Origin of the sequence: Bacillus sp. FJAT-49711, from assembly GCF_018343715.1 — a bacterium.
In the GTDB taxonomy this organism is placed as follows: domain Bacteria; phylum Bacillota; class Bacilli; order Bacillales; family Bacillaceae_C; genus Lederbergia.
Genome location: NZ_JAGYPL010000003.1, coordinates 150,769 through 247,021 on the forward strand (window position 1 = coordinate 150,769; position 96,253 = coordinate 247,021).

Annotated in this window: 95 protein-coding genes, 4 pseudogenes and 2 riboswitches; of the genes and pseudogenes, 23 read left to right on the top strand and 76 right to left on the bottom strand. The window is 38.1% G+C overall.

Translation table 11 applies throughout. From position 1 onward, the window contains the following. The first annotated feature begins 402 nt into the window (after positions 1 to 402). Positions 403 to 999 (top strand): AAA family ATPase, encoded by a 597-nt coding sequence (locus tag KHA96_RS14755; RefSeq protein WP_213130095.1) that lies wholly within the window; start codon positions 403 to 405, stop codon positions 997 to 999. A 66-nt stretch (positions 1,000 to 1,065) separates the two neighbouring features. On the opposite strand, the gene KHA96_RS14760 is transcribed toward KHA96_RS14755, so the two are convergent. The 4 genes from KHA96_RS14760 to KHA96_RS14775 form a co-directional block, all read right to left on the bottom strand. Then, a complete protein-coding gene (locus tag KHA96_RS14760; protein ID WP_213130096.1) occupies positions 1,066 to 2,298 on the bottom strand; it encodes a quaternary amine ABC transporter ATP-binding protein in 1,233 nt (410 codons plus the stop codon). Beyond that, positions 2,295 to 3,155, bottom strand: a complete 861-nt coding sequence (locus tag KHA96_RS14765) for an ABC transporter permease (RefSeq protein WP_213130097.1) — start codon at positions 3,153 to 3,155, stop codon at positions 2,295 to 2,297. The genes KHA96_RS14760 and KHA96_RS14765 overlap by 4 nt, the downstream gene beginning before the upstream one ends. 112 nt (positions 3,156 to 3,267) lie before the next feature. Continuing rightward, positions 3,268 to 4,263 carry an ABC transporter substrate-binding protein gene (locus KHA96_RS14770; protein ID WP_213130098.1) on the bottom strand — a complete coding sequence of 332 codons (996 nt, stop codon included), beginning with the start codon at positions 4,261 to 4,263 and terminating at the stop codon, positions 3,268 to 3,270. Between the two features lie 130 nt (positions 4,264 to 4,393). Continuing rightward, positions 4,394 to 4,756, bottom strand: coding sequence for a hypothetical protein (locus KHA96_RS14775; RefSeq protein WP_213130099.1), 363 nt, complete (start codon positions 4,754 to 4,756; stop codon positions 4,394 to 4,396). A gap of 152 nt (positions 4,757 to 4,908) precedes the next feature. On the opposite strand from KHA96_RS14775, the gene KHA96_RS14780 reads away from it, so the two are divergent. Then, entirely contained in the window at positions 4,909 to 5,064 is a 156-nt protein-coding gene (locus KHA96_RS14780; protein ID WP_213130100.1) for a hypothetical protein, read from the top strand. A 26-nt stretch (positions 5,065 to 5,090) separates the two neighbouring features. Here KHA96_RS14780 and KHA96_RS14785 read toward each other — a convergent pair whose 3' ends face one another. The 3 genes from KHA96_RS14785 to KHA96_RS14795 form a co-directional block, all read right to left on the bottom strand. Continuing rightward, the gene (locus KHA96_RS14785) at positions 5,091 to 5,837 is read right to left on the bottom strand and encodes a hypothetical protein (RefSeq protein WP_213130101.1); all 747 of its coding nucleotides are present in this window, start codon (positions 5,835 to 5,837) and stop codon (positions 5,091 to 5,093) included. Between the two features lie 88 nt (positions 5,838 to 5,925). After that, positions 5,926 to 7,128 (bottom strand): MFS transporter, encoded by a 1,203-nt coding sequence (locus tag KHA96_RS14790; protein ID WP_481748249.1) that lies wholly within the window; start codon positions 7,126 to 7,128, stop codon positions 5,926 to 5,928. A gap of 213 nt (positions 7,129 to 7,341) precedes the next feature. Continuing rightward, positions 7,342 to 7,827 (bottom strand): DinB family protein, encoded by a 486-nt coding sequence (locus tag KHA96_RS14795; RefSeq protein ID WP_213130102.1) that lies wholly within the window; start codon positions 7,825 to 7,827, stop codon positions 7,342 to 7,344. Between the two features lie 635 nt (positions 7,828 to 8,462). On the opposite strand from KHA96_RS14795, the gene KHA96_RS14800 reads away from it, so the two are divergent. After that, a complete protein-coding gene (locus KHA96_RS14800) occupies positions 8,463 to 9,416 on the top strand; it encodes a DMT family transporter (RefSeq protein ID WP_213130103.1) in 954 nt (317 codons plus the stop codon). A 153-nt stretch (positions 9,417 to 9,569) separates the two neighbouring features. Here the strand turns inward: KHA96_RS14800 and KHA96_RS14805 are convergent, their stop codons facing one another. The 17 genes and pseudogenes from KHA96_RS14805 to KHA96_RS14890 form a co-directional block, all read right to left on the bottom strand. Then, positions 9,570 to 10,442, bottom strand: a complete 873-nt coding sequence (locus tag KHA96_RS14805) for a GNAT family N-acetyltransferase (protein WP_213130104.1) — start codon at positions 10,440 to 10,442, stop codon at positions 9,570 to 9,572. 111 nt (positions 10,443 to 10,553) lie between these two features. After that, positions 10,554 to 11,231, bottom strand: a complete 678-nt coding sequence (locus KHA96_RS14810) for an ABC transporter permease (protein WP_213130105.1) — start codon at positions 11,229 to 11,231, stop codon at positions 10,554 to 10,556. Continuing rightward, the gene (locus KHA96_RS14815) at positions 11,224 to 12,147 is read right to left on the bottom strand and encodes an ATP-binding cassette domain-containing protein (RefSeq protein ID WP_213130106.1); all 924 of its coding nucleotides are present in this window, start codon (positions 12,145 to 12,147) and stop codon (positions 11,224 to 11,226) included. Before KHA96_RS14815 ends, KHA96_RS14810 begins: the two co-directional genes overlap by 8 nt. Positions 12,148 to 12,288: 141 nt before the next feature. After that, positions 12,289 to 13,224, bottom strand: a complete 936-nt coding sequence (locus KHA96_RS14820; RefSeq protein ID WP_213130107.1) for a sensor histidine kinase — start codon at positions 13,222 to 13,224, stop codon at positions 12,289 to 12,291. Between the two features lie 3 nt (positions 13,225 to 13,227). Next, positions 13,228 to 13,923: a response regulator transcription factor gene (locus KHA96_RS14825; RefSeq protein WP_213130626.1), complete on the bottom strand. Its 696-nt coding sequence runs from the start codon at positions 13,921 to 13,923 to the stop codon at positions 13,228 to 13,230. A gap of 200 nt (positions 13,924 to 14,123) precedes the next feature. Further along, positions 14,124 to 14,915 (bottom strand): energy-coupling factor transporter transmembrane component T family protein, encoded by a 792-nt coding sequence (locus tag KHA96_RS14830; RefSeq protein ID WP_349305769.1) that lies wholly within the window; start codon positions 14,913 to 14,915, stop codon positions 14,124 to 14,126. Beyond that, positions 14,887 to 16,536 carry an ABC transporter ATP-binding protein gene (locus KHA96_RS14835; RefSeq protein ID WP_213130108.1) on the bottom strand — a complete coding sequence of 550 codons (1,650 nt, stop codon included), beginning with the start codon at positions 16,534 to 16,536 and terminating at the stop codon, positions 14,887 to 14,889. Before KHA96_RS14835 ends, KHA96_RS14830 begins: the two co-directional genes overlap by 29 nt. Continuing rightward, positions 16,533 to 17,110 (bottom strand): annotated as a pseudogene (locus KHA96_RS14840) (ECF transporter S component). Before KHA96_RS14840 ends, KHA96_RS14835 begins: the two are co-directional and overlap by 4 nt. An 11-nt stretch (positions 17,111 to 17,121) precedes the next feature. Continuing rightward, a complete protein-coding gene (locus KHA96_RS14845; RefSeq protein ID WP_213130628.1) occupies positions 17,122 to 17,730 on the bottom strand; it encodes a YkoF family thiamine/hydroxymethylpyrimidine-binding protein in 609 nt (202 codons plus the stop codon). Positions 17,731 to 17,990: 260 nt separating this feature from the next. Continuing rightward, positions 17,991 to 18,099, bottom strand: a riboswitch (TPP riboswitch). Between the two features lie 151 nt (positions 18,100 to 18,250). After that, entirely contained in the window at positions 18,251 to 18,904 is a 654-nt protein-coding gene (locus tag KHA96_RS14850; protein ID WP_213130109.1) for a pyridoxine/pyridoxamine 5'-phosphate oxidase, read from the bottom strand. Between the two features lie 35 nt (positions 18,905 to 18,939). Beyond that, the gene (locus KHA96_RS14855; protein ID WP_213130110.1) at positions 18,940 to 19,311 is read right to left on the bottom strand and encodes a hypothetical protein; all 372 of its coding nucleotides are present in this window, start codon (positions 19,309 to 19,311) and stop codon (positions 18,940 to 18,942) included. A 183-nt stretch (positions 19,312 to 19,494) separates the two neighbouring features. Then, positions 19,495 to 19,719: a hypothetical protein gene (locus KHA96_RS14860; RefSeq protein WP_249315638.1), complete on the bottom strand. Its 225-nt coding sequence runs from the start codon at positions 19,717 to 19,719 to the stop codon at positions 19,495 to 19,497. Positions 19,720 to 19,889: 170 nt separating this feature from the next. After that, a complete protein-coding gene (locus KHA96_RS14865; RefSeq protein ID WP_213130112.1) occupies positions 19,890 to 20,588 on the bottom strand; it encodes a hypothetical protein in 699 nt (232 codons plus the stop codon). A 60-nt stretch (positions 20,589 to 20,648) separates the two neighbouring features. Next, positions 20,649 to 22,613, bottom strand: coding sequence for a DNA/RNA non-specific endonuclease (locus KHA96_RS14870; protein ID WP_349305770.1), 1,965 nt, complete (start codon positions 22,611 to 22,613; stop codon positions 20,649 to 20,651). A gap of 167 nt (positions 22,614 to 22,780) precedes the next feature. Next, a complete protein-coding gene (locus KHA96_RS14875; protein WP_213130114.1) occupies positions 22,781 to 23,848 on the bottom strand; it encodes a D-alanyl-D-alanine carboxypeptidase family protein in 1,068 nt (355 codons plus the stop codon). Positions 23,849 to 24,220: 372 nt separating this feature from the next. Continuing rightward, positions 24,221 to 24,906, bottom strand: a pseudogene (locus KHA96_RS23560) (FAD-dependent oxidoreductase); the annotation flags it as partial. Between the two features lie 83 nt (positions 24,907 to 24,989). Continuing rightward, positions 24,990 to 27,986 carry a chitobiase/beta-hexosaminidase C-terminal domain-containing protein gene (locus KHA96_RS14890; protein WP_213130117.1) on the bottom strand — a complete coding sequence of 999 codons (2,997 nt, stop codon included), beginning with the start codon at positions 27,984 to 27,986 and terminating at the stop codon, positions 24,990 to 24,992. A 363-nt stretch (positions 27,987 to 28,349) separates the two neighbouring features. On the opposite strand from KHA96_RS14890, the gene KHA96_RS14900 reads away from it, so the two are divergent. Together KHA96_RS14900 and KHA96_RS14905 are read left to right on the top strand one after the other, a co-directional pair. Next, on the top strand, positions 28,350 to 28,697 hold the full coding sequence (locus KHA96_RS14900; protein WP_213130118.1) for a DUF485 domain-containing protein: 348 nt from the start codon (positions 28,350 to 28,352) through the stop codon (positions 28,695 to 28,697). Beyond that, positions 28,694 to 30,232 carry a solute symporter family protein gene (locus KHA96_RS14905; RefSeq protein WP_213130119.1) on the top strand — a complete coding sequence of 513 codons (1,539 nt, stop codon included), beginning with the start codon at positions 28,694 to 28,696 and terminating at the stop codon, positions 30,230 to 30,232. The genes KHA96_RS14900 and KHA96_RS14905 overlap by 4 nt, the downstream gene beginning before the upstream one ends. 44 nt (positions 30,233 to 30,276) lie before the next feature. Here KHA96_RS14905 and KHA96_RS14910 read toward each other — a convergent pair whose 3' ends face one another. Then, entirely contained in the window at positions 30,277 to 30,741 is a 465-nt protein-coding gene (locus KHA96_RS14910) for a YoqH family protein (protein ID WP_213130120.1), read from the bottom strand. A 356-nt stretch (positions 30,742 to 31,097) separates the two neighbouring features. Between KHA96_RS14910 and KHA96_RS14915 the strand changes: the two genes are divergently transcribed. Then, positions 31,098 to 31,283, top strand: a complete 186-nt coding sequence (locus KHA96_RS14915; RefSeq protein WP_213130121.1) for an H-type small acid-soluble spore protein — start codon at positions 31,098 to 31,100, stop codon at positions 31,281 to 31,283. Positions 31,284 to 31,301: 18 nt separating this feature from the next. Next, entirely contained in the window at positions 31,302 to 31,481 is a 180-nt protein-coding gene (locus tag KHA96_RS14920) for an H-type small acid-soluble spore protein (protein WP_213130122.1), read from the top strand. An 83-nt stretch (positions 31,482 to 31,564) separates the two neighbouring features. Here the strand turns inward: KHA96_RS14920 and KHA96_RS14925 are convergent, their stop codons facing one another. Continuing rightward, a complete protein-coding gene (locus KHA96_RS14925) occupies positions 31,565 to 33,496 on the bottom strand; it encodes a serine hydrolase domain-containing protein (RefSeq protein WP_213130123.1) in 1,932 nt (643 codons plus the stop codon). Between the two features lie 24 nt (positions 33,497 to 33,520). Then, a complete protein-coding gene (locus KHA96_RS14930; protein ID WP_213130124.1) occupies positions 33,521 to 34,093 on the bottom strand; it encodes a TetR/AcrR family transcriptional regulator in 573 nt (190 codons plus the stop codon). Positions 34,094 to 34,326: 233 nt separating this feature from the next. Between KHA96_RS14930 and sspO the strand changes: the two genes are divergently transcribed. Beyond that, positions 34,327 to 34,479, top strand: coding sequence for a small acid-soluble spore protein O (gene sspO / locus KHA96_RS14935; RefSeq protein ID WP_213130125.1), 153 nt, complete (start codon positions 34,327 to 34,329; stop codon positions 34,477 to 34,479). 573 nt (positions 34,480 to 35,052) lie between these two features. On the opposite strand, the gene clpP is transcribed toward sspO, so the two are convergent. The 10 genes from clpP to KHA96_RS14985 all read right to left on the bottom strand — a co-directional run bounded on the left by clpP (position 35,053) and on the right by KHA96_RS14985 (position 41,972). After that, on the bottom strand, positions 35,053 to 35,637 hold the full coding sequence (clpP, locus tag KHA96_RS14940) for an ATP-dependent Clp endopeptidase proteolytic subunit ClpP (RefSeq protein WP_213130126.1): 585 nt from the start codon (positions 35,635 to 35,637) through the stop codon (positions 35,053 to 35,055). A gap of 24 nt (positions 35,638 to 35,661) precedes the next feature. Beyond that, the gene (locus tag KHA96_RS14945) at positions 35,662 to 36,390 is read right to left on the bottom strand and encodes a sigma-70 family RNA polymerase sigma factor (protein ID WP_213130127.1); all 729 of its coding nucleotides are present in this window, start codon (positions 36,388 to 36,390) and stop codon (positions 35,662 to 35,664) included. 154 nt (positions 36,391 to 36,544) lie between these two features. Next, on the bottom strand, positions 36,545 to 37,732 hold the full coding sequence (locus KHA96_RS14950; RefSeq protein WP_213130128.1) for a DHH family phosphoesterase: 1,188 nt from the start codon (positions 37,730 to 37,732) through the stop codon (positions 36,545 to 36,547). Positions 37,733 to 37,780: 48 nt separating this feature from the next. After that, positions 37,781 to 38,644, bottom strand: a complete 864-nt coding sequence (locus KHA96_RS14955; RefSeq protein ID WP_213130129.1) for an RNA polymerase sigma-70 factor — start codon at positions 38,642 to 38,644, stop codon at positions 37,781 to 37,783. A 5-nt stretch (positions 38,645 to 38,649) separates the two neighbouring features. Beyond that, positions 38,650 to 39,948: a phytoene desaturase family protein gene (locus tag KHA96_RS14960; RefSeq protein ID WP_213130130.1), complete on the bottom strand. Its 1,299-nt coding sequence runs from the start codon at positions 39,946 to 39,948 to the stop codon at positions 38,650 to 38,652. A gap of 310 nt (positions 39,949 to 40,258) precedes the next feature. After that, a complete protein-coding gene (locus tag KHA96_RS14965) occupies positions 40,259 to 40,405 on the bottom strand; it encodes a YvrJ family protein (protein ID WP_213130131.1) in 147 nt (48 codons plus the stop codon). A gap of 74 nt (positions 40,406 to 40,479) precedes the next feature. After that, positions 40,480 to 40,704 (bottom strand): DUF2922 domain-containing protein, encoded by a 225-nt coding sequence (locus tag KHA96_RS14970; RefSeq protein WP_213130132.1) that lies wholly within the window; start codon positions 40,702 to 40,704, stop codon positions 40,480 to 40,482. 34 nt (positions 40,705 to 40,738) lie between these two features. Beyond that, positions 40,739 to 40,957, bottom strand: a complete 219-nt coding sequence (locus KHA96_RS14975; protein WP_213130133.1) for a DUF1659 domain-containing protein — start codon at positions 40,955 to 40,957, stop codon at positions 40,739 to 40,741. 327 nt (positions 40,958 to 41,284) lie between these two features. Then, positions 41,285 to 41,518 carry a hypothetical protein gene (locus KHA96_RS14980; RefSeq protein WP_213130134.1) on the bottom strand — a complete coding sequence of 78 codons (234 nt, stop codon included), beginning with the start codon at positions 41,516 to 41,518 and terminating at the stop codon, positions 41,285 to 41,287. Positions 41,519 to 41,741: 223 nt separating this feature from the next. After that, positions 41,742 to 41,972 carry a hypothetical protein gene (locus KHA96_RS14985; protein WP_213130135.1) on the bottom strand — a complete coding sequence of 77 codons (231 nt, stop codon included), beginning with the start codon at positions 41,970 to 41,972 and terminating at the stop codon, positions 41,742 to 41,744. A gap of 125 nt (positions 41,973 to 42,097) precedes the next feature. Here KHA96_RS14985 and KHA96_RS14990 point away from each other — a divergent pair, with 125 nt between their 5' ends. After that, positions 42,098 to 42,619 (top strand): GNAT family N-acetyltransferase, encoded by a 522-nt coding sequence (locus KHA96_RS14990; RefSeq protein ID WP_213130136.1) that lies wholly within the window; start codon positions 42,098 to 42,100, stop codon positions 42,617 to 42,619. Between the two features lie 91 nt (positions 42,620 to 42,710). On the opposite strand, the gene KHA96_RS14995 is transcribed toward KHA96_RS14990, so the two are convergent. Continuing rightward, a complete protein-coding gene (locus KHA96_RS14995; RefSeq protein ID WP_213130137.1) occupies positions 42,711 to 43,574 on the bottom strand; it encodes a gamma-glutamylcyclotransferase family protein in 864 nt (287 codons plus the stop codon). Between the two features lie 387 nt (positions 43,575 to 43,961). After that, positions 43,962 to 44,897, bottom strand: coding sequence for a prenyltransferase/squalene oxidase repeat-containing protein (locus KHA96_RS15000; protein WP_213130138.1), 936 nt, complete (start codon positions 44,895 to 44,897; stop codon positions 43,962 to 43,964). Between the two features lie 125 nt (positions 44,898 to 45,022). On the opposite strand from KHA96_RS15000, the gene KHA96_RS15005 reads away from it, so the two are divergent. Both KHA96_RS15005 and KHA96_RS15010 read left to right on the top strand, forming a co-directional pair. Continuing rightward, positions 45,023 to 45,214, top strand: coding sequence for a hypothetical protein (locus KHA96_RS15005; RefSeq protein WP_213130139.1), 192 nt, complete (start codon positions 45,023 to 45,025; stop codon positions 45,212 to 45,214). A 208-nt stretch (positions 45,215 to 45,422) separates the two neighbouring features. Beyond that, entirely contained in the window at positions 45,423 to 45,977 is a 555-nt protein-coding gene (locus KHA96_RS15010; protein ID WP_213130140.1) for a GNAT family N-acetyltransferase, read from the top strand. 117 nt (positions 45,978 to 46,094) lie between these two features. On the opposite strand, the gene KHA96_RS15015 is transcribed toward KHA96_RS15010, so the two are convergent. The 3 genes from KHA96_RS15015 to KHA96_RS15025 all read right to left on the bottom strand — a co-directional run bounded on the left by KHA96_RS15015 (position 46,095) and on the right by KHA96_RS15025 (position 48,371). Further along, entirely contained in the window at positions 46,095 to 47,171 is a 1,077-nt protein-coding gene (locus KHA96_RS15015; protein WP_213130141.1) for an NAD(P)H-dependent flavin oxidoreductase, read from the bottom strand. A 225-nt stretch (positions 47,172 to 47,396) separates the two neighbouring features. Further along, positions 47,397 to 47,588, bottom strand: coding sequence for a hypothetical protein (locus KHA96_RS15020; RefSeq protein WP_213130142.1), 192 nt, complete (start codon positions 47,586 to 47,588; stop codon positions 47,397 to 47,399). 64 nt (positions 47,589 to 47,652) lie between these two features. Next, positions 47,653 to 47,758: riboswitch (SAM riboswitch) on the bottom strand. Positions 47,759 to 48,149: 391 nt separating this feature from the next. Continuing rightward, the gene (locus KHA96_RS15025; RefSeq protein WP_213130143.1) at positions 48,150 to 48,371 is read right to left on the bottom strand and encodes a gamma-type small acid-soluble spore protein; all 222 of its coding nucleotides are present in this window, start codon (positions 48,369 to 48,371) and stop codon (positions 48,150 to 48,152) included. Between the two features lie 84 nt (positions 48,372 to 48,455). Between KHA96_RS15025 and pcp the strand changes: the two genes are divergently transcribed. Further along, positions 48,456 to 49,103, top strand: a complete 648-nt coding sequence (gene pcp, locus KHA96_RS15030; protein WP_213130144.1) for a pyroglutamyl-peptidase I — start codon at positions 48,456 to 48,458, stop codon at positions 49,101 to 49,103. Positions 49,104 to 49,356: 253 nt separating this feature from the next. Here the strand turns inward: pcp and KHA96_RS23265 are convergent, their stop codons facing one another. Both KHA96_RS23265 and KHA96_RS15035 read right to left on the bottom strand, forming a co-directional pair. Further along, on the bottom strand, positions 49,357 to 49,491 hold the full coding sequence (locus KHA96_RS23265) for a hypothetical protein (protein WP_283248464.1): 135 nt from the start codon (positions 49,489 to 49,491) through the stop codon (positions 49,357 to 49,359). Positions 49,492 to 49,501: 10 nt separating this feature from the next. Further along, complete coding sequence (locus tag KHA96_RS15035; RefSeq protein ID WP_213130145.1) at positions 49,502 to 49,651, bottom strand: hypothetical protein; 150 nt, start codon at positions 49,649 to 49,651, stop codon at positions 49,502 to 49,504. 232 nt (positions 49,652 to 49,883) lie between these two features. Between KHA96_RS15035 and KHA96_RS15040 the strand changes: the two genes are divergently transcribed. After that, the gene (locus KHA96_RS15040) at positions 49,884 to 51,032 is read left to right on the top strand and encodes a cation:proton antiporter (RefSeq protein WP_213130629.1); all 1,149 of its coding nucleotides are present in this window, start codon (positions 49,884 to 49,886) and stop codon (positions 51,030 to 51,032) included. A gap of 26 nt (positions 51,033 to 51,058) precedes the next feature. Beyond that, the gene (locus tag KHA96_RS15045) at positions 51,059 to 51,739 is read left to right on the top strand and encodes an HAD family hydrolase (RefSeq protein ID WP_213130146.1); all 681 of its coding nucleotides are present in this window, start codon (positions 51,059 to 51,061) and stop codon (positions 51,737 to 51,739) included. 17 nt (positions 51,740 to 51,756) lie between these two features. On the opposite strand, the gene KHA96_RS15050 is transcribed toward KHA96_RS15045, so the two are convergent. After that, on the bottom strand, positions 51,757 to 52,776 hold the full coding sequence (locus KHA96_RS15050) for a hypothetical protein (protein WP_213130147.1): 1,020 nt from the start codon (positions 52,774 to 52,776) through the stop codon (positions 51,757 to 51,759). Between the two features lie 211 nt (positions 52,777 to 52,987). Between KHA96_RS15050 and KHA96_RS15055 the strand changes: the two genes are divergently transcribed. Then, positions 52,988 to 54,187, top strand: a complete 1,200-nt coding sequence (locus tag KHA96_RS15055; protein WP_213130148.1) for an MFS transporter — start codon at positions 52,988 to 52,990, stop codon at positions 54,185 to 54,187. Between the two features lie 11 nt (positions 54,188 to 54,198). Here KHA96_RS15055 and KHA96_RS15060 read toward each other — a convergent pair whose 3' ends face one another. After that, a complete protein-coding gene (locus KHA96_RS15060; protein WP_213130149.1) occupies positions 54,199 to 55,611 on the bottom strand; it encodes an FMN-binding glutamate synthase family protein in 1,413 nt (470 codons plus the stop codon). Positions 55,612 to 55,780: 169 nt separating this feature from the next. Between KHA96_RS15060 and KHA96_RS15065 the strand changes: the two are divergent. Further along, positions 55,781 to 56,455, top strand: a pseudogene (locus tag KHA96_RS15065) (YqjF family protein). Positions 56,456 to 56,640: 185 nt separating this feature from the next. Here the strand turns inward: KHA96_RS15065 and KHA96_RS15070 are convergent. The 10 genes from KHA96_RS15070 to KHA96_RS15115 all read right to left on the bottom strand — a co-directional run bounded on the left by KHA96_RS15070 (position 56,641) and on the right by KHA96_RS15115 (position 68,083). Then, positions 56,641 to 58,227 carry an HAL/PAL/TAL family ammonia-lyase gene (locus tag KHA96_RS15070; RefSeq protein WP_213130150.1) on the bottom strand — a complete coding sequence of 529 codons (1,587 nt, stop codon included), beginning with the start codon at positions 58,225 to 58,227 and terminating at the stop codon, positions 56,641 to 56,643. Beyond that, complete coding sequence (locus KHA96_RS15075) at positions 58,224 to 59,486, bottom strand: Zn-dependent hydrolase (RefSeq protein WP_249315641.1); 1,263 nt, start codon at positions 59,484 to 59,486, stop codon at positions 58,224 to 58,226. The genes KHA96_RS15070 and KHA96_RS15075 overlap by 4 nt, the downstream gene beginning before the upstream one ends. Next, the gene (locus tag KHA96_RS15080) at positions 59,483 to 60,859 is read right to left on the bottom strand and encodes a dihydroorotase (protein ID WP_213130151.1); all 1,377 of its coding nucleotides are present in this window, start codon (positions 60,857 to 60,859) and stop codon (positions 59,483 to 59,485) included. Before KHA96_RS15080 ends, KHA96_RS15075 begins: the two co-directional genes overlap by 4 nt. Positions 60,860 to 60,873: 14 nt before the next feature. Then, positions 60,874 to 61,620 carry an IclR family transcriptional regulator gene (locus KHA96_RS15085; RefSeq protein ID WP_213130152.1) on the bottom strand — a complete coding sequence of 249 codons (747 nt, stop codon included), beginning with the start codon at positions 61,618 to 61,620 and terminating at the stop codon, positions 60,874 to 60,876. 34 nt (positions 61,621 to 61,654) lie between these two features. After that, positions 61,655 to 62,296 (bottom strand): ABC transporter permease, encoded by a 642-nt coding sequence (locus tag KHA96_RS15090; RefSeq protein WP_213130153.1) that lies wholly within the window; start codon positions 62,294 to 62,296, stop codon positions 61,655 to 61,657. A gap of 36 nt (positions 62,297 to 62,332) precedes the next feature. Continuing rightward, on the bottom strand, positions 62,333 to 63,307 hold the full coding sequence (locus tag KHA96_RS15095) for an ABC transporter ATP-binding protein (RefSeq protein WP_349305772.1): 975 nt from the start codon (positions 63,305 to 63,307) through the stop codon (positions 62,333 to 62,335). A 419-nt stretch (positions 63,308 to 63,726) separates the two neighbouring features. Further along, complete coding sequence (locus KHA96_RS15100) at positions 63,727 to 64,614, bottom strand: ABC transporter substrate-binding protein (protein WP_213130154.1); 888 nt, start codon at positions 64,612 to 64,614, stop codon at positions 63,727 to 63,729. Positions 64,615 to 64,641: 27 nt separating this feature from the next. Next, complete coding sequence (locus KHA96_RS15105) at positions 64,642 to 65,289, bottom strand: ABC transporter permease (RefSeq protein ID WP_213130155.1); 648 nt, start codon at positions 65,287 to 65,289, stop codon at positions 64,642 to 64,644. A 33-nt stretch (positions 65,290 to 65,322) separates the two neighbouring features. Further along, on the bottom strand, positions 65,323 to 66,414 hold the full coding sequence (locus KHA96_RS15110; RefSeq protein ID WP_213130156.1) for a DUF917 domain-containing protein: 1,092 nt from the start codon (positions 66,412 to 66,414) through the stop codon (positions 65,323 to 65,325). Between the two features lie 31 nt (positions 66,415 to 66,445). After that, complete coding sequence (locus tag KHA96_RS15115) at positions 66,446 to 68,083, bottom strand: urocanate hydratase (protein ID WP_213130157.1); 1,638 nt, start codon at positions 68,081 to 68,083, stop codon at positions 66,446 to 66,448. A 446-nt stretch (positions 68,084 to 68,529) separates the two neighbouring features. Here KHA96_RS15115 and KHA96_RS15120 point away from each other — a divergent pair, with 446 nt between their 5' ends. From KHA96_RS15120 to KHA96_RS15130, 3 genes are all read left to right on the top strand, one after another. After that, a complete protein-coding gene (locus KHA96_RS15120) occupies positions 68,530 to 69,198 on the top strand; it encodes an SIMPL domain-containing protein (RefSeq protein ID WP_213130158.1) in 669 nt (222 codons plus the stop codon). A gap of 93 nt (positions 69,199 to 69,291) precedes the next feature. Continuing rightward, the gene (gene ilvA, locus KHA96_RS15125) at positions 69,292 to 70,602 is read left to right on the top strand and encodes a threonine ammonia-lyase IlvA (RefSeq protein WP_213130159.1); all 1,311 of its coding nucleotides are present in this window, start codon (positions 69,292 to 69,294) and stop codon (positions 70,600 to 70,602) included. Positions 70,603 to 70,691: 89 nt separating this feature from the next. Beyond that, complete coding sequence (locus tag KHA96_RS15130) at positions 70,692 to 71,630, top strand: DUF3895 domain-containing protein (protein ID WP_213130160.1); 939 nt, start codon at positions 70,692 to 70,694, stop codon at positions 71,628 to 71,630. A 516-nt stretch (positions 71,631 to 72,146) separates the two neighbouring features. Here KHA96_RS15130 and adhE read toward each other — a convergent pair. The 9 genes from adhE to KHA96_RS15175 all read right to left on the bottom strand — a co-directional run bounded on the left by adhE (position 72,147) and on the right by KHA96_RS15175 (position 83,025). Continuing rightward, positions 72,147 to 74,750, bottom strand: coding sequence for a bifunctional acetaldehyde-CoA/alcohol dehydrogenase (adhE, locus tag KHA96_RS15135; RefSeq protein ID WP_213130161.1), 2,604 nt, complete (start codon positions 74,748 to 74,750; stop codon positions 72,147 to 72,149). Between the two features lie 70 nt (positions 74,751 to 74,820). Next, positions 74,821 to 75,021: a hypothetical protein gene (locus KHA96_RS15140; RefSeq protein WP_213130162.1), complete on the bottom strand. Its 201-nt coding sequence runs from the start codon at positions 75,019 to 75,021 to the stop codon at positions 74,821 to 74,823. Positions 75,022 to 75,251: 230 nt separating this feature from the next. After that, positions 75,252 to 76,457: an ABC transporter permease gene (locus KHA96_RS15145; protein ID WP_213130163.1), complete on the bottom strand. Its 1,206-nt coding sequence runs from the start codon at positions 76,455 to 76,457 to the stop codon at positions 75,252 to 75,254. Beyond that, positions 76,454 to 77,134: an ABC transporter ATP-binding protein gene (locus KHA96_RS15150; RefSeq protein ID WP_213130632.1), complete on the bottom strand. Its 681-nt coding sequence runs from the start codon at positions 77,132 to 77,134 to the stop codon at positions 76,454 to 76,456. The genes KHA96_RS15145 and KHA96_RS15150 overlap by 4 nt, the downstream gene beginning before the upstream one ends. Beyond that, positions 77,118 to 78,356, bottom strand: a complete 1,239-nt coding sequence (locus tag KHA96_RS15155; RefSeq protein WP_213130164.1) for an efflux RND transporter periplasmic adaptor subunit — start codon at positions 78,354 to 78,356, stop codon at positions 77,118 to 77,120. Before KHA96_RS15155 ends, KHA96_RS15150 begins: the two co-directional genes overlap by 17 nt. A 127-nt stretch (positions 78,357 to 78,483) precedes the next feature. Next, positions 78,484 to 79,245 carry a membrane protein insertase YidC gene (yidC, locus tag KHA96_RS15160; protein WP_249315642.1) on the bottom strand — a complete coding sequence of 254 codons (762 nt, stop codon included), beginning with the start codon at positions 79,243 to 79,245 and terminating at the stop codon, positions 78,484 to 78,486. Positions 79,246 to 79,273: 28 nt separating this feature from the next. Further along, entirely contained in the window at positions 79,274 to 79,549 is a 276-nt protein-coding gene (locus KHA96_RS15165) for a hypothetical protein (protein WP_213130166.1), read from the bottom strand. A 161-nt stretch (positions 79,550 to 79,710) separates the two neighbouring features. Then, the gene (locus KHA96_RS15170; protein ID WP_213130167.1) at positions 79,711 to 80,535 is read right to left on the bottom strand and encodes a formate/nitrite transporter family protein; all 825 of its coding nucleotides are present in this window, start codon (positions 80,533 to 80,535) and stop codon (positions 79,711 to 79,713) included. 210 nt (positions 80,536 to 80,745) lie between these two features. After that, positions 80,746 to 83,025, bottom strand: coding sequence for a beta-glucosidase family protein (locus tag KHA96_RS15175; RefSeq protein WP_213130168.1), 2,280 nt, complete (start codon positions 83,023 to 83,025; stop codon positions 80,746 to 80,748). A gap of 130 nt (positions 83,026 to 83,155) precedes the next feature. Between KHA96_RS15175 and KHA96_RS15180 the strand changes: the two genes are divergently transcribed. Beyond that, entirely contained in the window at positions 83,156 to 84,352 is a 1,197-nt protein-coding gene (locus KHA96_RS15180; RefSeq protein WP_213130169.1) for a helix-turn-helix domain-containing protein, read from the top strand. 57 nt (positions 84,353 to 84,409) lie between these two features. Here the strand turns inward: KHA96_RS15180 and KHA96_RS15185 are convergent, their stop codons facing one another. The 9 genes from KHA96_RS15185 to KHA96_RS15225 all read right to left on the bottom strand — a co-directional run bounded on the left by KHA96_RS15185 (position 84,410) and on the right by KHA96_RS15225 (position 92,668). After that, positions 84,410 to 84,937: a CueP family metal-binding protein gene (locus KHA96_RS15185; protein WP_213130170.1), complete on the bottom strand. Its 528-nt coding sequence runs from the start codon at positions 84,935 to 84,937 to the stop codon at positions 84,410 to 84,412. 228 nt (positions 84,938 to 85,165) lie between these two features. After that, entirely contained in the window at positions 85,166 to 85,510 is a 345-nt protein-coding gene (locus tag KHA96_RS15190) for an ArsR/SmtB family transcription factor (protein ID WP_213130171.1), read from the bottom strand. Continuing rightward, positions 85,511 to 85,936: an SRPBCC family protein gene (locus KHA96_RS15195; RefSeq protein ID WP_213130172.1), complete on the bottom strand. Its 426-nt coding sequence runs from the start codon at positions 85,934 to 85,936 to the stop codon at positions 85,511 to 85,513. 207 nt (positions 85,937 to 86,143) lie between these two features. Continuing rightward, entirely contained in the window at positions 86,144 to 87,154 is a 1,011-nt protein-coding gene (locus KHA96_RS15200) for a DUF3231 family protein (protein WP_213130173.1), read from the bottom strand. Between the two features lie 370 nt (positions 87,155 to 87,524). Continuing rightward, complete coding sequence (locus KHA96_RS15205) at positions 87,525 to 88,361, bottom strand: alpha/beta hydrolase (protein WP_213130174.1); 837 nt, start codon at positions 88,359 to 88,361, stop codon at positions 87,525 to 87,527. A gap of 23 nt (positions 88,362 to 88,384) precedes the next feature. Beyond that, positions 88,385 to 89,566: an MFS transporter gene (locus KHA96_RS15210; protein ID WP_213130175.1), complete on the bottom strand. Its 1,182-nt coding sequence runs from the start codon at positions 89,564 to 89,566 to the stop codon at positions 88,385 to 88,387. Positions 89,567 to 89,825: 259 nt separating this feature from the next. Beyond that, the gene (locus KHA96_RS15215; RefSeq protein ID WP_213130176.1) at positions 89,826 to 90,230 is read right to left on the bottom strand and encodes a MerR family transcriptional regulator; all 405 of its coding nucleotides are present in this window, start codon (positions 90,228 to 90,230) and stop codon (positions 89,826 to 89,828) included. 148 nt (positions 90,231 to 90,378) lie between these two features. Beyond that, positions 90,379 to 91,593 (bottom strand): sugar efflux transporter, encoded by a 1,215-nt coding sequence (locus tag KHA96_RS15220; protein WP_213130177.1) that lies wholly within the window; start codon positions 91,591 to 91,593, stop codon positions 90,379 to 90,381. 97 nt (positions 91,594 to 91,690) lie between these two features. Continuing rightward, complete coding sequence (locus KHA96_RS15225) at positions 91,691 to 92,668, bottom strand: aldo/keto reductase (RefSeq protein WP_213130178.1); 978 nt, start codon at positions 92,666 to 92,668, stop codon at positions 91,691 to 91,693. 165 nt (positions 92,669 to 92,833) lie between these two features. Here KHA96_RS15225 and KHA96_RS15230 point away from each other — a divergent pair. The 3 genes and pseudogenes from KHA96_RS15230 to KHA96_RS15240 all read left to right on the top strand — a co-directional run bounded on the left by KHA96_RS15230 (position 92,834) and on the right by KHA96_RS15240 (position 95,138). Next, positions 92,834 to 93,795: pseudogene (locus KHA96_RS15230) on the top strand (AraC family transcriptional regulator). 182 nt (positions 93,796 to 93,977) lie between these two features. Further along, positions 93,978 to 94,523 (top strand): TetR/AcrR family transcriptional regulator, encoded by a 546-nt coding sequence (locus KHA96_RS15235; protein WP_213130179.1) that lies wholly within the window; start codon positions 93,978 to 93,980, stop codon positions 94,521 to 94,523. A 51-nt stretch (positions 94,524 to 94,574) separates the two neighbouring features. Next, positions 94,575 to 95,138, top strand: a complete 564-nt coding sequence (locus KHA96_RS15240) for a GNAT family N-acetyltransferase (RefSeq protein WP_213130180.1) — start codon at positions 94,575 to 94,577, stop codon at positions 95,136 to 95,138. 123 nt (positions 95,139 to 95,261) lie between these two features. Here the strand turns inward: KHA96_RS15240 and KHA96_RS15245 are convergent, their stop codons facing one another. Together KHA96_RS15245 and KHA96_RS15250 are read right to left on the bottom strand one after the other, a co-directional pair. Then, the gene (locus tag KHA96_RS15245) at positions 95,262 to 95,930 is read right to left on the bottom strand and encodes a thermonuclease family protein (protein ID WP_481748250.1); all 669 of its coding nucleotides are present in this window, start codon (positions 95,928 to 95,930) and stop codon (positions 95,262 to 95,264) included. Positions 95,931 to 95,995: 65 nt separating this feature from the next. Then, positions 95,996 to 96,253, bottom strand: a 258-nt coding sequence (locus tag KHA96_RS15250) for a zinc ribbon domain-containing protein (protein ID WP_213130181.1), incomplete at its 5' end; no start/stop codon positions are given.

A 96,253-nucleotide genomic window follows, 5' to 3' on the forward strand; every position in this document is an offset into this window, starting at 1 on the left:
GCTACTTCGATTTCCCGAAGGCTACCCCAGCGAAAGAGGGTCGAAAGGAGAAATATTTTCACTAAGGATTCATCCGATAATTTTGTGAAGTTGTAATTATGGGATGGGCATGCCAGTGTTGTGGCTGGTAATAAAGATAAATATTGACGAAAGACTAAATCTTGATCTACACTATTCATTGCGTGCTCCTTTTGTAGTGTAGGGAACTGATGAGGTCGTCTTTCCCTATCTACATTAGGAGTTTTTTTATTTTACCGCAAGGTGGAAAATTAATATTTAGTCTGACCTTACATTTTTTTACAAACGTGCAACACTAGTGGGCACCCAAACAACTCTGAAATAATTCGGAATTGGGTGAATTGTTCGGGTGCCTGGCACCGAAACAATTAAGGAGTGACGGGTTTGATTATTTGGATTAATGGGACGTTTGGGTCGGGTAAGTCGACGACGGCGTATGAGTTGGAGCGGAGGATAGAGGATTCGCATGTGTATGATCCGGAGAGGTTTGGTTATGTGTTGATGAGGAATGTGCCGAGGGAGATAGCGTTGGGGGATTTTCAGGATTATGCGTTATGGCGGGAGGCAAATTATCGTTTATTGAAACAAGTGGCTGAACAATATCGGGGTGTTCTCATTATTCCGATGACTCTCACAAATGAGAGATATTTTGAGGAAATTGTTGGACGCCTAAAAACTGACGGGATTGAGATTAAGCATTTTACTTTGTCTGCTTCGAAAGAGACAATTGAAAAAAGACTTAAAAAGAGATTAGAAGGAAAGAATTCATGGGCACATGAACAAATGGCGGGACGGCTGGAAAGCTTATCGAAAGAAACATTTCAGGAGCATATTCAAACCGATACTATGACCATTGATGAGGTCGTTGAGACGATTGCTAGACTGTCCAATATAACCTTACTGCCAGACCGCCGACCAAAAATCAAAAAGTTAATCGATAGGCTGTCCACCGGAATAAAAGAATTCGGGATATTTAAATAGATGCGAAAGTTAAAAAAGAGGTACATTATATCGATATGATCAATGTACCTCTTCATGTTAAAAATATTAACCTAAATTCTCATCATGCTCTCCTTCGCTTTCACTGCCGGCTTCATTGCCATTTTCACCGACCAAACTAGCCAATACGTGTACTCTTAAAATAATCCCCTTTATAACCCGCTCTTCGTCCACGACGACAATCGGATATTTGGATTCCAATGCCTTCGGGATAATATCCTGCACATATTCAGCAGGATCAACCGTGTTGATGTCCGTATCCATAACATCTTGCAACGTTTTCTTTTGCTTCAACCCTTCAATTGCTCCATCAATCGTCACGAGACCTTGTATTCGCCGACCTCTATCGACGACGAAGGCACTCGATATTCCGTTTTCCCTCATCACTTTTATCGCTACGTTTAATCCGTCTTTTAACGAAACTAACCCAAATGGCTTCACCATGATATGTTCCGCTTGTAATATTTTTGAACGATCGATATCTTTTATAAAATCAGAAATATATTCGTTCGCGGGTTGCTCTAATATCTCCTCTGGTGTTCCAATTTGTTCTACATTTCCGTCTTTCATTACTGCGACACGATCTCCAATTTTAAACGCTTCATTCACATCATGAGTTATAAAAATTATCGTTTTCTGAAGTCGATTTTGAATATCAAGCAGTTCCAGCTGCATCTCCCTGCGAATTAACGGGTCAAGGGCACTGAATGGCTCATCCATTAATAGTATATCCGGATCATTTGCGAGTGCTCTTGCAATCCCGACCCGCTGCCGCATCCCTCCCGAAAGTTCATCTTGATACTTATCTTCATACCCTTTCAACCCAACTACTTCCAAATGACTTTGGGCGATTTTTCGGCGTTCCTCTTTCGGCAGTCCCCGCACTTCCAAGCCATATTCAATATTGCCAAGAACGGTACGATGGCTAAAAAGACCAAAGTGCTGGAACACCATCGCAATTTTCTTTTGCCGATAGTATTTTAGCTGCTGTGCATTATATTCAACAATATTTTCCCCATCAACATAAATTGCGCCAGCAGTTGGCCGATTCAGCATATTCAGGCATCGAATCAAGGTTGACTTTCCACTTCCAGAAAGCCCCATAATAACAAAGGTTTCGCCTTCCATTATTTCCATGGATGCATTATAAACGCCAACGGTATGACCCGTTTTCGCTAAAATATCACTTTTAGATTCTCCCTTTTCGATCATAGGGATTACTCTTTTTGCTCTTTTGCCAAATATTTTGGATACATTTTCAAGTTTCATTTTTACTGTCACGAGTCTTCCCTCCTGTGTTTCTGAAGACGCTCAGCAATTCCACCTGTTATTCGGTCGATGATGATTGCTAAGAAAACAATACTGATTCCCGCTTCAAATCCTAAAGAAATATCGATACGATTAATCGCATATAAAACTCGTTCACCAAGTCCTTGCGCACCAACCATAGAACCGACGACCGCCATCGCAAGTGCCATCATCGTTGTTTGGTTAATTCCAGCCATCATCGTTGGCAAGGCTTGTGGAAGTTGAACTTTAACTAACATTTGCATAGTCGAAGATCCGAAAGACTGCGCAGATTCAACTACTTCCTTGTTAACATTCCGGATCCCGAGTTCCGTTAAGCGGCTTACAGGCGGCAAGGCATAAATAACCGTAGCGATCACTGCCGGAACGTTTCCAAGCGGAAAAAAGAAGATGACAGGAATTAAATAAACAAAACTAGGCATCGTCTGCATTGCATCCAGCAAGGGCCGCATTGCTCGAGATAAAACTTTATTGAAGGCCATTATAATTCCAAGTGGGATTCCTATAATTAAAGAGAGAATAACGGAGATCAATACGATGGCAACGGTCGTCATCATTTCCGGCCACAGATCGAAAGACCCGACTAAAAACATAAAAACTGAAAATAGCAAGCCACCATACAAATTTGTAAAATACCATCCTAGCAAAAAAATAATAATGATGAAAACCCACCATGGAATGGAGATTAAAGCTGATTCCAGCCCCTTAATGGACGTTGAGGCGATAACAAAAATAAAATCAAAAAGCGCTTTAAAATTTTCTGCTAAAAAATCTATAAACTTTTCTACGCCATTTCCAATTGGTATGCGTATATTAGGAAATTCACTCATATGAATTAGGCTGTACAGAACAGCCCTCCAACACCTTTCCAATACAATTTTTATATATACTGCCTTTAAAAAAGACGAGAACTGCAAGCTAATGCAGCTCTTTCATCTATTTTTACTTCAAAGCGTCATTCACTTTCTTTGCAACATCTTCAGGTACCCATTTAGTCCAAATATCTTCATATTCCTGCATCCACCACTTCGCAGCGTCATCTGCTTCGGCGTCGTTTTCTTCCATATAATCTAGCGCTTTCTCTGTTAAATCATTGCTGGTTTCATATTTTTTTAGAAACTCAAAGACTTCCTTCGCTTGATTTGGGAAATCTTTATGAACCGCAACGACAACATCATTCGGCGGGAATTCAGTTCCTTTATTTTCTTCCCATACTTTTTCATCATATGGATGATCTTCAAGAAGTGTTAAGTCGTAGCCTGCTGTTACCCAAGTAGGCGACCAATAATAGCCGACCCAAGGCTCTCCCTTTTTATAAGCTCCTGCTAAAGATGCAACAATGGCAGAATCCGACCCGGGTGCCAAGTAATTATAAGTTTCATCTAAACCATATGTTTCAACCTTTGTCGCTAAATGCTCACTTACCACCCAGCTTGACGGAGCCCCTACAATACGCCCTTTGCTTGGATCTTCTGGATCTTTAAAAACATCAGGATATTTCGCCAAGTCTTCAACTGTTTTTAAATCTGGGGCAACTGGTTCAATTCCCCGTTCCGCATCCCCTTCAATCACATATGTTGGGACATATAACCCTTGAGCATTATCATCAAAATTAGTCGAAGCTTTCACAATACTTCCTTTTTCAATTGCCTTTTCGTAAACTTCCTTAATATTATCTGTCCACAGTTCCATGTAGACATTTATATCTCCTTGCTCCAACGCTTGCACAGTTGCTGCCGTAGTACCCACTGTTACATCAGTGTCGTACCCGTATCCTTCTTCGACGATAAGCTGAGCGATGCTATTATGGACACGAAGACTATCCCAGCCAGCATCGGCAAATTTTATTACCTTAATACTATCCTTGCTTGCACCACTGCTACATGCAGATAATAAAAGTAGCATACTAGTAAACACAATCATGTACATTTTTTGCATAACAAATAAACCCCTTTTTTTCTTAGTTTTTAAAATAAACAGGCTGTTTTTAAAGAATAGAGCTTTATAGATTTATGGAAGAAAGAATCTGAAGAATAACTTGGACACTGGAGTGGATAAACGCCTATATTTAATGGTACGGGGATTTTGAAATCATTACAAATGACTTAATACGATGTATATTCGCATATGCTTCCATTGCATAACCTCTCGTCATGTTACAAAGACTTTTCATTAAAATTACTGCCATATCCTCCGTTATCATCAAGTTTAATGATGTATACCACAAATACGAAATAATAAACATTAAAAAAAGATGATATTGACATAAGAAGGCAACATCATCTTTTTCTTGAAATGATATCCATTTACATTTTTCTTTAAAAATCCTATATAAAATTGACTTTTTAAACAGCATATCCCATGTATTTTTTATCTTATAACGGTCAATACTCTTGCTAATCCAAGGGATATTCCATTTCCAATTTTTCAACTGAAATTTTTAAGCAAAATAAGAGTATCTATATAAAGTTTCATGTTATAATTGCAAAAAAACATGATGTTTTTTACTATAATTATCATAAACTTTATTATTAGATATGCGTTTTGTCATTATCACAAAGAACAAGGGAGGCGTGTAATGGTATGACTGCAGAAAATTTGGATAAACAAGGGATAACTGTTAATTCGGCCATCTCCTTAAAAGGAATCGTGAAAGCTATTTTCAAAGATAATGTTCATGTCCAAATTGGTGGAAAAGTAATCTCTTTGCCCCTATCTAATAAAGACATAGTTAAATAATTCAAACAGGTGATGCAAAAAATGCATCACCTTTCTTGTTTTTTAGATTCTTTCTTTTCAGGATTCATTAATAATGTTAACGATTGGTCGTTCCCATTCATCAACTTATATACATAAGCGGACGTTAGCTTGAATCCATTTTCAATTTTATCGGCTAAAAAGCTGGCGCGTTCAAATAGGACCGAACGAAGGTGGCTTATTTCTCTTAATATTTTCTCCGTTAATGCCTCTTGATTTTCCAATCTGCTAGATACTTGAGCCTGAAGCACTTTTTGTTGAGAAACGTCTTCCTTCATCTCCTTTTGAATTTCGATCTGTTGTTTAATTTTTGAATGTAATTCTTCATTAGCCGATTCGGATTGCTTCAAACGTTGGACAATTTCAGCATTCATTTCATTTAATTTCGTCATTTGATCCAGCCATTCTTTCTTTAAAGCGAGTTCATTTTCTTTCTCTTGATCACTTTTATCATCCAGCTTCGCAAGCCAATCAATGACTTCACCTTCAAACTTTTCGTGTTTCAAATGAATATCCCGAAGTTCATCTAATTGATTTCCAATTTCAGACCACTGATTAGTATGAGTTTTTTCCTGCTGTTCGTATAAAATTTTTAAATCAAGGAAGGAATGAGTTAATGCTTCATTCGCTTCACGCTGCTGGATAATCAGTTCTGATAAATAGTCCATTTTATATAATTCTTGATTAGGCGCCTGAATATTTTTCACATTTTTATAAACTTCTGGATGGTCATTGTTATTAATAAATAACCCCACTCCATTTCACCCCTTAATGCATGATTGTATTATCTTATGCATTGGGTGGATGGAGGGGGCACAATAGTCATGATGACAATTATTATTTTTATGTCAATTCAGTTTGCTTTGTTTCTTTGCCTAAAAAAACAACTGCAAGTACACCAATGATTATCGCGATACAGAAAATCCCGAAAACAATGCCAATATCGAATTTTGCGGCTACAAGAGATCCGACTAATAACGGTCCTAATACACCGCCAACACGACCGGCAGCAGCTGCCATTCCTGCTCCAGTTCCCCTAATGATGGCAGGATATTGCTCGGGTGTATATGCATAAAGCGCACCCCACGCACCTAAGTTAAAAAATGATAGGAATATACCAGAAATAAGAAGGATCGCTGTTGTATCAGCGTTTCCAAAAATTAATGCACTTATTGCAGTACCGAGTAAATATGTGGAAAGTACAAATTTTCGCCCTACTTTCTCGATAATCCAAGCAGCCGTAAAATAGCCTGGAAGCTGTGCAAGCGTCATAATAAGCACATACTCAAAACTTTTAATAAGACTGAAACCTTTCATCACCATTACACTTGGCAGCCATAAAAACATACCGTAATACGAAAAAACAACCATGAACCATACAATCCACAACATAACAGTCGCTTTTACATATTTTTTTGACCAAACTTCACGGATATTTTGAAAAACGGATTGAGTCATTTTTTTCTTCGCTGAAAACTGCGGGGAATCAGGCAGCTTCAAACGCAAATAAATCGCATAAAATGCCGGAAAGGCTGTTATAATGAGTGCCACTCTCCAACCATATTCCGGTATGACGAAATATGAAATAAGGGCGGCAACTAGCCAACCAACAGCCCAAAAGCTTTCTAAAAGAACAACAATGCGTCCTCTTTCCTTCGCTTCGACACTTTCAGAAACTAGCGTTGAGGCAACTGGCAATTCCCCTCCAAGTCCTGCTCCAACAACAAAACGCAAAATCATAAACGCTGCTAATGTTGTTGTAAGTGCGGATAATCCACTTCCAACAGAAAATAGGACTAGTGTTAACATAAAAACATTTTTTCTTCCAATCTTATCGGCCATCATTCCAAATACTAACGCACCTACAACCATACCAATTGAATTGATGCTGCCGATCCAACCCATTTGGGAAGGTGTTAAATTCCATTCAATTGCCAACGCTGCAATGACAAATGATAATATCCCAACGTCCATTGCATCAAATGCCCATCCTAGACCGGCGATACCTAGTAATTTATTACGTGAAATAGTAGATTGTGGTTTTATTATTTTCACCTTCGCATACCCCTGTCTTTACATATGTAAATTTATATCTTAAAACTGAATATACACCTATATATACAACGTTGCAATATAAATTTACCTTTGCTACAAGATAGTATGTCCTAAAAAACGATTCTCCTTCGTATATGTAAATGTTTCAAAAAATATTAATCTATGCAAAAAAGGGCACTTGATTGGGCCCTTCAAACGATATTTTTATTTTTCAGCTAATGGCGTTAACCCTCTTCCAATGAGATTGGCAGATATAGGCTGTCTACCTAATTCTCTAGCCCAAATGGACAATTGGCCAATATGATGAATTTCATGAGCAATCACATGTCTCATAACCTCTCCCCACGTATCAGTCGTTATCCGACCATCTGGCAAAGTATCGTGGAGCAAATTATTCTCCACGCTTTCATTCCAGTTCAGAACAAATGATTCTACTTCCAGTTTAAATTTTGCATCAAGCTTCCTTACCTTTTCTAAGCTTTTGAAATCCTCAAAGCTCTCTTGAAAATCAGATTTCCCTTGAAGAACTCGAATCCAGCTCCATTCAACATCCACAATGTGAAAGAGCGTTTGCAAAATCCCTCCTACTCCACCTCTCCTGTTTAAAAGCAGTTCTTCTTCCATGATTTCTTCACACCAGTGATACCAATCTTCTCTTACTTGCCAATTATAACGAAATAAAGTCTGCATACGTAACCCTCCATTTTGGGTTTAGATTAAACTCTACAAATTTTTATCAATCCAATTTTTCATACAAAGAAGTATTATTCTTTTCGCCGAACAGTTCAATATGTAGATATACTTTTTGACTTCTGTCCACATACCTTCGTGACGAACAATTAAACCGAAGAGAACCATTACTCATTCCTGTCAAAATAATATGCCCGACCTATTAATCAGTCTTCATGATACACAGATATTGCCGCTTAATGTAGTCATCTTTCTATCGTTTCAAGAAATTATTCCAGCCATCAAAAACAATTTTTCAGCGTTTGTGATTTGATTTCAATACTTTCTTATTTTACACCAGACATGGATGCATTCAGTGAAAGTAAATAAATACTTCCATTTCGTAAGATAATAATTTTATAAAATCCACTAGAGTAGAAAGGAAATATGCCACATTTTGAAAAATACTGCGCTCTTATGAAGTTTGGATTACTTAGCCTTAGGAGGAATAAACATTATTCTTACTAGACAAATTAAAGATAAACAAGCCGAAACAGATAAGGGATACGTTCATTCTTTTTTTCTTTTTTTACCAACAACATACCTAAAAATTCATAAAATGGTGAACGAAATGATTTTTGGAAAGAGGTAAATTAATGAATGTAAAAAGTATAAAAAAACCGAGAATGGGCGTAGGTCTAGGAGCTGTTTCAGCTGTTGCTTGGGGAATAGATACGGTGATTATTGGCATTATCATCGCTAGCTCACCTTTTAAACAAGCGATTGTTCTTGCTCCTATTATAGCTGCATTCATGCATGACTTCTTCTCTGCACTATGGATATCCTTATTGATGATTGTAAAAGGTGAGTTTCTTAATGTATTAAAATTAATAAAAACAAAGAGCGGAGCGATTTTAGTTCTAGGAGCATTGTCTGGCGGTCCTTTAGCCATGACTTTTTATTTTCTCGGTATTCAATATGCAGGAGTGACATATGCGGCAAGTATTGCTTCTATATTTCCTGGAATTGGCGCTCTGCTCGCATTCTTTTTTTTGAAGGAAAAAATGTACGGAAAAACTTGGCTTGGTATTGTTTCAAATATCATCGGAGTGATTATTTTAGCCTATGTGCCTTCAAAATTTAACGTTGAAAGCAACTTTATCATCGGCATCCTTTTTTCATTAGGGGCCGCCATATTTTGGGGACTTGAAGGGGTGATTGGTGCTTGGGGAATGAAAGGAAAAGAGGATATTCCTCCCGTTCCACTCTATGCCATTAATATAAGACAGATGACCTCCGCACTATGCTATGGATTATTAATTGTACCATTTATTCATGGATTTCCTTTAGTCTTTCAAGTTTCCTCAACAAAAATTGTTTGGATAATCGTGATAGCGGGTTTATTAGGAGCTGCCAACTATTCTTTATACTATATGTCCATTGATATAATTGGTGCTGCTAGAGCTCAATCACTTAACAACACGTATGTTTTTTGGGCGATCGTAACTGAAATTATATTTATAGGTACTCCTATCAACTTACAATTTGTTATAGGTGCATTAATTGTACTTTTAGGTTCTGTCCTCGTTTCGGGGAACGTAAAAAGTTAGAATCAAAGACCTGATTAGTATACTATTCCGTTTATTCATAAATCAGAAAAGAATTAAGAACGAAGGTAAGTCCTGTATCTTACACAAAAATTGTATATTACACTTTATCTTAGCGAATGTATCATGAGTTAACTTGGAATAGAAAAGCGAAGTTTATAAAATATTTTTAAGACGATGAAATGATTTTGTTTGAGCAAATGGCTCAAACCCAATTGACCCATAAAATTTATGTGTTTTAGGGGAAGTACAAACAACAATGGCAGTGTCTGCCCCTTTATCATGCAAAGCATTGAGAGCAAGCTTACAAACGGAACTGCCTAACCCCATCCTCCAAAATTTTGGATCCGTGCCCACAGGCTCCAGTAAACCTACCTTATTAATTTCACCAAACCAAATTAAACAAAATGCTGCAAACTCACCATCAGGGGTTTCTAGTACCCAATCAAGAGAAGGATCATAAGGATAGGTATTCATAACATTCCGGTAGCTTTCTTCAGTGACTCTTGATGGCGTGAATGCAGCCCTCTGTGCCCGTACTCTATTTATTAAATCTTCATCCCCCTTGAGATATCGTGCTTTAAATCCATCTGGCAAATTAACAGGGAAAGGACAACTGTCTAATGAAATTTTTGTGAGAACTTCAGGTGTTTCTTCTAATGGGCTGAATAATGAATCCTCTATTGCTGAAATAAGATGGGATTCAGTTTCTAGAACTGTTACCCTTTGTTCATTGGCTTCGGTCGTATCAAACCACTCAATGACATCCTTGGATAACTCGGAAAAATTGGGGTCAACTTGAAACATTAAACTGTCAGGTAATTTTACCCACCCCCAAGCCACTGGTCTATCACCCATTTCCCATATTGCAGTAATCCATTCATTCTCACGCCCAGCGTGTCGAAAACGTTGCCAAGCTAAATCGCCAATATGGTAATTAGATTCTAGTGACCATATAGCCTGTGTAAGTTTCTGCATTCGTTTTAAATCGCTCGAATTTTTATAAGTTCGAATTACAGGTTTATCCATTTATGTAATCTCCTCGATTCTTCTTGATATTTGTAACTATCTTTTTGACACCGTGCTTTTATCGGGAAATCTGTTCAATCCTAACATTTATACCCCTTATGCATTTTAAGACTATATCTCCCCAACGCTCTCTGCTGTTTTAATGGAAAGATACACACTTAGTGCCCCTAATATGCACATTACTGTAATAACAAACTCTGGTTCAAGATGTAAGAATGACGAGAAATTTGGTAATTGCATAGCTAATATTGAGCATGTGACAGTTGGAACAGTTAATCTTTTCAATATCCCAAAAAGAAAGAGTGGGATGAAACTAATCAAAGTAATAATAAGTGAACGAGTAATACTACTAGTAAAATAGGTGATTATATCAGAGTTAGTTGGATTTCCGTTAATAATAGAAAAAACCTGATCAAGCATATAGGTTGTCAAACCTGTAAAAATAAAGGAAATAATCGTAGTAAGAAAGACAAGAAGCGAGATAAACAGTACTTTTGCCATAAATAATTTCTTTCGGCTAATAGGATATCCGAAAGAAAGAGAGATTGTTTTATTTTTATATTCTTCGATGAAAACCTGATTGATAAGAGATCCCCCAAACAAGATGAATCCCATTTGAATAAACAAGTTTAGTTCAATCGCTGCAGCATAGCTTTCACCAAAATCAGGCATTACCATTTTTATAAAAAACAGAGGCATAAACATAAGAATAAGCCAGTAAATGATGACTTCACCAATAACAGAAAGTCGTTTTAACTTTCTCCATTCTAATAACATTAATTTAAACAATTTGTTTCCCCCCATTAATTTGCTCATAAAAATAGTCTTCTAAGGAGCTCGTATGTTTTTGGATTTCTTCAATGCCAATATTATGTTGAATTAACAGTTTAGTAATATCACTTTGAGAACGGGTCAGATCATATATCCGAATCCTATTCCCTTGAAACAATTTCATATTCGAAATATGAAGTTCATTTTCTAGTAAATAAAGCGTTTTTTGTACTTCCGTTGTTAAAAGCTCGATGTAATCTGTTCGCTGCTTTTGAATATCTTCTAATGTAACTTCATTTAGCAATCTTCCATTATCAATAACGCCTATCCTATCCACAACCTGTTCCATTTCTCCTAAAATATGACTAGATAGAATAAAGGTTATCCCGTATTCCTTGTTGAGCATTAAGATTAAATCCCTAGTATCTTTTATTCCAATAGGATCAAGACCATTTGTGGGCTCATCTAAAATAATCAGTTCAGGTTTTGTAATAATAGCTCTAGCTATTCCAAGCCGTTGCTTCATCCCAAGGGAAAATTCCTTTACGTATTTATCCTCGATCCCTTTTAAATGAACCATATCCAACGCTTGTTTTATTCCTTTATCATCATAATATCCTAAATATTCACAATGGAGCTTCAAGTTTTCAACCGCAGTTAAGTGCTCAAAAAAGATCGGATATTCTATAATACTTCCGACTCTCTTTAAAAGAAACTTCGAACGTTCTGTAAGTCTTTGGCCAAATAACTCTATCTCGCCACTTGTTGGCTTCGTTATTCCGGTGAGCATTTTCATAATCGTTGTTTTACCAGCACCATTTTGACCGAGAAAACCATAAATTTCTCCTTTTTGAATGTGAAGATTCATATTATCTACTAACTTTTTTCCTTTTCCCTTTTTTGTGAGACTTGTTGTTTTCAATACACTATTCATTGAGATTTCTCCCTTCCTGCATCTGCTATCATCATAAGCAACAAAAATATCTTATTTCTTTCTCAATCCTTACAAAATTCTTAAGTTTTTTGTTGTAGCAAAAAAGAGGTTGTTCCAACTGAACACCTCTTCTGAAAAGGATTAATACGTAATTCGATTGAAAAGACACGTAAAGACCGTTTTTTCATATGGCTTGCTGCTTAAGTGGATAGAACCTTTCATAGCTTCTATTAAGTGTTTTGTTATGCTTAATCCAAGCCCACTACCTTGAAATTCAGGGTTTCTCGCATCATCCAGAGTATATAACCGTTCAAACACCTGTTCTTGATGCACCTTTGCAATTCCCTTCCCTTTATCCCAAATATCAATTGCAATTTCATCCCCATCTTCCCTAACGTCTAGCCCAAACACCCCTCCATCACTTCCATAGCGGATGGCGTTGGAGATAAGATTGCTTAAGACCCGGTTTAATGCCTCCTCATTTCCAAGAATGTAATAATATTGTTCTGGAATATTAACATCCACATGAAGATTTTTCGATTGCAGCATGTCATAAAACTCCAACACATTTTTTCTGCAAATTTCATTAATAGAAATCCTGCTTAGAGGGAATGGGTAATCCCCCGAATCAAGTTTCACAAGATCAAAAAATTGATTGAGCAGTTCTATTACATCTTTCGTTTTTTGATGAAGACGGTTCAGGACTTGCCTCCGTTCTTCCATACTCATATTATTGTCTAGATTTAATTTTTCAACATAGCCTAAAATTACGGTTAATGGGGTTTTCAAATCGTGAGACATGTTAGACAGTAGTTTTCTTAAGCTGTCTTTCGTTTTTACATAGTCCGCGATTACTTGTTGATTGTAATCTAAAAGACGGTTAATTTGAATGAGGAATAGTTTAATAGTTTTCTGATCTGTTTGTATTAACACTTTTTCGGTTGTCTTCTGTTCAATAATATCGGAGAGCTTTTTCTGTATTTCAATAAGCTCCCTCTTCATTTTTCTTCTAAAATATGACTGTACTACAATAATCACTAACAAAACAATGATGATGATACTTAATAAAAGGACCATACGTTATTCACCTAATTTGTATCCGATTCCCCATATTGTTTGAATGTATTGCGGATTGGACGGATCTTCTTCTATTTTTTCCCGTAGTCTTCTAATATGGACGTTAATCACATTTTCATTTCCATAATAATCATCTTCCCAAATGAGACGGTAAATTTGCTCCTTTGTAAACACCCTGTTCCGATTGGTCATAAATAGCTTTAAAATGTGAAATTCCTTTGATGTAAGCTGCACACTCTGCTCCTTAACTTGGGCCAAGAAGGTTTTTAAGTCGAGAGAAAGCTCTTTAAAATAAAGGATCTCTGAAGTAGGTTCATTCTCTGAAGGAAGATATTGTGTAGCCCTTCGAATGGCTGCATGCACCCGGGCAGTAAGTTCAACCATAGAAAAAGGCTTGCTGATATAATCGTCCGCACCAAACCCTAAACCTAATGCTTTATCTATGTCACTCCCTTTTGCTGAAATAATCAAAACAGGAACTAAACTTGATATTCTGATCTGCTTTAGAAAATCCATTCCACTTAGCTTAGGAAGCATTAAATCAAGTAAAATTAAATCTACCTTATTTTTATTAAGAAGAGCCAATGCTTCCTCGCCGTCAAAGGCTGTAAACACCGTAAAATTCTCCTGTTCCAAGTGGCTTTCAACCAATTTACTAATATCTCTATCATCCTCTACAAGCAAAACATTCCTTTGCACATTTTCACTTCCATTCTTTTGTGCGAATATCACCAAATTTATAAAAATTGACAAATAAACTTTTTACCTTAAAAAAACTATTTCGCTACTCACGCAAAAACTCCTCCTTCTGCCCTTGGATGAACGGATAAAAGAAGACGCCTTCTTGCTTAAGAAGCGCGCCCTTATCAAAACTCCTCAAAAAATATTGGATTAATAATCTATATTTCTCCTATTCCTAAAAATATTCGAACCATCATGGAAATGAACAAGCTGGCGAAAAAGAGACAGACCATTATGCTTAAAAAAGCCCAGTCTTTTTTACAGACGGATATTTTATGAAAGTACGTGCGATTTCGTGATCCGGTAAATCCTTTTGATTCCATTGCAATCGCTGTTCGCTCAGCTTTTCGAATGGCGCTTGCGAGTAAAGGGATGATCAGTTTAGTCTTTGACGCCAGTTTTCCAGTTAACCCTTCCATACGATTGACCCCTCTAATTTGGTGAGCGCGTCGGATCGTATTTAATTCTTCATGTAACAGCGGTAAAAATCGGTAGCCTGCAAGAATGCCATACGCCAGTTTTGGAGGCATTTTACACTGCTGAACGAGACTTAAAATGAAGTGAATCGGATTTGTTGTCATAACGAATAGCAGAGATAAACTAGTAAAGCACAGTACCCGTAGTCCAAGAGCTAATCCAATAGAGAGACCATAGTTAGTAATGGTGATGGGTCCAATTTTCAATAGATCGATTGTCTCTATTTCCGATGGGGGATGGGAAAATACGGCTGTTGTCCATATATAGCCGAAAGCCAATATGAAAAAAGGAAGGAAAAAGAGCAGCCATCTTTTTAGCTTTATCTTCCCAAACAAAAAGGTTACGGCCAAAATGAAGAGCCATAGTAGAAACGGAGTCACTGGATCAAATACAAATGAAATGCACAATACAAGAATGATGACTGCCAGCGCTTTTATACTAGGGTTAACGGAATGCAGCTGCAAATCGCTCACCCCGCTGTTCCCATTGTTTTATTACTTCATATTTTACAGGCAGTTGAAGCTGTGCCTTTTCCAGCCATTCTTTCGGACTCGTGAAGAGTTGATAAGGAGTTCCTTGAAAAATCACTTCTCCGCCAACTAATACGATCGTTTGATCTGCATATGAATCAACAAGTTCCATATCATGGGTAATCATCAAAGCTGAAACTCCAGATTGCAGCCGTTTTTCAATCATATTCATCAGCTCTTTTGTCGTATTAGCATCTTGTCCGTAAGTAGGTTCATCTAAAATTAAAAAAGATTGTTCATCCACAAGCATCGTTGCGACACTCAGCCTTCTTTTCTGCCCTTGACTAAGTGAAAAAGGATGATGATGTTCAACATGATTTAGCCTAAATGACACGAGAACTTCATCTATTATCTCTTTCATTTGTTTTTCATCCATTCTCTGCATTTTCAGTGAAAAAGCCACCTCCTCATAAACAGATTCAGTCATGAATTGATGTTCAGGATTTTGAAAAACATAGCCAAGCTTTTTACTTAACTCCAAATTTGAATAGGCTGCTAAATTACGATTTCCCAATAAAACTTTTCCTGTTTCCGGTTTTTCCAAGCCGCTCAATACATATGAAAGTGTCGTTTTTCCAGCTCCATTCGGCCCGACTATCGCAGTAAGGGCACCTTTTGGAATATTAACATTGATGTTTTGTAAAATACATTTCTTTTTTCGCGAAAAAGTAAGATTTCTAGCTTCTAGTATATTTTCTTTAGGAAAGCATGGTTTTTCTATTATATGTGGGATTTCATCCAGCGCCTCAACGAGTTCGTCAACTGTAAAAGGGATTGCATTTGAATTTGAAAATTTCTCTTTAAATAAAAGAGCTTGCGGCAATGATATACCGCGTTCTTTTAATAGATTTAGGTGAGATTGGAAGCAGTTTCGCGGGTGCCCGACAAATATGATTTTTCCGAAGTCTGAAAGAACTATGCACCGATCGATAAAGCTAAGCCAATGATCTAGCTTATGCTCAATGACGATAAGAGAAAACTGTAATTCTTTTTGCAGACGCTGAATCGTTTCAGCAAATTCTTTAGTGGACAAAGGATCAAGCAGAGCTGTCGGCTCATCTAAAATGATTAACTTTGGTTTCATTGCTAATACACAAGCCAATGCGACTTTTTGTTTCATTCCTCCAGAAAGAGTCGCTATTTTGGCAGATAAATTATTGTCTATCCCCATTAAGCTCGCTGCCCATTTGACCCTTTCAGCCATTTCCTCACGGGCCAAATTCATATTTTCCAATCCAAAAGCAATTTCATCTTCTACGGTCAACATACAGAATTGGGTTTCAGGATCCTGAAACACGATGCCGACCATGTGATTAACTTCTCCCGGTAAATATTCATCTACTTTTTTACCGAATAAGTAAATATCGCCTTTACTAATTCCATCAATGGATCTAGGGAAAAGTCCATTGATGCATAGAGCAAGCGAACTTTTACCTGATCCACTCTGACCCATGAGTAAAAGAGTTTCCCCTTTTTCGATTGAAAAAGAAATATCATTTAAGATGGGTGTTTCTGATTCATCATAAGAAAAGGAAAAATGACTTATTTCCAGCAAATGGTTCATGCTGCCTTTCTCCTTTTCCTTTCTTTCCCTAGTGCCATTCCGTTTAGCACTCCCGTCTTCGCCAGCGTATCGCTTATATATTTGCCAAATAACCCTGCTAACAAAGCTCCGGAGATGATTCGAATGATCAACATCCATAAAACATATTGAGGTGATAATGCTTGAAAGCCAGAGAGGAAATAACCCCAGGCGAAACAAAAATGGATGACCCCATACCAGCCGCCATTAAAACTGGGATGGTATAACGTTTCCATCCTGTAGCCGCAAAAACCACCTCCGCACCCAATCCTTGAATCATCCCGGATAATATTAATCTCGGACCATTCACATTCCCTATTAAAACTTCCACGAAAGCGGAGATTGTCTCAGATAAAAAGGCAGCTCCGGGTTTTCTAATAATATAAGCTGAAATAATCGAAACAATAAACCAAATTCCAAAAATCGGTTCATATCCTATTGGCCCCATAAAGCCAACCAAGATGCTTCCCACTTGGAAAAATAATAAATAGACGATAGCGAAAGCAACAGCCAGCGTAGACATAACGACAATTTCTCGCAAATTCCATTTAAACATTTCACATCCTCCTAATCTAGTTGGCTTTTCATTTGCTTTCTTGAAGGGCTGTTAGCGGCAATATTCACTGTCATTGTGACATGGCTTACTTTTTCCTGAGTGGTCATAAATGAATGTTCCAATGTCGAAAATACATCATGTGCGTCCCCATCAAGCCGGCTCGCGTAGTGTATGCCTCCAGAGAATATTCCTTTTCCCTTTGCAATCTCAATTGTCTCCGCGATCAAATCCATATAACGTGAATCATTCATCGGATAGAGCGCAAACTGAGTTGGCGCCTCGATTTTTATATCAGACAAAGCAGCTTCGTTCATCTGCTCATCATCTACCGACATATACGAATATCCATCTGAATCGCCTGGGCAACCAATTGAAAAAGTCCCGTTCAATACAACATGCAGCCCTGTTTTTGCGGCATATAAATATACGGCTTTCGCGACATCAAATACATGCACCGCCTTTCCACGAATACACGTACTAATATCATCCGTTTTTAACCACACTTTTGATGTATCCGTCTCGTTTAAAGCACCCTTGATCACATCAACAAACTGATCACTCATTGGATAGAGTGAAAACCTGAAACCAACAATACGACTTGTTCCACAAACTTGAGTCAACATTCATACCTCCATTTTTTTAGTTCTCTGACCAAAAGCGCAAGCGCCTGTTCATCGACGTACAAACTTCAGGGCCTTTGACTTATCGTAGGGCAAAGCACAGGAAGTTTGCTAGTCGATAGGCACTGGAGCTAGGCGAAAACGTATTTCTCAGAGTGTTATCCACAAAGTTTCTAATTTATAAATTTCTTAACAAGAACAATAAAAAAACTGCATCTCAATGGAAGATGCAGCAGTATACGGAAAATTACAAAACAATACCGTCATAAGCTGCACTTCCCCACGCTGGCATTATCCAGATCGGGTAATAAGGGACTAGAACGCTCCTCCTCGCTCTTCTCAGCCTTTGCGGCTCCCCTAGTGCAACAACCTCTATGCAGTTTTTATCGCTCGCCATATATCGTAGCTAGTAACAACAAAAAAGTAAATATCCCTAAGTACCTAGTATACAAGTCCGATGCCAGGCACCGGACAATTCTGAATTGTTTCAAAGTTGTTTGAGTGCCTGGCACCGAAACAATTAGGGCCAGAGAAGTTCATGGGTCCATTGGTTATCATGGATTCGGTATTGTAGTCTAGTGTGTTTTCGATCGGGATTGCCTTGCCAAAATTCGACTTGATTGGCATGTACACAGTATAGTTTCCATTGGGGATATATTGAATCGGGATTGCTTTTAACGTTATCGATTTTTTGATCGAGAGCTTTGTTTAATTCTTCTTTGTTCAAGAGGGGATTGCTTTGCTTGCCAATCATGGCAGTTGCACGAGCCATGTCGCTTCTTTCTAAAAAATCGGCTGCGCTCCTTTCGCTTCCCGTTTCGACGGCAGTTCCTCGTATCCTTACTTGCTTTCCAAGTGCGGGCCAGTAAAAGGTAAGAGCAACCTTTGATTGTTCAGCTAATTGCTTGCCTTTTCTACTCTCGGAGCTAGTCGCAAAATACCATCCATTATCGTCAATATTTTTTAAAATTAATACTCGCGCGTCTGGATACCCATCATGATCGACGGTAGAAATCGTCATCGCATGTGGTTCAAGCACGTCCTCCCTAATTGCTGTATGTAGCCATTTAATAAATAACTCGTGCGGAGTTTCCGGTACATTGTCTGTATGAAAATCACTAAATGAACCGTTTAATACTTTCAGGTTTCTGAGAAGATTCTTTATACTACTCAAATCCTACATCTCCTTTCAGCATCTTGTGCCTGGCACTAATTAAGTAAGCCAATAAAATTCTTTCTGTATTTCCATATTAACATGACCTCCATCACAATTAGCAATAAAGCAAGTGGGAGAAGGGCTTGATCTATGAAAATATGAAACGCAAGAATGTTAATAAGAATAGGTGCTAGAATTGTTAATGCTAAAGGGATGAAACGGCGAATTAATAAAAGAATGCCGCAAATAATTTCCGGCGTTTTTTCAAGAGCTAGTAAATAGCCAGTTCCCAAAAATTCCATTGCCTTTGGACTAGTTGGAAAGATAGGATTGAATCCGAACAAAACAAAATACCCATTCAGACCGGCACATAAAAAGACCAAACCGAGTACTATTTCTGAAACCCGAAAGATATGACCCTTCATAATATCAGCCCCTTGTTTCGTTTTTGTCCCTAGCCACCTGAAACTATTGTTTAAAGTTAAAATTAGATAAAATAAACAAAACTCCGCCAAACATCCAAAATGGCTCCCAGAAAAAGAGTCTCCACTTAAGTGCATAACCATCAATCTGCATTGATAATAATCCAGTAAAAACAAATGAGAGAGTTATAGCATTAGCAAGACCGTACAAAAATAAAAACAACCCCCGATTAAGGCTGTGTAAAATAGTATGCGATGTACTTTAATCGACCACTCCTTTAAAAGCAGCAGCAAAAAAAGACCTCTACCTAGCTTCATAAATCCCGTTATCCAAACGATTGCTATAAAAGCAGCTTCCCTTTTCAATGCATGCTCATAGATTGAACCACCTAATGATTTGACTCCTGCCATTCCTCCTAAAGCCCAATAAAAACTCATTAATCCGAAAAGAATACACCAGATGCATCCAGAATAGATATAAAGCTTTTTCTTTTGCATCATTATCATCACGACCACACATTTTGATAAAGTTCATACCTTTACATAAATCCGTACTGTCACATTGCGACTGGCTTCATACTTTATATTTGCGTAAGAACATAAACAAGTGGCATTGAACGATCTTTTGTTCCAAAAAAGTATAAATAATTGGATAGAAAAAGTTCATAATAACGATGCTTCGAGGGCTCTGGTTTCCCTCTTAAATTTAATATTATTTGTGGGGGCGCATCCTCTACAATTTCAAATCTCATTCCTTCCATAAGCTGCATCAAAAAAAACATAGGTATTGAATCCATATAAGTTCCCGGCGATTCATCGTCCAACAACCATTTAGGATGACCACCTAGCTTATTATGAGCAAAGTGGATATCTGATGTAGGTGTGAAATTCCAACGTTGAAATCGAACCTTCTCTTTATAATCTATTCTAATGACGCCTTCTTTTGTTTCAAAAATATTTATTTTAAAGTTTTTCTGATATGTTTCAAGGAAGCCTTTTGGAATATTTATGCCTGGCAGAACCTCTTGCAGCATTTCAGGAATAAGATACTCCTCATGTGCACAAGAAGTACAGGCAAATACGGCCATCGTAAAACCATGCCAAAAATGGTCTTGCGGAAAGGCAATTTGAAAAAAGAATGTTTGTTTTGCTCCGCATATTTGGCACGCTGGAATTTCCATTGATTCCGGAATGCAAGGTTGGCCTCCGATAAACGATAAATCTTTTTCATTTTGTTTTGTGTCGACTAAATCGATCTCTAAACTATAACTAGATTCCATTCTTTTCATCTCCCCGTTCAGTATTAGAAACTTATTATCCTAAAAAGCAGGCTCGTTCATTTACGGATTCGGAAAAACTCTCTTGATTGTCTGTCCATCTATTCTTACATTATAAACGACTTCATATGGCCTCGTAGAACCACTAGAATATTTTGGTACTACTCTAACAAAAACAGTTTTACCTGCTTGAACTTCTTGTGCAACCATTTCTTCAAATTGCCGGAATCTTCCTCTATTAACGCTCAAGTTTTGTGGAAAAATATTTCCTGAGAACCTTGTACCTAGTCCGCCTAGATTGTTTCCAATTGCGTGGCCGGCATCGTCCGTTTGTTTACCAAGAGATCGTGCGTATCTTCTAGAAGCACGATTTGTATCCGTTCCTGTTTTAAGATGACGAGGTTCAATCTTGGCGAAAACAGAGCGAATCTCCCCCATACTCCCGTGCGTTGTTCGATACGTTAGTCCACCGGCAGTGGTAAATTCATGCCTTGTAAACCCTTTTGCAGTTTTTAATACTTTTGCCGAAACAATCTTACCGAACGGAAAACGTCTTAATCCAAGTGTAAAAACGGCTGCCGCAGCATATTCGGGTGATAGTAGTTTTTTAGGGTTTCGGAGCATATCTGAGATTTGATGCCCGCTTGTTGCGACTCCCAGCCCCATTGAAACAGCACCAATCGCCGACCAGACTCCCAAAAATGGCACAGATAAAGCGAATGCTCCTGCTATAATGGCTCCTTTCTCCCATCCTGACAATCTGTCCCACCAAAATTGCAAGGAATCAAATAAACAGGCAAAGCAGGTTCCTTCGCTGCTGTATATACTTTCCCATCCAATAAAAAGTGCAATCAATACCGTTAAAGCTATAGCCGTCAACGCTCCATAATATTTCTGAACGTTCGTCTTCAATAATGCTACTCGCTCCTTTGCTTCTGCATTACCATGTATGAATGTAAAAGCAAGTTCCCTGCGTTCACGGTAAAGAAACAATAAATAACCGAAGCGCTGCTTATCCTTTAGAAAGGCAACCATCAGATTCCAGAGTTCGATAAAAGGATTTATTACATTTTCGTATTTAAGCAGAGGCAATTTATCGCGAACTCGGTTTATTTCGCTATAATCAATGAGCAGAGCCGCAATGAGCATTAGGAGGAAAAATGGTTTTGCAGCGTAACCGCTCCCGATTAGTTTATGAATACTTTGTAATAGTTTTGGAGCCTGATAGCTAGCGTTCCATAAAATATGATCATAAATGGCCATAAACAAAAGGAATCCAGGAAAAATAAAGATATAATTCAAAAACTTAAGCCTATATCTAATAGCTATTCCGATTCCCAATGTCACCATCGCCGTTAATAACGCATGTCCCGAAGTCATTTGAGTTGGAAAAATACTTTCTTCAAAATACCCCGGAAATAAAGTAAATAAGTCCCAATGAAGAACTTTTCCACCGAGCAATGTTACCCCATAGTGACTTCCGGATATTAATCTTCTTGTTGCTTCCTCTATAAATTGAAAACCAGCTCCTGTTGCAGCACCAATAAGGGCATAATCACTTAAACTTAAAGACGATGCCCTTCTAGAAAAAAATAAATAGACTGCGAGAGGAATTAATTTCAATACTTCTTCAGCAATTGGTGTTAAAAAGGCTTGGCTCCACACATTCGAGGCTTGACCACCGAAGATCCACGTAATCGACAGGACGATGACTGAATTCAACGGTACGATCAACCAGCCCCCTGCTAGAAAAAAATATGTATATTGCTTCCATGTTAATGTTTTACTGCGACATAGTAACCAGAATTGCAAGATTACATAAAATGACCAAAAATACTGTACGAATATTTTGCGTGAATCTTCCATGAAAATTAGACTGAGAACAAAGACAATTAAAGAAACCCAAGAAAAAATAGTATAAATCACCACAATAGACGGATGTTTTTGAGTCCACTCCTTCAAAAATTGGTGAGTAGACTCAAATATCCTTCTTATGTTTAATCTAGTCCTTTCGATCCTACTCGTCATGCTTCTTCACCCCATTATACGAGTTTGACGTCCACTTTTAGATTCATATACATAAATTTCCAGAATCATCTATTTATGGTTTCATACTATACCGTATAATGTCATGCTTTAAAATAGGTCGATGTTGTCATATTTTCCATATGACATAGGTCGGAGCATCTCTTAATCTACTTTCCTGAAAATCTGTAATATCCCTCCAATGTCTTTCCGCTTTTATAAATTTTTGTTGCACGTTCTGCCCCAACATAGCGAAAATGCCATGGCTCATACATATAGCCTGTTACGGATTCTTTCCCTTTTGGATAACGCATGATGAAACCGTAGCGATGGGCGTTTGCTGCTAACCATTTTCCTTCCGCTGTTTTATCAAATGATTCTTTTAGCCAGTGAGCTTGGTTCGGTCCACCAATATCAAATGTGAAACCTGTTTGATGTTCACTATGTCCAGCTTTCGCACTAAATCTAGATGCTTCCGCTTCCCCATATTTTTTTACATAGCGGTTATATAAGTTTTTCTGATAGTCATACGATCGGAAGCCACTGATTACTTGGAAACTTATATTTTTCTTTTTCGCATCTGCCAGCATTTTGTTGAATGAAGCTCGCGTCGCCTTACTTTCACCTGGGTTATACGTTGCAGGGAGCGAATATCGTTTGTTGACCACAATGATTCCGTCGACGTACGTGATTCCATTTTTAACGGTTAATTTAGGATTATCACTTGTTAGTAGCTTTAAATATTGCGAGCTTACGTACCCTGTTTTTCCTGCGTAATTCACTTTATACCAGGTGACATGTTTTGAAATTAATGCCACTTGTTTACCTTTTGGAATTACCGTTGCTACCTTGTATGTTGTACCTGCACCGGTTCGCAAATTTAAGTTGGCTTTGGTGGAGTATTTGCCGGTTTGTGTTTGTGGTTTTGATGTAGAAGTTGATTTACCATGTTTTAAATACGTTGAGCTGACATATCCTGTTTTACCTGAATAGCTGACTTTGTACCACGTTCCATGCTTGGAAATAAGTGTTATTTGCTTCCCTTTTGGTATCACCGTTATGACTTTGTATGTTGTTCCAGCACCAGTTCGTAAATTTAAATTGGCGGTCGTTTGATAGTCCTTACTTGCGGCAAAAGCTACGCTTGGTACATTTAAACTAAATGAATAGTTTCCTAATGGCGTTACCGTCAGAACCAGCAATGCGGCAAGAAAAATGGATAATCTTCTCAAGATCAATGTAATACCCACCTCACAGAATATTTATAGAAAGATGACATTGAAATTATCAATATACGAATCTTTTATTAAAAAATGTCACTTTCAAATCATTAGACGTATAAAAAAACGTTTTAAATCAAAAAAAATAAAATTTGGGCAATTTTATTAAAAGCAGCTAATTTTTTAAGGCGCTGACAAGTCTTTCTAAATTCCGGTTGTTGATTTGCACTCCAACTAACAGTTATAAAGATTAGCAGCGACCTTTAACAAAGCTAAAATAAAAAGGTATAAAATCTCTTTTTCAGAGAGAGTTATACCTTTTTTCAAAATAATTATAGTTTCAAAGTTTTTACAGGCCGGTACTACATCAAGGGAACAAGATGGAACTAGTTAAGCTTTTTCAATTCTAGCGAATGTCATTTTGGCTGCATCAACAACTACCTCACTTAATGTAGGATGTGGATGAATAGTTAAAATAATATCTTCAACTGTAGCCCCCATTTCTATAGCTAGAGCCAATTCAGAGATTAAACTTGATGCTTCTATTCCACAATCGATGCCCCTAATAATGTTCCCGATCCTTTTTCGGCGACCAATTTAACAAATCCCCCTGTTTCCTGGAGAGCCGACGCACGGCCGTTAATCATAAATCTTGATCTTCCTGTAACTGTTTCTATTCCTTTAGATTTAAGGGTTGGTTCTTTTTCTCCAACACTCGCAATTTCGGGATCCGAGAATACAACAAGTGGTATTGCTTGATAATCAGCTGCACTTTTCTCGTCATTTATTGCTCCCGCGACTATTTTGGCTTCATAAGTTGCTTTGTGAGCAAGGGCAGGACCTTCAACAATGTCTCCAATCGCATATATATGCGGCAATGATGTTTTATATTGTGAATCGACTTGGACATGCCCTCTGTCCGTCAATGAAATGCCGATTTTATCCAGGCCAATAGATCCGTCTGTATTTGGTCTTCGTCCAATTGTAATTAACGCGAAGTCAGCGGAAATACGTTTCACTTTATCATTAACTTTATAATAGATTTCTATTTGATTTTGTGTTTCTACTATTTCTTGTACAAATGCATTGAATGTAGGTCAAATCATAAAAACAAACACTCCATACTAATCAAGGAGTGTTTGTCTTAATCATATAAAAATTAAGGTGTCATCGTTTTTTTCGCGATAATATAATCTAGCGTGGAAACGATTTTCGCGGCATCTTCTTCACGAATATGTTTGCCCAAATGCTTGGACACAAAGTCTTTTAAACTATCAAGCGTTTTGTAACCATTTTTTCTAGCCTGTTCAGCTTGTTTTTCCTTACCTTGTTTGGCAAAATCATCAGCCTTTTTAAAATCACGTTCGGCATTATCCAGCTGAACCAGTACAGCATTCCGTATGCCTCCCGGCTGAATATCCGCTTTTTCTACTAATCCTCTAACAGTAAGAATATCTATTTTCGCTGGCACATTATTTGAAAAAGACTGCCCTACAAAAATATTATCAAAGTTATACGTCCCTGGATCTTCCATCGCAAGACGTATTTCAACAATCGATGATTTATCAATTTCACCATCCACTGATTTTAATAACAATGGAACTCGCGACCATGCATTTGCTAGCGCTTTTGTCTGTGCATGAGTACTTGCAGTAGCTTGCTTTCCATTCTTATCGATTAACGTCACCGCAACATTGCTCTCTTTTCCTGTTCCATTAAATACATCAAAAAGAAGATATTTCGGGTATTTATTCGCTTCATCAACTAAATTGACCGACGTTTTAAAACTAACGTATTGCTGAGTCACATCTTTATTTCCATCGTTATTCACTACTAGTTTAAGTGAAGCCTCTCCACTAGCTTTATTCTCAAAATCCAATGAAGCAGCGGCCCAGCTTCCTGTATCAAACGAAGTGCTCTTATCCAGTCCTTCAAAATTCGCGATCCACATTCTCTCATCTATGCTTCTAAAATCAGGACTTGCATAATTACGAATCACATCTACGAAATAATCATTTCGTTCAAATGATGTATTTGTCCCCACCTGACTCCATTTACTGCGGATTTCCTCTTCACTATCTCTTTGAATATTTACTTTCGGAGGATTTCCTGTATACATCCCCCAGCTGCTTCCTTCACCCGTCACCTTATATGACCATGTTGTAAAACTCCAACCCTGCTCCTCGTAAACATTCAACGCATAATCCCAGCTCTGCAGATTATTGAACAATGTAAATTCCCCAACTAGCAACGGCACATTATAGTTCGTCATCTCATTGACCATAGGGATCTTAGAATCTGTAAATCTCTTTTGTGAAGGAAAACTGTCTATATTATCCCATCCATAAAAATGATAGGAATAGACAACATTTTCCCAGCCGTATAAATCAGGCTTTGGCAAATGATATGGTTCCCATATCGCTTCGATGAACATGATATGATTTTTATCTTTCTCTCTTATTGCTTTATAAAGTTGATCATAAAAATCAAATTGCTCAATTCCAGTTGCACCGCCTGGCTCGTTCAATAAATCATAGCCAGCCAACCATTTTTCATCTTTATATCGCTCCGCAATTTTTCCCCAAAGGAATATGGTTTTATCCATATTTTCCTTATTCCCAAAAAGGTTGCCGATATCTGGGCGACTTGTATCACCCGAATGATCTTTTCCATTTTGTGATCCAGGTGCTCCATGCATGTCTAATATGACATATATTTCTCTTTTGGCTGCTTCTTCAACAAACCAATCCATACGATCAAAAGCTGTGTCCTTTAAACTTCCATCTTCATGTAGCATCTCAAAATATGAAAAAGGTAGACGAACAATATTCATTCCTGCTTCCTTGATATTGTCAAAATCCGCCTCTGTCCAATAATGATCTTGATAAAGATTGATAAGCTCCCAAGCAGTTTCTCCTCCAAACCGGTCGGTCAATGTTTTTATCGTTGTTTTCTGATCCGGAGAATTCGTTGGTGACATCCAACTCTCCATCACTAACCAGCCACCGGCGTTCGTACCGCGAAGAACAACTTCATCTCCAGAGCCGTAATGATTACGCATTTTCTTTCCATCTGCTTTTAAAAACGGAGTCGAATGTTTGTCAATCGTATAGTCATTTACAGCGACTTCACTTTTGTATTGACCTTTTACAGCGATTGCTTTGATAACCGTATTTTTAGAGAGTTTAATCGGTTGTGAATATTTCTTAGAGGACGTAGTTGGATTTTTTCCATCTGTCGTATAATAAATGGCCGCGCCTTCAGAAGCTGAAAGCTCAACAGCTTGTGCAACGGCGTACGTTCCCGCAGCTGGAGATGCCTTCGGTTTCAATAAATCTTGACTTTGGTGGATCACATAGTCAAACGTGCTTATTTCACTGTAAATATCGCCTTTCGGATTATACGCCACAGCTTTTAGAGTAGTACTCGCCTCAAGTCGTAATGGTCCTTTATATAGTGAAGACTCCTTCGTTGGAATAGACCCGTCCGTCGTATAATAAATGTCGGCTCCGACAGAATACGTGCGAAGCTCCACTACAACAAAGTTATCGTATTCACCCGACGGATGAAAAGCTGTTGGCTGATCCGGTGGGATGGGCGGAAGACTTTTCGCAAAAAATAGCTGATCAATATAATAAATACCCTCATTCCATTGACCGATTCGCACTTCACTTATGCTAGAAAAATCAATTCCTGTAAAGCTGCTCATCGGCACCTCATATCGGACCCACTCATTTTTCTTTGTACTCATCGCCTTCCAACCAAAATCGGTTGAATGCCCATTACTGTCAGTCAAAGAAACTTTTATTGTATTTGAACCTTGTGTATCTTTTATGTAAAACACAAAATACTCCATTCCGGTTGCATCAACTGGCTGTCCCATTGATTTAATGCTGATGCTTCCTTTACCCACACTTGGATCGCCGCTCTCTAATACTTCATATTTAAGGGATTGTTCCCCTTCATATGCCTCAACTTCGGACAATGCGCCAGTTGCTCCTTGAGCAGCGGTGAACATCGTATTAGAGCCTTCAAAATCTTGAAACATGACTGCATCATCGGGAATTTTTGCATACTCATGTTTTGGCAGCATTGTCAGCATCATGACAGTGATAATAGCAATTGAAAACATTTTTACATATTTACTTAATGGCATCTTTGGACCACCTTTATTAAAAGTTTTTATGTATTATAAAGCGCTTACATATATAGGCAATATGAATCTATTAATTCGGATTATAACATAGGAAAATGATTGGAGGCGTTAATAAAAGGTTACGGTTTTTACCAATTGCATCTTTAGGACCATTTCCCGCTAATCCCTTATCCCTAAGAGGTTTTTAATACAAATGAAGATAATCATCGCCTCGCCTAAGTCATCCATACATTTTTACGGTTTTGAGGGTAAATGACTAAAGAACGAATTTTCAAAATTAAATTGACAGTCACAAACCCGTTCCTTTAACTTTTAGTTATCTTTACATTATTTTGAAATCGAAGGAAAAGGGAGGATATTAAAATGTCTAAGCTTGCTTTTGAGGAAAACAATCCAAAGAAAATGCAAGATTTTGAACGGATTGAAAAAAGTGCTTCGTTTCAGGAATTACTTAAAGCAAAAAGGAAATTTTTAGTTCCATCCATCATACTTTTCATTGGATTATATTTACTATTTCCAATATTGATTTCCTATACTGATTTCATGGATCGACCAGCTATCGGTGATATTTCATGGGCGTGGCTTTATGCTTTTTTTCTTTTTGTACTGACATGGACCTTAGCTACCTTGTACATGAGAAAAGCTGCAATATTTGACCGCTTGGCTGAAGATGTTTTGAAAGACGCTGACGAAGGGAGGAAAGCCCCGTGAATCTGACAGTCATCATCTTATTTCTAATTATTGTTGCGATGACATTATTAATTACGTACTATGCAGCAAAAAGGACAAATACAGCAAGCGAATTTTACACAGCTGGTGGAGGCTTATCTGGATGGCAAAACGGAATGGCGATCGCGGGGGACTATTTGTCTGCGGCTTCTTTTCTAGGAATTGCTGGTGCCATAGCCTTAACTGGTTTTGATGGATTTTTATTTAGTATTGGTTATCTTGTTGCTTATCTTGTAGTCATGTTTATTGTTGCCGAGCCCCTGCGTAATCTTGGAAAATACACTCTTGCCGATATGATTAATTCACGTTTTGATGCAAAAAAAGTTAGAGCAACAGCAGCGCTAAACACGATTACGATTGTTATTTTTTATATGATCGCCCAATTAGTCGGCGCTGGTGCATTAATTCAACTTTTATTTAAAATTGACTATTGGATCGCTGTCCTAATCGTCGGTATGATGATGACCATCTATGTAATTTTTGGCGGGATGACAGCAACAAGCTGGGTACAGATCATAAAAGCTGTTTTATTAATGCTTGGGACGATTATTATCTCTTTTATGGTGCTCTCACGTTTTCACTTTAATATTTTGGAAATGTTCAGCACGATGAAAAACTCAACACCATTAGGAGAAGCTTATTTAAATCCAGGGGTTAAATACACTGTGCCACTTGATACAATTTCGCTCATGATCGCACTTCTTCTTGGGACGGCGGGTCTCCCTCATATTTTGATGAGATTTTTCACTGTAAAAGATGCAAAAACGGCTCGCAGTTCCGTCATTTGGGCAACTTGGATTGTTGGAATCTTTTATGTAATGACGATTTTCCTTGGATTTGGAGCGGCCGCTTTTGTCGGCTCCGAAACGATTAAAAGCAGTAACGCCGCGGGTAATATGGCTGCCCCTCTATTAGCCCAAGTTCTTGGTGGAGACATCTTAATGTCCTTTGTTTCGGCAGTCGCCTTTGCCACCATATTAGCCGTTGTCGCTGGGCTTGTATTATCGGGAGCTTCTGCTTTCGCCCATGATATTTATGGTCAAATCATTAAAAAAGGCAAAGCAACCGAGAAACAACAAATGAAGGCTGCCAAATATGCTTCACTCGGCGTTTCTATTCTATCCATTTTACTTGCTCTATTCGCCCAAAATTTGAATGTTGCTTTTCTCGTTTCATTAGCTTTTTGTGTAGCCGCGAGCGCAAACCTTCCCGTCATTGTTTACACAATATATTGGAAGCGGTTTAACACGACTGGAGCGATGAGCGGGATGCTAGCTGGATTATTGTCATCTATTATTCTTGTTGCCATTAGTCCTAATGTCATTTCACCAGTAGAGGGGGCTGCCTTTTTCACTGGAAATCCGATATTCCCGTTAACTAACCCTGCTTTATTATCAGTTCCAATTGGTTTCATTGGAGCAGCGGTTGGAACTATTTTATCTAGTAGTCAAGATGCTAAACGATATGCTGAAGTAAAAGTGAAAGCAAATACTGGATATCGAGATCCAGTAGGATAATAAGCTTGATTGGCTGCTGAAAAATGGATCAGCAGCCAATTTCGTCATTTACATTTATTAACATCGTTGCTTAAAATCGCCGGTCCAAGTTTTTCTGTTCTAGAGTTGGAGGGTCGCACTTGTACTTCTGCACTATTCATAGTGGCTGTAATATCATCAAATCTTCCTGCCCATGTAGGACCGTCTAATTCTGGAGTTGGATGAAGCTTGAAACGCCAACTAATTTCATTTTTGATAAAAGCAAAGCCTTCGTACGTATCAAAGTTTCCTATCGTAGAAGGATCTGGTAAATGAAGAGCGTGGATACTGATGCTCGTTCTTGGAAAACTCGGCGTCAGTTTTACTTTATACAGAAGTGCTGTTCCTTTAGCATTGTTGGCAATTTTATTTACAGGTTCTAATATAACACTACATGGAAATTCAGGAGACGAACTTGCTCTAGCTATGGGACCAACAGTTCCATAAATCAACAAAAGAAACAAAACGGAAAGGGACAAGGTTTTTTTCATGATTTCCTCCAACTGTTTTCCGTTAGTTTCCCTTTTATGAGAATAAATTATTTGATGATTAGACTCATTCAATTTTCCTTACACTTCTTTAATTTTGGAATGACTTAGTTGACATTCATAATTTCACTTCAAAAATCACTTTTAGAGCATGCTATTATCGAAACCCTTTTCATTATGTTTCCTATTCGCGGGGCGCTTAATGATTTTCTTCACCATTTGCTTCTTCTTCTCTTCCTATTTCGCCTGATTAACTTCAGTACGCAAATTCAACTTTACTTGAATAAACTCGTATTCCCATGCAACGAGTATAAATGGCATATATTTAGCAAAAATATGAACTGAAGGGAGGTATGGAATTGGACATTAAACGAATTACGGAAATTATTAATTCACCAACGATGATTAATGTAAATTATCATGGAATACCCGTTTATCTCCAAGAAGTTCATGCACAAAATAATACGGCAACGATTTTTCCTCTAGATGAAATGGAAAATAAGCAGGTCGTTGATATAGAAGGTTTAGTTGAATTAGGACCTTAAAAATAAGGAGGCTACATAATGAATAGACAAAGAGCAGCGGAAATCGCAGAATCACCTGACATGAAACATGTTACGTACAATGGAAAACCGGTGTATATTCAGCGGGTTGATGATCAAAACGATATAGCGAGAGTGTTTCACTTGGATGATCCCGGAAATGAATTTGAAGTCCAAGTGACTAATTTAATTGAGAAGTAAGAATAAAAATGAGCAGAGGAACTTAGGTTCTCTGCTCTTCTATCTTAATGTTCTCTTGGATAAAGAAATGCTTCTTAAAGGCATCAATACAAATTCCAATACCCAAATATCCACAACAGATTTAATGTAAAGATTGTCAAAATCGTATAATGAACGCGTCCCCGTATTCTCCAATACTTTTTCCACCATAGAAGAACAGCAAGGACGAGCATGCTTACGCCTAAAATGGACATGGCCACTGGAATGAAATTGGTAATTGGACTCCATGGAGGCAATATCCCTAATGCAGCTTTTGGCAGCCCATAAAGTGGATCCACTGCTCCTGTTGAAACAACTCCCACTATTAAGCCTATCGTTAAGAAACCGTACGCAACAGCGATCCACTTGGCTGCAATGGCCGTTTTGGGATATTGGTTTTTCTTATGTTTAATGATTCGAATCAACCCTCTAACTCCCCAATTAATCAAACTCACCACAAATAATAAGACAACAACAATAATAGACAAAAACGTAAAGCCGCTAGAAGCATACCAAGGAGACTTTGTATATGTCATCGGGCCATCAGACGCTAGCATAATATTTCCAAATGGATCCTTTTCAAAGACTATCGTTCTGAATTCACCATATGCATCGGGTGATCTGCCTTCTCTTAAATTACGATAAATCCCCGGTTCTATTTCTACAAAACGATTTTTTTCTCCATTTTGAGCAACGATTAAATAACCTTCATCATCCATCTCAACTCGAATTAGCCCCATCGTTAAACTTACAAGGCTTTCTGAAGTCGTAAAGCTTTTGCGATTTTGATGGTATTCACCTACGAATTGTTTAGAACGTTCTTTTACTCCTTTTGGGATGGAAGCAGTAAATGTAGAAGATGATGGAAAGTAATGATCCATAAATTCTTGAAAAATCTCGGTATGAGTTAGAAAATTATTGCCGCTATACGATATAAAAATACCCATATTTTCATCGGGAATTAAATACAAAGCTGAATCAAAAAGAGTAGTGCTTCCACCATGAAAAAGAACCCGCTGATCATTAGCTGTCTTCTCGATAAAACCTAAGGCCATCCCATCTAAATTAGGATGATGCACGAAATGTTGCTCGAACATTCGCTGCACCGTTTCTTCTTTGAGGATTCTTTTCCCATTTAAACTTCCATGATTCAAATAGGCATTCATAAACTTTGCCATATCTGCTGCAGTACTACTCATACTGCCCGCCGGTTCTGGAACAAACTCAAATTTCCCCTCTTGAAATTCTCCGTTCAAATTTCGATATGCATGTGCTAAATGATCGGAAAGCCCTTCTGGCAAAGGCTGGCGGAACGTACTATGTTCCATTCCAAGAGGAGTATAAATATACTGCTCCACATATTCTGAAAAAGACATCCCTGAAACTTGTTCTACGATATAACCGGCTAAAGCTGTCCCGTAATTAGAATATGCCACTACCTCACCTGCAGGAAAAACTCGTACAGGTAAATATTGACGAACGTATTGATCAAGGGGAAGTGCACGATCAGATGAAAGCCTGAAAATCGAATCCGCATAATCTTCAAATCCTGGGGTATGTGTCATTAAATGTGTGAGTGTAATGGGTTCACCATTATCGGAACCATTTGCAAGTTGGGCTGGGATTTCAAAATCCAAGTATTGATTAATATCCGCATTTAAATCAAGCTTTCCTTGCTCAACAAGCTGCATAATCGCCGTCCATGTAAAAAGCTTTGAAGTTGATCCGATTCGAAACATCGTAGTGTCTGCATCTACTTCTTTTTTTTCATCTAACTCTGCATAACCATAACCATTTTCAAAAATTACTTTTCCATCCGATACAACAGAAATCGTTGCATTTGGGATGTTATCCCCCTCCACCTTCTCCCGGATCACTTTATCCATAAACACTTCGATATCAGTGAAGTCAGCTGATTTAGCCGCAAAAGATGATGAACTAAAAACGAACATGCTCGTAAATAAGCTTGTTATGAACACCCATTTTAATATTTCCATACCCCATTATCCCCTCAAATTAATTTATCTTCCTTTTTTTAGACGAGCAGATGTAATAACATCGGCGGCTGTGCTATTTAAAAGTTCGACCCCTTTTTCTTCACTGAATTCTTTCGGAAGCAAGCCGTTTGCGACCATAACAGATAAACCGGTTGTGAAAATCCTCATTTTGAAAAAAATAGTCATCAATTCATCTTTTGAAAATCCTTCAAGATTAGAATCACCTTTCATCATTTCAACAAGTCCATCACCCATATCATCATCGTAATTATCCATATACTCGTTTTGTTTCATGACAAGATCCCGAAAAAGGACACTATACTCCCTAGCAAAACGCAGGCTAGCTACACCAATATCCCGAAATGGATGACCAGAATTCTGTTCACTTAACAACTGATTACTCAATTCTATGATTTTTTTCATGACCTCCTTCTTTAGCTCATCGACTTCATTAAAGTTCACGTAAATTGGCGCAATTGAACTCCCTAACTTTTCAGCCACTTTACGAATCGAAATGCTGTCCATTCCTTCTGTTTTCGCTATTTCAAATGCTGCTTCAATAATTTGTTCTTTGGAAAACTTCTTCTTAGGTGCCATATGGATTCTCCTTTAATATATATATCATATGTTATATATCAGTTGATATAAATAATAAATCATTAATAAAATGATGTAAAGTGCTTTTTAATAAAAGAGGAAATTTAGATGGTATTCCTGTAGAAAGTTTATCTTATATTGGAAAGATAAATTAGCTAACGACGAAAATTCCTTTTATAGTTTCTTGGATATTTTTAAAAACCAATGACAGACTAAAGATGGAGGTGAAGATGATGCCGAAAACAAAAAGAACGGCCAGTAATATTGCAGGCATGAATCCCGAAAAAGGACCGGATTTTGGAGCTAATATGAACGTAGAATTTGCTAATGAGCCTTTAACAGCCGCTCAAAAACAAAATAATAAAAAGCGAAAGAAAAAACAATGAGACACGAAGGAGCAAGGGACGAAGGCTTTTGCTCCTTATTTTTCATTATTACAATAAGCTTCTTTGTTATAGGGATATGAAATAAAAAACAGAGGTGTATCGACATCCTCTCAGACTGTAGACAAACTCGGTGAAATCGAATTTGTCTACAATCTTTTTTTGATTTACATTCGAATATAAAATGTTGTCCTTTGAACAATGTAAAAACTGTTACGGGCGCTGAGCAGTCCGAATATACGTAGACTTCTACGGGACATGCGAGATAGGCAAGACCCTGCAAGACGCAGCCTGATGAGGCTTGCCATTCGACCGCGGAAAGCGAAGTATATTTGGGCTGTGGGCTTAACCAAACACAAAAAAGGTTTCAGTGATTATTCTCTACTTTTCTTGGACTTTTTCAATGACCTTAGCTCAAATAAGGAGGCACGGCAAATGCCCAAAAAAAGTAGCATCTGGAGCGTTAATCAGCTCTTCATGCTACTTTTAAAACCACAAAAGGCACCGAGAGGGGTACTCTCGATGCCTTTTGTCGACAATCTAAGAGGAGAGTCCGTATTCTCCTCTTGTTTCGAGTTATTTTTTTGGATAAATAATCTCGTCGATAATTCCATATTCTTTCGCTTCTTCTGCGCTCATGTAGTAATCACGATCCGTATCCCTTTCTATTTTCTCTATAGACTGTCCTGTTCTGTCAGCGATAATTTTATTTACGTGCTCACGTAACTTTAAAATTCGTTTTGCCGAAATTTCGATTTCTGTTGCTTGCCCTCTTGCGCCTCCGAGTGGTTGGTGAATCATAATTTCGCTATTAGGCAGGGCCATTCTTTTGCCTTTTTTACCGGCTAGAAGCAGCATTGCTCCAAAAGAAGCAGCCATTCCAGTACAAATTGTCCTCACATCTGGTTTGATGTATTCCATCGTATCAAAAATCGCAAAACCTGCAGAAGTTGATCCTCCGGGACTATTTATATAAATTGAGATGTCTTTATCAGGATTGTCTGCAGCTAAAAATAACAATTGGGCTACTACACTGTTGGCTACATGATCATTTATTTCGTCACCTATAATAATAATCCGATCTTTTAGCAGTCTAGAATAAATGTCATAAGACCGCTCACCACGACTTGATTGTTCAATTACATAAGGGATGGAACTCATGTATACTCCTCCAATTCGTTTTCACTATGCAGCCATACAGAAATGGCTTGAAGGAGAGCGTGTAGAATGTGGATGTTTTGTACGAACTGCCAGCTTCGGAATAACAGCTTCACTTTCTAGTGAATGGATAGACGGGATTGCTTTTATCAATTCATTTGGATCTTGAGCATGTAATGCTTGATAAAATAAATCAGATAATAGTTCTTGCTCCTCCTCACACCAAAACGGTTCAACGGATAAATTGCCTTCACTTTTATTACCTTTTTCTAATCTTCTTTTTGTTCGAGAAACAACCGACTTAACCGCCATCTCAGTCGTATTTAATAACTCAGCAATTTCCTTCGCTTTGTATTGAAACGCTTCTTTTAACAAAAAGATGACAGCTTGTTTTGGAGTGAGCCGTTTTCTTATTTGCTGAATGATATCAATACTGTTTTCAATTCGTGCCGTATTGCTTGATAATTCAGCTTCAATGAACTCGTTATTTGATTCAAGCTTTTCATGCTTTCTTTTCCTGAGCATATCAACCCAGCAATGATAGGCAATTTTTTTTAATAAGGCAGGTGTGATTTCGTGTTGTGTATGTCCGTACTTCATCATTGCTTTTATGATCGATTCTTGGGCAATATCGTCCCCGTCCCATTTATTTTGAGAAAGAAAATAACAATATTTTTCTAATCCGGGGTATAGCTGTTCAATCCTGTCTTCCGTATGAACATTATCTCTTTTATAATCCCTAAGCCTGGTGTACATTCCTTTCCACTCCTTTTCACACCTCTCTACCTTTTAAACGAACGAAGGTGGATAAAAAGATACGGGGTTAAAAATTTTTTCTTACCCATACATCTTTACTGATGTGAATTTTCCCTTAAATAAAACAACAATAACATCCCAAAAACCTATAACCTTAATCATTCCTCATACTATTTACTTCGTCCATCAAGTAATTTACAAATGTATCATCTCTAACAAGCCATACTCCATAATTTCTTTTTAAAAAGGTTTCCGCTTCGTCAAAACTGGAAAAAGTCAGATCCATTTTTGTTTTATAATGATCAATAGCCCAATCACATTCGTTTAAAGGATAAATTAGAAATATTTCCTCTGTCCGATTTTTATAAAAAGTACCAAACATTGAACGCTTTACATTATAGCGATTACGTTTTACATCTTCCCGTAAAGGCTCAAGATGGAATGTTTCCAATACAAATTTTTTGTAAGCTTCCTCCACTAAGGAACAGCCAGATGCTTTGGCATGCCCGCCTCCACCAAATTTGCCAGCCACTTCTGAAACATCAATATGATCATGGATTGTTCGAAACCCAACCCGCTTTCCACCCATATTTAAAATAACGATATAATCAAGATGCGGATATTCTTTTCCTAATTCATTTCCAAGTTCGGAATGATATAATTCCGCATACACAACTCCGGCATAAAGACCATCCACTTTATTTTGCACAACCTCGCGCTTTTTCCGGCCAATATAGCGTTCAATTTTATTTTCTTCCATTTCTAAGAGTTTCTCTTCGAATTCGCTAAAATTGAAATGTGTGCCAGTTTTAAGACGATCAATCATTTTTTCTTCAAATTCCTCGATTGAAACTAAGAAAAATAGGGCATTGAGCCGATGAGCTTGATGGTTTTCATTTTTTTCCCATTCCCACGTATCATACTGCCTGACAAGCTCTACAAATTCTTCGACTGCATTGGATCGTTCTATTAATTGGTGATTTACGAGATACTCATAAAATAAAGATGTTGCCGAAGTTAATTTTCCGTTTGCGTCTTCAACTACGACATGCCCCCACTCATAATCATTGAAGTGCACCGAAGTTTTATGATGATCAAGCAGCTGTACCTTTCCATCAGCTTGATAAAATTCATTTAATCTTTTTTCATTTTCTGCATTTACAGACAAATCAGTAATGAACAAAAATGTACTTCTGTTTTCATGCTCAAAAAACCACTCAACTTCGCGGTCGAGACCCGATACGGAATTGTAGCGAACCTTCGCATTTTTGCCAAAAGCTAACTTCGCTAAAATACCGCATCCAACACCATCCAAGTCATTATGGGACAACAGCTTATACATATTATTTTCACCTCAGAAAATAGTATGGTTAAAAAGGTGAAAATTATTTTACTTTTGCAAGTGTGCCAGCTTATCCGGATTGGCAATCATATAAATCCGGGATATTTTATCATCTAGAAACTCAAGTGAAACCACATAAGCAACATACTCATTTACCAATACGACAACGCCTGGATATCCATTTACAACCTTGAATTCCATTCTCGAGTTTTCAGGAAGCTTTTTCATAATACTTGTAAACAAAAAGACAATTCGCTCTGATGTAAAGATAGGATTTAACGCTGCTTTTACTTTACCGCCTCCATCAGAAATAAATACAGAATCGTTCTTCAATAACTCTAGCATTTTATGAATATTCCCTTTTTGAAGCGCCATCGTGAATTGTTCTACACTATCTCTCATTGTTTGGAAATCCAAAGTAGAAGCTTTCGGGCGATTTTCCATACTTTTTTTTGCTCTGTGAAACATCTGCCTGCAATTGGCAGATGTTTTTTCAATAATAGCTGAAATTTCTTCATAACTATACTGAAAGACCTCCCGCAAAAGGAAAACAGCCCGCTCGTTTTCTGATAACTGCTGCAAAAGCAAAAGATATGCAGTTGAAATGGATTCCTTCATTAAATAAGAATGAGACGGGTCACCCTCTTCATCGACGATTGGTTCCGGCAGCCATTCTCCGACATAAACCTCGCGCTTACTAGCGGCGGAACGCAATTTATCTATAGATCTATTCATCACAATCTTACATAAATATGCTTTCTTGTTTTCAATGCCCTTTTCTCTGCTTATACTGTTATAAGTTAGGAACGCTTCTTGTACTAAATCCTCCGCATCAGAAACACTTCCCATCATTCGGTAAGCGATCGAAAATAACAAAGGCTTATACGTCTCATACAACTGTTCAGTTTCCAAAACGATTATCCTTCCTTTGCAAAAATCATTTCATTCATTTTTAAAATTTCCTCAGCTGCTCGCTTTCCACTTGCAACCGCAGCATCAGCTAATACTTCTTCATGCCCCGCCCAATCTCCTGCTATGAAAATTCCATTCATCTCCGGTATGCTTGGACCTGGGTTTTCATTTCGGTTTATATGTGGAAAATCATGTGATACCGCTAATTTTGGTAAAAACTGTTGGGCCACTACTTCTTCTCTCCAACCGGGATGAAGCAAATCCATCACTGATTCTAATTGTTGCTTATCTTTTTTTACATTCATTTCTTCCATTGGATTATGATATTTTGCTAAACTTACAACGAATGTCCCATCTTCACTTAGCTTTGCAGCCCTTGATTGGTTCGTAAAAAACAAAGCTTGATCTAGTCCTAACACAAATTGATGTTGTAGGTTTGGCAGCTTTTTTATCCCAATATCTAAACAACAAGCAGTAACCGGAATTGCCTGTTCATTCCATATACGCAATGAAGTAAATTCTGCGCCATTTATCATGTTCATAGCTTCTTTTGGAGGGGCTGCTACAATACAGTCAGGAACATTCAAGACCGTCCCATCTGAGCATTGTATGATTTGATATTGCCCATGATGCTCGATATTCGTTACATTTCTATTCGTTAAAATCTCAGCTCCGAACCTTACTGCCTGCTTCTTAAGTTTTTGAACAATCGTTTCCCACCCTCCATCAACATACAAAACTCCAGCGTTCAAAGAGCGCTTCACTTGCTTCAAGACCGGCTTTGCAAGCTGTAAAGTTGGAGCACTCGTATATGAAGTCAAACGACAAATCGCATAAAATATATGCCTAACCATCGGATCAGATATTTCCGAATCTGCCCAATCCGCGAGGCTTACTTCAGGAATCGAATCAATTTTTAACTTCGTCATCTTTAACATTAATTTGCCGAAAACAAATTTAGCTTTCCATGATAAAAGTGTCGAGGACATAATCGATGAAAAATCAGTCGGAATGACTTGAACGGAATTGTTCAAAATGCCATGAATGCGTACGTTTTTTGAAGCATTTCCTCCCGAAAGGGATATTCCAAGTTCAGTCAAAATGTCTGTGGCATCCCCAGAAAGATACAAAGCATGCGGCCCCAAGTTCATCAGGATCCCGTTTTTATTATTTGTGATCGCCCTTCCACCAAAACGATTCGATTTTTCCAAAACAACAACCTTTTTCCCTTCTCTTGCCAAATAGTTCGCAGCTGTCAATCCTGCTAAGCCTCCACCGACGATAGCAACATCATATTTATACATAAAAAAATCCCTCCTACATTGTTCTGTAATCAAAACGAATGAAGAGGGGATTTTGTGACATAAAAAAACTTTTTATAAAAATCGTGAAATGTCAATGAAGATCATTTTATAAATCGTATTATTCAGTTTCACTAGCCTATCCTCTTTTGCTTTTATATTTCATTAGTACTTCATAGTGAAAAGATAGTATGTTGCAACGACGTCAAGGACATGAATGTCTTGTGATTTCTTAAATAATGATTTTATTCTATTGACTACTTCACAGTATAAACAGCCCGCTACCTTAGCAGGCTGTTTTTTCCTCCACCACTCACTCCCTCATTTTCTGCATTCGCTCCGGCAAGCTTTGCAGGGATTGAAGGACGGCTTCCAGTTTTGTTTCGATCCGGTACAGCAAGTAAAAGGTAACGAGTGCCGGAAAACCAACCTCACTGATGAAGGGGAGAATCTGTTCCATTTGAGGATCAACTCCTTTCATTCTCACAATCTAGACAAAATAGGCTGACCCGGACTGGAGTCAGCCTATTTTTCTTATTCAAGATCTATGTCAATTTCCTCAACGTTTCTTTCGACGAGTCGTGCTGACTTCACCTTGAAAAATGGGTTGCCGTCCGAATCGAGGAAAACGTTGGAAGCGATGATGCTTTCCATTGCTGCTTTCACTTGTGCAGGATCAACCGGCTCGATAGGCTGATCAATAGTCAATTTCGAAGTTTTTCCTTCCTCTGATAAAAAGTTTAGTTCTAGTACCTTCATTCTTTTTCACCTCTCTTTCTACCCATTGCGGTTTTTACTGACCAATCTCGTGACGATCATTCCTTTCAATCGCCCAAATTGATTCTTTTGATACAGAACCAATTGCGATAGCCGTGTTGTATAGCTCATCTGCAGTTGAATTTAGTCGAATGCGATTGAATGTCTTTGTTTTGAAGATTGGTTTGTTGTTTTCGTCCATCCCATAGTCAAAAACAATTTTTAAACTGCTTGACTTTAAAACCCCCTGTGCCAATTGCCTCACCTCCCTTTCACCTTCTATATAGGAGACAAGAGCAAAAAAGGACACCCTGCAGAAAAAATTAAAAAATTTACCATGACATATAGTAGTTTTCTTTTTTATTTTCTTTTTGTCCACGTATTGTGGACGTGCCGTTTAAACAATTGACATTACATAGTTTCTTACTGTTTGTAGCATTAATTCCTTTTTACATTACAATTGTAAGATTCACCTCACAGAGTAAAAACCTGTATAGAAAATCTACACAGGTTAGGGAAAATTCTATTTTGATTATTGCCAATTTAAAAATACGCCTTTTCATCATTTGTAGGCGGAGCCAGTTTATACAATACTTGTCTTCTGTGAATTAGTATCATTGACATCCATGTCATTGACAAGATTAAGCGGTACATTATTGATGACAAAGTCCCCATTTTCTTCACCAAAACCATAGTTTTGTTTATTCGTCAAAAAGGTATCAATACGCGGAGAAGCTGCAAAGTTTAGTGAGGCGTTCCGGTCCATAGCATTTACTTTAAATCCCAATATGTTTATAATAACGGGTCCAAATACCATTTTATCCTCCCTCCCTCTTTTAGTGAATATATTACAAAGCGCTGTTATTTATGTGGGGGAAACATAAGAAACACTTTGCGATCAATCAGTGTAATGATTGGATCACCTTGTTAATACATATAGTTAAACAAACCATTTTTTTGTATTTTTACAAAGTTATTTCTGCTCAGAAGCCGGGCAAGCTTGTTAGTTTAGGATGAAACTTCTCTTTTTTTCTGGAGTCTTATAACTTCGTCATCTTCGTAATAAAGAAGTCAATTAAATCTGAATCATCTACAACTGAAACTGTATGATCTTTTAAAGTGCCGTCACCACTTTGTTCACCGAATCCCTCACTACGATGGTTGAAGACATGGTTACCAAGCTGAATCGAACTGCCCATGGAAACGTAGGATTTTCGATCAATTGACCGTATTTTCATATCATTTAATTGAATGTTGGTTACCTCATCCATACGGATATATCTCCTTTCAATAATTAATGATGAAATGTTAATCGTTATAAAAAGGATTATTCCACTGAATTGAATATCATGCAGGTGCAAGGCAATATAATGAAAGATTTTGGGAGGATTCCGAATTGAGTAATCATTATTTAATTCGCAAAGCAACTGAGGGCGACGTTTTACAAATTCTTAAGCATACAAAAAAGGTCATAAGTGAAAATCCAAATGTAACAGGAATTACGTTGAATGAATTTACTTCTACCCTTGATGAAGAAAAAGAATGGATAAATTCACATCATACACAAGGACTATTATTAGTTGCAGAAGTTAACAGAAGTATCATTGGCTTGCTTAGTTTTCGTTTATCGCCTTGGAAAAGATTATGTCATCAAGGGATTTTTGAAATAAGCATTCAAGAGAAGTTTACAAATAAAGGCATCGGGGCTTCTTTAATAAAAAAGCTATTGGCATGGGCTCAAGCAAATCAAAGAGTGGAAAAGATATCCCTTGAGGTTTTTTCAAATAACGAAAGGGCCATTCATTTATACAAAAGGCTTGGATTTATAGAGGAAGGCAGGCTGAAAAGTCATATTAAATTGGGCTCGAATGAATATGTAGATGATGTTTTGATGAGTATATTTATTGATTCTTCCTAAAGTGCAGGATCATTTAGCAAATAACAGCAAAAAGCCAAAACAAAATGGATATCTGTTTGATTCCATTAGTTTTGGCTTATAAAAAATAAGGTTAAACAATCATTTCTTTACCTTTTACACTTTTTACTTTTTCTTTTATTTTTTTCAAATACTCTTCACTTAAGGTACCTTCACCCCCGCGGAAAATTTCCTCAGAATAATGATCAGGTGGTGCCAATTCTTCTTCCTTTTGTACGACAATAAAGGTTAATGCTTCTTTCACCATTCCATTGATTTCAATGTCTATAATAGCAGGGCGGTAAAGAAGACTGCCAACTCCTTCCCTTCCGAAAAGATAAGGAATGATATCGGGAGTAACCTCGTATGCTTTTCCTTCAACGGCGCCGCCCATTTCAATAATATCAGCCCGCCCACCATCAGGAAGGTGTACTGTGAAGCCGAGAGTATATCCATCCAAAACACCGCAGCCGATTACATTTTGAAAATGATGATCTACTCCGGCTAGTTTGAATCGTTCAACATCCATACAGCTTCCATAAGCATAATAAAGAAAGCTATTTTGTTTGATAACATGCTGCACTTTCCAGTCGCCATGCTCAACCCTTCCACGAAGTATTTGGGCATGTTGTTCGGTCATGACGTATGCATATGCATGATAGATTTCCTTATCGGTAAAAATGGTTTTCACAACTCTATTATAAAAGTTATTACGCCCTTCTCCAATATAGCCTTCCAATTCATCTAATCTAGCTAATTGGCTTTCACTGACTTCATACAATTCACCATAAACAACATCTATATCGTTAGTATTTTTTAAGGTTGGATATCCTCTGTTCGTATTAAATAAGATCCCGTTTGTCCACGCCTGTTCTGCGATACTGGTAGCCCCATTCAACAAATGGTGGTTTCTTTCATGCCTTCTAAGTGTACCGTAAACAAATACTAGATTCCCCATTACAATCCCCTCTGACCCTAATCATTTCTCTTTGCTGAATGCTTCTTACACTTGATGAAGTTCTTATTTTATTAATTATTTTCCAAAAGCTAGGTCGCATTAAAATGAGATTATTCCCCTGCATTATGTTACATTATCATGCTTTCCCCGTCTATCAATCACGAAATCCGCATCAATTCCCAAAAGGAATAACTATCGACATTTCGGGACCATACTAATTCACTTTCTTCTTTACCTTCTTTCGTGAGCTCAACTAGATCATAATATCAATATTTGTTCTATTATCATCAATATGCCGAAGATCGAATGCTTCTTGTTTCCCACTTCTATATACAGCAGCTGCTAACAAGTTCGTCTTTCTTAACTTTGATAATCATTTGTCGTCGATTATCCCAATTTCACATAGTCAAAGGCCTTTAATATTTTATATCTATTTATAGTAAGTATCCCCTGCCAATATCTTTTTGCGAGCGGAAAGTCTTCGGGATAACTTCCCCAATTCCATGGGATGTCCCAAATCCCTTCATCCGAAAGCTCGTCCATAAAAAACTTCAAATTTTGCTCCACTAACCCACTATATTCCGCGTAAAGAGGATATTCTGGGCTATCAATAATATCTAATGGAAGAACCTTATAGCCCGCCGACCACTCATTAATATTACGATCAATGCATTTTTCTGCAAGTATCATAATCTTATCCGCAACTTCATCCAATTCATAGTCTAGCTTCTTATGAAATATCTCCTTATGACACTGGATAATTCTTAAAAACTGTTGATAATTATTGATTTCATGCCTGTCCATTTCTTCCGCATTCATTAAGCGATTTACCGCTTTTTCTATCGAAGACCATCCAATCCGTGCAGCTTCATGATGATCGTTAGACCAGTGGATGAGAAACGCCGCCAATTCAACACCCGGATTAAACATCCAATTGTCTTGTACCCCTTCACTCCAATGCCACCATGGAGCATGGGGATATTCGTTATTTTCCGGTAATGCCGATGGCCACATACCCGTTTCAATATTAGCAGTATTTATTAAATACTTAAGCAGCTTTTCAACTATTTCTTCATTTTCATTTGCGCCTATTTCCATTAAGATTTGACAAGCTGTCCATGTTGCCATCGGAGAAGAAGACGGGAGCCAAAAATCAGGTTCAATCCCGTGACCAAACCCACCATCTTCATTTTGATAAGCAGCTAAATAACGAACAACATTGTCTCGTGAACCACCTTCAAATAAATATTCCCATCTTGCCGCTTCTAGAGGTCGTGCATTCCGTTTTATCCAAGCACTTGCTTTTTGAAATGTATAATTCATTGATCTCAACCTTTCGTTTTATTATGTATAATATTCCAGTAAAAGTATTGGAAATCCTTTGAGCTTCTGAACTTTACGTACAGGCTTTGTGATATACTATCACTACCGCAAAAGGTGGTGAAAAAGTGGAAAAACCGGGAAGTCAAGAAATTTTAAATACGTTAAACCTTTATTCACTACATATGGATGAAAAATTGAAGAGTATGGAAGACGGACTTAATGCCCGTATGGATAAAGCGAAAGTTAAATTTGAAGATCGATTTGATCGATTTGGAAAAAAGCTAGACGTTTTTCGCATTGATTTACAAGAGACTTAAGAGACAGTGGATTTCCTAGCAAGAAAAAATGTACATCATGAACGAAAACTACGAAATATTACTACTTAACCCTCTATAGCAACCTCTAGATCATTTTTTTCACATTAATAGACTGAAAAGTAAGCTGTCATCAATTGGACTCAAAGTCATTATAGAAATTTGTTACAGTATGAGTAAAAGATAAAGTAGAATCAGGGGGGCAAACACCATGATTAGACAAGCGCAAAAACAAGACTTTCAAGAGGCGGCTCTCCTCATTTATGATGCAATTCATGATATAGCTGATGCATTGACTGCAGAATATGAAAAGGAGAAGGTCCTTGAGCAGTTAGGCAACTATTTTTGCCAGGAGAAAAATCGATTAAGTTATCAAAATTGCTTAGTTAAAACGGTTGACGATGTTCCTGTTGGCATTATTGTCGCCTATCATGGAAAGGATGCGCATGAACTTGATGAGCCTATCCGCACCCATGTGAAAGCAAAAACAAACGAGAAACCATTCTTCGACCAAGAGGCTGATGACGCGGATTTCTATATAGATACATTAAGTGTGAATCCAAAGTTTGGCGGGCAAGGATATGGAACAGAATTAATCCAATCACTCCTTACATACGTGAAAGAACAAGGCTGTACGACCGTTTCATTAAATGTAGAAGAATCGAATCATAAAGCCCGTCTACTGTATGAACGGCTAGGATTCTCCTATAAAAAAGCAATTGTTATTAATCATCATATATACCATTATTTAGTAAAAGAAATATAATAGGGACTGCATAAGCAATCCCCATATTTAAAACTCTACTGGGGTATAAGCATTCGTATTCCATTCTTGATTGTGTTAGACGCTTCAAGGTCTTTATGAAATTTGTCAGAACATAAACTAGAAGTTATTCTTAACTCTGAAAGCTTCATTTATTAATTGTGTCATCAATTGTTCCACTGTTTGATTTTTGGCGAGTCTTGGACTTTGACCAGACCATAATGACATGTATTCTCGATTATTTTGTGTTGAAGCAGCTTTTCTAATATCTCGGGTTAATGTATTTTGTATTGGAAAATCCGGAAAAGATGCTTCATGTTCTTGCATATCCTCGGTAAATTTATTATTAATACCTCTCGCCCATTTACCGGAGAATGCACGAGTCAGTACAGTTTGTTCTTCAGTAGAGCTAAGAATCGCTTCTTTATGAATTTCATGAGCTCCACTTTCCACACAAGTTAAAAATGCGGTCCCCATTTGTACTCCTTTAGTACCTAAGCAGAATGCGGCCATCAATCCTCTGCCGTCCATAATGCCTCCTGCAGCAATGACAGGAAGCCTAATATTATCAACGACTTGCGGAATGAGGGACATTAAGCCGACTAAGCTTTCCTTCTCTTCATTCATGAATGTTCCCCGGTGTCCGCCAGCCTCACTTCCCTGAACAACTACTATGTCCATCCCTGCTTTTTCATTTTCAATTGCTTCCTTAACAGTTGTCGCAGTTCCGATAACGATAATGTTATGTTGTTTTAGCCTATCAATAATTTCTTTACTTGGTAATCCAAATGTAAAAGAACACACCGGGACTTTTTCATCGATAACGACATCAACTTGTTCATTGAATATTTCTATTAGACTCTCATACGTAATAGCAGCAGTATGATCAGCTTCAACTTTTAACTTTTTACGAATGGGCTGTAATGCATTATTAGCCCTTTGAATTTTATCTTCTGAAAGTTGAAAGGTAGTTGGGACAAATAAATTGATTCCAAAATGGCTGGATGTCCATGCCTTTACTTCCCTAATCTGTTCACGTGTTTGAGCGGGATTCAAATACCCTGCCCCAATCATTCCAAGCCCTCCATGATTGGAAACGGAAGACACTAATTTTGGTGTTGATATTCCACCGGCCATAGGAGCTTGGATGATTGGGTAATCAATATGCAAAAGTTCCGTAACATCATTATTAAACATGTTTACCTCCTTTAATGCGAGCAACTAAGTGGCTCCACAACATCACCAAAGAATTTCCCAAGCAAAAATTATGTACATTCTCCACATTGAATTGCTGTTTTTATATATAACTACGCCAGAAATGACCTTATATCCTTTTTTCATCATCCATATAAATAAAAGCGACCCATAATTTAAAAGCCTAAATTATGGGCGGTTTGAAGAACATGCTTTATTCTATCCTATCTATGTCTTATTTTTCTTTATTGCTTTAACCCCATTTTGATCCAGGAATGGTTTTATAAATTTCTGGTAACGCTCCTTCTTAAACGATTCTAATTCTTCTGGAGACATTGCTTTAATCACCTCTGTAATTTTTGGCTTTTCTCTTTCCTTTTGTGACAACCTTTTTACATTTTCACTGTTGTTAGATCCCATTACTGTCCTCCTCCCGGAATTGAATAAACCCTTTTGCAGTGGATACAAAAGGGTTCTAAACTCCGTTTTATCATCCAAAGCCATTGCTTTGCTGGTATTAGCACCTTACTTTTTCAAGCAGGTTGCTGTGGCGTCCACGAGCCAGATCTCTTAGCCACTCTAGATAACTATTTAATTATTTTTATTTTATGCTGATTTTACATTTTTTTCAATATTTATATATACTCTTTTTACTATTTCTATACCTTTAATAAAGGCTGATAAAAATTCACATATTCCTGCAACATCTTTTACTCTGCCTTCTTATCAGTAGTTGCTTAGTGAATTGAAGAATGAATGCATATTTCGAACCGCATCGTTAACTGGAAGATTCGATTCATTTTGATGTGGCCTTGAAGATACAGCGCCGCTTCCTGGTCCGGCACATTCATCGACCGAGGCCTTCATAAACAAGCCAATTCATTATATTTCACGTTGTCATTCCTCTGGTTTTAACTAAACCTTAAAAAGTAAAATCATTATATTAAGATTTCATAAAATAAAGATTTACATCGTTACTATTCATTCTTCCTTTTGCATTGATTCCTGATTCTTCCTTTTTACCTCTTCAATATTAGTGTCACTATAGATCCACGTCCCGTGTCCTCCAGTTGTTTTCGCCAGTAATTCTTTTACTTCATTATAGGATAGCCCAGATCGTTCATTCGCCCTTTTTATCGCATCAATGTTTGTTCCTGAAACAGTAAAAGTATCTTGATGCACGGTTTTGTTGTTTTCCTTCATTAAAAGACAGCCCCTCTGTGTTGTTTGAGGATATTTTCTCCCATATAATAAAATTTAGTCTATACGTTTTTGGAGGTGCAAACATTGGGGAAAAAAGTGTTAATCACGGGTTTTGATCCTTTTGGTGGTGAAAAAGTAAATCCTGCCCTTGAAGCAGTTAAACAATTAGATGGTATGGTCATGGATGATATTGAAATCGTGGCACAGGAAGTTCCAACTATTTTTCACGAATCCATCAAAGTCGTCATAAATGCAATCGAACTGTACAAACCAGATGTCATTATTTGTATCGGACAGGCTGGTGGTCGAACTCAAGTGACTCCTGAGCGAGTCGCCATTAATATCGATGATGCACGGATACCTGATAATCAAGGCAACCAGCCCATCGATGAACCTATTTACGAGGATGGCCCCGTCGCATATTGGACGACATTACCAGTAAAGCTTATGGTTCATGAAATGAAAAAAGCCGCCATTCCCGCATCAGTTTCTAATTCAGCAGGAACATTCGTATGCAATCATCTTTTTTATGGAACCATGCATTATATAGAAAAAAATGCACCACATATTCGAGGTGGATTTATCCATATTCCGTTCATACCAGAACAAACAACTAAAACGAATGCTCCAAGTTTAAGCTTAGACGAAATTGTGAATGGAATTAGAATAGCTGCCGTGGTGGCGGCGAATGAAAAAGAGGATATTCGTGAAATTGGTGGGACGACACACTAGAAACAGATGAGGTTCTTCATATTGCGAAGAACCCTCTTTTTTTATGCTCATTGAATCATTATTTCGAATAAACAAGATCACGGGCAGCTTAAATGTTTCAATCGAACAAACATTCGCTTTTCTATGACCATTGGCTCTTAAAAAAACCATTTGAAAAAATCATCACTTTTCCTTAGTATGTGGGCTCTATGATTAATTCAAAACCCAAAAGCATATTTCCCTACACACCGCAATTCTTTTAGATCATGATTTTTCAGTACATTTCCTGCCAACTTCCCCAGCCGATGGAGAAACCGTCCACATCAACTAAGTATCTTGCAATTTCTGTTGCCAACGGCATTCTAAGTAAGTAAGAACTGATTGCATTTGATTTTTTTCTACATTCCACTTCATCTCCGTCAGTATTCGTAAAAATTCAATATAATGGCTATAACAAGGACATTTTCCGAAATCGAATCCTTCATAAACCACAACACTTTAATTTTAAACTTTGGACGTTCCTTTATAAACAGTCTAATGACTCCTTCGTCTTCTTCAGGAGAATTCATCTTTTAAATGATTCTTCATTTTCATAAGAAAATCTGAAGGCAGATTCATTGCGCCTTCACCTCAAATACAAATTTCCACATAAAAAAATACCACATCGCCTCAAAAGTATGCTATGCTATTTTTAATAAAATACAAAATGTTCTTGGAGGAGTCTGTCACCAAGGGATATCTATGTCCTTTGGTTGACGGGCTCTTTTTGTATTTAAAAATTCGAAAGGTGGAAAATTAGTGATTTTAATACTTCAACTAGCCATTATTTTGGCGGCTTCTAAAATAGCTGGGAGCATCAGTGTAAGACTTGGACAACCCGCTGTTTTGGGAAAGCTCCTTATTGGAATTGTGTTAGGTCCTTCTGTATTAGGTTTGGTTAATAATACAGATACATTACAGGCACTCAGCCAAATTGGTGTTATTCTGCTTATGTTTATCGCTGGCCTAGAAACAGATATTGATGAATTTAAAAGGACGGGTAAAGCCGCTACGTTTGTAGGTTTCGGCGGTATTATCGCACCTCTTGTACTTGGATATGCAGCAGGGATCGTTTTAGGTCTTTCTATATTCGAAGCAATATTTTTAGGTCTCCTACTATCAGCAACAAGTGTTAGCATTTCGGTGCAAGCACTTAAGGAGATGAATAAATTAAAAAGCCGTGAAGGTACAACCATTTTAGGTGCGGCTGTAATCGATGATGTAGTTGTCATTATAGCGCTCGCCTTTCTAATGAGTTTTGCTGGCGGTGATGTAAATTTATCAATGGTCATTTTGAAAAAAGTACTTTTCTTTACAGGTGCCATTCTCGTAGGATGGAAAGTCGTCCCTTGGTTCTTGAATAAATTTACAAAACTGAAGGTTACCGAAACAGTGATTTCCTCTGCCCTCATCATCTGTTTTGTTTTCGCCTATTTTGCGGAATATACTGGTGTCGCAGCTATTATTGGAGCGTATATCGCAGGAGTAGCGATAAGTGTTACACGTTTTAAGCATGAGATTTTTGAGAAAGTAGAGACCATTAGTTACTCGATTTTTGTGCCTGTCTTTTTCACATCTATTGGTGTTATGGCGCAATTTAATGGCATCGCTCAAAACTTAGGACTAATTGTTGCTCTGAGTATTTTAGCGATTGTGACAAAACTAGTAGGTGCTGCGGTCGGTGCAAAGCTGTCAGGATTTGGCTGGAGGAGCTCGCTCGGAATCGGTTCTGCGATGATTTCACGTGGTGAGGTCGCCTTAATTTTGGCGGCAATTGGCCTTGAATCCATGTTGTTGACAGAGGAAATGTTTGCTGTTCTCGTTGTTGTCATTTTAATAACAACAATCGTAACTCCTCCAATGATGAAAGTGATTTTTAAGAGTAATGATGTTAGACTTAAGGAAGAGTAAATATTCATTAGTAAAGGAGAAATAAATTGATTAAAGCCGTTATTTTCGATTTTGATGGAACGATTATTGATACCGAAACCCCCTGGTTTGAAATTTATCGTAATGCATTAAAAGAAGATCATAATTTCGATTTAACCCTCGAAGAGTTCGTAAAAATTGTGGGAACGACGAATGACACTTTATTTGATTTCATTGATGAATCGCTCGCAAGTCCAATGGATCGTAATTTGTTTAAAGAAAAAACTCGCTCTCATTATGCAAAAATAAAAAATGAACTCCCATTAAGAGATGGATTTTTAGATATTTTACAGCAAATAAAGGATAATGGCCTTCAACTTGCCATCGCAAGCAGCTCACATCGTGAATGGATTGTGGGATTTCTTGATAAATACGAGTTGACTGATTATTTTCCAATCATTTGTTCCGCTGAGGATGTCGAAGAAGTAAAACCGAATCCAGCTTTATATATAAAAGCACTTGAAGCACTAGGGGTAAAACCGGATGAAGCGATGGCGGTTGAAGATTCCGTAAACGGCTCTTTAGCAGCCATTCAAGCAGGCATCAACTGTCTCATTATCCCAAATGACGTCACAAAGTCCTTAACTTTCCACGAAAATGCAAAACTGATTCAGTCTTATTCAGAATTTGATTGTGATTTATTTTTAAATAAAAACACCTGGATATCAAAACTAATGGAGCAATCATAATCGATTGCTCCTTTTGACTATGGTGAACGGGAATAGAATCCGATTGAACGGAAATAAATGCTGCTCCAACGGGAATAAGACCATCTCGAACGGAAATGACACCCTTTGATCGAGGTAAAAACGCACAAATCCAGTAGAATATGCTGGAACGGGAATAGAACCGCTTTGAACGAGAATAAAAGTACCTTGAAAGGGAATAGAATCCGATCGAACGGACATAAATGCTGCTCCAACGGGAATAAGACCATCTCGAATGGAAATGACACCCTTTGATCGAGGTAAAAACGCACAAATCCAGTAGAATATGCTGGAACGGGAATAGAACCGCTTTGAACGAGAATAAAAGTGCCTTGAAAGGGAATAGAATCCGATTGAACGGAAATAAATGCTGCTCCAACGGGAATAAGACCTTCTCGAACGGACATGACACCCTTTGATCGAGGTAAAAACGCACAAATCCAGTAGAATATGCTGGAACGGGAATAAAACCCCCTTGAACGAGAATAAAAGTGCCTTGAAAGGGAATAGAATCCGATTGAACGGATATAAATGCTGCTCCAACGGGAATAAGACCTTCTCGAACGGACATGACACCCTTTGATCGAGGTAAAAACGCACAAATCCAATAGATAAGCTGGAACGGGAATAAAACCCCCTTGAACGAGAATAAAAGTACCTTGAACGGGAATAGAACCCCCTTGAACGAGAATAAAAGTACCTTGAACGGGAATAGAACCCCTTTGAACGGAAATAAATGCTGCGCGAACGGGAATAAGACCATCTCGAACGGAAATGACACCTCCATAATCGAAGTAAAACGCACAAATCCAATAGATATGCTGGAACGGGAATAGAACCGCTTTGAACGAGAATAAAAGTGCCTTGAAAGGGAATAGAATCCGATTGAACGGAAATAAATGCTGCTCCAACGGGAATAAGACCATCTTGAACGGAAATGGCACCCCCATGATCGAAATGAAAACGCACAAATCCAATAAAATTGGCTGGAACGCCAATACAATCCAATCGAACGCCATAAATTCAGCACCAATAGGAACAAAACCACTACCCCCTGAATAAAACCGAATACGCACAATAGACCTATGTATATTTGCTCGATGAATCAAGAAAAATAAAAGAGAAAAAATCTATCCATCGTTAGAATTTTCGTGTAAAGTCGTGTAGAATAATAACTATGTTTCGAGTGACTAAATATTTCCATTGAATATATATGAGGGGGAGATAGCATTGGGTAATTCACTCATTAAGGAGGCTCCTCGACAGAGTGTGGGTTCGGGTAAGATATGGACACGAGATTTTATTTTGATCTGTTTGTCCAATTTTTTTGTTTTTCTTGGTTTTCAAATGACTTTGCCCACTCTTCCTTTGTTTGTTGAAAAACTTGGCGGGAATGATCAGCTTATCGGGGTCGTTGTTGGTATATTTACTTTTTCTGCTCTTCTTATTCGCCCTAGTGCTGGACATGCATTGGAATCAAAGGGAAGACGGTTCGTATTTTTAACTGGACTTGGTATTTTTGTATTTTCTGTTGGTTCTTTCGGCTTTGTAAAAAGTTTACTTTTCTTATTTATCATGCGGATAATTCAGGGGCTTGGCTGGGGCTATTCTACGACCGCTTCTGGTACGATTGCAACTGACCTGATTCCTGCTGATAAACGAGGGGAAGGTATGGGGTATTACGGACTTTCCGGGAATATTGCACTTGCCTTCGGTCCTTCTTTAGGTCTCGCACTAGTCGGAGTCATTTCATACACTCACCTATTTTTAATATGTGCGGTTCTTGGGTTACTGGCCCTTTTGCTTTCATCCAAAATCCGTTATAAACAAGTGGAAGCTAAAGCTGCTCCCCAAGTTAAAAAGTGGGATTTTTATGAAAAAAGTGCACTTCCACCATCATTGCTTTTATTCTTTATTACTGTAACCTTTGGAGGAATTGCTTCCTTTTTGCCTCTTTTCACAGCGCAAAGAGGAATAGAAGGTATTCAATGGTATTTTCTGCTTTATGCCGCAGCATTAATGCTGACACGAACCTTTGCTGGGAAATTATACGATTCACGAGGGCATCAAGCAGTTTTTATCCCAGGAACTATATTAATTCTCATTTCGATGTTCCTGCTTTCTTGGCTGCCAAACAGCACAATTCTGTACATTGCTGCCGTTCTATACGGATTAGGTTTCGGAACAGTGCAACCAGCTTTACAAGCTTGGTCTGTTAAAGGATCCCCTCCTAATCGACGAGGGATGGCAAATGCAACCTTCTTCTCTTTCTTTGATTTAGGTGTAGGAATTGGAGCAATGGCATTTGGTCAAATTGGGCATTTGTTCGGATACAGTTCAATTTATATGGTCGCTGCATTTTCGGTTCTATGCTCTATTATTTTATACTTTTTTATATTAATGAAAAGCAACGTACGCAAGCCAGCTTAAAAGCTGGCTTTTTACTTGTTTTTCGTTTTATCCATCCAAGGCTCAAATGAAAATGGAATACCGACATATTTGGCAATTGTATCATCATATGAAACTAAATCTTTTTTTGATAAGTCGCTTAGGGAGCGTTTTCCCATAGCTCTCAAAGCAATTTTCATTTCTTCTGTACAAGATGTAAGGAACTTTTCCGCAGATTTCGCCCCATCTTCTGTTTTTAATTCATCTTTGAATTTCCCTTCATTCCATACTAATTGCGTCGGAGGTTCGAAAGGAACAGCCTTAAAAATTTTACTATGTGCCACTGAGAATAAAATGGCCGATCCAATATAAACAGCATCTGCCCCTAATGCCAACGCTTTTAAAAAATGCCCTGGAATAAATAACCCTCCTGAGACAATCAAGCTGATTTTCCCTTTCATTTTTCTTTTTTCTAAATGGTTTACAGCCCGTACAATTGCATGCAACGTAGGAATCCCAAAATCATCCGATAAAATTGGCGCGGCACCAAGGGTTGATGCCTGTGCCCCGTCGATGGCGATGAAATCGACCCCGATCTCAATCAAATGGTCGATATCTTCTTCTATTTTTCCACCAGCCCCCATTTTTGCTCCAATCGGGACGCCTCCTGTTATACTTCTAAGCTCATCGACGAGTTCCTTAATATCTTTTAATGTTTGGTTTTCAAAAAAATGCTCATGAATGACTGCTGTTTCATTTTCTTTTAGCCCCATTACTTTACGAGCATTTCCCGTTAAGTTCTCAGGGGAGATTTTCATCCCCATCGCCATCATGGCACCTTGTCCGAGTTTAATTTCTATCATATCGGCTTGCTTCATTAAATTTTCATCTTTTGCCCATTCCGTTTTTCCAAATTGCAAAATATATTTTCCTGCTTTTTCAATCTCCTCCGGCATAACACCACCTTCACCGGAATTAATCGCTGTTCCAACATTGCTTGCTGCTTCTGCAAGTGATAAACGAACTTCTTCACTTAATGCAACACCATAGCCCATTCCACTGATGATAAGGGGAATTTCAATGTCCATCGGTTTCTTTGCATTCGGGCCAATTGTTACCTTCAAATCAACCTCTTCTTCCCCATCAACTGCAAAAGGGGAGGTCTGTGCCGGTAAAAATGTTATCGGATCTAAATGCGGCCATTTTTTTGAAGATCCTAAAGGACGATGTAGAATATCCCCTGAAGCTGTACGCAAATTGTTTTCCAAAATATTTTGCACACCTACATGTCGAAAGCCCGGGATCATTTCAATGATATTTTCTTGGTAGCTGTCGGATAAAATGATTTTCCCAATCTTCCCAACCATCTTTTTCATTATCCAACGCCATCCAAATAGCATAAATAAGTTAAACAAAAACATTAATATAATCATTCCAAGTATCGTATACTGCAAAATGGTGTTCATCGCTTTTTCCCCACTATGTTATTTCCCATATTATTTCCGGCAATGGAAAAAATATGTCTCTCCGTATGAAATCACAAGCAAGGAAAAGACTAAGGAAAAAGGAGTCTATTTTATGGTATTACAATCAACGAAGCATCGGCCTTATCCTTTGCCATCGAAATACTGGATTATGAGACAAAAATGGAGCAACGTTCTATTCATTCATTGGCCAATCGAGTCTGAAAAATTAAAACCATATATCCCAGATTCCATAGAAATTGACACGTTTGATGGCGTTGCTTGGTTAGGTATGATTGTTTTTAAAATAGATGGTATTTTTCCTCGTGGATTTCCACCCATTTCTATACGCCCAGCCTTTCCAGAAATCAATCTGCGCACGTATGTAAAACTCAACGGCAAACCTGGGATCTACTTTTTATCCCTTGATGTTGACGATTGGACTTCCTATACACTGGCAAAGAGATGGCTTCACGTACCTTATCATCGTGCTGAAATGTCCTTTCAAGAAATAGAGCAATCCTTTCATTTTGAAAGTGTCAGAAAAGAAAATAATCCTATTATATGTAAAGGGTCATACACTCCTTAATCAGAAATTTTTTACGCTGAAAATATGACTCTCGATCATTGGCTAACAGAAAGATATTGCTTTTTTAGCAATGACCTCCAATCGAATATTTATTGTTTGGATATTCATCATCATCAATGGCCATTACAGAAGGCAGATGCTGATATAAGTACAAATCATCTTTTTAAAACGTTTAATTTAGAGCTTGCGGATAAAAAACCCACTGTTCACTATTCCCAAGGAGTCGAGGCACTCATCTGGAACATAAAGAAATTATAATTTTAACTTTGGATTTAAAATATGTGAAGAATTGGGGAGATCCTGCTTGTTTTTCGCAAAGTGCCCATCGAAAATGGTTATTTTACAACTCCAAGCAGCAAGAAATAATTGATATAATCTTGAAGATTATAGCTTAGAACAAGCTGACACGTTAATATTCATTACCATTAACGTGTCTTTCTTTTTTATACTAAAGCAATGGATACTTGCTTGCCAATTTGTCCTGTTTGCACAAATTCAATCATTTTCTGTAAATCTGCCAGCACATAACGATCTTCCCACATCGGATTAATTGATTGTCGTATCCATTGATGAAGAATAGAGGTTCCTTTTCCCATCGTTAAGCCTTTCATATTTTCAGATATTAAATCAATGGATTGAGCTGATAACAATAGTTCAATCGCTAATATTTGTTGAACCCGTTCTATTATTTCCATAAGTTTACGAACTGCACCCATCGCCATACTATTGTGATCTTCTTGATTTCCTTTAGAAGGAATTGAACCAATACTAGCAGGAGCAGCTAATATTCTCATTTCACTAACTAGGGCTGTTGCATTGGCGTGAACAAGTGCAAAGCCTGTATTTAATCCAGCTACAGCAATTAAATTTGCAGGTAGTCCATAACTCATTATTGGATCAAGGAGACGCGCCGATCTTCTTTCAGAAATCATTGCCAAATCTGTCATTACTACGCCCATAAAGTCAAGTGCATATGCAAGATGTCCACCATGATAATTTCCTCCGCTTAAACTCTCGAACGCCACGCCATTTTTAAAGATGAGTGGATTATCTTTCGAAGCATTCATTTCCCTAACGAAAACTGATTTTACATATTGTAAAACATCTTTAATAGCTCCGTGAATTTGTGCAGTCGACCGTATGCTAACTGCATCTTGCACCCGTGGTGAAAATTCTCCTAAGCGTTCCCTGCCGCTAGAGGTGCACCACTCTGTTCCTGTTAAAAGGGAGCTTAAAATTTGTGCGGTTTCCTGTTCTGTTTGCAGGTTGTTAGCATTATGAATACGTGGATCTAAAGCATCCATTTCTCCCCTTGTTGCCTCAATTGTCATAGCTGCAGCCATATCAGCTATATTACAAAGCTGCTCTGCTTGGTAATATGCATATAAGGATGAAGCCAGCACCATCGTACTCCCATCAATTAAAGCCAAAGCTTCTTTTGCCTTTAATTCAAAGTAGACTGGTGTTATATTCGCTTTTGCAAGGAGATCAGGGCTGCCTCCTTTTTTTCCATTGTAAGTCGCTCTACCTTCAGGTGCACCCACCATACATAAACCGATATGTGCCATTGGCTGTAAATCACCAACACCTAAAGATCCGATTTGTGGAACACATGGAATAACACCTTTATTTAACATTACGAGAAGACGCTCAATCATCTCCACCCTTACTCCCGAATGACCTCGTGCAAGGACATTTGCCCTTATCAACATAGCAAGCCTAACTACTTCTTCTGGAAAGTCAGGACCGAGCCCAACCGCATGGGATAGTAAAATATTGCGTTGAAATTGATTTTGGTCTTGCTCATCAACTACATAATCCTTTAATTTCCCCAAACCAGTCGTTACTCCATAGATTGCCTTCTTTTCTTCAATTAACCATTGGTCTACGGCAGAACGATAATCCTTCACTCTTTCTACTGTGCTTTCTGATAAAGTAATTTGTACACTCGGATTTTCGATAAACTCTATTATCTTTTCATATGTTAAAGAATAACCATCGAGAATAAGGTTCTTATGCTCGCAAGTCATTGGCCTTCACCTACTTGATCAAAATTGATGAGTGCTCTCGCCAATGCTTCTACACCGAGTGCGACATCTGCATAATCAGTCCACTCTTCAGGACAGTGGCTTCGGCCTTCTCGACTCGGCACAAAGATCATTCCAACTGGTGCAATACCTGCTAACTGATTTGCATCATGCCCTGCACCGCTCGGCAAATATTGAGTTTTTCCGGTTGCGGTACAAGCAGCAGCAATTTTGCCTTGAATATTAGGAAGAACTCGTATTGAATCTGACTTCGATAAGTTATCCAAACGAATGTCGAGTGAACGTTCAGCAGCAACAAGAGCAGCAAATTTGAAAAAGCTATTAATAATATTATCAATAATCTCTGAATCTATTGATCTAACTTCAAACTCAAAAGTGACCTTACCCGGAATAATATTAGCTCCATTGGGTTCATTCGTAAATTTCCCGACCGTTCCAACTACTGGATCAGAGTAATCAGATTTACATAAGCTTTCCAATTCTAATACAAGTTCCGAAGCACCTGTTAAAGCGTCAAATCTCATATTCATTGGCGTTGTACCAGCGTGGTTCGGCTTTCCTTCCACAATGACACGATAACGATGAATTCCAACTATTCCTGTAACGACTCCAAGCTTCATATTGTTTTGCTCTAAAATAGGACCTTGCTCTATATGCAATTCCAAATACAAGCTAACATCACCAGGTTTTCGAGCCTTTTCAGCAATAATGTCTGGATTTCCTCCCATCATCCGAATCCCATCTTCTAGTACTAATCCTGTTTGATCTGTACGCTTTAACATCTCAAGAGTTAAATTTCCGACCATCGCTCGACTTCCAATCGTCGAGATGCCAAAATCACTCGGCTCTTCAGCAGTAAAATCAACAATTTCCAGCGTGTGACGTAAAGCTGTACCCGTTTCCTGTAATCGTCGGGCAATTTCAATGCCAGCTATGACACCTATAATACCGTCAAAGCGACCGCCGCCTGTAACTGTATCAGTATGAGATCCAATCATGATTGGTTTTAAATGCGCCTCACTGCCGACAAGTTTTCCTATTAAATTGCCGCCGGCATCAATGCTGACTTGCAAACCACATTGTTCCATCTGTTGTTTCAGCCAAGCTCGTCCCTTTTCGTACCATGGCGTAAAAGGCCTTCTCGTCCACCCTGGCTTCGATTGGTCCACCATAGCGGCAAGAATTTCGATATGATCTTGAATCCGCTCCTGATTCGGATGTAAGTTAAAGGATACATTCAAACTAAACACCCCTTACTCAGATGCATTGCTTTTATAAAACGACCATAACCTGACTTTCCCAATTGTCCGTCTTCTTTATATACCGTTTCCCCACGAACAAAAGTATGAACGATTTTTCCAATCATTTTACGATTATGATATGGGCTCCATTTAGCTGATGAATGCAAAGTAGACTCATCCATTATGTACGTTTTGTTCGGATCCAAAATCACCAAATCTGCATCCATGCCAACGTCAATTCGTCCCTTGCAATGACTTAACCCAAACGTACGGGCTGGATTTTCAGAAAGGACGCGAGCAAGATCTAAAATAGTCATTTTTCCTGCAGCAACACCCTCGCTATACATGACAGGCAATAACGTTTCCACACCAGGAGCCCCTGAAGCATTTTTAAAAATATCTTCATTTGCTTTCCTGTCCAGCGTCCACGGAGCATGATCTGACGTTACCATATCAATTTTCCCTTGAGTTAGGAGATTCCAAAGATCCGCTATATCTTCCTTTTTACGAAGCGGAGGATTAATTTTAGCTTTTGCACCGAGCTCCAACATATCATCTTCACTTAAAGTTAAGTAATGTGTACATGTTTCAGCGGTTACTTGAACACCCTGCGATCGATAAATGTCCACCATATCGAAAATACGTTGAAATGTACTATGGTATAAATGCAATTTCACTCCAGTATATAAAGCTAACTCCAGAGCGGTTAAGGCAGCTACTGATTCTGCTGCTTTTGGACGACTGTAAGCATGGGCCCGTGGATCGTTTATGCCGTCATGCTCATATTTACGAATATATCGCCTGACAATATCATCATTTTCAGCATGGACACCGACCGGGCAACCTGTTTCAGCAATGGCTGAAAAAGCATCAAGCAATTGTCCTTCATCAATTCTTGGAAAACGAAAAGAGTCTGTGTTAAACATTGACACTTTAAATCCACATGCTCCAGCACTAGCGAGTTTTGCAATTTCATCATGTCCATCTTCTTTTTTAATTGTCGCTAAAAGGGCTGTATCGACAACTGACTCCTTTTCCAATCGCTCTATTTTTTCCAAAAACAATTTTTCAGTGCATACCATGCCTGTCGCATCATAAGGCATTTCGATCATCGTCGTAACACCCCCGGCAGCAGCAGACAAACCAGCATTTGTAAAACCTTCATTAAGAGAACTAAAACAATGAACATGGGCATCAATCGTCCCTGGGAGAATAAAGCAGCTCGTTGCATCTATTATTTCTTGAGCAGATAGCCCAATGTTATTTTCATAAATGCCGCTTATTTTTCCATTCAAAACAGCTATAACTGCATCGTAAACTACTCGGTCAGGTAAAACGACGTTCCCCTTCACAAGCAAATCATATTTCCCCATACATTCCCCTCCCCCTAGTAAAGTTGAGCGAGCTTTTTCGTAATTTCTTGGGCAGAAGAAACAACGGTTTGAATAAATTCCTCACCGCTTTCCTGATCCCAACGCTCTTTTGGACCAGCCACTGTCAACGAGGCAACAACGCGCTTGTTGATATCATAAATTGGAACGGCTAATCCAAAAATATTGTTATCTACCTCACCAAACGTCAAACAATACCCTTGCTTCCTTATTATTTCGATTTCCTTTTCCACACTTTCTTTTAGTCCAGCATCTGAAATTGCTTTGACTAGTTGATCTATTGTTTGATTTTGCTCAAATGCTAGAATAGCTTTTCCCGACGCCCCACGATCAAGCGGCATGATTTTTCCAATTTCCACTGATAGACGGAGCATTCTTTGTGTTTCAATACTTTGCACACAAATTACTTGTGAAGCTGATCTCACACAAAGAATGGAAGTCTCGTTAACCTTTTCAGTTAACTCTTCCATGACAGGTCGGGCTATACTGATCAATTCGTGATTCAATTGCTGTTGTAAGCTTCTAGCCAGCTCCAAAATCCGGACACCAAGTCTAATTTGGCCAACCGATTTTCTTTCGACTAAACCGTATTGTTCCAATGTTTTGATGAGTCGATAGGCAGTACTCTCAGGAATTGCAACTTTTTCTGCAATCTCTCCGACTGTCAAATTACACCCTGCCTCAGATAGTGAAAAAATAATATCTAATGCTCTCTCGATTGTCTGATTTTTGTTAACGGTCACTACGATCTCCCTCACTTGGCGTAATATAATCAGATTACTTAGCTGCTAGTTCACCTCTAACTTTCAGTGCAGACCTTTTTTCCAAACTTAATAATAACTGATTAGAAACGATGGCAAGCAAGGATACAAAAATAGTGCCCCAAATTATTTTAGGGGTATGATTTTGATAAAGCCCTTCAAACAAAATAACTCCTAATCCACCTGCATTGATCCAAGCTGCAATCGTGGCAATACCTATGATTGAAATGGTGGCAATCCGTACACCACCTAAAATAACTGGTAAAGCTAACGGAAATTCTATTTTCCAAAATAATCGAAATGACCCTAGCCCCATGCCTTTTCCTGCCTCAATAATGGATGGATCAATCGCTTGAAAACCGACCATCACGTTACGAACTAGAATAAGCTGGCTATATGCGATTAAAGCGATTACTGCAGGTTTTACACCTAAACCCACGAATGGTATAAGGAACGCAAACATAGCCAGACTTGGTACGGAGTATAAAATTCCAAGGATCGATAAAAATGGAACAGAAATCTTTTTAAACCTTGATAAGAAGACACCAACTGGCAAAGCAATCAACAAAGCTAGGCTTAAAGAAACAACGGTAAGCATAAGATGTTGAAAAAATAATAATAGTATACGATCGTAATAATTAATTAAAAACGAAAACATTTTCAGTATCCCCTCCGCGTTAGGAAGCAGAATAGATCATCCAATCCCCGCAATATAACTTTTTAATCCAGCCAAAGTAATTCTTCCAATTGGAGTATCATCTTCTTCTGTAACTAGAACTGAGTCGCCATGGCCTTGCAAAATAAGTGTTAAAACATTTTTTAAATTCTCGGCACGATTCACCTTTACCTCGTCATATTTCAGTTCTTCCGTAAGCGGTGCCATTACATGGTCGGCTCTTAACAAGCTTAAATGCTGTACAATATCATCTGAATGTACTAACTGACTTACAAAAGAATTGGCAGGGTTCGTGATAATATTTAAAGGAGTGTCGAATTGTTGAATGACACCCTCATTCATAATAACAATTTTATCGCCCAATTTTAAAGCTTCATCGATATCATGGGTGACAAATAATATCGTTTTATTAAGCTTGCGCTGAATTCTGATCATTTCATCTTGCAGCGAGCTGCGGGTAATGGCATCAATGGCTCCAAATGGTTCGTCCATTAACATGATAGAAGGATTTCCCGCCAAAGCTCTTGCCAACCCAATCCTTTGCTGTTGACCTCCAGAAAGCTGTCTCGGATAACGATTTCGAAAATCTTTTGCTGGTAAATGAACTAGCTCAAGCAGAAAATCAATTCTCTCTTCAATTTTTTTCGAATCCCACCCTAATTCCTTAGGCACGGTTGCGATATTTTCTGCTATCGTCATATGGGGGAATAAACCAATTTGTTGTATAACGTACCCAATATTCCGTCTTAATTCTGTAACAGGCATTTTAGTTATATCTTGTCCATGAACCATAATTTTCCCTGAAGTCATATCATAAATACGATTGACCATTTTCAACAATGTCGTTTTTCCACATCCTGAAGCACCTAAAATAGTGACAAAGCTTCCTTCTTCAATGGAAAGATTCGTAGGATATACGGACGGTTTTGGCGCTTTAGGAAACTGTTTTGACACTTCTTCAAACACAATTGCGTTATTCGGCAAACCACTCACCTTCAATTCATTAGAAAAGTGCAAGCGCCTTGCTCATCCATACACTTCTTTTGCCCTAGACTTGCGATAGAGGAAACACAAATTGATGTTGACCTACACAAAAGAAAAGGACAGGAAGTTTGCTAATCGATGGCTGTTTGCGCTATACACTTTCAAAAATTTATACTTTTTGCTTCAATATTAAAATTAGACTTTTCCCGATATCCTACCGGGAAAAGCTAAAGTAGTTATTACTTAAGGCTCTTTTCCAAAACATTGTAGCTATTTGATGTAAATCTAAATAACGAAAAATAGATTTTACCTTGGATTCAATATTTAAATGGGAAAAGAGCTACCGGCTTAATAAGAATCGCTTACTTACTAGGCATAAAAGTCGGCTCTTGGGCTTTTACAATAACAACAAACTTTAAGAAATAGCCTTACTTAATGATTCCTTCGTTTTTCAAAAATTCTTTTGCGACGTCCGCATATTCACGTTGATTCAAGTCTACTTCTGCATTTAATTTTTGCATCGTTTCATTATCCAGCTTTGCAGATATTTCATCCAGCTTCTGTTTGATCTTCTCATCTTTATCCAATGTTTCTTGACGGATCACAGGTGCAACGAAATATGGAGGCCATAAATGCTTATCATCCTCTAAAAGGACAAGGTCAGGATTCGTTAAATCACCATCTGTTCCGAAAGCTACGGTACCTTGCACTTCATCGTTTAATACAGCACGATATTTCACACCGTAGTCATAAAGCTTCATGCTTTTGAAATTAAAATCACCATACACTCGATTCATACCGAGCAATCCATCTTCACGTTCCTCGAACTCTGGTACTGCTGCAAAATCTATGTTCTCCGCATGCTTTTGCAAGTCTGAAAGAGTTGTAATGCCATATTCATCAGAGGCTTTTTTGGAAACAGCGATCGCCTGGGTGTTGTTGGCATTTGATGGTGTCAACCATACTAAGTCAAATTCTTTTTTATAAAAATCTGAGACCATATCATATACTTGTTGCGGATCAGAGAGCGGCTCTTCTTCCATAATGTTTAGCAGCCCAGTTCCTGTATATTCAGGGTATATATCAATATCACCTTTTTTAAGGGCTTCATGTGCGACAAGCGTTCCACCTAAATTTAGTTTTCGTTCTACTTTAAACCCAGCATATTCTAAAGCCAATGCATACATTTCTCCTAAAATTAAGGACTCGGTAAAGTTCTTGGATCCAATCTTAATTTTTGAAGAACCACTGCATGCACTTAAAAGTACGGAAAAAACAAGCAAGATTGACAAAATAAGAAATGATTTTCTTTTCAAATTAATTCCCCCTAAATTTAAAGAAATCTATGAATCTCTTTGATATCTAGTTGTAGATCTTTCAATAAATGAAAATATTACTTCAGAGAAGATCGTTAAGAGTGCAATCGGGATTGCTCCTACGAGTAATACTTGAAACTTATACATGCTCAGCCCATTAATGATAAAGGTTCCAAGCCCGCCTCCTCCAATAAAAGCTGCAAGGGACGCACTGGCGAGAACTTCGACACTGGCTGTTTTTGCACCAGTAATCATAAGCGGCATCGCAAGCGGAAACTCAATTTTCCGAAGAACCGCTTTTGGACTCATCCCCATACCATGAGCCGATTCAAGTATGGCGGGATCTATTCCCCGAAACCCTAAAAATGTATTAATGAGGATCGGAGGACATGCAAGCACCGTTAATGCTACTAACGCTGGCCAAAATCCCGTTCCGATTAACGGCAACATGATCACTAAGATAGCCAAACTTGGAATGACTCGAATCGAATTGACCGTATTCATGATGGTTGCGGCAACTTTTTCGTTTTTGGCACACCATATACCTAATGGAATACATATGATTAAACCAAGGAATAAGGCGGACAAACTTAAAGTGATATGAACCTGAAGCTCCTCTAAAAATCGCACATGGTTTTCGATTAAATAATCATATGCTTTTATTAACAGCTCCATCCGATGCCTCCTTCCTGATTATTTCTATTAAACTCATTCACTCAATGCATAGTCTGCAATTTGAATCCCTAGCACTGCTTCTACATCAGGGTATACAGACGCATCCCGGACGCTTGAACTAATCGGAATATGGCTTTTATGGATTCGGAAAACAGCAATTTCCATGCCTGGTTCAAGAGCTCCTGCACTCAATGGTTTACCAGTTTCGGTTGAAATAGCAGTAATGACATCAGGGTAAGTTGTCAAACGATTTCCAAGTGAATCGTCTACTGCCATAAATTCATTCATCACATGCATCGTTAAAGATTTGCCTTCCACCTCAACAACGACTTGCCCAATATCAAAAGCACCAGAATATTCAACAGTAGTTGAGATTACTTTACCTCTACCCAAGATCTCACCTTTTGTATGCTCACAAATCGTTTGAATGACTGTCTCGGCTCCTTTTGGTTCAGCTTTCAAAATAGCCTTTCCAAGATCAATGGCAATGGAAATGCCACCTTTTGCTGCATGCTTTTTAATATAGCTCGCAGGAAGCGGGAGTCTTGCTGATGCAATAAATCCTCCTGACATATCTGAGGCAGTACGTAATATATTAGAAGTTTTTGCTGGAGACCCTTTTACGACAAGCTCAATATAGGAACCCGTCTCCTTTTTCCCACCAACAACCACTTGGATTGTTTCAAAATTCGGATCCGCCGCAACTCCCATTTGCCCCATTTTCCCCGTTGGATGTGCACGAATATCCCCTGTTGCATCGACAACAACTAGGTCAAGCATAGCGGCAGGCAACCATCCATTTATGGAACTTGACATTCCATTTTGCGGCGTCATAACACCTACGACTTTCCCCTCGTAATTTTCCATAAGTAATTTTACTGCTTTAATATAATCTACCCCTAACATTTGCCAATCCGTCTTCCCTGCGGGTGCACCAATGGCTGTACATGTAATAATGATTGCATCATCAGGGAGCTCATCAACGGAAACTAACTTTGGCTGCCCCATCGTCACGGCAGCACCGCCAATTTCCAAACCATGATCAACCCAACCACCACCACCAGATGCATATACAGAACCTCCTGCAACGGCAGCTTTAACATCTTCCATCGTAAGAATACGCATATGATTTCTCCTCTCATTTCATATATCAAAACTATAATTGGATATGTCGAATTCCCTTTTTCTCAATTTCATCTAATGATTCTTCATAGCCAGCATCTGCATATCTTAATACCCCTAAGCTCGTATCATTATCTAAAGCATGTTTTAGTCGTATATCAGTTTCAGGTGTGCCATCTGCCACAAGAGTAATTCCCGCACTTGTCATATACCCCGAATAACCGCCGCCCCCTGAGTGAACCGCTGTTAAATCTGCCATTGAAGAACAACTCAACATCGCATTAAGAAGTGGCCAATCGGAAATTGCATCACTTCCGTCTTTCATTCGTTCCGTCATTATGTTCGGATGTGTCATCGCACCGGCATCCAAGTGATCTCTTGAAAACGCAATTGGACCGCTTAAAATCCCGTTTTTCACCATTTCATTTACAGCTAATGCAAGTCTCGTTCTCTCTCCATGTCCAAACCAACCTATTCGTGCCGGCAAGCCTTGGAAAGGTACATATTTATTCGCCAATGAAATCCAATTTGTCGCAATTTCATTTTCTTTAAAATGCTCTAGTATGTAGTTATCAATCGTCTTGATATCATTTGGATCTCCAGTCAATGCAACCCAGCGGAATGGACCGATCGCTCTACTGAAAAGGGGTCTTAAATATGCTTCTGTAAAAATATCAATCTCAAATGCATCTTTCACCCCATATTGATGTGCCTGTGTACGAATGTTATTCCCATTATCAAAAACAATCGCACCACGTTTTTTAAAAGTAAGCATCGCTGCCACTTCTAAGGCAATAGAAGATTGTGCATCTTGTTCTAGTTTAATTGGATTATTTTCTCTTACTCTTTTAACATCTTCTAGACTATAGTCTGTCGGAATATAGCCATACAATAAATCATGTGCGGACGTTTGATCCGTTACGATGTCCGGAGTGATGTTCCGCTTTACTAGTTCAGGATATATATCTGCCGCATTCCCAACCAATCCTACACTTACACTCTCTCCTTTGGCAGTTGCTTCTTCAATCCAACGTAGCGCCTCATCCAAATCGTCGGTTTTCCTTTGTAAATAGCCATCCGCAATTCTTTTATCAACGCGCGCCTTGTCAATCTCTACAACAAGAATAGCAGCGCCGACCATTACACCCGCTAAAGGTTGAGCTCCCCCCATTCCTCCTAAGCCGGCTGTTAAAATAAATTTCCCTGCTAAACTAGCATTGAAATGCTTTTTGGCAATGGCGGCAAAAATTTCATATGTACCTTGAATGACACCTTGAGAACCAATGTATTGCCAGGCAGCTGCGGTCAAGCCGCCCCACATAATCAAACCTTTTTCCTGTAAATCATAAAAATGCTCGCTAGTCGCCCATTTACCGACCATATTACAGTTAGCCATTATGACTAGTGGTGCAAATACATGTGTTTTCAATATCCCAATTGGTTTACCTGACTGTATGACCAAAGTCTCGTCTTCTTCAATATTTTGGAGGGTATCTACAATCGCATGATAAGAGTCCCAATTGCGTGCTGCCTTACCAAGAGCTGCGTACACAACTAAGTCTTTTTGGTTTTCTCCGTTTTCTAAAACATTTTCAAGCATACGAAGCAAAGCCTCTTGCCTCCAACCTTTACACCTTAATTGAGTCCCACGAAACGCTGTAATTTGTTCCAATTACATCCCACCTTTTATCATTATAAGATAATGTATTATCACTTTATGATAATTTATTATCAGTTTATTCGCATTCTACACAATATTACGCAAACCGTCAACATAAAAATATAATTCCGATAGGTTTAATTATATTTAATTGATAACATGCTAGCACCCTATAGAAACACTGTCAAATTACTCAGTTCATAAGTCCTTTTTAATAAAATATTTTTTCAAATCAGATAAAACTTTTTTTACTTTCTCTGTATCTTTCTATTAAAATAGCCGTACATATTATAAATGGTTCTTTACCCAAGCACTGTTCCTATATGAATAGATCTTATCCTCGGAAATGATATTAAAATGGGAAAGGGGCTGCTATTATCATAAGAACCTCTAAACTTCTTTATAAGAAACAAAATTTAAGCGAATAGCCAAATAAATGACTGAAAGTAGGGAGAAAAGTGCATTATCAAACTTATCAAGTTTCTAATAGAAGCCAAGAAAGCAAGAAAGATATTATTCAAGTGATTGGAGAAGGGAAAGTTTCAATTCAACCCGATTATGCTAATGTGACGTTAGGCGCTTCAACTGAGAATAAAGTATTGCAGCTCGCTCAGGAAGAAAACACCGTGATTATTACCGCTATTAAGAAAGCATTAAGTCAAATTGGAATAACGGATAAGCAAATGCGGACGATTGATTACTCGATCTATCCTCAATATGATTTTATCAACGGTAAACAGGAGTTTAGAACGTATAAAGTTGATCATTTACTGCAAATTAGTATCCATCATATAGAGAGTACTGGTTTGGTAGTGGACACTGCAGTAAGACACGGTGCAAACACGATTTCAGATGTTAAGTTTGAAATATCCAACTATAACCAATACTATAAAGAAGCATTATCTTTAGCGGTGGTTAACGCACATGAAAAGGCCGAGACGATTGCAGGAACACTGAAGGTACATTTAGTTAAAATCCCTATTTTAATAACAGAAAATGCAAAACACCCTGGTGGACCAATCCCTTTGGAGGCAACAGCTTTTGTAAAAAGTACTGCTACTACTCCTATCCAGTCAGGAACAATGGATATCATGAGTACAATAACAGCAACATTCGAATACCATTAATGTTTTTCACATACAAGAATTTGGAAAAATTGATAACGCTTTCACGAAATATTGTGAATATTCATATGTTCATTGTCATATGAACATGGTATAATGTACAAATATTCATATTTAGCGAAGGAAGTGGATGGCGCGGTGAATCAGACGAAAGAAAAATCAAAGACAGTACATGTGGAAGATATTCTCATTGCATATCAGCGCTTAAAAGATGTGGTAGCACATACCCCTTTGCAAAAAAATGAGCGTTTATCCGAAAAATATGGCTGTCATGTTTACGTGAAAAGAGAAGATTTGCAACACGTACGTTCATTCAAATTACGTGGTGCTTATTATAAGATTAAGTCGATTGAAAACGAGGCACGTGAAAAAGGAATTGTTTGCGCCAGTGCAGGAAATCATGCTCAAGGTGTTGCTTTTGCCTGTTCACATCTTGGTATTACCGGAAAAATCTTCATGCCGCAAACGACGCCAAAGCAAAAAATTGACCAAGTTAGAATGTTCGGCCGCGATTATGTAGAAATTGTTCTCGTAGGCGATACGTTTGATGATTCCTCTGCAAGTGCGACTGAATATGCAAACAAAGAAAATAAAATATTTATTCATCCTTTTGATGATCTTGATATCATAGCTGGTCAAGGAACGGTTGCCGTTGAAATTATGAACGACATTGAAGAACCGGTTGATTTTGTATTTGCTAGCATCGGCGGAGGCGGACTTGTTTCAGGCTTAAGCGCCTATATTAAAAATTTATCTCCACATACCCGTATGATTGGGGTGGAGCCTGAGGGAGCAGCAAGTATGAAAGCTGCTTTGAAAAATAACCGCGTAACCGCGCTAGAATCAATTGATAAGTTTGTAGATGGCGCCGCTGTTAAATGCGTTGGCCAAAAAACATACGAAATTTGCAAAAACTATGTAGATGACATTATTCCGGTCCCTGAAGGAAAAGTCTGTACGACCATCCTAGACCTATACAATGAGCATGCTATTATCGCTGAACCTGCAGGAGCCTTGCCGATAGCAGCATTAGACTTTTATAAGGAAGAAATTAAAGGGAAATCTGTTATTTGTGTTATTAGCGGTGGAAATAATGACATTGGAAGAATGCAAGAAATTAAAGAAAAATCTTTAATTTACGAAGGATTGCTCTATTATTTCATTATCAATTTTCCACAAAGAGCAGGAGCCTTGCGAGAATTTTTGGATGGTGTGCTTGGTCCTGATGATGATATCACGACCTTTGAATATACGAAGAAAAACAATAAAGAAAGCGGTCCAGGGCTTGTTGGAATCGAATTGAAACGAAAAGAAGATTACGAAGGCCTAATCGTACGCATGCAACAAAAAGGATTTCCGTATACTGAAGTGAATAAAGACAGCACGTTGTTCCATCTTTTAATTTGATTTGGGCGTAAGTGCTTTGTCTATCATAAATGAACGAGGTTATCGCCTCGTTTTTTTCATACAATTTTTTGTTCTAAGGAGGAGTGCAAATGAAAATAGTTTTGTCGAGAAGCGATAGAGATTCAATCCTTGACTCCCTTGCCCCTGAACAGAAAGAATTTATTCACCATCACGTAAAAAGAGGTAAAAAAACAGCTTTTGCCAATGTTTTAGCTGGCGATAAAGGAATAGTCATCCCTGAACATGCTGAAATGGAAGAAATCGAAATGCTGCTGGATGAGTGGATTTTGGAAGAATACATTGACAATGGATTTGTAAACCCAAAGACCCCATGTGAGTGTGGAAGGCCGCTGCGATATCAATACATTGTCAAACATAAAGCGACAAATGAGACACGAAGATTCGGAATAGAACATTTTAAAGAACATACAGGTTTTTCACCCGAAATCGTCAATGAAATTCGGAAGGGTTTTAATGTCATAGATTACGAAATGGATGAACTCTTATACAAAATACAAAATCATTGGGACTTCAAACATGAAATTCCCTTTTTGCCTAGTGATTTGGAAATTCCAAAATCCATACAAGAATATATAGACCTTGACCTCCCTTTATTAGATAAACAGGTAGATGAAATTAAAAGAATCATTCGCGAGCATTTGGAACAATCAAGTGATCAGCGAAGATCCAAACCAGTGACAAGCGAATCTGTCACCCATATTGCTTTTGATATTGAAGATTACATAATTGAAGATACTTTTCGGACGGATCCAGAATCGTTCAGCAAGGACAAAACATTGGAATACTTGGAAAGTGGAGTATCTAGTGCGAGAATCATTTGTGAACTATTAATCAAGCATGGTTACGCCACTGATAAACGATATGTAACGGGCAAACCAAAAGTTTACAGTACAATTTGCTTGTTTTTGGAGTCTCTTGTAGCACGTAATATATTGCAGAGAGGAAAAACACTTGGCAAAGATGATCGATATTACCATATTCCGTCGCGATCTCAAACTAGTACTTAGCAATGGAGAGGGTACGATGGACGCCTTCGTGACCTCTTGATTTAAATCTTCAACATTGAGGGCACAGGGAACACTCTATCGTGACCTCCCGATTGAAATTTTCAACATCGAGGGTACGATTAGCATCTTATCGTGACCGCCAATTCGAAATTATCTTCACCAAGGGCACGATTAACACCTTATCGTGACCGCCAATTCGGATTTTTCTCCACCAAGGGCACGATTAGCATCTTATCGTGACCGCCAATTCGGATTTTTCTTCACCAAGGGCACGATTAACACCTTATCGTGACCGCCAATTCGAAATTATCTTCACCAAGGGCACGATTAACACCTTATCGTGACCGCCAATTCGGATTTTTCTCCACCAAGGGCACGATTAACACCTTATCGTGACCGCCAACTCGAAATTATCTTCACCAAGGGCACGATTAACACCTTATCGTGACCGCCAATTCGGATTTTTCTCCACCAAGGGCACGATTAAAATTTAATCGTGCCCCCAATACTCTGTTATTACACTCCTTTGAACGCTTGCCTATAGACCTCCGCCAACTCACTTACTAATGGCAGCTTAGGATTGGCAGTTGTACATTGGTCTTCAAATGCTCTTTCTGCCAAACCATCTACTTTACTCTCAAACTCAGCCTTCTCAACTCCATTGGCTTCAATGCTCATTGGGATATCCAGCTCTTTTGCCAATTTAATAACTGCTTGAATAAGGCTCTCTACTCCTTCTTCCGTCGTTCTCGCTGGCAAACCTAACACTCTTGCAATCTCTGCATATCGCTTGTCGGCTATGAATTTTTCATATTTAGGAAATGCCGCAAATTTCTTTGGTTTTGTCGCGTTGTAACGAATGACATGTGGCATGAGAATCGTATTGGCGCGTCCATGTGCGATACCGAACTCCGCCCCTAGTTTGTGTGCCAAGCTATGGTTAATTCCTAAGAATGCATTGGCAAAAGCCATGCCTGCAATCGTAGAAGCATTATGCATTTTTTCCCGAGCAAGCTCATTGCTTCCATCGTGATAGGCTTTTGGTAAATATTCAAACACGAGTTGGATTGCCTTCATCGCAAGCGCATCCGTATAATCATTGGCCATGACAGAGACATATGCTTCAAAAGCATGTGTAAGAACGTCCATACCTGTATCTGCCGTTACCGTTTTCGGAACGGTCATGACAAATTGTGGATCAATAATTGCGACATCAGGTGTCAATTCATAGTCTGCAAGTGGATATTTCGTTCCAGCCGTTTTATCGGTAATAACAGAGAATGACGTAACTTCAGATCCTGTTCCAGACGTAGTAGGAATCGCTACAAACTGAGCTTTTCTACCAAGCTTAGGATACTTAACGATCCGTTTTCTAATATCCATAAATTTTTGTTTCAGACCGTGGAAGTCTACCTCTGGATACTCATAGAAGAGCCACATCCCCTTTGCCGCATCCATAGCTGAACCCCCGCCAATTGTAATGATGACATCCGGTTCAAAGGCCGCCATCATTTCTGCACCTTTCAACACCGTTTCAATACTTGGATCTGGTTCTACCTCGGAAAAAATTTCACAATTTACATAGTCATGACGTTTTCTTAAATAGTAAAGAATTTTACTGACGTATCCTAGTTTCACCATTCCTGGGTCTGTTACAATAAAGGCTTTCGAAATATTAGGCATTTTCTCTAAGTATTGAATGGAGTTTTTCTCGAAATAAATTTTAGGCGGAACTTTAAACCACTGCATATTTACATTCCTTTTTGCTACTATTTTCGTATTGATTAAATGAACTGCTCCAACGTTTGAAGACACAGAGTTTCCACCATACGTGCCACATCCAAGTGTTAATGAAGGCATATAAGCATTGTAAATATCACCGATTGCTCCTTGAGAGGAAGGAGCATTTACGATAATCCTTCCTGCTTTCATCCGCATGCCGAATGCTTCCATCACAGCATCATCCGTCGTATGAACGACTGCAGAGTGGCCGATTCCTCCAAATGCCAGCATTTCTTCACACCTTGTTAAACCCTCTTCCAATGTACTGACTTTGTAGCATGCTAGGACGGGACTCAACTTTTCGCGAGATAGTGGGAATTCTGGACCAACACCTTCTAATTCTGCGACTAAGATTTTCGTATCTTCTGGAACCTTAACCCCTGCCATTTGAGCAATCTTATATGCAGCCATGCCAACAATATCAGCATTTACTGCGCAAGACTTTTCATTAATAACGAGTTTTTCAATCTTCTGTGTTTCTTCTTCATTTAAAAAGTAGCAGTTATTATCAATCATTTCCTTTTGTGTACGAGCGTAGATTTCTTTATCAATGATCACGGCTTGCTCAGAAGCGCAAATCATTCCATTATCGAACGTTTTTGATAAAATCAAATCATTTACAGATCGCTCAATATTCGCCGTTTTTTCAATATAGCAAGGGACGTTTCCTGGACCGACACCCAGTGCAGGCTTTCCTGAGCTATAAGCAGATTTCACCATGCCTGCTCCTCCTGTTGCTAATATAAGAGACACGCCGGTATGATTCATTAAAGTTCGGGTAGCCTCAACAGATGGTTGTTCAATCCATTGGATGCAATATTCAGGAGCTCCTGATTTGATTGCCGCATCTCTTAAAACTCTTGCCGCTTCCCTGCTGCAGTTTTGAGCGGATGGATGGAAAGCAAAAATAATCGGATTCCTCGTTTTAATCGCACTTAATGCTTTAAACATCGTCGTTGAGGTTGGATTCGTAACAGGTGTTACACCAGCGATGACGCCAACAGGCTCCGCAATTTCTATAACACCTTCATACTCATTTTCATTAATGATTCCGACCGTTTTATCATACTTAATATTATGATAAATATATTCTGTCGAAAAAATATTCTTAATGATTTTATCCTCATAAACACCACGTTTTGTTTCTTCGACCGCCAATTTAGCAAGCGGCATATGCTGGTCCAAACCCGCTAACGCCATTGACTTAACAATTGCATCAATTTTTTCTTGGTCGTAGTCTCGAAATTTTTCAAGTGCATCCAAACCTTTGTAAACTAACTCATCAACCATGGATAATACATCCGTTTTTTCCATTAATACCTTCTCGTTAATTGCCATGTATACCCCTCCTTAATTTACATCATTTTATATTGTGAAATATTTCACAAACATTCTTAAAAAAAATACACTAGCATGTACTCATGAATTGCATTTCACGAACTTTTTTCAAATTTTGATTTTGTGAATTCGTAAGTGAGGTTCTTGGTGAGATCATGGTTACGTTTGAATAATGGATGCTTTTGATTGGATCATACCCATTTCCGTTCATATTTAATTCTAAAAATAACTCAGATTCCATTAAAAGCAACTTCCATTCACATAATACCAATTTCCTTATCCCTCCTAGAGTCTTATTCTGCTTTCAATATATCATAAGTTTTTTAATTTGTGAAGTATTGAACAAACTAATTTTATCGTTTTTTTTACGATGCTATACAAGGCTGTTATCTTTAAGCTTACTGCTAGTATATGTAAAAGGAATTGCTTTTTTCTCTTATTTTTTAAAATCCTATACAAAAAAGGGGTCCTAAAGCGATCATGCTCTAGGACAAAACCTTATTATTCATATCGTAAAGCATCAATCGGGCTTAGCTTTGAAGCTTTATTAGCTGGAAGAATTCCAAACACTACACCGATAAAGGCGGAAAACCCAACACCAATCATGACAACAAGCGGACTTATCGTTGCTGTAATTGGAGAAAGCTCGGAAATAAGCAATGTCCCTAAAACAGCTAAACCGAGGCCAATTAATCCCCCCAAGGATGTCAATGTGACAGATTCAATCAAAAATTGTAATAATATTTTTCCTCTAGTAGCCCCTAAAGCTTTCCTGAGACCAATTTCTCTCGTTCTTTCTGTAACGGAAACGAGCATAATATTCATCACTCCTATCCCTCCAACAAGAAGTGAAATTCCAGCAACACTGCCGATAAATAACGTAATAATCAATATAAACTGATTAAATTCACCTTCAATTTGGGAATAATCAAATATATTATACTTTCCATCTTCAAGTTTTTTACTTTGAGTTAAGGTATCTGCTGCGAGATGCCCTGTTTCTGAAATTTTATCTGGATCACTTGCAATGATAGCCAATCTTTCAATTTCTCGATTCCCGAACATCATGGAAATCAATGCACGCGGCATCAGCATTTCACCATATTCTGAATGACGGAATTGATCAGGTATTGGCGATTCATAAACACCTATGATTTTATAAGGATTATCATTTAAATCGACAATTTCACCAATCACATTTTCGTTTTCTTTAAAAAACTTTTTCCTTGCAACAGTGTCGATCATAATAATTCTGTTCATGCCTTCATTATCCCTTATATTAATAGGACGGCCTTCAACTATTTTAATACTTCTTGCTGCGAAGTAATCTGCTCCCACGCCAGTTATTTCCATTTCTCCTTGCTTATCATTATGGACAAGTGCACCCCAACCCTGGTTGGTAGCTAGTACTGCCTTCACTCCTGGAACTGCGGAAAGGGTCTCTACATCCTCCTGCGTTAATTCAGGTTCCATCCACATCATTTCTGATCCATCTTCAGTTGGGTTTTGTTCATAAAAAAGCTCAATTGCATTTTTATCCGTGCTAAATAACTCATCAGTCAATTGAGTTTGTGCACCTTGACCAATAGCTACAATTGTAATGACCGCTGCCACACCAATTATGATTCCAAGCATCGTTAATATCGATCGAATTTTATGATTCCAAATGGAGGATAGAGCAATTTTAAAACTTTCCCATACACTCATCGGCTCTTCCTCCGGTCATCCGTAATTCTTCCATCTTTCAACGTTATGATTCTATTTGTATACCTTGCCACGTCTTCTTCATGGGTAACAATGATGACGGTTTTCCCTTCTTCGTTCAATTGAACTAATAGCTCCATGATTTGTTCGCTCGTTTTCGAATCAAGAGCTCCAGTCGGTTCGTCTGCTAGAATTATAGAAGGCTGATTCACTAATGCCCTTGCAATCGCTACACGTTGCTTTTGACCACCAGATAGCTGGTTTGGCAAATGTTTCATACGATCCTCTAACCCAACTTTTTCAAGCATTTCCTTTGCTCTTGCTGTTCTTTCACGCTTTGAAACACCAGCATATATTAGTGTTGACTCTACATTTTTAAGAGCATTTGCTCTCGGCAGTAAGAAAAATTGTTGAAAAACAAAACCGATATGCTTATTTCTTAATCGTGCTAACTTATTTTCCTTTACTAATCCAATTTTCTCCTCATTTAATTCATACGAACCGGATGTCGGGTAATCCAAAAATCCGATAATATTCATTAATGTAGATTTCCCTGATCCGGATGGACCCATGATGGAGACAAACTCTCCCTCCTCAATGGTTAAATTAATATCATGCAGAACAGCTACCTGTAGAGAGCCGTTGCCATACACTTTTGTAATCTCACTCAACTTCATCATAGGAGACCACTTCCATTCCATCGTGGATGCCTTCAGGGGCATTAGTGACGACAAGCTCTCCTAAGCTAATGCCTTCTGTGACTTCAATAAATTCGTCGTTCATTTTACCAGTTTGGATCTCACGTCTTTCTAATTTCCCGTCTTTTAAAACATATAGGATAGGCATGCCGTCTTCATCCATGATTGCCATATGTGGAACAACAAGCGACTTGCCTTCTCCACTTATTTTTACCTCCAATGAAACGTGAAAGCCTTGGCGAAGCTCAGAAGTGTCATCTGTTATCCCAACTTTAAAAGGATACATCGTGACATTTCCTCCCCCCATGCCTCCACCAAAGTCTTCACCGCCGCCTTCATCATTTGGAAATTGGGAAACCGACTCTACTACTCCCTTCCATTCTCTTTCCTTATATACCTTTGGACGGACAATAACAGCTTGATCTTTTTGAATCTTAACTGCATCAAATTCACTCATCGTGCCGATCACTTTAAATGGTTTACTAGAGGTAATATGTATAACGGGCTCATTTGCACCGTTTTCACTTATTACGGAGTTTTTATTTATCTTTACAATTATTCCATTAATTTTACTCGTTACGGTCATAGCTTTGATTTGCGCATCTATTTCATTGATTCGTTCCTGTGAACCTTCAATCTCGGCTTTAGTGCTTTCATACTGAAGTTCCAATTGAATCTTTTCATTTAAGAGTTGGTTCAAATCATCTTGTGTAACCGGAATGATCGTCTCGTCTTCAGCTTCAGGATCTTCTGACTTAATCTTTTGTGGAACACCGACCTTCTTTTTTGTTTCTGCAATTCGTTTATTTAATTCTGCAATTTGGTTTATTTCCGTTTGTGCTCTACTTTGTGTCAATTCTCTTTCTCTTACTGCTCTATTAAATTCTGTTTTTAGTTTGGCAGAATCATATATAAATAAAGGATCTCCTGCTTTTACCTTTTGATTTTCCTTTACTTTATACTCACTAATTTCACCTTTTTCGGGCTCCAAAAAGACTTTTTGTTCATCTTCTGGAACGATTTTACCAGTAACAAGAATTGTTTCTACCAATTCTTCTTCTTTTGCTTTCTGGACCATTACCGGCATTTCTTCTATCGGGTTGTCCGCCATTTTCGGACCTTTATTCATAGTAAAAATTAGTGTAATTCCGATTGCCATTACTACAATGATTGACAATGTCCAAATCCATATTTTCTTTTTCACCCTTTTTCCCCCTACTACCCCATAATTTTATATATTTCTTCTCGTTACTAGACGTAATCCAGATGGGAAATGTTTCAAATTTGACAAAAAAAGAATAGCCCTCAAGTTTGAAGGCTATCCATCTCAACTATTCTTTTGCTTTTTCGGGGTGCTGCATATAATATTTATGCCCAATCCATGTTTGGACGATTAGGAAGGTTCCTCCTACAGCCCAATATAACGGGAGTGCGGCAGGGGCCGAAAGTGAGATAAACATAATCATAGCTGGCGAGAGATACGAGAATATCTGCATTTGTTTTCTTTGAGCTTCTGGCACAGTAGACATAGATACCCGTGATTGGATAAAATACACAAAACCAGCAATCAGCATCATCGCGATATCTCTTTGGCCGAGGTCAAACCATAAAAACGAATGGGTCGCAATTTCCTGGGAGCCGCGAATGGCATAATAGAGTCCCATTAAAATCGGCATTTGAATCAGCATCGGTAAACAGCCCATATTAAGCGGATTGACGTTATGCTTTTGGTATAAAGCCATCATGTCTTGCTGAGCTTGTTTTTTTTCTTCCGGCGTTTTTGCTTCCTTTGTCCGCTTTTGTATTTCTTCCATTTCCGGTTTAAGTTTTTCCATACCTATCTTCATTAATTGTTGGTTCTTATACGTTTTTAACATAAACGGCATAAGTACTAACCGAATGAGAAGCGTAATGATGATGATGGCTAAACCAAAGTTCCCACCGAAAAAGGAGCCAATTTCGTGAATTAAAAAAGCAAATGGACGAACAAAAGTATTATAAAAGAAACCCGTTTGATTTTGTACAGCTGAACATCCTCCAAGGAAGATGGATGCAAAGATAATAACCGAAAATAATACTGTGTTTTTTTTCAATGATTTCACCCTTCTATTTAAAATTTGTTTATAAAAATAGAAGATGTGGCCCTTCCGGATCATCGGGAGCTTCTTTTCTTTTAACTGTTTTGATCAAACGTGACACATCAAAAACAGGACACTCTTTTGGATGGGCTTGAGTCAAAAAATCATTTATATGAAAATGAGTATCTATTTTCCTTTTCCTGTTAGTTTGAACAGGATGAGACAATAAAACGATTTGCCAACTAAGAAGCCACGTAATGGCAAGAGTTAACGGGACTACCCATTCTGTATAGGATTCTTGAAAGAGAATATCGTACATATTCACACCTTATTTCTTGAACAGCTTCGACGCCTATCCCCTCCAAGTCATAACTCTTCAGGTAGATCCACGCCTTCCGCTTTTATGTCAATACAGAAAGTATAGTCGTATTTTTAAGGAATGTAAAAGATTTTTATTATACTTCATGTAATTACCATTCGTTACACTGATCTTTTTGCTCTCAGTTTTGTCACTTTTACATCTTTTGCTTTTTTAGTATTTAACCACGTATAGAGTGCTCCCATAAACAAGGCACCACCAATGATATTCCCAAATGTTGCAGGAATAATATTATGAATAGCCTTTGCAATTGTAATGGTTTCGGGATGCGGAATGATTAAAACGAGTGAAAACGAGACTAGATTAGCGATGACGTGTTCAAAGCTAGAAACGAAAAAGACAGATACGAGCAACATTAACGTGAAAATTTGTGCAAATTCATTTTTCAACGTTTTAGGCAAAAAGATTGCCATACATACCATCCAATTACATAAAATCGCTCTAAAGAAAATTTCAATGGCTGTATGATTCATTTTCCCTTCTGCAAGCGCGAATAACCAATTCTCCATCCCAAGTTCTTGAATAATTCCAGTTGGGGCCATTAACAATGCAAAAAACAATCCTCCTAATGCATTACCAATAAAGCAAAAAGTCCAAACACGCATCGTTTTTTTCATGGATGTATGGCCGCTCAATGTCGATATCGCAAAATACATCGTGTTGCCTGTAAAAAGCTCCGCACCTCCATACACAATCATGACGAGGGCTACCCCGAATAATACAGCCGCTACAAACCCAGCCAATGGCTCTTGATTCATATACATGCCATTTACTGTCTTCAAACAAAAAATAGTAGCAAAACCAAGATAAATTCCTGCCAGCATCGCCCTAATTAAATATTCCACTGGGCGATTTTCTACCATTAAAACTGATGCTTGTGCTTTTTTCCTTAATGTTTCAAGCGCACTCGTTTCCATGGTTGCCATTTTCTTTCGTCCCTTCTCCATAGTTCTTTGTTCAATACTTCACATAAATAACTGTAATACATCAGAGCATTAACATGTTGCATCACCATTCTTGTGCATTTATTCACAAGGATAATTGTTAAAAAGGGAGCTCTTTGATCGAGAACTCCCTTATTCTTATCTATCTATTATATTACTGTATTATGAACGTTTTTTCCATTCATTTCATTGTTATTGGACTGTATTAATTTGTGCTAATAATCCTTCCATCATTTCTTCCGAAAATCTACCTCCACTAAAGTTCACAAGAGCACGTAGAGGCAAATATTTCATCATCGCAAGCATCATATCATTAGGCTCTTCCTTCATAGCATTCGCCAAACCGCCTTGCTCAGCCATTCCCGCCATAATTTGTTGTACAATCGCTGCAGTAGCAGGGTCTTCCATTAATTCACCTAAAGTCGTATTACGATGAGCTTTTTTCCGTAAAACCATACTTGAATCTACATGAATTGTTTTTACATGAGCGATGCAATCTGAGGATCCACCGACTAAAACTTCGAATTCACCGCTTTGAACATGCCAATCGTTCAAAGCGACATTATAGTACGCAAACGAACGTTTATCTAATGTAATCTTAACTGTCTTTTCCTCTCCAGCGTGAAGGTCTACTTTTGCAAAACCTTTTAGCTCTTTTTCAGGGCGAATCACTTTGTCACTTTTGTCACTTACATATACTTGAACAATTTCTTTCCCCGCTGCAGGGCCTGTATTTTTTATCGAAATAATCACATCAACCGTTTCCGTATCTTTGATGTTATCGGAACTTAGCGTAACATTGGTATATTCAAAAGTAGTATAGCTAAGCCCAAAACCAAATGGGAAAAGCGGCTTCATTTTTTTCTTTTCATAGTAGCGATATCCAACGAATATTCCTTCTTTGTATTCAACGGAGTCTCCTTCGCCTGGGAAATTTAAATAAGAAGGATTATCGCTTAACTTCATTGGGAATGTTTCAGCTATTTTTCCTGATGGGTTCACTTCACCAAAGAGAACATCCGCGACACCGCCTCCGAATGCTTGTCCACCTAAATAACCTTCAAGAACAGCATTGACTCGATCAAGCCAAGGCATTTCGATAGGCGATCCGTTGCTTAACACGACAACTATATTTTTTTGTACTTCTGAAACTGCTTCAATCAGTTTTTCATGGTTTTCTGGTATGCTTAAGTGCGTTCTGTCATACCCCTCTGATTCGAAGCTGTCAGGAAGTCCAACGAATAAAACGGCGACATCTGCATTTCTTGCAACAGTTTTCGCTTCACTGATTAATACATCATCTATTTCATTCGAATCAAGCCTATACCCTTCCGCAAAAGAAACTTTAGCTGAGGTTGCCAGCTTCTGAATTTCTTCAAAAGGTTCATCTAGCTTTGTCGGTGTGACGTGGGAGCTTCCACCACCTTGAAAGCGAGGCTTTTTCGCAAATCCACCAATAACCGCAATCGATCCTTCTTTTTTAAGCGGAAGAGTTCTTGCTTCATTTTTTAAAAGAACAACCAATTCGCCAGCTACTTTTCTTGCCAATTGATGGTGTTCCTCTTGATTGTACGTAACATTTTCTTGCTTACTGTCTACTGCTTTGAAAAGCACCTTTAAATAACGTTCAACAGCTTTATTCAATGCTTCTTCAGACAATCGGCCATCTTGCACAGCTTCAATAATTCTTTGATCTCCAACTCCTCCAGATGATGGCATTTCAAGCTCCAACCCTGCGGCAACCCCAGCTTCCCGTTCATTTACCGCTCCCCAGTCGGAAACGACAAATCCTTCATGTCCCCACTCTTCTTTTAAAATATCTGTGAGTAATCGCTTGTTTTCGGAAGCATAAATGCCATTCACTTTATTGTAGGAGCACATTACAGTCCATGGCTGCGACTTTTTCACCACATTTTCAAAGCTGGCAAAATAGATCTCGCGAAGCGTTCTTTCATCTACAATAGAATCGGAAGTCATTCGAAGATGTTCTTGGTTGTTTGCGGCAAAGTGTTTTAATGAAGTTCCGACTCCTTGGCTTTGAACTCCGTCAACATGGCTTGAAGCTAGTTCTGATGTTAAGTACGGATCCTCGGAAAAATACTCAAAATTGCGCCCACAAAGAGGTGACCTTTTTATGTTTACACCAGGTCCAAGTAAAATTGCGACATCTTCCGCTTGACATTCTTTCCCTAAAGCAATGCCTACTTCTTGAATCAAATCACGATCCCACGTGCTCGCTAGTCCAACGGCAGACGGGAAGCATGTAGAAGGAACACTATTGAAAATCCCCAAGTTATCCACATTCTCAGTTGCTTTTTGCTTTCTTAAACCGTGCGGACCATCTGTCATCATCATTGAGGGGATTCCTAACCGTTCAATTGCTTTCGTCGTCCAAAAATCCTGTCCCGAACACAACCCAGCTTTTTCTTCAAGCGTCATTTCAGAAACGAGTTTTTTAATATCCCGTACCATAAATATTGCCTCCTATTCTATCTATTTACCTATGACTCTATTTCAAAAGTTATTTATTTTATTGTATTATTTTAATATTTTAGGTATAATTTTCATAAAACTTAAGCGGTTACATAAGGAGCTTTTTATGATGAAGAAGCTGGAAGAAATCGAATACTTTTGCAAGCTGCTTTTTGAATCGGTTGGAGTTCCTATTTATTATTACAATATGTATCAAGAGGAAGTTTTTAAATTCACAGCAAATATAAAACCATATCCTTTGGAGGAAAAACCTTTACATATATTGGAGATTCTTTTAAACGAAAGACCATTTTCCACAATCGCCTCTTCACCATTTGCAGAAAATTATTTTTACCTAAAATGCGGTGACGATGCAATTCTCCTAGGACCAACAATAGAGAAAACAATAACACATGAAATGGTCAATGGAATCATGAACGATTTTAATATTCCTTTCTATAAAAAGCAGGAGCTTCTTCATTACTTGCAGTCTGTTCCAATTATGATAAAAGAGAGATTACAACAAGTCGGATCACTCATTCATTACTTTCTTTTCAGCCAAAAACTCGAAACAGGAAATACTGAAGCATTCAAATCAATAGAAAAGCCAGATGTACTCATTTCGAAGGCAAAGCAGGAAATGTCTTTTCATTACTCTTATTTATACGAGAAAAAATTATTACAGTTTATCAAAGATGGGAACCTAAAAGGTCTTGAACAATCAATTGCATTCCAGCCGCAGAATGGAAGATTTGGAACTCTTTCAAAGAAGAGTATGATTCGAAGTGAAAAAAACCTCATTATAGCCGCAATAACCCTCGCGACAAGAGCGGCACTTGAAGGCGGCGTCCCTTCAGAAGAGGCGTATACGATCAGTGATCTGTATATTCAAAAGCTTGAGGAAATAAATGATATGAATGACATCATACAGTTAAGAAATAATGCCATACTAGATTTCACTGAGCGCGTCGCTAAGTATAAAATTCATTCCTATTCAAAGCCGATTCTTTTGTGCCAAAGATATATTCAAAAACATTTATACGAGGATATTAGTATCGGGAAGCTTGCGGAGCTTGTTAAATTGAATGCCAGTTATGTATCTCAATTGTTTAAAAAGGAAGCTGGAATAACACTAAAAGACTATATTATTCGTTCCAGAGTTGAAGAAGCTCAGAAGTTATTAGCCTTGACAGACTATACTATTACCGAAATATATTCACTGCTGAACTTTTATGATCAAAGTTATTTTTCGAAAGTGTTCAAGAAATATAGCGGGCTCACACCTAAACAATACAGGGAAGAGCATTTAATTTCTGAGCTTGATTAATTTCTTGTGGCTAATGGGAAAAGAATATTAGTTCCTCTCCCATTAGCTAGTCTCATTTTAAGTTAATTGCATGGTAGTGATACAAGTGCCGTCTCCATTAAAGGTCGAGAACGTAGATTCTACTTTTTTTCCTTCATGGTTAATCATTATGAGGTACTGTTTATCACGTGGTAACCATAAATCGATAAATCCATTAGCTTGGGATTTTAATGTTTTATCTAGTACAACATTCCCATCTTCGTCCTCGATGTATACATCAAACTCTTTTTCAGTCATTTCTCCTTGGCAACCCGTTAGACTATGAATTTTGCATGGGTGTGTTTCATTAATGAATGGTGCTATTGAAACAAAAAATTCATCTTCAGGCAAGTCAAAGACTTTTTTACTTTCATCACTGTTGGTCACAATTAGTTCGTTAGATGTAATGGATGCAGTTTGACTGTTTTTATTGTTCCCCACACTATAATCATGAACTAATTCTTTAATGTTCTGGGTTTTATTATCTTCATTTATATTTTTTCCGCTGCAAGCAACTAATACAATAATGGCAATTAACCATATTACTACAGTAAATTTCAGCTTCATTACTATCCACTCCATTTTTTTTGTTTAGCTACTACGTTGCCCATTCCAAATACCTGTATTATTTTTTATCTCCTCCAAGCTCCACTAACCCTTGTGATCTCTTTCACATTATATTATATAATTAAATGGCGGAAAACATATACTTTATTATTTGAAAATAGTTACACAAAATTGACCTTACACATAAAACGCGCATGAACAAAGCATCATGCACGTTTCCAAGTTTTATTAATCTTTTTCTAGTTCAACTGCCTTATTATTTTCAACTACAGTTTTTAGCATTGACAACTTGTTGCTCCAAAACTGGTCATAATAAGAAAGCCACTGCTTTATTTCTTCAAAGGGCTCGGGCTGTAATGTATATATTTTTTCCCGTCCAACCTTTCGTCCACTAACTAATTTTGCTTCTGAAAGAATATGAAGATGTTTGGCAATAGCGGTGCGGCTCATCGAAAAATGCGATGTTATCGTCGCAATAGGCATTTCTTTTTGAGCTAGCAATTGAAGCATTTTTCTTCGAGTTGGATCTGCAATCGATTGAAAGACATCGTATTTTTTAGCAGCTGAAGACACTTAGCCTTCCACAACCTTTCCTAGCTTCTTCGTAATACCAGCCCAGCCTTCATTCATTCTATCACGGATAATAGAAGCTTTCTCCCCTGCTTTAGGAACGATCGCATCTGCATCCTTCCAGCCACCGTGAATGAGAGTAAATTCTGTTTTATCGCCTAAATCCTTTAATATAAACGTAACGAACCACCCATCTGTATCCCATGAAAAAGAAAGTTGATGCGGTTCCTCTATTTCTAACACTTTGCATGGCGATGGTCCAAATGGTGATTGCACATGAAATTCATGTCCTACTTTCAACTGAAAATCATTTGGCATAAACCATGATGCAATGCCTTCAGCAGTGGACACAGCATCCCATACGTTTTGAATAGGTGCCTCGATCATGACGGTTTGCTTAATATCTTTTACATGATGATTATTTTCCATCGTCGTACTCCTTTAATATATAAATGTAAAACCATTTGGTTTCGTATTTTATGATATAACACCTTTTGGTTTCACGTCAAATAAATTGTAAGCAAACGAAATTCTTCTACCGTTTCCATCAGTAGAAGGAAATTTGTAAAACATCATGTCATTATCTGCTCACCTTGCATCTCTATTACGTTAAGTTATACATTTTCCATTTATAGTTTATTTCTCTTTAGCTAATTGATTTCGGTTTGGCGCCTCTGGCGGCTGTTCTAGCCAATTATGATCAATCATTAAGTTTGCTCCGTCCTCAACATAAAGTGAAACATCTAATAAGCAACGAGCATATAAAGCACCTAAATCTTTTCTTCCATTAAGCGAGGCGCCATTAGCATATTCTCTTATTTTCATTGAAAACATATCGATTTTATGAAATACCATAAGTTTATCTGAAAATGGCGGCTTAGTAGATGTTGTAACCAAATGGTCTAAAAGAGTCGGCGAAGGCAAATGATTTTCGGACAACTTTTTAGATAGCAGCCCAATATGCTTATGATTAATATTTTCTCCGCGCTCTAAGAACTTTCTCACCTTTTCACTTTTCGCACCTTGGCTAAAGCCAATAATAAGCGCTTTACTCGTAACATCATTATTGATGTTTCCAAAAAGATGAGCTATTTCTAACCCATGGAGGGGTCGCTTCTCTCCTACAAATCCACTTAAGAAATTTTGCTTATCAATAAAATCAGTGCCTTTTGGTGCAGGGATAACAGGTGAATTTGCAAGATGTCCTTTCGCCAGTAGAATGTCATTAACTTCTGCCAACAATTTTGAAGTGTCATTAAGACCTTTCATAAATAAATTTCTTACGTCTGTTCTTGTTACTAATGGAATGGCAACGGAATAAATACTCATTCCCGCCTTGCCTAAGTATTGCAAATAATGAAGATAAAATTCATCATGAAATAACCTTGGAACATCTAAGTTCACATCATCCTGCGTAAATCCTACGGGTAGAGGAAAATTCTCTTTTTCAAAAATGAATTTTATATCCTTTATCCATCCTTCGCAAAGGCTTAGTGAATCCTTTAATACCTTCTTAATATCCCGGTCATCTATATGTTTGAGATAATAGTTGAGAACACACTTTCCCATTGTATTACCTATATAGGTTGCCCAAAGCTTTCCCATTTCCGCTGATGTTAACCCTGTATCCTTATGATTATTATCCATTTTGGAACCTCCAATTTATCCCACTTCTCATCATTAGAGTTTCCAAAACAAAAAATAATATTTCATTATTCATTTTGCATACTGAACACTAACTTCTTTATTAGGGAATGATAAAAAAATATCTTGTAATACCAGTATTCTTCCCTAATAAGTCTTGCTCCGCGGCAAATATTCCTCGAACTTCTACTAGTCAAATTGAGTTTTAATACAAATTTTATATAAAACCTATCAAACAGAAGATATCTATTATCTCTTTAAAAGGATTACACGTATTGTGTAAATATAAAAATACGAGAACAATCCTTTTTAGAAATAGGAATTGTCCTCGCTATACTAAGTAACCTTACGCTTAATGCTATTTCATTTACTATTAAACTCCAACATTCCCACTGTTAATTCCTGCAGTTTTGTTTTCCAGAGGAAGCCAATCTAATACTTTCTTAATATATTCACCCCAGAAATCCCAATCATGTCCTCCTGGCCCTTCTTCATATGCAACATCAATTCCACTATTCTCCAAGTGGCTCTTAAAACTCCTATTTGCTTCAAGCAGGCTGTCCCCTTTACCACAGGCCATGTAAATTTTGGGTATATTTACTTTTTCTTCTACAAGCTTCTTAGACAGCCACTTTGGGTTCATGTCACTTTCCGCCACCTTTGAGGCGTCTCCAAAACACCCTTCAAAAAAGTTGCGATTCGTAAAAAAAAGTGGGCTATCATTTGACATCTTTTCAGCGCCATCAATAACGAGTGCTGAAGACAGTCCTGCAATATATCCAAATGTATCATGATATTTTAAACCATTTCTAATAGCACCGAAGCCTCCCATGGAGAGACCTGCAATATATGTATCTTCCCTTTTATGGGAAAGCGGGAACATTTTTCTCGTAATCTCGATTAATTCTTTCCCAATAAACTCACCATATCGATTATTAACTGTCCACGGGTTGTCTACGTAAAACATATTATCGCCGGAAGGCATGACAACAACCAAGTCATTCTCCATTGCATATCTTACAATGTTCGTTCCAGTTACCCAATCAGTGTAATTTCCCAACACGCCGTGAAGTAAATATAATGTTTTGTAAGGTTTGTCCTCCCTTATTGGCATGCCAGGAAACGTCATTTTATCGACTGGCAAAATAACATTCATTGGAACGGTTCTCCCCAATGAACTTGACAAGAAATTCACTTGAAGTAATGCCATCTACACTCTCCCCCTCTATCTTTTTAATCTATATTAGTGGAACTCCCCGAACTTTGCACGTTCATAAGCAACTTTTTTTTATTTAACCGAACGACTAAGAAAAAGAACAATAGTAAGGAACAAGCAACCGACATGGCACTTACCGAGAATAACACTCGATAATTCCAGAATTGCGATACCCAACCTAATATAATCGCACCTAGCCCGATACCAAGGTCAATGGCTGTCGAGAAAGTGGCATTTGCAACACCCATACGGTCTGGTTGAACAAAACGAAGCATTGCCGCCTGAAGAGCCGGCTGAGCGGAACCGAAACCAATACCATACAGGGCCGCCGAGACAAGTATACCTAGCAACCCAGTCGATAGGCTTAACGTAATCAACGCAATCATGGTGACAAAAAGCGCCGGAACAATGACGAACGACTCACCTTTCAAATCAGAAAGCTTTCCTGCAAACGGACGGATTAGAAAAAGTGTTGCGGAGTATACGAGAAAAAACATACCAGAATTGACATGCAACGAATGAGCAAATAACGGAATGAAGGTTGTGATGCCTCCGTAAGCGATAAATAGGAAGAAGACAGATACCGCAACTGGCATGACGGACTTTTCGAATACTTCAATTCTTCCTGCACTCTTCTTCGGCTGGAATTGCATTTTTGCACCAAACGTCATGAGCAATGCGATAACCGAAAGCGCGGCTGAAATTAAAAATAAGGTATGGAAAGATAGATTATCACTAATCCAGAGGCCAAACATCGGACCAATGGCCATTGCTAAAGTCATCGCCATGCCAGACCATCCAAAACCTTCTCCACGACGATTAGATGGGATCATATCCGTAACCGCTGTGGTCATAGAGGTAGTCGTAACACCCCAACTCATCCCATGCAACACCCTGAGCCCCAATAATACAATAATAGCTGATGTCCACTCGTATAAATACATAAACAAAGCAAAAAATAACAGTCCCCAAACGATAAATAGGCGCCTGCCAAAACGATCTAATAGCCCCCCAATAATTGGACGTATTAGGACAGCAGATAACATGAATGTACCCATTGCTAATCCAACCTGTGATTCGTTTCCACCAATCTGTTTAATATAAATTGGCAACGTTGGATAAAGCATATAAAATCCAATGAATAAAAATAGAGTTCCTAAGGTCATAAGGATAAAAGACCTCGTCCATAAACGTTCCATGTTATTCCTCCCCGGTTAAAAGACATGGTATGAAATTTAAGTTGGTTTAGTCTCTCGAACTTATCTAGAAGAGATTTCTTTTGCTAATAGTACGGATAGCAAAAAATTAAAAACTTCTAATAGTATAACTAAAGGCCCTATCCTCTAGTAGATAAGCTCCCCCAATGACTTAATTTTAAGAATACATCTTAAAGTGCACTTTAAGTCAACAAAAAAAGCCAAGAAAACATTTATAAAAATGCTCTTGTCTGAAATTATCTTAAGATTTTCTCTCTTCATTTGGATAAAGGACAAAATCGTATTTATTCCCTTTTATTTGATCTTCATAAAATGTAACCTTGCGATTCAATATATCCATGTTTTTTTGCAATGCCTGCATCTCCAATTCCATGAGACGCCTCCGCTTTTTAAGCAACGCTAACCTTTCCGTTATTGTCGCTTCTCCCATTGCACGCCATTCAGTATACTTTTTTAATTCTTCCATGGACATCCCTGTATCTTTTAAAAGGAGTAAAAATCGAAACCATCCAACATCATGGTCGGTAAATTTCCTTACATTTTTTTCATTTCTATGAGGACAAAGCAACCCTTCCTTCTCATAATATCTAATCTTACTCGCAGTTACACCGACGATTTCAGCAAATTCTCCAATAGAATAAGTCATAAGACTCCCGCCTATCTGTATTCTCGCTATTCATAAAAATATAATTTTCTCTACGCTTATATTTCATTCTATCATTCAAACTAATCGATAAATCAAAAGAAAGATAGAAAAGGATTTACCTATTTGATATATTTCCCATCATAGACCTTTATACCCCAACCTCACTCGACAATTTTGAGCCTTTCCCAAGTGGTTTTGTCCTCCATAATAAAAGGAATGATAGAACTGCAAGTAACAGACATACCCAAAAAACATAACGAAATCCTAGTAACTGGGCAATCAATCCTCCCGCTAGACTTCCTACTAACCGTCCAAGCGTAGATCCGTTGTAATAAATCGTCGTGGCAAGCCCTGGTGAATCAGGTAGTCGTTCCGTAAAGTAGCTTAATCCGTTGCCCATAACAATCGCTACAAAGGTAGCTTGAAGAAGCTGCGCAGGGATTAACTGCCAAGGCTTTGTTGCTACACTTAAGATGATGTAATAGATGATTAAAATCATGCAACCATAAATGATTAAGGTATGATTGGATACCTTTTTTCCTAAAGCACCTAGTCCAAGCATAATCGGAATTTCCAAACCTGCGCAAATGCTAACGACAATTCCCACATCCTTAAATGTCCCATGAAGTTCATTTACAATAAACAATGGTATTATGATCAAATGGATGGCATTGATGGCAAACAGGAAGAGAAAGGCGATGAATGGCAGTCTAATTTGCCTATTTTTAATCCAAGAAACACCTGATTTTATCTTTTTAACATCACTATTAGCCATTTTTCGTTTACTTAAGAAGAAAAATACAAGAGAAGCGACTGTAAGATAAAGAGCGGCTGTTCCTAGAAAGATCCCCTTGTATCCGGCAAGCACTAAAATGAGTGTCCCACATAATGGACCTATTAGAAATCCAAGAGAAACAAGAGAACGCAATGAGGATAGCGCTAATGTCTTATCATCTGATTTGCTTGCATTTGCTGATTCATGAGCGTATGCGTAGATTTGCGGCATGACGGGTGCAGCTAATCCATTGAAAATGGTAACGACAAGAAGCAGTATAAGGAAGTTATGAAACACAAGATAAGAGGAATAAGCTAATGCTGCAGAAAACGCTGCAACAATAATAATCCACCTTCGATCCACCCCACTATCAGAATGTTTAGCAATGAGCGAGTTTATAATTACGCCGCTTAATGAACTAATCGCCATAAAAACACCAAAAGCTCCGGCTGTCATTCCAAAATCTTCTGTTAGAAACAAGGGAATATATGGAGATGTAATAGAAATCCCCATACCAATCAGCAGTAAACAAATCACGAGAACGCTATATCCTTTAATAGCAAACAGATTTTTTATTCGTGCAAACAAATTTTTTCCTCCTTGAAAAGCATAAATTTAAACGAAAAGCAGAAGTACCAGTATTAAAATAATCGGTACCCCTGCATTTTCTTGACTTGCGTAAAAATCAAAAACCACTAATTGGATGCGGAGCATATGGCTCTTCAAGGAAAGCCATTTCTTCCGTAGTAAGCTTCACAGATAGCGCCTCTACTGCATTCTCAAGATGAGACATTTTTGTAGCACCAACAATTGGAGCTGTTACTGTCTCTTTGTGCAGCAACCAAGCAAGGGCAATTTGTACTCGAGGAATACCGCGTTTTCCCGCAAGGTCGGCAACACGCTCTATGACCAAACGGTCGTGCTCGGCAGTCGCATCGTATTTAAATTTTTGTGCTCGATCTGTTTCGGAACGATGTGTTGTATCTGTCACATCGCGAGTCAATCTTCCTGAAGCAAGTGGACTATACGGAATCACCGCAATTTTTTCTTCTTTACAAAGAGGCAACATCTCTCTCTCCTCTTCACGATACATGAGGTTATAATGATTTTGCATCGATACAAATCGCGTCCAGCCATTTTTCTCTGCTACATGCAACGCTTTTAAAAACTGCCAAGCATACATGGCAGAAGCACCAATATATCTTACCTTTCCAGCCTTCACTAAATCGTGCAACGCCTCCATCGTTTCCTCAATCGGAGTATTATAATCCCATCGATGAATTTGATAGAGATCTATATAATCTGTTCCCAATCTCTTAAGACTCTTATCAACTTCACTCATGATCGCCTTGCGTGAAAGCCCTTCTCCATTTGGTCCTTCATGCATACGGAAACGCACTTTCGTCGCAATAACAATTTCATCACGATTCGCATAATCCTTCAGAGCACGTCCGAGATATTCCTCGCTCGTTCCGTTTGAATATACATTCGCTGTATCAAAAAAATTGATCCCCGAATCAAGGGCCTTTTTTACAACAGGGCGACTGCTCTCCTCATCAAGCACCCATTGATGAAATCCAGTGTTCACATCACCAAAACCCATTGTTCCAAGACAAATCCGTGAGACATCCAAACCTGTATTTCCGAGTTTTACATATTCCATTTAATTGTCCCTCACTTCCACTTAGCTAATATATTTTTTTCTGCCTTTTACAATCATCGAGATGCTTTCGAATCCTTATTATGACAGAATCAATAATGTAACCGCTATCCAATTCCTCGCAAATGATTGCCTAATCCTCTCACAACTCTTACACTACACAAAAAAATGTCTTATAATGAAATCACTAAAGTCGAACGTATAAGGAGGTTTGTATATTTGAACAAATATACACAGCATGATGAGCTTACGAGAATAATAGAAAGCTATTCAACGAATGATGGCGTCCATGCAACTGCTGTTCCGTCACTTTTTTTCATACGTGAGTCTAATGTTACCGAACCAAAACACGGGGTTTATAAACCTGCCCTTTGTATTATCGCGCAAGGCGAAAAGGAAGTATTTCTTGCGCAGGAACGATTTAGTTACAGTCCTGGCGATTATCTCATAGCATCGGTTGACTTGCCTGTTACAGGTAAAGTCATCAAGGCAGCTTCGAACGTTCCTTATTTATGCTTCAAGCTTGAATTTACCCCTAGCCAAATCTTAGAGGTAATAAGTGATTCAAACATTCATATAGGCTCAAAAGAAAAAAACAAGCGAGCTATGTTTGTAGGCAGGACAGAGGAAACTATTTTAGACGCAGTTATCAGATTGGCTCGATTACTAGATAGCCCTAAAGATATCCCAGTACTTGCTCCCCTATTTACAAAGGAAATACTATATAGAGTACTGCAAGGGCCCCATGGTGCTACATTAGGCAAATCGCAATAGAAGGAAGCGATACGTATCGAATTGGGGATGTTATCGAAGCAATTAAAAATAATTACGATAGTTCGATACGCATTGAAGAGCTTGCCGAAATTGCCAATATGAGCATTTCTTCACTTCATAGACACTTTAAGGATATAACCGCTATGAGCCCTATTCAGTTCCAAAAGCAGCTAAGACTGCAGGAAGCAAGGCGACTATTATTGACAGAGTCAACTGATGCCGCTGATGTTGCATTCCGGGTAGGTTATGAAAGTCCTTCACAATTCAGCCGTGAATATTCCCGTATGTTTGGCTTACCTCCAAGAGAGGATATAAAGCGACTAAAAGAAAAATATGATCAAAGGCTTAATGCATAAGCATTTATCGAACAGATTACTAAATAACGTTAGAATTATTTAGAAGTTATATATATAATCATAACTATAAGTGCCGTAACGGATGGTCCTTTACGGCTATATTTATATTCAACTCAACCTTGTTCATTAATGAACAAAGTATTTATTAAAATAACTATGGTAAGAAAGTGGGATCTTTTATAATGTCTAAAGTTGATAGAAGAAGGCTAAAGTCACAAGAAACGATAAAAAATGCTGTTATCGAGTTAATTTCCGAAAAAAACTTTGATGATATTACGATGCATGATATTTCCGGCAAGGCCAATGTTAGCAGGGGTACGATTTATTCTCATTATGTCGATAAATTTGACCTGCTTGAAAAGCTTATTGAAGAACATCTTAATGAAATGGAAGAACTATGCGACTCCGCAGCAGAATTAGATTATATTGACGCAAATCAAGTGTGGTTCGATTATATTAAAGAAAATTACTTATTCTTTTCCACCATGTTGGCAAGCAATGGAATGCAGCATTTTCGAACACAGTTCCTTGAATTTCTATCGGAACAATTCAAGAACGACATCAAAGTTAATATGGGGAAAAACCGCGGGTTAAACGAAGAGATTATTCTTCAGTTTATTGTGATGTCGTATATCGGGATTGTGGAATGGTGGGTCAAGAATGAAATGCCTTATCCACCGTATGTCATGGCGGAACAAGTGGGAATTTTGCTGGACAGAAATCTATGATTAGTCGATGATGACTATGTAAACAAAATGCCAGATTATCGGGGGTGTGAAATGATATATTTTGAAACATCAAGATTACGATTGCGTGATTGGAATGAAACAGACCTAGAGCCATTTAGTCGAATAAATGCAGATGAAGAAGTCATGAGGTATTTTCCCAAAACTTTATCAAAAGAAGAAACAAATGCGTTCTTTACATTAATTTTATCAGAATTCAAAGAATGTGGATTTGGGTTATATGCTGTGGAAGTGAAAGAAAATAAAGAGTTTATAGGTTTTATAGGTTTTCACAAGGCAACATTTGAGGCTGATTTTACACCGTGTATAGAAATTGGATGGCGATTAAAAAAAGAGGCCTGGGGAAAAGGTTATGCAACTGAAGGGGCATTAGCTTGCCTAGAATATGGATTAAATGAATTAGGTTTTAGTGATGTTTATAGTTTTACAGCAGATGTTAATCATTCATCGAAAAATGTAATGAAAAAAATTGGTATGAACTATATAGAAACCTTCAAGCACCCAAAAATAAATAACGATAGTCCATTAAATAAGCATGTACTATTTCATATAAAACAAAATGATTTTAACAAAAAAAGAGCCACTATTCCTAATTGAGATTTGTAAGGGTTAGTGGATTTCTCTTCGTTTGAATTAACCAACTTTTCATATGAGAAACTTGTTGTATTCTTGATGAATTTCTACATAGTTGAACCCTCTCAAAACAACTCGAAAGTATTTTTATCGCTTAGGAGGACGAAAACCAGCTTTCACTGCTTCCTTCTCCGTGCAAAACATCGCTTCTGCCTTTGTTTGTTCATACCACGGAGAGTCTGGAGTATGATAGATTTTTTCGGAGCCAATATTTCCTTTTATTAGACAGTCTTTTGATTTGTTCTCCTTTGAATCGGTATCCATCGTTTCAGGATGAAATCCATCCTCCCGGGCGTAATTCTCAATCGCCCAAATCCCCACTCCTTTTTTTTGCGCTTTCTTTTGAATAGCGTCAAATTGATTAACGTAGCGGGTGTTTGGTGGATATATGTATGCGACTCTAGCCAGGCCTTTCTTTAGCAATTCCTCTTGAATCATTTTCCCATCCACATACACATAGGCTAATAATCGCCCATATTTATCTAGTTTTGGTCCAATATCAAATTCCAACTCAATCTTTTTAGCGTTTTCTACTAAATTAGTAGTAAACTCTTTAGCTTCTTGCCCAAAAGGCTGTTCACCTAGACGCGGGTGTGAAGTTTCAGGGCTATCCAATAATAAAAACCTTACTTTTTCTCGTTCACCATTATACATGACAACAATCGTATCGCCATCAATGGGCTGCACTAATTCAACCCCAACCTTATTGCCTGTACTACTAGAGCAGCCTATAAGGTTTAAAACTAATAGTAGTATATTGAACCTCTCACGGCTAAAGCCGTAAGATTCCTAGGTACAGAAACCCCTTGGCTTCTAATGCATTAGGCTATCCCCACAGTTCCTGCGGTTAATCGCAATGCTTCATTGCGAAGATTGATACTTGCGTTAAGATCACGTTGATGAAGGCATTCGCATGATGGGCAAGTCCACTCACGCAACGCTAGATCCTTAACGGCTTTATGTTTATGACCACAATGAGAACAAAGTTGACTGGAAGCAAAATTCCTTGCAACAAGGACTACTTGTTTTCCGTACCATTTTGCTTTATATTCCAACATCGTTCTGAATTGTGACCACGA

What these genes read in the sequence shown, in the direction of transcription:
- adhE (WP_213130161.1), bottom strand. Translation starts at nt 74,750, where the DNA reads ATGGCAATTAACGAGAAGGTATTAATGGAAAAAACGGATGTATTATCC.
- KHA96_RS14980 (WP_213130134.1), bottom strand. Translation starts at nt 41,518, where the DNA reads ATGGTATTTGGACCCGTTATTATAAACATATTGGGATTTAAAGTAAAT.
- KHA96_RS15185 (WP_213130170.1), bottom strand. Translation starts at nt 84,937, where the DNA reads ATGAAGCTGAAATTTACTGTAGTAATATGGTTAATTGCCATTATTGTA.
- KHA96_RS15235 (WP_213130179.1), top strand. Translation starts at nt 93,978, where the DNA reads ATGTCTAAAGTTGATAGAAGAAGGCTAAAGTCACAAGAAACGATAAAA.
- KHA96_RS14800 (WP_213130103.1), top strand. Translation starts at nt 8,463, where the DNA reads ATGAATGTAAAAAGTATAAAAAAACCGAGAATGGGCGTAGGTCTAGGA.
- KHA96_RS14820 (WP_213130107.1), bottom strand. Translation starts at nt 13,224, where the DNA reads ATGGTCCTTTTATTAAGTATCATCATCATTGTTTTGTTAGTGATTATT.
- KHA96_RS15145 (WP_213130163.1), bottom strand. Translation starts at nt 76,457, where the DNA reads ATGAGTGTATGGGAAAGTTTTAAAATTGCTCTATCCTCCATTTGGAAT.
- KHA96_RS15180 (WP_213130169.1), top strand. Translation starts at nt 83,156, where the DNA reads ATGAAGAAGCTGGAAGAAATCGAATACTTTTGCAAGCTGCTTTTTGAA.
- KHA96_RS14900 (WP_213130118.1), top strand. Translation starts at nt 28,350, where the DNA reads ATGTCTAAGCTTGCTTTTGAGGAAAACAATCCAAAGAAAATGCAAGAT.
- KHA96_RS14950 (WP_213130128.1), bottom strand. Translation starts at nt 37,732, where the DNA reads ATGTATAAGCTGTTGTCCCATAATGACTTGGATGGTGTTGGATGCGGT.
- KHA96_RS15020 (WP_213130142.1), bottom strand. Translation starts at nt 47,588, where the DNA reads ATGGGATCTAACAACAGTGAAAATGTAAAAAGGTTGTCACAAAAGGAA.
- KHA96_RS15110 (WP_213130156.1), bottom strand. Translation starts at nt 66,414, where the DNA reads ATGCGTATTCTTACGATGGAAGATGTTAAAGCTGCCGTTGCAGGAGGT.
- KHA96_RS14995 (WP_213130137.1), bottom strand. Translation starts at nt 43,574, where the DNA reads ATGGGGAATCTAGTATTTGTTTACGGTACACTTAGAAGGCATGAAAGA.
- KHA96_RS15130 (WP_213130160.1), top strand. Translation starts at nt 70,692, where the DNA reads ATGAAAATAGTTTTGTCGAGAAGCGATAGAGATTCAATCCTTGACTCC.
- KHA96_RS15035 (WP_213130145.1), bottom strand. Translation starts at nt 49,651, where the DNA reads ATGAATTCTCCTGAAGAAGACGAAGGAGTCATTAGACTGTTTATAAAG.
- KHA96_RS14860 (WP_249315638.1), bottom strand. Translation starts at nt 19,719, where the DNA reads ATGGCAGGAGTCAAATCATTAGGTGGTTCAATCTATGAGCATGCATTG.
- KHA96_RS14795 (WP_213130102.1), bottom strand. Translation starts at nt 7,827, where the DNA reads ATGCAGACTTTATTTCGTTATAATTGGCAAGTAAGAGAAGATTGGTAT.
- KHA96_RS14930 (WP_213130124.1), bottom strand. Translation starts at nt 34,093, where the DNA reads ATGGCACCTAAGAAGAAGTTTTCCAAAGAACAAATTATTGAAGCAGCA.
- ilvA (WP_213130159.1), top strand. Translation starts at nt 69,292, where the DNA reads ATGTACAAATATTCATATTTAGCGAAGGAAGTGGATGGCGCGGTGAAT.
- KHA96_RS15105 (WP_213130155.1), bottom strand. Translation starts at nt 65,289, where the DNA reads ATGGAGCTGTTAATAAAAGCATATGATTATTTAATCGAAAACCATGTG.
- KHA96_RS14945 (WP_213130127.1), bottom strand. Translation starts at nt 36,390, where the DNA reads ATGTACACCAGGCTTAGGGATTATAAAAGAGATAATGTTCATACGGAA.
- KHA96_RS14770 (WP_213130098.1), bottom strand. Translation starts at nt 4,263, where the DNA reads ATGCAAAAAATGTACATGATTGTGTTTACTAGTATGCTACTTTTATTA.
- KHA96_RS15015 (WP_213130141.1), bottom strand. Translation starts at nt 47,171, where the DNA reads ATGTTTAATAATGATGTTACGGAACTTTTGCATATTGATTACCCAATC.
- KHA96_RS14780 (WP_213130100.1), top strand. Translation starts at nt 4,909, where the DNA reads ATGACTGCAGAAAATTTGGATAAACAAGGGATAACTGTTAATTCGGCC.
- clpP (WP_213130126.1), bottom strand. Translation starts at nt 35,637, where the DNA reads ATGAGTTCCATCCCTTATGTAATTGAACAATCAAGTCGTGGTGAGCGG.
- KHA96_RS15225 (WP_213130178.1), bottom strand. Translation starts at nt 92,668, where the DNA reads ATGGAATATGTAAAACTCGGAAATACAGGTTTGGATGTCTCACGGATT.
- KHA96_RS15215 (WP_213130176.1), bottom strand. Translation starts at nt 90,230, where the DNA reads ATGACTTATTCTATTGGAGAATTTGCTGAAATCGTCGGTGTAACTGCG.
- KHA96_RS15070 (WP_213130150.1), bottom strand. Translation starts at nt 58,227, where the DNA reads ATGACTTGCGAGCATAAGAACCTTATTCTCGATGGTTATTCTTTAACA.
- KHA96_RS15150 (WP_213130632.1), bottom strand. Translation starts at nt 77,134, where the DNA reads ATGATGAAGTTGAGTGAGATTACAAAAGTGTATGGCAACGGCTCTCTA.
- KHA96_RS15210 (WP_213130175.1), bottom strand. Translation starts at nt 89,566, where the DNA reads ATGGAACGTTTATGGACGAGGTCTTTTATCCTTATGACCTTAGGAACT.
- KHA96_RS15240 (WP_213130180.1), top strand. Translation starts at nt 94,575, where the DNA reads ATGATATATTTTGAAACATCAAGATTACGATTGCGTGATTGGAATGAA.
- KHA96_RS14865 (WP_213130112.1), bottom strand. Translation starts at nt 20,588, where the DNA reads ATGGAATCTAGTTATAGTTTAGAGATCGATTTAGTCGACACAAAACAA.
- KHA96_RS14835 (WP_213130108.1), bottom strand. Translation starts at nt 16,536, where the DNA reads ATGAACCATTTGCTGGAAATAAGTCATTTTTCCTTTTCTTATGATGAA.
- KHA96_RS15080 (WP_213130151.1), bottom strand. Translation starts at nt 60,859, where the DNA reads ATGGGGAAATATGATTTGCTTGTGAAGGGGAACGTCGTTTTACCTGAC.
- KHA96_RS15195 (WP_213130172.1), bottom strand. Translation starts at nt 85,936, where the DNA reads ATGGAAAATAATCATCATGTAAAAGATATTAAGCAAACCGTCATGATC.
- KHA96_RS14925 (WP_213130123.1), bottom strand. Translation starts at nt 33,496, where the DNA reads ATGGAAATATTAAAATGGGTGTTCATAACAAGCTTATTTACGAGCATG.
- KHA96_RS15010 (WP_213130140.1), top strand. Translation starts at nt 45,423, where the DNA reads ATGATTAGACAAGCGCAAAAACAAGACTTTCAAGAGGCGGCTCTCCTC.
- KHA96_RS14890 (WP_213130117.1), bottom strand. Translation starts at nt 27,986, where the DNA reads ATGCCATTAAGTAAATATGTAAAAATGTTTTCAATTGCTATTATCACT.
- KHA96_RS15200 (WP_213130173.1), bottom strand. Translation starts at nt 87,154, where the DNA reads ATGGATAATAATCATAAGGATACAGGGTTAACATCAGCGGAAATGGGA.
- KHA96_RS14970 (WP_213130132.1), bottom strand. Translation starts at nt 40,704, where the DNA reads ATGAAGGTACTAGAACTAAACTTTTTATCAGAGGAAGGAAAAACTTCG.
- sspO (WP_213130125.1), top strand. Translation starts at nt 34,327, where the DNA reads ATGCCGAAAACAAAAAGAACGGCCAGTAATATTGCAGGCATGAATCCC.
- KHA96_RS15060 (WP_213130149.1), bottom strand. Translation starts at nt 55,611, where the DNA reads ATGAACACCATTTTGCAGTATACGATACTTGGAATGATTATATTAATG.
- KHA96_RS14815 (WP_213130106.1), bottom strand. Translation starts at nt 12,147, where the DNA reads ATGAATAGTGTATTGAAAACAACAAGTCTCACAAAAAAGGGAAAAGGA.
- KHA96_RS14805 (WP_213130104.1), bottom strand. Translation starts at nt 10,442, where the DNA reads ATGGATAAACCTGTAATTCGAACTTATAAAAATTCGAGCGATTTAAAA.
- KHA96_RS14965 (WP_213130131.1), bottom strand. Translation starts at nt 40,405, where the DNA reads ATGGAACAGATTCTCCCCTTCATCAGTGAGGTTGGTTTTCCGGCACTC.
- KHA96_RS15025 (WP_213130143.1), bottom strand. Translation starts at nt 48,371, where the DNA reads ATGAAGGAAAACAACAAAACCGTGCATCAAGATACTTTTACTGTTTCA.
- KHA96_RS14960 (WP_213130130.1), bottom strand. Translation starts at nt 39,948, where the DNA reads ATGTATAAATATGATGTTGCTATCGTCGGTGGAGGCTTAGCAGGATTG.
- KHA96_RS15050 (WP_213130147.1), bottom strand. Translation starts at nt 52,776, where the DNA reads ATGGCGTTCGATTGGATTGTATTGGCGTTCCAGCCAATTTTATTGGAT.
- KHA96_RS15165 (WP_213130166.1), bottom strand. Translation starts at nt 79,549, where the DNA reads ATGTACGATATTCTCTTTCAAGAATCCTATACAGAATGGGTAGTCCCG.
- KHA96_RS14985 (WP_213130135.1), bottom strand. Translation starts at nt 41,972, where the DNA reads ATGGATGAGGTAACCAACATTCAATTAAATGATATGAAAATACGGTCA.
- KHA96_RS15175 (WP_213130168.1), bottom strand. Translation starts at nt 83,025, where the DNA reads ATGGTACGGGATATTAAAAAACTCGTTTCTGAAATGACGCTTGAAGAA.
- KHA96_RS15090 (WP_213130153.1), bottom strand. Translation starts at nt 62,296, where the DNA reads ATGTTTTCGTTTTTAATTAATTATTACGATCGTATACTATTATTATTT.
- KHA96_RS14870 (WP_349305770.1), bottom strand. Translation starts at nt 22,613, where the DNA reads ATGACGAGTAGGATCGAAAGGACTAGATTAAACATAAGAAGGATATTT.
- KHA96_RS15170 (WP_213130167.1), bottom strand. Translation starts at nt 80,535, where the DNA reads ATGGCAACCATGGAAACGAGTGCGCTTGAAACATTAAGGAAAAAAGCA.
- KHA96_RS14765 (WP_213130097.1), bottom strand. Translation starts at nt 3,155, where the DNA reads ATGAGTGAATTTCCTAATATACGCATACCAATTGGAAATGGCGTAGAA.
- KHA96_RS15000 (WP_213130138.1), bottom strand. Translation starts at nt 44,897, where the DNA reads ATGAATTATACATTTCAAAAAGCAAGTGCTTGGATAAAACGGAATGCA.
- KHA96_RS14920 (WP_213130122.1), top strand. Translation starts at nt 31,302, where the DNA reads ATGAATAGACAAAGAGCAGCGGAAATCGCAGAATCACCTGACATGAAA.
- KHA96_RS15205 (WP_213130174.1), bottom strand. Translation starts at nt 88,361, where the DNA reads ATGGCATTACTTCAAGTGAATTTCTTGTCAAGTTCATTGGGGAGAACC.
- KHA96_RS14910 (WP_213130120.1), bottom strand. Translation starts at nt 30,741, where the DNA reads ATGAAAAAAACCTTGTCCCTTTCCGTTTTGTTTCTTTTGTTGATTTAT.
- KHA96_RS14855 (WP_213130110.1), bottom strand. Translation starts at nt 19,311, where the DNA reads ATGAAGGGTCATATCTTTCGGGTTTCAGAAATAGTACTCGGTTTGGTC.